Source organism: Pseudomonas sp. NY15356, from assembly GCF_048068175.1.
In the GTDB taxonomy this organism is placed as follows: domain Bacteria; phylum Pseudomonadota; class Gammaproteobacteria; order Pseudomonadales; family Pseudomonadaceae; genus Aquipseudomonas; species Aquipseudomonas putida_K.
Genome location: NZ_JBLUPW010000006.1, coordinates 1 through 112,996 on the forward strand (window position 1 = coordinate 1; position 112,996 = coordinate 112,996).

General features: G+C 63.5%; 102 protein-coding genes, 9 tRNA genes and 4 pseudogenes (1 of these 115 cut by a window edge). 43 read left to right on the forward strand and 72 right to left on the reverse strand.

Going from position 1 to position 112,996, the window contains the following annotated elements; genetic code table 11:
• Nucleotides 1–35: 35 nt before the first annotated feature.
• The 4 genes from ACNFCI_RS06815 to uvrB form a co-directional block, all read right to left on the reverse strand.
• Nucleotides 36–111: transfer RNA gene (locus ACNFCI_RS06815), tRNA-Glu, on the reverse strand.
• Nucleotides 112–189: 78 nt separating this feature from the next.
• A tRNA-Ala gene (locus ACNFCI_RS06820) sits at nt 190–265 on the reverse strand.
• A gap of 333 nt (nt 266–598) precedes the next feature.
• Nucleotides 599–2,080 (reverse strand): glutamate--tRNA ligase, encoded by a 1,482-nt coding sequence (gene gltX, locus ACNFCI_RS06825; RefSeq protein ID WP_324813965.1) that lies wholly within the window; start codon nt 2,078–2,080, stop codon nt 599–601.
• A 164-nt stretch (nt 2,081–2,244) separates the two neighbouring features.
• The gene (uvrB, locus tag ACNFCI_RS06830; RefSeq protein ID WP_368829251.1) at nt 2,245–4,260 is read right to left on the reverse strand and encodes an excinuclease ABC subunit UvrB; all 2,016 of its coding nucleotides are present in this window, start codon (nt 4,258–4,260) and stop codon (nt 2,245–2,247) included.
• Between the two features lie 277 nt (nt 4,261–4,537).
• Between uvrB and ACNFCI_RS06835 the strand changes: the two genes are divergently transcribed.
• Both ACNFCI_RS06835 and ACNFCI_RS06840 read left to right on the forward strand, forming a co-directional pair.
• The gene (locus ACNFCI_RS06835; RefSeq protein ID WP_324813962.1) at nt 4,538–5,734 is read left to right on the forward strand and encodes an amino acid aminotransferase; all 1,197 of its coding nucleotides are present in this window, start codon (nt 4,538–4,540) and stop codon (nt 5,732–5,734) included.
• Between the two features lie 63 nt (nt 5,735–5,797).
• Nucleotides 5,798–5,873: transfer RNA gene (locus ACNFCI_RS06840), tRNA-Asn, on the forward strand.
• Between the two features lie 65 nt (nt 5,874–5,938).
• Here the strand turns inward: ACNFCI_RS06840 and ACNFCI_RS06845 are convergent.
• The 17 genes from ACNFCI_RS06845 to ACNFCI_RS06925 form a co-directional block, all read right to left on the reverse strand.
• Complete coding sequence (locus ACNFCI_RS06845; RefSeq protein WP_084855039.1) at nt 5,939–6,352, reverse strand: cupin domain-containing protein; 414 nt, start codon at nt 6,350–6,352, stop codon at nt 5,939–5,941.
• Nucleotides 6,353–6,510: 158 nt separating this feature from the next.
• Entirely contained in the window at nt 6,511–7,068 is a 558-nt protein-coding gene (locus tag ACNFCI_RS06850; RefSeq protein ID WP_084855038.1) for a DUF1285 domain-containing protein, read from the reverse strand.
• Between the two features lie 10 nt (nt 7,069–7,078).
• Nucleotides 7,079–7,684, reverse strand: a complete 606-nt coding sequence (locus ACNFCI_RS06855; protein ID WP_084855037.1) for a DUF4823 domain-containing protein — start codon at nt 7,682–7,684, stop codon at nt 7,079–7,081.
• 65 nt (nt 7,685–7,749) lie between these two features.
• Nucleotides 7,750–8,718 carry a GTP 3',8-cyclase MoaA gene (locus ACNFCI_RS06860; protein ID WP_084855036.1) on the reverse strand — a complete coding sequence of 323 codons (969 nt, stop codon included), beginning with the start codon at nt 8,716–8,718 and terminating at the stop codon, nt 7,750–7,752.
• A gap of 177 nt (nt 8,719–8,895) precedes the next feature.
• Nucleotides 8,896–9,531, reverse strand: a complete 636-nt coding sequence (locus tag ACNFCI_RS06865; RefSeq protein WP_084855035.1) for a TetR/AcrR family transcriptional regulator — start codon at nt 9,529–9,531, stop codon at nt 8,896–8,898.
• A 418-nt stretch (nt 9,532–9,949) separates the two neighbouring features.
• A complete protein-coding gene (locus ACNFCI_RS06870) occupies nt 9,950–10,732 on the reverse strand; it encodes a TatD family hydrolase (protein ID WP_084855034.1) in 783 nt (260 codons plus the stop codon).
• A gap of 36 nt (nt 10,733–10,768) precedes the next feature.
• Nucleotides 10,769–11,755, reverse strand: coding sequence for a DNA polymerase III subunit delta' (locus tag ACNFCI_RS06875; protein ID WP_084855033.1), 987 nt, complete (start codon nt 11,753–11,755; stop codon nt 10,769–10,771).
• On the reverse strand, nt 11,748–12,380 hold the full coding sequence (gene tmk / locus ACNFCI_RS06880) for a dTMP kinase (RefSeq protein ID WP_224458408.1): 633 nt from the start codon (nt 12,378–12,380) through the stop codon (nt 11,748–11,750). The genes ACNFCI_RS06875 and tmk overlap by 8 nt, the downstream gene beginning before the upstream one ends.
• A gap of 9 nt (nt 12,381–12,389) precedes the next feature.
• Nucleotides 12,390–13,571 (reverse strand): endolytic transglycosylase MltG, encoded by a 1,182-nt coding sequence (gene mltG, locus ACNFCI_RS06885; protein WP_084855031.1) that lies wholly within the window; start codon nt 13,569–13,571, stop codon nt 12,390–12,392.
• A gap of 3 nt (nt 13,572–13,574) precedes the next feature.
• A complete protein-coding gene (gene pabC, locus ACNFCI_RS06890; protein ID WP_368829252.1) occupies nt 13,575–14,396 on the reverse strand; it encodes an aminodeoxychorismate lyase in 822 nt (273 codons plus the stop codon).
• Complete coding sequence (gene fabF, locus ACNFCI_RS06895) at nt 14,396–15,640, reverse strand: beta-ketoacyl-ACP synthase II (RefSeq protein ID WP_084855029.1); 1,245 nt, start codon at nt 15,638–15,640, stop codon at nt 14,396–14,398. The genes pabC and fabF overlap by 1 nt, the downstream gene beginning before the upstream one ends.
• A gap of 153 nt (nt 15,641–15,793) precedes the next feature.
• On the reverse strand, nt 15,794–16,030 hold the full coding sequence (gene acpP, locus ACNFCI_RS06900) for an acyl carrier protein (RefSeq protein WP_084855028.1): 237 nt from the start codon (nt 16,028–16,030) through the stop codon (nt 15,794–15,796).
• A 204-nt stretch (nt 16,031–16,234) separates the two neighbouring features.
• Nucleotides 16,235–16,975, reverse strand: coding sequence for a 3-oxoacyl-ACP reductase FabG (gene fabG / locus ACNFCI_RS06905; protein WP_084855027.1), 741 nt, complete (start codon nt 16,973–16,975; stop codon nt 16,235–16,237).
• A gap of 16 nt (nt 16,976–16,991) precedes the next feature.
• Nucleotides 16,992–17,930 (reverse strand): ACP S-malonyltransferase, encoded by a 939-nt coding sequence (fabD, locus tag ACNFCI_RS06910; protein ID WP_224458403.1) that lies wholly within the window; start codon nt 17,928–17,930, stop codon nt 16,992–16,994.
• A 124-nt stretch (nt 17,931–18,054) separates the two neighbouring features.
• The gene (plsX, locus tag ACNFCI_RS06915) at nt 18,055–19,065 is read right to left on the reverse strand and encodes a phosphate acyltransferase PlsX (protein WP_084855025.1); all 1,011 of its coding nucleotides are present in this window, start codon (nt 19,063–19,065) and stop codon (nt 18,055–18,057) included.
• A gap of 3 nt (nt 19,066–19,068) precedes the next feature.
• Nucleotides 19,069–19,251: a 50S ribosomal protein L32 gene (gene rpmF / locus ACNFCI_RS06920; RefSeq protein ID WP_008096416.1), complete on the reverse strand. Its 183-nt coding sequence runs from the start codon at nt 19,249–19,251 to the stop codon at nt 19,069–19,071.
• Between the two features lie 13 nt (nt 19,252–19,264).
• Complete coding sequence (locus ACNFCI_RS06925; protein ID WP_084855024.1) at nt 19,265–19,792, reverse strand: YceD family protein; 528 nt, start codon at nt 19,790–19,792, stop codon at nt 19,265–19,267.
• A 96-nt stretch (nt 19,793–19,888) separates the two neighbouring features.
• Here ACNFCI_RS06925 and ACNFCI_RS06930 point away from each other — a divergent pair, with 96 nt between their 5' ends.
• Nucleotides 19,889–20,467 (forward strand): Maf family protein, encoded by a 579-nt coding sequence (locus tag ACNFCI_RS06930; RefSeq protein WP_084855023.1) that lies wholly within the window; start codon nt 19,889–19,891, stop codon nt 20,465–20,467.
• 76 nt (nt 20,468–20,543) lie between these two features.
• Here the strand turns inward: ACNFCI_RS06930 and sppA are convergent, their stop codons facing one another.
• The 3 genes from sppA to rluC are packed head-to-tail and all read right to left on the reverse strand — an operon-like array spanning nt 20,544 to nt 23,178.
• Complete coding sequence (sppA, locus tag ACNFCI_RS06935) at nt 20,544–21,536, reverse strand: signal peptide peptidase SppA (RefSeq protein WP_368829253.1); 993 nt, start codon at nt 21,534–21,536, stop codon at nt 20,544–20,546.
• The gene (locus ACNFCI_RS06940) at nt 21,529–22,215 is read right to left on the reverse strand and encodes an HAD family hydrolase (protein ID WP_084855021.1); all 687 of its coding nucleotides are present in this window, start codon (nt 22,213–22,215) and stop codon (nt 21,529–21,531) included. The genes sppA and ACNFCI_RS06940 overlap by 8 nt, the downstream gene beginning before the upstream one ends.
• Nucleotides 22,216–22,221: 6 nt before the next feature.
• Nucleotides 22,222–23,178 carry a 23S rRNA pseudouridine(955/2504/2580) synthase RluC gene (gene rluC, locus ACNFCI_RS06945; protein ID WP_196144999.1) on the reverse strand — a complete coding sequence of 319 codons (957 nt, stop codon included), beginning with the start codon at nt 23,176–23,178 and terminating at the stop codon, nt 22,222–22,224.
• Between the two features lie 785 nt (nt 23,179–23,963).
• Here rluC and rne point away from each other — a divergent pair.
• Nucleotides 23,964–27,191 carry a ribonuclease E gene (gene rne, locus ACNFCI_RS06950; RefSeq protein WP_368829254.1) on the forward strand — a complete coding sequence of 1,076 codons (3,228 nt, stop codon included), beginning with the start codon at nt 23,964–23,966 and terminating at the stop codon, nt 27,189–27,191.
• 280 nt (nt 27,192–27,471) lie between these two features.
• The gene (locus tag ACNFCI_RS06955) at nt 27,472–30,150 is read left to right on the forward strand and encodes an RHS repeat-associated core domain-containing protein (RefSeq protein WP_368829255.1); all 2,679 of its coding nucleotides are present in this window, start codon (nt 27,472–27,474) and stop codon (nt 30,148–30,150) included.
• 33 nt (nt 30,151–30,183) lie between these two features.
• Here ACNFCI_RS06955 and murB read toward each other — a convergent pair whose 3' ends face one another.
• The 8 genes from murB to ACNFCI_RS06995 form a co-directional block, all read right to left on the reverse strand.
• The gene (gene murB / locus ACNFCI_RS06960) at nt 30,184–31,203 is read right to left on the reverse strand and encodes a UDP-N-acetylmuramate dehydrogenase (protein ID WP_084855017.1); all 1,020 of its coding nucleotides are present in this window, start codon (nt 31,201–31,203) and stop codon (nt 30,184–30,186) included.
• Nucleotides 31,200–31,664, reverse strand: coding sequence for a low molecular weight protein-tyrosine-phosphatase (locus ACNFCI_RS06965; protein ID WP_084855016.1), 465 nt, complete (start codon nt 31,662–31,664; stop codon nt 31,200–31,202). The genes murB and ACNFCI_RS06965 overlap by 4 nt, the downstream gene beginning before the upstream one ends.
• A complete protein-coding gene (gene kdsB / locus ACNFCI_RS06970) occupies nt 31,664–32,428 on the reverse strand; it encodes a 3-deoxy-manno-octulosonate cytidylyltransferase (RefSeq protein WP_084855015.1) in 765 nt (254 codons plus the stop codon). Before kdsB ends, ACNFCI_RS06965 begins: the two co-directional genes overlap by 1 nt.
• A complete protein-coding gene (locus ACNFCI_RS06975) occupies nt 32,425–32,610 on the reverse strand; it encodes a Trm112 family protein (RefSeq protein WP_003247142.1) in 186 nt (61 codons plus the stop codon). Before ACNFCI_RS06975 ends, kdsB begins: the two co-directional genes overlap by 4 nt.
• Before the next feature lie 33 nt (nt 32,611–32,643).
• Nucleotides 32,644–33,663, reverse strand: coding sequence for a tetraacyldisaccharide 4'-kinase (lpxK, locus tag ACNFCI_RS06980; protein WP_368829256.1), 1,020 nt, complete (start codon nt 33,661–33,663; stop codon nt 32,644–32,646).
• Complete coding sequence (locus ACNFCI_RS06985; RefSeq protein ID WP_084855013.1) at nt 33,663–34,097, reverse strand: ExbD/TolR family protein; 435 nt, start codon at nt 34,095–34,097, stop codon at nt 33,663–33,665. The genes lpxK and ACNFCI_RS06985 overlap by 1 nt, the downstream gene beginning before the upstream one ends.
• Complete coding sequence (locus tag ACNFCI_RS06990; protein ID WP_084855012.1) at nt 34,094–34,729, reverse strand: MotA/TolQ/ExbB proton channel family protein; 636 nt, start codon at nt 34,727–34,729, stop codon at nt 34,094–34,096. Before ACNFCI_RS06990 ends, ACNFCI_RS06985 begins: the two co-directional genes overlap by 4 nt.
• Nucleotides 34,730–34,851: 122 nt before the next feature.
• Nucleotides 34,852–37,071: a DNA internalization-related competence protein ComEC/Rec2 gene (locus tag ACNFCI_RS06995; RefSeq protein ID WP_368829257.1), complete on the reverse strand. Its 2,220-nt coding sequence runs from the start codon at nt 37,069–37,071 to the stop codon at nt 34,852–34,854.
• 142 nt (nt 37,072–37,213) lie between these two features.
• Here ACNFCI_RS06995 and ACNFCI_RS07000 point away from each other — a divergent pair, with 142 nt between their 5' ends.
• The gene (locus tag ACNFCI_RS07000) at nt 37,214–37,843 is read left to right on the forward strand and encodes a DUF2062 domain-containing protein (protein ID WP_143515168.1); all 630 of its coding nucleotides are present in this window, start codon (nt 37,214–37,216) and stop codon (nt 37,841–37,843) included.
• Here the strand turns inward: ACNFCI_RS07000 and ACNFCI_RS07005 are convergent.
• The 3 genes from ACNFCI_RS07005 to ACNFCI_RS07015 all read right to left on the reverse strand — a co-directional run bounded on the left by ACNFCI_RS07005 (nt 37,727) and on the right by ACNFCI_RS07015 (nt 40,198).
• Nucleotides 37,727–38,506 (reverse strand): ABC transporter permease, encoded by a 780-nt coding sequence (locus ACNFCI_RS07005; protein WP_084855010.1) that lies wholly within the window; start codon nt 38,504–38,506, stop codon nt 37,727–37,729. The genes ACNFCI_RS07000 and ACNFCI_RS07005 overlap by 117 nt on opposite strands.
• Nucleotides 38,503–39,435, reverse strand: coding sequence for an ABC transporter ATP-binding protein (locus tag ACNFCI_RS07010; protein ID WP_084855009.1), 933 nt, complete (start codon nt 39,433–39,435; stop codon nt 38,503–38,505). Before ACNFCI_RS07010 ends, ACNFCI_RS07005 begins: the two co-directional genes overlap by 4 nt.
• 139 nt (nt 39,436–39,574) lie before the next feature.
• Nucleotides 39,575–40,198, reverse strand: coding sequence for a glutathione S-transferase (locus ACNFCI_RS07015; protein ID WP_084855008.1), 624 nt, complete (start codon nt 40,196–40,198; stop codon nt 39,575–39,577).
• A gap of 410 nt (nt 40,199–40,608) precedes the next feature.
• Between ACNFCI_RS07015 and ACNFCI_RS07020 the strand changes: the two genes are divergently transcribed.
• From ACNFCI_RS07020 to ACNFCI_RS07035, 4 genes are all read left to right on the forward strand, one after another.
• Nucleotides 40,609–41,139, forward strand: coding sequence for a fimbrial protein (locus tag ACNFCI_RS07020; protein WP_368829258.1), 531 nt, complete (start codon nt 40,609–40,611; stop codon nt 41,137–41,139).
• 56 nt (nt 41,140–41,195) lie between these two features.
• Complete coding sequence (locus tag ACNFCI_RS07025; protein WP_368829259.1) at nt 41,196–41,933, forward strand: molecular chaperone; 738 nt, start codon at nt 41,196–41,198, stop codon at nt 41,931–41,933.
• 99 nt (nt 41,934–42,032) lie between these two features.
• A complete protein-coding gene (locus ACNFCI_RS07030) occupies nt 42,033–44,462 on the forward strand; it encodes a fimbria/pilus outer membrane usher protein (RefSeq protein WP_324815363.1) in 2,430 nt (809 codons plus the stop codon).
• Between the two features lie 55 nt (nt 44,463–44,517).
• On the forward strand, nt 44,518–45,564 hold the full coding sequence (locus ACNFCI_RS07035; protein WP_368829260.1) for a fimbrial protein: 1,047 nt from the start codon (nt 44,518–44,520) through the stop codon (nt 45,562–45,564).
• A 54-nt stretch (nt 45,565–45,618) separates the two neighbouring features.
• On the opposite strand, the gene ACNFCI_RS07040 is transcribed toward ACNFCI_RS07035, so the two are convergent.
• The gene (locus tag ACNFCI_RS07040; RefSeq protein WP_368829261.1) at nt 45,619–47,361 is read right to left on the reverse strand and encodes a hypothetical protein; all 1,743 of its coding nucleotides are present in this window, start codon (nt 47,359–47,361) and stop codon (nt 45,619–45,621) included.
• A gap of 204 nt (nt 47,362–47,565) precedes the next feature.
• Between ACNFCI_RS07040 and ACNFCI_RS07045 the strand changes: the two genes are divergently transcribed.
• Together ACNFCI_RS07045 and ACNFCI_RS07050 are read left to right on the forward strand one after the other, a co-directional pair.
• The gene (locus ACNFCI_RS07045; protein ID WP_368829262.1) at nt 47,566–50,013 is read left to right on the forward strand and encodes an acyl-CoA dehydrogenase; all 2,448 of its coding nucleotides are present in this window, start codon (nt 47,566–47,568) and stop codon (nt 50,011–50,013) included.
• 154 nt (nt 50,014–50,167) lie between these two features.
• Nucleotides 50,168–50,578 (forward strand): PA2817 family protein, encoded by a 411-nt coding sequence (locus ACNFCI_RS07050; RefSeq protein WP_084855001.1) that lies wholly within the window; start codon nt 50,168–50,170, stop codon nt 50,576–50,578.
• 284 nt (nt 50,579–50,862) lie between these two features.
• On the opposite strand, the gene ACNFCI_RS07055 is transcribed toward ACNFCI_RS07050, so the two are convergent.
• The 8 genes from ACNFCI_RS07055 to ACNFCI_RS07090 all read right to left on the reverse strand — a co-directional run bounded on the left by ACNFCI_RS07055 (nt 50,863) and on the right by ACNFCI_RS07090 (nt 58,199).
• Complete coding sequence (locus ACNFCI_RS07055) at nt 50,863–52,614, reverse strand: hypothetical protein (RefSeq protein WP_368829263.1); 1,752 nt, start codon at nt 52,612–52,614, stop codon at nt 50,863–50,865.
• A 13-nt stretch (nt 52,615–52,627) separates the two neighbouring features.
• Nucleotides 52,628–54,799 (reverse strand): hypothetical protein, encoded by a 2,172-nt coding sequence (locus tag ACNFCI_RS07060; RefSeq protein ID WP_416767700.1) that lies wholly within the window; start codon nt 54,797–54,799, stop codon nt 52,628–52,630.
• A gap of 56 nt (nt 54,800–54,855) precedes the next feature.
• Nucleotides 54,856–57,411, reverse strand: coding sequence for a hypothetical protein (locus ACNFCI_RS07065; RefSeq protein WP_416767701.1), 2,556 nt, complete (start codon nt 57,409–57,411; stop codon nt 54,856–54,858).
• Nucleotides 57,412–57,638: 227 nt separating this feature from the next.
• Nucleotides 57,639–57,714 (reverse strand) — tRNA-Gly (locus tag ACNFCI_RS07070).
• 85 nt (nt 57,715–57,799) lie between these two features.
• A tRNA-Gly gene (locus ACNFCI_RS07075) sits at nt 57,800–57,875 on the reverse strand.
• A 3-nt stretch (nt 57,876–57,878) separates the two neighbouring features.
• Nucleotides 57,879–57,954, reverse strand: a tRNA-Glu gene (locus ACNFCI_RS07080).
• Between the two features lie 91 nt (nt 57,955–58,045).
• Nucleotides 58,046–58,121 (reverse strand) — tRNA-Gly (locus ACNFCI_RS07085).
• 2 nt (nt 58,122–58,123) lie between these two features.
• Nucleotides 58,124–58,199, reverse strand: a tRNA-Glu gene (locus ACNFCI_RS07090).
• A 315-nt stretch (nt 58,200–58,514) separates the two neighbouring features.
• Here ACNFCI_RS07090 and ACNFCI_RS07095 point away from each other — a divergent pair.
• On the forward strand, nt 58,515–59,282 hold the full coding sequence (locus ACNFCI_RS07095) for a hypothetical protein (protein WP_084854996.1): 768 nt from the start codon (nt 58,515–58,517) through the stop codon (nt 59,280–59,282).
• A 147-nt stretch (nt 59,283–59,429) separates the two neighbouring features.
• Here ACNFCI_RS07095 and ACNFCI_RS07100 read toward each other — a convergent pair whose 3' ends face one another.
• A complete protein-coding gene (locus tag ACNFCI_RS07100; protein WP_324815340.1) occupies nt 59,430–59,912 on the reverse strand; it encodes a GAF domain-containing protein in 483 nt (160 codons plus the stop codon).
• Nucleotides 59,909–60,799 carry an ATP-binding protein gene (locus ACNFCI_RS07105; protein WP_416767703.1) on the reverse strand — a complete coding sequence of 297 codons (891 nt, stop codon included), beginning with the start codon at nt 60,797–60,799 and terminating at the stop codon, nt 59,909–59,911. Before ACNFCI_RS07105 ends, ACNFCI_RS07100 begins: the two co-directional genes overlap by 4 nt.
• A 102-nt stretch (nt 60,800–60,901) precedes the next feature.
• Here ACNFCI_RS07105 and ACNFCI_RS07110 point away from each other — a divergent pair.
• Nucleotides 60,902–63,282: pseudogene (locus ACNFCI_RS07110) on the forward strand (response regulator).
• Here ACNFCI_RS07110 and ACNFCI_RS07115 read toward each other — a convergent pair.
• Together ACNFCI_RS07115 and msrB are read right to left on the reverse strand one after the other, a co-directional pair.
• Nucleotides 63,248–63,736, reverse strand: a complete 489-nt coding sequence (locus ACNFCI_RS07115; RefSeq protein WP_084854992.1) for a glutathione peroxidase — start codon at nt 63,734–63,736, stop codon at nt 63,248–63,250. The pseudogene ACNFCI_RS07110 and the gene ACNFCI_RS07115 sit on opposite strands and share 35 nt — an antisense overlap.
• A 13-nt stretch (nt 63,737–63,749) precedes the next feature.
• Nucleotides 63,750–64,145: a peptide-methionine (R)-S-oxide reductase MsrB gene (gene msrB, locus ACNFCI_RS07120; protein ID WP_084854991.1), complete on the reverse strand. Its 396-nt coding sequence runs from the start codon at nt 64,143–64,145 to the stop codon at nt 63,750–63,752.
• 162 nt (nt 64,146–64,307) lie between these two features.
• Between msrB and ACNFCI_RS07125 the strand changes: the two genes are divergently transcribed.
• Together ACNFCI_RS07125 and htpX are read left to right on the forward strand one after the other, a co-directional pair.
• Nucleotides 64,308–65,519 (forward strand): pyridoxal phosphate-dependent aminotransferase, encoded by a 1,212-nt coding sequence (locus ACNFCI_RS07125; protein WP_084854990.1) that lies wholly within the window; start codon nt 64,308–64,310, stop codon nt 65,517–65,519.
• A 285-nt stretch (nt 65,520–65,804) separates the two neighbouring features.
• Nucleotides 65,805–66,692 (forward strand): protease HtpX, encoded by an 888-nt coding sequence (gene htpX, locus ACNFCI_RS07130; protein WP_084854989.1) that lies wholly within the window; start codon nt 65,805–65,807, stop codon nt 66,690–66,692.
• Nucleotides 66,693–66,796: 104 nt separating this feature from the next.
• On the opposite strand, the gene ACNFCI_RS07135 is transcribed toward htpX, so the two are convergent.
• Entirely contained in the window at nt 66,797–67,447 is a 651-nt protein-coding gene (locus ACNFCI_RS07135; protein ID WP_416767705.1) for a thiopurine S-methyltransferase, read from the reverse strand.
• Nucleotides 67,448–67,548: 101 nt separating this feature from the next.
• On the opposite strand from ACNFCI_RS07135, the gene ACNFCI_RS07140 reads away from it, so the two are divergent.
• Nucleotides 67,549–68,316: a DODA-type extradiol aromatic ring-opening family dioxygenase gene (locus tag ACNFCI_RS07140; protein WP_084854987.1), complete on the forward strand. Its 768-nt coding sequence runs from the start codon at nt 67,549–67,551 to the stop codon at nt 68,314–68,316.
• A 129-nt stretch (nt 68,317–68,445) separates the two neighbouring features.
• On the opposite strand, the pseudogene ACNFCI_RS07145 reads toward ACNFCI_RS07140, so the two are convergent.
• Nucleotides 68,446–70,156: pseudogene (locus ACNFCI_RS07145) on the reverse strand (DEAD/DEAH box helicase).
• A gap of 400 nt (nt 70,157–70,556) precedes the next feature.
• On the reverse strand, nt 70,557–71,312 hold the full coding sequence (locus ACNFCI_RS07150; RefSeq protein ID WP_084854984.1) for a spermidine synthase: 756 nt from the start codon (nt 71,310–71,312) through the stop codon (nt 70,557–70,559).
• A gap of 113 nt (nt 71,313–71,425) precedes the next feature.
• Here ACNFCI_RS07150 and ACNFCI_RS07155 point away from each other — a divergent pair, with 113 nt between their 5' ends.
• Nucleotides 71,426–72,772 (forward strand): class II 3-deoxy-7-phosphoheptulonate synthase, encoded by a 1,347-nt coding sequence (locus tag ACNFCI_RS07155; RefSeq protein ID WP_084854983.1) that lies wholly within the window; start codon nt 71,426–71,428, stop codon nt 72,770–72,772.
• A gap of 94 nt (nt 72,773–72,866) precedes the next feature.
• Here ACNFCI_RS07155 and ACNFCI_RS07160 read toward each other — a convergent pair whose 3' ends face one another.
• Entirely contained in the window at nt 72,867–73,088 is a 222-nt protein-coding gene (locus ACNFCI_RS07160) for a DUF1127 domain-containing protein (protein ID WP_368830178.1), read from the reverse strand.
• A gap of 96 nt (nt 73,089–73,184) precedes the next feature.
• Between ACNFCI_RS07160 and ACNFCI_RS07165 the strand changes: the two genes are divergently transcribed.
• The gene (locus ACNFCI_RS07165; protein WP_084855143.1) at nt 73,185–74,036 is read left to right on the forward strand and encodes a LysR substrate-binding domain-containing protein; all 852 of its coding nucleotides are present in this window, start codon (nt 73,185–73,187) and stop codon (nt 74,034–74,036) included.
• A gap of 74 nt (nt 74,037–74,110) precedes the next feature.
• Here the strand turns inward: ACNFCI_RS07165 and ACNFCI_RS07170 are convergent, their stop codons facing one another.
• Nucleotides 74,111–74,860, reverse strand: a complete 750-nt coding sequence (locus ACNFCI_RS07170) for a sulfite exporter TauE/SafE family protein (protein ID WP_368830182.1) — start codon at nt 74,858–74,860, stop codon at nt 74,111–74,113.
• 279 nt (nt 74,861–75,139) lie between these two features.
• Between ACNFCI_RS07170 and ACNFCI_RS07175 the strand changes: the two are divergent.
• The 3 genes and pseudogenes from ACNFCI_RS07175 to ACNFCI_RS07185 form a co-directional block, all read left to right on the forward strand.
• A pseudogene (locus ACNFCI_RS07175) lies at nt 75,140–75,520 on the forward strand (hypothetical protein); the annotation flags it as partial.
• A gap of 58 nt (nt 75,521–75,578) precedes the next feature.
• A complete protein-coding gene (locus ACNFCI_RS07180) occupies nt 75,579–76,034 on the forward strand; it encodes a MarR family winged helix-turn-helix transcriptional regulator (protein ID WP_084854980.1) in 456 nt (151 codons plus the stop codon).
• Nucleotides 76,035–76,162: 128 nt separating this feature from the next.
• Nucleotides 76,163–76,591 carry an organic hydroperoxide resistance protein gene (locus ACNFCI_RS07185; RefSeq protein WP_084854979.1) on the forward strand — a complete coding sequence of 143 codons (429 nt, stop codon included), beginning with the start codon at nt 76,163–76,165 and terminating at the stop codon, nt 76,589–76,591.
• Nucleotides 76,592–76,742: 151 nt separating this feature from the next.
• Here ACNFCI_RS07185 and efp read toward each other — a convergent pair whose 3' ends face one another.
• A complete protein-coding gene (gene efp, locus ACNFCI_RS07190; protein ID WP_043209827.1) occupies nt 76,743–77,312 on the reverse strand; it encodes an elongation factor P in 570 nt (189 codons plus the stop codon).
• A 48-nt stretch (nt 77,313–77,360) separates the two neighbouring features.
• Entirely contained in the window at nt 77,361–78,494 is a 1,134-nt protein-coding gene (gene earP, locus ACNFCI_RS07195; RefSeq protein ID WP_416767708.1) for an elongation factor P maturation arginine rhamnosyltransferase EarP, read from the reverse strand.
• Between the two features lie 130 nt (nt 78,495–78,624).
• Between earP and ACNFCI_RS07200 the strand changes: the two genes are divergently transcribed.
• Nucleotides 78,625–79,005 (forward strand): hypothetical protein, encoded by a 381-nt coding sequence (locus tag ACNFCI_RS07200; protein ID WP_416767710.1) that lies wholly within the window; start codon nt 78,625–78,627, stop codon nt 79,003–79,005.
• 2 nt (nt 79,006–79,007) lie between these two features.
• On the forward strand, nt 79,008–79,490 hold the full coding sequence (locus ACNFCI_RS07205) for a GreA/GreB family elongation factor (protein ID WP_084854977.1): 483 nt from the start codon (nt 79,008–79,010) through the stop codon (nt 79,488–79,490).
• Between the two features lie 103 nt (nt 79,491–79,593).
• Here ACNFCI_RS07205 and ACNFCI_RS07210 read toward each other — a convergent pair whose 3' ends face one another.
• Complete coding sequence (locus ACNFCI_RS07210) at nt 79,594–80,532, reverse strand: LysR family transcriptional regulator (RefSeq protein WP_416767711.1); 939 nt, start codon at nt 80,530–80,532, stop codon at nt 79,594–79,596.
• Between the two features lie 117 nt (nt 80,533–80,649).
• Between ACNFCI_RS07210 and ACNFCI_RS07215 the strand changes: the two genes are divergently transcribed.
• From ACNFCI_RS07215 to ACNFCI_RS07230, 4 genes are all read left to right on the forward strand, one after another.
• A complete protein-coding gene (locus ACNFCI_RS07215) occupies nt 80,650–81,399 on the forward strand; it encodes a 3-oxoacyl-ACP reductase family protein (RefSeq protein WP_416767712.1) in 750 nt (249 codons plus the stop codon).
• A 216-nt stretch (nt 81,400–81,615) separates the two neighbouring features.
• Nucleotides 81,616–82,803 carry an MFS transporter gene (locus ACNFCI_RS07220; RefSeq protein WP_084854975.1) on the forward strand — a complete coding sequence of 396 codons (1,188 nt, stop codon included), beginning with the start codon at nt 81,616–81,618 and terminating at the stop codon, nt 82,801–82,803.
• Nucleotides 82,804–83,005: 202 nt separating this feature from the next.
• On the forward strand, nt 83,006–83,332 hold the full coding sequence (locus ACNFCI_RS07225) for a hypothetical protein (protein WP_368830209.1): 327 nt from the start codon (nt 83,006–83,008) through the stop codon (nt 83,330–83,332).
• A gap of 183 nt (nt 83,333–83,515) precedes the next feature.
• A complete protein-coding gene (locus ACNFCI_RS07230) occupies nt 83,516–85,651 on the forward strand; it encodes a TonB-dependent siderophore receptor (protein ID WP_416767714.1) in 2,136 nt (711 codons plus the stop codon).
• A gap of 174 nt (nt 85,652–85,825) precedes the next feature.
• Here ACNFCI_RS07230 and ACNFCI_RS07235 read toward each other — a convergent pair.
• Nucleotides 85,826–85,915: transfer RNA gene (locus ACNFCI_RS07235), tRNA-Ser, on the reverse strand.
• Nucleotides 85,916–86,204: 289 nt separating this feature from the next.
• On the opposite strand from ACNFCI_RS07235, the gene ACNFCI_RS07240 reads away from it, so the two are divergent.
• The 3 genes from ACNFCI_RS07240 to ACNFCI_RS07250 all read left to right on the forward strand — a co-directional run bounded on the left by ACNFCI_RS07240 (nt 86,205) and on the right by ACNFCI_RS07250 (nt 88,952).
• Nucleotides 86,205–86,894 carry a crotonase/enoyl-CoA hydratase family protein gene (locus ACNFCI_RS07240; RefSeq protein ID WP_084854973.1) on the forward strand — a complete coding sequence of 230 codons (690 nt, stop codon included), beginning with the start codon at nt 86,205–86,207 and terminating at the stop codon, nt 86,892–86,894.
• A gap of 188 nt (nt 86,895–87,082) precedes the next feature.
• Nucleotides 87,083–87,802: a lysophospholipid acyltransferase family protein gene (locus tag ACNFCI_RS07245; protein ID WP_084854972.1), complete on the forward strand. Its 720-nt coding sequence runs from the start codon at nt 87,083–87,085 to the stop codon at nt 87,800–87,802.
• Between the two features lie 178 nt (nt 87,803–87,980).
• Entirely contained in the window at nt 87,981–88,952 is a 972-nt protein-coding gene (locus ACNFCI_RS07250; RefSeq protein WP_084854971.1) for a magnesium and cobalt transport protein CorA, read from the forward strand.
• A gap of 121 nt (nt 88,953–89,073) precedes the next feature.
• On the opposite strand, the gene ACNFCI_RS07255 is transcribed toward ACNFCI_RS07250, so the two are convergent.
• Nucleotides 89,074–89,808 (reverse strand): amidotransferase, encoded by a 735-nt coding sequence (locus ACNFCI_RS07255; protein WP_416767716.1) that lies wholly within the window; start codon nt 89,806–89,808, stop codon nt 89,074–89,076.
• A gap of 529 nt (nt 89,809–90,337) precedes the next feature.
• On the opposite strand from ACNFCI_RS07255, the gene ACNFCI_RS07260 reads away from it, so the two are divergent.
• The gene (locus ACNFCI_RS07260) at nt 90,338–91,138 is read left to right on the forward strand and encodes a cytochrome c (RefSeq protein ID WP_084854968.1); all 801 of its coding nucleotides are present in this window, start codon (nt 90,338–90,340) and stop codon (nt 91,136–91,138) included.
• Between the two features lie 75 nt (nt 91,139–91,213).
• Here the strand turns inward: ACNFCI_RS07260 and ACNFCI_RS07265 are convergent, their stop codons facing one another.
• The 4 genes from ACNFCI_RS07265 to ACNFCI_RS07280 all read right to left on the reverse strand — a co-directional run bounded on the left by ACNFCI_RS07265 (nt 91,214) and on the right by ACNFCI_RS07280 (nt 94,692).
• Nucleotides 91,214–91,546 (reverse strand): ribonuclease E inhibitor RraB, encoded by a 333-nt coding sequence (locus ACNFCI_RS07265; RefSeq protein ID WP_084854967.1) that lies wholly within the window; start codon nt 91,544–91,546, stop codon nt 91,214–91,216.
• A 181-nt stretch (nt 91,547–91,727) separates the two neighbouring features.
• Complete coding sequence (locus tag ACNFCI_RS07270; RefSeq protein WP_084854966.1) at nt 91,728–91,964, reverse strand: hypothetical protein; 237 nt, start codon at nt 91,962–91,964, stop codon at nt 91,728–91,730.
• 199 nt (nt 91,965–92,163) lie between these two features.
• Nucleotides 92,164–94,242 (reverse strand): LTA synthase family protein, encoded by a 2,079-nt coding sequence (locus tag ACNFCI_RS07275; RefSeq protein ID WP_084854965.1) that lies wholly within the window; start codon nt 94,240–94,242, stop codon nt 92,164–92,166.
• Nucleotides 94,243–94,500: 258 nt separating this feature from the next.
• Nucleotides 94,501–94,692, reverse strand: coding sequence for a PLDc N-terminal domain-containing protein (locus ACNFCI_RS07280; RefSeq protein ID WP_084854964.1), 192 nt, complete (start codon nt 94,690–94,692; stop codon nt 94,501–94,503).
• A 128-nt stretch (nt 94,693–94,820) separates the two neighbouring features.
• On the opposite strand from ACNFCI_RS07280, the gene ACNFCI_RS07285 reads away from it, so the two are divergent.
• Nucleotides 94,821–95,759, forward strand: a complete 939-nt coding sequence (locus ACNFCI_RS07285) for a ZIP family metal transporter (RefSeq protein WP_324817212.1) — start codon at nt 94,821–94,823, stop codon at nt 95,757–95,759.
• Nucleotides 95,760–95,877: 118 nt separating this feature from the next.
• Here ACNFCI_RS07285 and ACNFCI_RS07290 read toward each other — a convergent pair whose 3' ends face one another.
• The gene (locus ACNFCI_RS07290; RefSeq protein ID WP_084854962.1) at nt 95,878–96,408 is read right to left on the reverse strand and encodes a hypothetical protein; all 531 of its coding nucleotides are present in this window, start codon (nt 96,406–96,408) and stop codon (nt 95,878–95,880) included.
• A gap of 59 nt (nt 96,409–96,467) precedes the next feature.
• Nucleotides 96,468–96,989, reverse strand: coding sequence for an ankyrin repeat domain-containing protein (locus ACNFCI_RS07295; protein WP_084854961.1), 522 nt, complete (start codon nt 96,987–96,989; stop codon nt 96,468–96,470).
• 274 nt (nt 96,990–97,263) lie between these two features.
• Between ACNFCI_RS07295 and ACNFCI_RS07300 the strand changes: the two genes are divergently transcribed.
• A complete protein-coding gene (locus ACNFCI_RS07300) occupies nt 97,264–97,536 on the forward strand; it encodes a DUF3509 domain-containing protein (protein ID WP_084854960.1) in 273 nt (90 codons plus the stop codon).
• Nucleotides 97,537–97,636: 100 nt separating this feature from the next.
• Here ACNFCI_RS07300 and ACNFCI_RS07305 read toward each other — a convergent pair whose 3' ends face one another.
• The 3 genes from ACNFCI_RS07305 to aroC form a co-directional block, all read right to left on the reverse strand.
• Entirely contained in the window at nt 97,637–98,173 is a 537-nt protein-coding gene (locus ACNFCI_RS07305) for an oxidase (RefSeq protein WP_416767721.1), read from the reverse strand.
• Nucleotides 98,173–99,327 (reverse strand): MFS transporter, encoded by a 1,155-nt coding sequence (locus ACNFCI_RS07310; RefSeq protein WP_416767723.1) that lies wholly within the window; start codon nt 99,325–99,327, stop codon nt 98,173–98,175. The genes ACNFCI_RS07305 and ACNFCI_RS07310 overlap by 1 nt, the downstream gene beginning before the upstream one ends.
• A gap of 142 nt (nt 99,328–99,469) precedes the next feature.
• Entirely contained in the window at nt 99,470–100,561 is a 1,092-nt protein-coding gene (gene aroC, locus ACNFCI_RS07315) for a chorismate synthase (protein ID WP_416767724.1), read from the reverse strand.
• Nucleotides 100,562–100,730: 169 nt separating this feature from the next.
• On the opposite strand from aroC, the gene ACNFCI_RS07320 reads away from it, so the two are divergent.
• Nucleotides 100,731–101,693, forward strand: a complete 963-nt coding sequence (locus ACNFCI_RS07320; RefSeq protein ID WP_416767725.1) for an alpha/beta hydrolase — start codon at nt 100,731–100,733, stop codon at nt 101,691–101,693.
• Nucleotides 101,694–101,805: 112 nt separating this feature from the next.
• Entirely contained in the window at nt 101,806–102,594 is a 789-nt protein-coding gene (locus ACNFCI_RS07325; protein WP_084854955.1) for a hypothetical protein, read from the forward strand.
• Between the two features lie 119 nt (nt 102,595–102,713).
• On the opposite strand, the gene prmB is transcribed toward ACNFCI_RS07325, so the two are convergent.
• Nucleotides 102,714–103,622, reverse strand: a complete 909-nt coding sequence (gene prmB / locus ACNFCI_RS07330) for a 50S ribosomal protein L3 N(5)-glutamine methyltransferase (protein WP_416767727.1) — start codon at nt 103,620–103,622, stop codon at nt 102,714–102,716.
• Nucleotides 103,623–103,800: 178 nt separating this feature from the next.
• Between prmB and ACNFCI_RS07335 the strand changes: the two genes are divergently transcribed.
• The 5 genes from ACNFCI_RS07335 to ACNFCI_RS07355 all read left to right on the forward strand — a co-directional run bounded on the left by ACNFCI_RS07335 (nt 103,801) and on the right by ACNFCI_RS07355 (nt 106,563).
• Nucleotides 103,801–104,391 (forward strand): cysteine hydrolase family protein, encoded by a 591-nt coding sequence (locus tag ACNFCI_RS07335; protein WP_084854953.1) that lies wholly within the window; start codon nt 103,801–103,803, stop codon nt 104,389–104,391.
• Nucleotides 104,392–104,449: 58 nt separating this feature from the next.
• Complete coding sequence (locus ACNFCI_RS07340) at nt 104,450–104,770, forward strand: hypothetical protein (RefSeq protein ID WP_084854952.1); 321 nt, start codon at nt 104,450–104,452, stop codon at nt 104,768–104,770.
• A 182-nt stretch (nt 104,771–104,952) separates the two neighbouring features.
• Nucleotides 104,953–105,513, forward strand: coding sequence for a Smr/MutS family protein (locus tag ACNFCI_RS07345; RefSeq protein WP_084854951.1), 561 nt, complete (start codon nt 104,953–104,955; stop codon nt 105,511–105,513).
• A 70-nt stretch (nt 105,514–105,583) separates the two neighbouring features.
• A complete protein-coding gene (gene folE / locus ACNFCI_RS07350) occupies nt 105,584–106,129 on the forward strand; it encodes a GTP cyclohydrolase I FolE (RefSeq protein WP_084854950.1) in 546 nt (181 codons plus the stop codon).
• A gap of 62 nt (nt 106,130–106,191) precedes the next feature.
• Complete coding sequence (locus ACNFCI_RS07355) at nt 106,192–106,563, forward strand: glutaredoxin family protein (RefSeq protein WP_084854949.1); 372 nt, start codon at nt 106,192–106,194, stop codon at nt 106,561–106,563.
• A gap of 59 nt (nt 106,564–106,622) precedes the next feature.
• Here ACNFCI_RS07355 and ACNFCI_RS07360 read toward each other — a convergent pair whose 3' ends face one another.
• The gene (locus ACNFCI_RS07360) at nt 106,623–107,225 is read right to left on the reverse strand and encodes a glutathione S-transferase family protein (protein ID WP_084854948.1); all 603 of its coding nucleotides are present in this window, start codon (nt 107,223–107,225) and stop codon (nt 106,623–106,625) included.
• A 144-nt stretch (nt 107,226–107,369) separates the two neighbouring features.
• Here ACNFCI_RS07360 and ACNFCI_RS07365 point away from each other — a divergent pair, with 144 nt between their 5' ends.
• Nucleotides 107,370–108,560: a benzoate/H(+) symporter BenE family transporter gene (locus tag ACNFCI_RS07365; RefSeq protein WP_084854947.1), complete on the forward strand. Its 1,191-nt coding sequence runs from the start codon at nt 107,370–107,372 to the stop codon at nt 108,558–108,560.
• Between the two features lie 152 nt (nt 108,561–108,712).
• Here ACNFCI_RS07365 and ACNFCI_RS07370 read toward each other — a convergent pair whose 3' ends face one another.
• The 3 genes and pseudogenes from ACNFCI_RS07370 to ACNFCI_RS07380 all read right to left on the reverse strand — a co-directional run bounded on the left by ACNFCI_RS07370 (nt 108,713) and on the right by ACNFCI_RS07380 (nt 112,179).
• Nucleotides 108,713–109,585: a methyl-accepting chemotaxis protein gene (locus ACNFCI_RS07370; protein WP_416767751.1), complete on the reverse strand. Its 873-nt coding sequence runs from the start codon at nt 109,583–109,585 to the stop codon at nt 108,713–108,715.
• Between the two features lie 36 nt (nt 109,586–109,621).
• A pseudogene (locus ACNFCI_RS07375) lies at nt 109,622–110,653 on the reverse strand (methyl-accepting chemotaxis protein); the annotation flags it as partial.
• 128 nt (nt 110,654–110,781) lie between these two features.
• Nucleotides 110,782–112,179 (reverse strand): PLP-dependent aminotransferase family protein, encoded by a 1,398-nt coding sequence (locus ACNFCI_RS07380; RefSeq protein WP_416767731.1) that lies wholly within the window; start codon nt 112,177–112,179, stop codon nt 110,782–110,784.
• 306 nt (nt 112,180–112,485) lie between these two features.
• Between ACNFCI_RS07380 and ACNFCI_RS07385 the strand changes: the two genes are divergently transcribed.
• Nucleotides 112,486–112,996, forward strand: the beginning of a protein-coding gene (locus tag ACNFCI_RS07385) for an MFS transporter (RefSeq protein WP_416767732.1). It continues 659 nt past the right edge of the window; the window shows 511 of its 1,170 coding nt (coding positions 1–511); it begins with the start codon at nt 112,486–112,488; its stop codon lies beyond the right edge, outside the window.

Here is a 112,996-nt window from a genome sequence, read left to right on the forward strand (position 1 = left end):
TGAGCCTTTCAACTCCCGCAAAGCGCGGGTAAAAGTGGCGTCCCCTAGGGGACTCGAACCCCTGTTACCGCCGTGAAAGGGCGGTGTCCTAGGCCACTAGACGAAGGGGACGAACCTTCTACCTTCAAGACCGATTTGCTGGAACCGATCTTTCTTCCCGACCAACCTGACTGATCGTGAAGCGGAATTTGGTGGAGCTAAGCGGGATCGAACCGCTGACCTCCTGCATGCCATGCAGGCGCTCTCCCAGCTGAGCTATAGCCCCACAATGTCGCGCTGAACTCGAATCACCGACTGGGTGCCTGGCGTTTCGTTTTAGCTCATCGCTGTGGACGGGGCGCATATTAAGTTCCGATTGCTGGGCTGTCAAACATATTTTTGAAAATATCCAAAAATTTTTTCACAGATAACAATCACTTATCGCCCTGCCCCGTTTTCGAGGCCACTGGGTCCAGCCAGCACGGATTGTAGGAGCGGCCTTGTGCCGCGAAAGGGCCGCACAGCGGCCCCATGAGCTTCGCATCAAGATGCAAACACGGGGACCGCATTGCGGTCCTTTCGCGGCGCAAGGCCGCTCCTACAGGGTTGCGTAAAGCCTTCAGGCGATGGTCGCCAGCAGCTTCTCCCACTCCTTGTTTTCCTTCTTCGACACGCCGCCGAGCAGGTCCAGGGCCTGGCGCAGACGATAGCGGGTCAGGTCAGGGCCGAGAATCTCCATGGCATCGAGCACCGAGACCGAGCTGGCCTGGCCGGTGATCGCGGCGAACATCAGCGGCATGGCGTCACGCAGCTTCAGCTCCAGGGCTTCGACCACGGCCTGGATGCAGCCGGTGATACGGTCCTTTTCCCACTGGCGCAGGCCCTCGAGCTTCCACAGGATCAACTGCATCACCTGGCGTACCTGGTCAGCGGACAGCTTCTTGCTTTCGAACAGCTTGGCGTCGAGCTTCAGGCCGCCTTCGAAGAAGAAGCCGCCCAGCGGGGCGATCTGGCTGAAGGTTTCGACCCGGCCCTGTACATGGGGGGCGATCTTCATCATGTAGTCGCTGTTGAAGGCCCACTTCTGCACGCGTGCGGCGAACTCTTCCACCGGCAGGTCGCGCAGCCACTGGCCGTTGAGCCAGGACAGCTTCTCGATGTCGAAGATCGGGCCGCCCAGGGAGATACGCGACAGGTCGAAGTGTTCGACCATTTCAGCCAGGGAGAACTTCTCGCGCTCGTCAGGCATCGACCAGCCCATGCGGCCCAAGTAGTTGAGCATCGCCTCGGGCATGAAGCCCATGCGCTCGTAGAAGGTCACCGAGGTCGGGTTCTTGCGTTTGGACAGCTTGCTCTTGTCGGGGTTGCGCAGCAGCGGCATGTAGCACAGCTTGGGCTGCTCCCAACCGAAGTACTCGTACAGCTTGATCAGCTTCGGTGCCGACGGCAGCCACTCTTCGCCGCGCAGGACGTGGGTGATGCCCATCAGGTGATCATCGACCACGTTGGCCAGGAAGTACGTCGGCAGGCCGTCGTTCTTCATCAGCACCTGCATGTCCATGCGGTCCCACGGGATCTCGACGTCGCCACGGAGCATGTCCGGCACCACGCAAACGCCCTCGCTCGGCACCTTCATGCGGATCACGTGGGGTTCGCCGGCATCCAGGCGGCGCTGCACTTCCTCGGCGCTCAACAACAGGGCGCGACCGTCGTAGCGCGGGGTCTCGCCGCGGGCCATCTGCTCGGCACGCATCTGCTCCAGCTCTTCGGCAGTGCAGAAGCAATAGAAGGCGTGGCCGGCATCCACCAACTGCTTGGCGTACTTGGCATAGATCTCGCCGCGCTCGCTCTGCCGGTAGGGGCCATGGGGACCACCGACGTCCGGGCCCTCGTTCCACTCGATGCCGAGCCAACGCAGGGCGTCGAAGATCTGCTGTTCCGACTCACGGGTCGAGCGCAGCTGGTCGGTGTCTTCGATACGCAGGATGAACTCACCGCCGTGCTGCTTGGCGAAGCAGTAGTTGAACAGGGCGATGTAGGCGGTGCCGACATGGGGATCGCCGGTGGGCGATGGCGCGATGCGCGTGCGAACGGTGGTCATGGAGAGTCTCGAACGAAAGATGAAACAAAGGCCGAATGGTAGCAGGGAGCAGGCGTCGGGCTCCAGCGATGGCGCGCAGGCGAATGTCGACGGCCGCTGCGGCCTTCTGCAGCTTTGGAGGCTGGCCCGTCCCTATCGCGGGACAAGCCCGCTCCTACAGGCGCTCAGCTGGCGATCAGGCGATCGCGCAACTGGGCGATTTCATCGCGCAGCTGCGCCGCGGCCTCGAACTCCAGGTCGCGAGCCAACTGGAACATTTTCTCTTCCAGTAGCTTGATGCGCTTGGTGATCTGGGCCGGGGTCTGCAGCTCGGCCTCGTAGCGGGCGCTCTCCTCTGCCGCCTTGGCCATGGCCTTGCGTTTCTTGCTTCGCCCGCCGGGCACGCTGGCGCCTTCCATGATGTCGGTGATGTCCTTGACCACGCCCTTGGGCACGATGCCGTGGGCCTGGTTGAAGTCGATCTGCTTGGCCCGGCGCCGCTCGGTCTCGTCGATGGCCCGCTGCATGGAACCGGTGACCTGGTCGGCATAGAGGATCGCCTTGCCGTTGAGGTTGCGTGCGGCCCGGCCGATGGTCTGGATCAACGAACGCTCCGAGCGCAGGAAACCTTCCTTGTCGGCATCGAGAATGGCCACCAGGGACACTTCGGGCATGTCCAGACCTTCGCGCAGCAGGTTGATACCCACCAGCACGTCGAAGGTGCCCAGGCGCAGGTCGCGGATGATCTCCACCCGCTCGACGGTGTCGATGTCCGAGTGCAGGTAGCGCACACGCACGTCGTGGTCGGCCAGGTAGTCGGTGAGGTCTTCGGCCATGCGCTTGGTCAGGGTGGTGGCCAGCACCCGCTCGCCTGCCGCGACTCGCTTGCCGATCTCCGAAAGCAGGTCGTCGACCTGGGTCAGCGCTGGGCGCACCTCCACCTGAGGGTCCACCAGGCCGGTGGGGCGGACCACCTGCTCCACTACCCTGCCGGCATGCTCGGCCTCGTAGGGGCCGGGCGTGGCGGACACGAAGATGGTCTGCGGACTGACCGCCTCCCATTCATCGAAGCGCATGGGGCGGTTGTCCAGCGCCGACGGCAGGCGGAAGCCGTACTCCACCAGCGTTTCCTTGCGCGAGCGGTCGCCCTTGTACATGGCGCCGACCTGGGGAACGCTGACGTGGGACTCATCGATCACCAGCAGCGCATCGGCCGGCAGGTAGTCGTACAAGGTAGGTGGCGGCGCGCCGGCCGGACGCCCGGACAGGTAGCGCGAGTAGTTCTCGATGCCATTGCAATAGCCCAGCTCCAGGATCATCTCCAGGTCGAAGCGGGTGCGCTGCTCCAGGCGCTGGGCCTCCACCAGCTTGTTGGCCTTGTGCAGGTACTCCAGGCGGTCCTTGAGTTCTTCCTTGATGCCCTCCACCGCTTCGAGCAGGGTTTCGCGCGGGGTGACGTAGTGGCTCTTGGGGTAGAAGGTGAAGCGCGGCAGCTTGCGGATGACCTCGCCGGTGAGCGGGTCGAAGGCGGCGATGTTCTCCACCTCGTCGTCGAACAGCTCGATGCGGATGGCTTCGAGGTCCGATTCGGCCGGGAAGATGTCGACCACATCGCCACGCACGCGGAAGGTGGCGCGGGCGAAGTCCATCTCGTTGCGGGTGTACTGCAGGTCCGCCAGGCGGCGCAACAAGGCACGCTGGTCGAGCTTGTCGCCGCGATCGACGTGCAGGACCATCTTCAGGTAGGTCTCCGGGCTGCCCAGGCCGTAGATGCACGACACCGTGGTGACGATGATGGCATCGCGGCGCTCCAGCAGTGCCTTGGTCGCCGACAGGCGCATCTGCTCGATATGGTCGTTGATCGAGGCGTCCTTCTCGATGAAGGTGTCCGACGACGGCACGTAGGCTTCCGGCTGGTAGTAGTCGTAATAGGAAACGAAATACTCCACCGCGTTGTTCGGGAAGAACGCCTTGAACTCGCCATACAGCTGCGCGGCGAGGGTCTTGTTCGGTGCCAGCACCAGGGTCGGGCGCTGCACCTGCTGGATGACGTTGGCGATGCTGAAGGTCTTGCCCGAGCCGGTCACCCCGAGCAGGGTCTGGTGCGAAAGCCCGGCCTCGATGCCCTCGACCATCAAACGGATGGCCTCGGGCTGGTCGCCGGCCGGCTGGAAACGGGTGACGAGCTGGAACTCGGACATGACGGACCTCGTGGATGACGCGGCAACTGTAAATTTAGCCAGTAGTCTAACCCAAATGAGCGCACCCGGCGCCCGTTTCAAGGACTGGCCTTTCAGTGGACCGGGCAATTAGACCAATGGTCGAAAAATATTCGCACAAAAGCCCGCAAAAGCTGCGCCAGACTGTCGCGGTGACCGGTCGGTATCACTATACTGACTCCCCGTTTGCGCACCGCTTCAACGCACTCGGCCGGAGCGTGCGCGCCCTATCACTCTCCAATTCAGAGCCAAGGTAACAATGAGCCTGTTTTCCGCTGTCGAGCTGGCACCCCGCGACCCCATCCTGGGCCTCAACGAAGCATTCAACGCCGATACCCGTACCGCCAAGGTCAACCTGGGCGTGGGCGTCTATTGCAATGAGGAAGGCCGTATCCCGCTGTTGCGCGCGGTGATCGAAGCCGAGACCCAGCGTGCCGCTCAGCATGCCTCCCGCGGCTACCTGCCGATCGACGGTATCGCCACCTACGACCAGGCGGTGCAAAAGCTGCTGTTCGGCGCCGAATCGCCGCTGCTGGCCGCAGGCCGCGTGGTGACCGTGCAGGCGGTCGGCGGCACCGGTGCTCTGAAGATCGGCGCGGACTTCCTCAAGCGCCTCTCCCCCGACGCCGTGGTCGCCATCAGCGACCCGAGCTGGGAAAACCACCGCGCCCTGTTCGAAACCGCCGGTTTCCCGGTGCAGAACTACCGTTACTACGACGCACCGAGCAACGACGTCGACCGCGCCGGCATGCTCGAAGACCTGAACAACCTGCCGTCCGGCTCGATCATCGTCCTGCACGCCTGCTGCCACAACCCGACCGGCGTCGACCTGGGTCTGGACGACTGGAAGAACGTCCTGGAAGTGGTCAAGGCCAAGGGCCACGTGCCGTTCCTCGACATGGCCTACCAGGGCTTCGGCGATGGCATCGCCGAAGACGCCTTCGCCGTGCGCCTGTTCGCCGAGTCGGGCCTGGACTTCTTCGTCTCCAGCTCGTTCTCCAAGTCGTTCTCGCTGTACGGCGAGCGCGTCGGCGCCCTGTCGATCGTCACCGGCTCCAAGGACGAAAGCACCCGTGTGCTGTCCCAGGTCAAGCGCGTGATCCGGACCACCTACTCCAACCCGCCGACCCACGGTGCCAGCATCGTCGCCGCCGTGCTCAACAGCACTGAGCTGCGCCAGATGTGGGAAGCCGAGCTGGGCGAGATGCGTGGCCGCATCCATGGCATGCGCAAGCAGATGGTCGAGCTGCTGGCCGAATACGGTGCCAAGCGCGATTTCAGCTTCGTCGGTCGCCAGCGCGGCATGTTCTCCTACTCGGGCCTGACCGCCGAGCAGGTCGGCCGCCTGAAGGACGAGTTCGGCATCTATGCCCTGGATACCGGTCGTATCTGCGTGGCCGCGCTGAACCAGAGCAACATCCACGTGGTCACCAAGGCCATCGTCGAAGTGCTGTAACCCATTGATTGCCAGGGGGTAAGCTTGACTTCCCCCTGGCTATCAGTAAGATACGCAGCAGATTCCGCGATAGCTCAGTCGGTAGAGCAAATGACTGTTAATCATTGGGTCCCTGGTTCGAGTCCAGGTCGCGGAGCCAAACACTGAAAGAACCTCCAGTTGCGCAAGCACTGGAGGTTTTTTCGTTTCTGCCGCCTGCACGCGCTATTTCAACGGTTCGGTCACCGGCCTGCCTTCGTCCACCAGGCTCCAGACCAGCAGCTTGGCCGGAGCGGATTCGCTGGCGTTGCGAGACACACTGTGCACGGTGCCAGGCGCTTCGTACCAATATTCACCGGCCCTGTAGGTCCTCTCCTGGTCATCGTTGAGCTTCGATACCACCGAACCTTCGAGTACGTAGGCCATCACCGCGCCAGGGTGCTGGTGGGCGGGCGATGCCTGGCCCGGGGCATAGTGGACGGTGAGCATCACGGCTTTCTTGCCGGGCGCATTGCTAGGGCGCTGTTCCTGTAGGACCTTGACCTGGTCAGGTTGCTCGCCGTGGGCCCAGGCGGGAGCCTGGATGCCTGTCACGCTGAAGGCAAGCAGCACGGCAAGGGATAGACGGGGGATGTTCATGGCGTTCTCCTGTGGGCGATTGCCAGCAGGTTATGCCCGGGTGGCTTGCGGACAAATGGCCAATACAAGGAAAAACCAGGAGGCCTATCGATACGTGTGCTGTGCACCTGCAGGAGCACCTTGTGCCGCGAAAGGGCTGCAAGGCAGCCCCAGCATTCTCAAAGACGCCCCACAGGATAGAACGCCCCGCCGCTCCAAACCCCAAGCCACTCCTGGCCCTCGATTTCACGCGGCACCGCCAGCTCCACCAACTGGTAGAACACATTGCGATGGATCAGCGCCTCGAGGTTACTGCGCATCAGAATATAGGGCGAAGGCTCCTGGGTCAGGGGATCGATCTCGACCCGCAGCGGATGCTCCGGGCCCGCCTCGACCTGGTCATCGACATTGCTGGTAAAGCGCAGCACCTGCTGCTCGCCACTGCCCTGCACCTCCAGCAGCACGGCGACGAAGGGTGCGTCATCGACCCGGATTCCGACCTTCTCCACCGGCGTAACCAGGAAATAATCATCGCCATCGCGGCGAATGATGGTGGAAAACAACCGGACCATCGGCTTGCGCCCGATCGGCGTACCCAGGTAGTACCAGGTCCCGTCGCGGGCGATGCGCATGTCGATGTCGCCGCAGAAATCCGGGTTCCACAGGTGTACCGGAGGCAATCCCTTTTCCTTGGGGATCTGTGCCAAGAGATCATTGGCCTTGCCGGTATCCGTCATCACCCTATCCTCAACGACTCATGCCCAGGAGACTACGAGCGTAATCGCGCATGGGGGGGCCAAGCAAATCTTCCGGCGCCTTGTCGTGGAACGTCAACAAACCGCCACGGCTCTTGATCCGCGCCGTATCGATCAAATAGCGGGTGCTGGTCTCGATCAGCATCATCTGCACCACACCGGTATCGACCCCCAGGCGATCGACGGCTTGCTCGTCGTACCATTCGTCCCCATTGCCGATGCGGTCATCGGTCCGCGCGAAACGGGTGTAGAGCACATAATGGGCGCCCACCGAGCGGGCTTCGGCCAGCGCCTCCTCCAGCCCCAGCGGCCCTTGGGCGCGACGCACCAGCGGGAAGTATTCGACGAAGCTCTTGTAGGCTTCCTCGGCCACCACGTTCGGCCGGGGCACCGGCCCCTTGCCCGGCGGTGCGAAATGCCCCTGGCCGATGAAGATGAACGAGTCGGGCTGCAGGCGCACCGACAGGCTGCGCCGGGTATCGCTGTGGTCCAGCAGCCCGGCATCGCTCATGTGGTAGCGAACCCCCTCGCCCATATCACTGACATTCATGCAACCGCCCAGCGCCAACAGCGCCAGCGACAAGACCAGCCTACGCATTCTTCCTCCAGAAACCGGCGACGAAAAACCGGCGAATAGCCGCCAGATGCAGCTTTTACGCCAGGTCAGCCGCCGATCACCTTCATCACCGTCACGCCGCCGGAAAACGCCAGGTCCTGCTTATCCGCCAGGGCCTTGACCAGCAAGCGTTGCAAGGCCGGTAGGGCTTGGTGGCGAGGCTTTTCCAGAAGGTCGCCGACGAAATGCCGGCTACCTGATGACAGACAGCCGTGCAACCAGCCCGTGGAGGACAAGCGCAGCCGTGAGCAGGTCCGGCAGAACGGCACGCTCTCGTTGGCGATCACGCCAAAATGGCCTTTGCTGGCCACTCGATAGCGCAAGGCGGTGGCATCCAGTGGCGCGCTGGCCTGCTGGAAGGCATGGGCCTGGCCAATCAGATCGAGCAATTGTTCGAGGCCGACGAATTGCTGAAGAAATGCGTTGTGGTCGCGGGCAAGATGGCCCATGCGCATCAGCTCGATGAAGCGCAATTCGTAACCTCGCTCCAGGCAGTAGTCGAGCAGTGGCAATACCTGATCCAGGTTCTGCCCGCGCATGGGTACCATGTTCACCTTGATGCCCATGCCGGCGGCACTGGCCTGCTCCATGCCAGCCAGCACCGTGGCCAGGTCGCCGCCACGGGCAATGCGACGGAAGGCGTCGGGGTCGAGCGTGTCGAGGGACACATTCAGACGACGGATACCGGCGGCCTTGAGCAATGGGAGTTTGCGCGAGAGCAACTGGCCGTTGGTGGTCAGGCCAATATCCGCCAGGCCCAGCGTTCCGACTGCTTCGAGAAAGGCCTCGAGGCGCGGGCTGACCAACGGCTCGCCACCAGTGATACGCAGCCGCTCGATCCCGGCAGCTTCGACCAGGTAGGCCACGCCACGGGCCATCAATTCGGCCGGGAGCTCATCCTGTGCCGCCACAAGGCGCTTGCCATCAGGCACGCAGTACGTACAGGCATAGTTGCAGGCAGCCGTCAGGCTGACACGCAGGTTGCGAAAGCGCCTGCCTTGACGATCGACGATCATGGGTGGGACTCCGGCACGGATGAATCAGGGCCGGCAAAACCTGACTCATAAATCAGGTTTTTGCAAGCCCCAACTTCTGGCCGGCTAGCGAACGGAGGCTGCGATGCAGCCTTTCGCGGCACAAGGCCGCTCCTACAGACGTACGAGGCCTGCGGGAGCGACTTGTCTCGCGATGCTCTAGTTCGCGATCTCCGGGTCGCGCTTGCGCTTGTTGCCCATGCGCACGCCAATGTCCATGAGGAACTGGAAGAAGCCTTCCTGATCCTCCAGCACATTGCTCCAGAACGGCGAGTGATACAGTGCCACGGCGCCATGCACCAACGCCCATGCGGCACAGTAGTGGAAATAAGGCGGTACGTCCTCGAGCTTGCCCTCGCTGATACGGCCCTTGATCAACAGGGTGAGGCGATCGAAGTTGGAGGCGCGGATGCGGTGCAGCTCCTCGACCATCTCCGGCACCTGGTTGCCCTTGACGACCTTTTCTTCCAGGCGGTCGAACAACCGGTAACGCTGCGGGTCGCGCATGCGGAACTCGAAATAGGCGCGCGACAGGGCTTCCTTGTCGCGGTCGACGTCGTCCGAGTGCAACAGGGCATTCAGGTCGCGTTCGTAGTCGAGCATCAGGCGCAGGTAGATCTCCGCCTTGGACTTGAAGTGCTTGTAGATCGTGCCTTTGCCGATACCCACGGCGTCGGCGATCATCTCGACGGTGACGCTGTCTTCACCTTGCTCGAGAAACAGCTTGAGCGCGGTATCGAGGATCTCTTGTTCGCGGCGGCGAAACTCACGGACCTTACGAGGTTCTTTCTGCATAGGAAGGACTGGATGGACAATCGAAGCGGTTTATTATGCCTAACTTGCAGGAAAATGCACGGATCATCCTCGCTTCTATGTATCACGATGCGTGTCGAGCGTAATCCTGGCGGCGTGAAGAGTAACCGTTTGTCCCCCTGGACATGCAGGGAAGACCCTATGGTTTCCAGGCGTATTCCAAATCTGTTTAAAAAACGACCAGTTGTCGCTGGCACTGTGCCAAACCTGATCGATACTTGGAGTGTTGGCGCGGCGCATCCCCCCAAGTGGCGCGTCAATAAAGGTGCCCAGGGACCGCGGTACCTTTGTTTTACTCCTAATGGTCTTAACCCGGATTCCCCCCCCAGAACCCGGGTTTTTTTTGCCCGCGGAACAGGTGCTTGCCTCTGGAGGGGGAGCGCCAAGCACCGGCAGGGAATCAGGCCACCCGCGCCAACGGGAACAGGCGCTTGAAGTTGGCCGTGGTCTGCTCGGCCAGCTGCGCATAGCTCACGCCACGTAGCGAGGCCACGTATTCGGCCACTTCGCGCACATATTGCGGCAAGTTCGGTTTGCCGCGGTACGGAATCGGCGCAAGGTACGGCGAGTCGGTTTCCACCAGCAGGCGGTCGGCCGGGACCTGGCGCGCCACCTCGCGCAGGGCGTCGGCATTGCGGAAGGTGACGATGCCCGACAACGAAATGTAGTAGCCCAGGTCCAGCGCCGCCCGGGCCATGTCCCAGTCCTCGGTGAAGCAGTGCAGCACGCCAGCTTGTGGCAGGCCTGCCTCGCGCAGCAGCGCCAGGGTATCGGCCCGCGCCGCGCGGGTGTGGACGATTACCGGCTTGCCGGTCTGGCGCGAGGCTTCCAGGTGCAGGCGGAAGGAGGCCTGCTGCAGCTCAGCGGCCTCAGGCTCGTAGTGGTAGTCCAGGCCGGTCTCGCCGATGGCCACCACGTGCGGGTGGGCCAGCTCGCGCAACAACCATTCCAGCGCTGGCGTTTCACCGGGCGCCAGGTCCAGCGGGTGCACACCGACCGAACAGTCCACGTCAGCGTATCGCTCGCTCAGGGCCTTGACCGCCCCGGCATTGTCGGCGCTCACGCCGATGCACAGGAAATGCCCCACGCCCCGTTCACGGGCTGCTTGCAAGGCGGCATCGAGGGAGCCGCCATGGGCGCTCAGGTCAAGTCGGTCGAGGTGGCAATGGGAATCTACGAGCATGGGATTACGGCACACATGAAGGAAACGAAAGAGGAATCAGCGTGAACCCGGCAATTGGACCCAATGGGCCAACAAGGCTTCGAGCAGCAGGACACGATTGAGGTTGGCCTTGGCCAGCACCTTCTGGCGTTGCTCGAGGATCCATGCCTGGACCTCCAGCACCCTGCCCTGCCGGCTTTTCTGCGCCAGGTACTGCACCACCTTGCGCATATCGCCCAAGCCTAGCCCCTCTTCGTCCTGGGTCAATTGGTAGCGCAGGATCAGGTGCGACCAGTCACAGAACCAGTCGAACAGCAACAGCAACGGCACGTTGCTCCAGGCTTCGGCCAGCTGGCTGGGGGACTGTTGCTGCTTGAGCAGTTTCTTCACGCCATCGGTGACCAATGCACGCTGCTCGCGCACGCCTTGGGCCTGCAAGCTCATGGCCATCAAGGGCGAGCCGGCAGCCAGGGTCAACAGCTCGTCGCGCTCTTCGGGCGCAACGTCGGGCAGGGCTCCGGCGAGGAAGGCCTGGCTTTGGGGCAGGCTCGGCTGCGGGCAGGCGACTTGCTGGCAGCGGCTCTTGATGGTCGGCAGCAGACGGCTGGGCTGGTGGCTGACCAGCAGCAGCACGGTATCGCCCGAAGGCTCCTCGAGGCTCTTGAGCAAGGCATTGGACGCATTGACGTTCATCGCCTCGACCGGCTCGATCAACACCACCTTGCGCCCGCCCTGCTGCGCGGTCTGCACCACGAACGACACCAGCTCGCGCACCTGGTCGATCTTGATCGGCTTGTCGGCCTCTTCCGGCTCCAGCACGAAGTTGTCCGGGTGGCTGCCGGCCTTGAGCAGCAGGCACGACTTGCACTGGCCGCAGGCATCCAGGCCCTGAGGTTGCTGGCACAGCAGGCGGGCCATCAGGCGCTCGGCCAGGGCCCGCTTGCCGATACCCTGGGGCCCATGGAGCAGGTAGGCATGGGCGTGCTGGGCGCGCCCGGCCAACTGCTGCCAGAGCGCCTGCTGCCAGGGGTAGGCCTCAGCCACGGCAGCGCTCCAGGATGCCCGGCAGCAACGCATCGATGGCGCGCTGCACGGCCTCCAGCGGCTGTGCGGCATCCAGCAAGCGGTAGCGCTGGGGCTCGCGCCCGGCGCGCTGCAGGTAGGCCTGGCGCACGGCCTCGAAGAAAGCTTGGCCCTCCTGCTCGAAACGGTCCAGGCGACCGCGGGCGGCAGCGCGGGCCAGGCCCACTTCCACCGGCAGGTCGAAGACCAAGGTCAGGTCGGGGCGCAGTGCGCCCTGGACGAACGTCTCCAAGGTGGCGATGCGTTCCTGGGACAAGCCGCGGCCACCGCCCTGATAGGCGTAGGTGGCATCGGTGAAACGGTCGCACAGCACCACCGCACCGCGGGCCAGTGCCGGGCGAATGACCTCGGCCAGGTGCTGGGCTCGGGCAGCAAACACCAGGAGCAGCTCGGTGTCAGCGGCCATGGCCTCGTCGCTCGGCGCCAGGAGCAGCTCGCGGATCCGCTCGGCCAGCGGCGTACCGCCCGGTTCGCGGGTCAGGACCACGTCCAGGCCCTGTTCGCGCAGGCGCTCGGCCAGGTATTCGCGATTGGTGCTCTTGCCCGCGCCTTCGGGGCCTTCCAGGGTGATAAACAAACCGCTCACGGGCAGTCCTTACTGTTGTTCGTCAGGGGCCGGCGTCTCGGCCGGCACGGGTTCGCTGGCAGGCGCATCACCTTCGGGCGCCAGGCCTTCGCCTGATGGCTCGCTGGCAGGTGGCGCAGGCTCGACCGGCGCCTGCTCGCCAGCGCCAGGTTGCGCTTGGGGCGCGGGGCTCGAACGGTAGTCACTGCGCCGCTTGAGCTGGAATTCCCGCACCGCGCTGTTGTGGTCGTTCAGATCATCGGAGAACACATGACTGCCGTCGCCGCGAGCGACGAAGTACAGGCTGGAGCCGTCGGCGGGGTTCAGCGCGGCATGGATGGCCTCGCGGCCGACCATGGCGATCGGTGTCGGCGGCAACCCGGTCATGGTGTAGGTGTTGTAGGGCGTCGGCTCGCGCAGGTCGGCGCGGGTGATGCGGCCGTTGTAGCGCTCGCCCATGCCGTAGATCACGGTCGGGTCGGTCTGAAGCATCATGCCCAGGCGCAGGCGGCGCACGAACACGCCGGCGATCTGCCCACGCTCCTGGGGAATACCGGTTTCCTTCTCCACCAGCGACGCCATGATCAGTGCCTGGTACGGGTCGCGGTACGGCAGGTCGGTGGCGCGCTCGGCCCATTCCTTGGCGAGTACTTCCTCCAGGCGCATGTAGGCCTGCTGCAGCAGTTCGACATCGCTCATGCCGCGCACGAAGCGGTAGGTATCGGGGAAGAAGCGGCCTTCGGGAAACACCCCGGTATGGCCAAGCTTTTCCATCACCTGGGCGTCGGATAGCCCGTCGAGGGTGTGCTTGATCTTTTCATGCTTGGCGACCGCAGCACGCACCTGGCGGAAGGTCCAGCCTTCGACCAGGGTCAGGTTGTATTGCACCACGTCGGCACGGCGCCAGGCATCGAACAGCTCGGCCACGGTCATGCCAGGGGTGAGGCGGTATTCGCCGGTGTGCAAGGGGGTGCCGGCCATGTTGAAGCGCCAGTACAGGCGCAACCAGATGGCGTCGTCCAGCAGGCCCTCGTTCTGCATGCGATAGAACATGCGATTGGGCGTGGTGCCAGTGGGCACGTCGAGCAGTTGCTCCTGCGTCACGTGCAGAGGCTGCTCCAGGACCGAGTTGACCTTCCAGGCCGACCAGCCGAAGGCCAGGCCAGCGAGGATCAACCCCATTTCCAGCAGCAGCAGGAATTTACGTCTCACGAATCAGGTTTCCAGTAACGTACGGGCAACGGCCTGCAGTTTACGGGTGAGTGGGCCTGGCGGCCAGTCGAGCTTCAAGGCAGAAAGTGTACGCACCGGCCATACACCATAGACGCTGTTGCACAGGAACACTTCGTCGGCCTGTTCCAGGTCGTCGAGCGCCAGGTCGCGCACCTGAGCCGTGATGCCCAGGGCAGCGGCCTGCTCCAGCAACGCCGCACGCATGACGCCCGCCACGCCGCAACGACTGAGGTCGGCCGTCAACAGCTCGCCGTCGCGGACCAGGAAGAGGTTGCTGTAGACACCCTCGATCAAGCGCCCGTGCACGTCCCGCATCAGCCCTTCGGCATATTCGCCACCCTGCCATTCGCTTCGTGCCAACACCTGCTCCAGGCGGTTCAGGTGCTTGAGGCCGGCCAGCAGCGGCTGTTCCGCCAGACGGGTCTGGCAATCGAACAGGTGTACGCCCTGCTCGGCGTGTTCCTTCGGATAGGCGGGCAACGGGCTGCCCTGGAGAATGCGCCGGGGGGCGGCGCCCACCATGGGGGCGTAGCCGCGTTGGCTATCGCCACGGGTGAGGATCAGCTTGGCGACGCCCTCGCCGAGTTGACTGGCATAGGCGATGATTTCATTGCGGACAAGGGGCAGGTCGGCTTCGATCGCCAGGCGCTGGCAACCCAGCGCCAGGCGGTCGAGGTGCTGCGTGAGCAGGCTGGGCCTGCCGGCACGCACGGCGATGGTCTCGAACAGGCCATCGCCGTAGGCCAGGCCGCGATTCTGCAGGTTGAGTGCAGCAGCGGGCTGGCCGTCGATCCAGCTGTGCATCAGCCGACGAACCGGCGGAATACCAGCGAACCGTTGGTTCCGCCAAAGCCGAACGAGTTGGACAGCACCACGTCGATCGGCATGCTGCGGGCTTCGTGGGGCACGAAGTCCAGGTCGCAACCTTCGTCCGGTTCGTCCAGGTTGATGGTCGGTGGCGCCATCTGGCTGTTGATCGCCAACACGCTGAAGATCGCCTCCACCGCGCCTGCGGCGCCCAGCAGGTGGCCGGTCATCGACTTGGTCGAGCTGACCGCCAGCTTGTAGGCATGCTCGCCGAACACCTTCTTGATCGCGGCCACTTCGGCGATGTCGCCAGCCGGGGTCGAGGTGCCATGGGCGTTGATGTAGCTGACCGCCTCGGGGGCGATGCCGGCATCACGCAGCGCATTGACCATGCAACGTGCGGCGCCGTCACCGCTATCGGGTGGCGAGGTCATGTGGTAGGCATCGCCGCTCATGCCGAAACCGACCAGCTCGGCATAGATCGTCGCGCCACGGGCCTTGGCGTGCTCGAGTTCTTCGAGCACCAGGGCACCCGCACCGTCGGACAGCACGAAACCGTCGCGCCCTTTGTCCCACGGACGGCTGGCGCGGGTCGGTTCATCATTGCGGGTCGAGAGCGCACGGGAGGCACCAAAGCCACCCATGCCCAGGCCGCAGGCAGCCATTTCGGCGCCGCCGGCGATCATCACGTCGGCCTCGCCGTAGGCGATGTTACGCGCGGCCATGCCGATGCAGTGGGTGCCGGTGGTGCAGGCCGTGGAAATGGCGTAGTTCGGGCCCTGCAACCCCAGATGGATCGACAGGAAGCCGGAGATCATGTTGATGATCGAGCCAGGCACGAAGAACGGCGAAATCCGCCGTGGGCCCTGGTCATGCAGGGTCCGGCTGGTTTCCTCGATGTTGGTCAGGCCGCCGATGCCCGAGCCCATGGCCACGCCAATGCGCTCACGGTTGGCGTCGGTGACTTCCAGGCCGGCGTTGCGCACCGCCTGGAAACCGGCCGCCAGGCCGTACTGAATGAACAGATCGAGCTTGCGGGCCTCTTTGGCCGACAGGTATTGCTCGACCTCGAAGCCTTTCACCGAGCCGCCAAAACGGGTGGTATAGGCAGACAGGTCCGTGTGTTCGATCGGCCCAATGCCACTGCGGCCAGCCAGAATGCCCTGCCAGGTGCTCGGTACATCGGTACCCAGTGGCGACAGCATACCCATACCGGTGACCACGACGCGTCTACGCGACACAGTACTCTCCTCTTCTGATAACAGAGTCTCTTGCCATTGCATTCAATGGTGACGAAATGCAATGCAACAGGCTCTGGGGGCTCGCAAAGAAAAAACCGCACGCCGGCAAAGGCAGTGCGGTTTTTCCCGACAAGAAGCGTCGACTACTGCGTCTTAGGCCTGGTGGCTTTTGACGTAGTCGATTGCAGCTTGAACGGTAGTGATCTTCTCGGCTTCTTCGTCAGGGATTTCGGTCTCGAATTCCTCTTCCAGAGCCATCACCAGCTCAACGGTGTCAAGCGAATCGGCACCCAGGTCATCGACGAAGGACTTCGATTCAGTCACTTCCTCTTCCTTGACGCCCAGTTGCTCGGCGACGATTTTCTTGACGCGTTCTTCGATGGTGCTCATACCTAGTTTTCACTCCTAATGGACATATGTCAGGCAGCTGGCCGGTGACCAAGTTTATAGAAAGACGCCTGCTTTTCAAGCGCAACGCGCCGTTCACCCAGTCACTCCACCCTCTGCCTGGAATCTGGTTGCAGCTTTATAACGGATTTTAGGCTTCGTGTATGACTCTTTTTTGAAGCAATCCGTCACATCGCACTGGGTTTTTTACATGTACATCCCGCCGTTGACCGGCACGGTGGCGCCGGTAACGTAGCCTGCGCCTTCGGATGCCAGGAAGGAAACCACCTTGGCGATCTCCTCGGCCTGGCCCAGGCGACCCAGCGGAATCTGGGTCTGCAGCGCTTCACGCTGCGCTTCTGGCAGCTCGCGGGTCATGTCGGTGTCGATGAAGCCCGGCGTCACCGAGTTGACGGTGATGCCGCGCGAGCCCACTTCACGCGCCAGGGCGCGGCTGAAACCTTCCAGGCCGGCCTTGGCGGCGGCGTAGTTGGCCTGGCCGGCGTTACCCATGGCACCGACGACCGAGCCGATGCTGATGATACGACCCCAACGCGCCTTGGTCATGCCACGCAGCACGCCCTTGGACAGACGGTAGAGGCTGTTCAGGTTGGTGTCGATCACGTCGAACCACTCGTCGTCCTTCATGCGCAGCATGAGGTTGTCACGGGTGATGCCGGCATTGTTGACCAGGATGGCCGGGGCACCGAACTGCTCGCCGATGGCGGCCAGCACGGCGTCCACGGACTCGGCGCTGGTCACGTTCAGCTCCATGCCGGTGCCATTTATACCGTGTTCCTTCAGGGTGGCGGCGATGCGCTCTGCGCCCGAAGCCGACGTGGCGGTGCCGATCACGGTCGCGCCCTGGCGGCCCAGTTCGAGGGCGATGGCCTGGCCGATACCACGGCTGGCGCCGGTGACCAGTGCGACTTTACCTTGCAGGCTCATGCAAGCTTCTCCAATTTCAGGCCAGCGCCGCACGGGTGGCGGCGACAGCGTCAGGGGTGTTGAGGTTGTAGGTGGTCACGCCGTCAGCGCAGCGCTTGTTCAGGCCGGCCAGGACCTTGCCCGGGCCACACTCGACCAGGTTGACCGCACCATTGGCCGCCAAGGTCTGCACGCACTCGACCCAACGCACCGGCTGGTACAGCTGGGCCAGCAGGTCCTGCTTGAGGGCAGCGAGGTCGGCGGCGACCGCGGCGGTGACGTTCTGCACCACGGGAATCTGCGGGGCCTTCCACTCGATGGCGTTGACCGCTTCGGCAAAACGCTCGGCAGCCGGCTTCATCAATGCACAGTGCGACGGCACGCTGACCGCCAGCGGCAACGCGCGCTTGGCGCCCTTGGCCTTGCACAGCTCGATGGCCCGGTCGACCGCAGCCTTGTTACCGGCGATGACGACCTGGCCTGGCGAGTTGAAGTTGACCGCGCTGACCACTTCGTCTTCGGCCGCTTCGGCGCAGATGGCGACCACGTCGGCGTCATCCAGGCCGAGGATCGCGGCCATGGCACCGTGGCCGGCCGGCACGGCTTCCTGCATCAATTGGCCACGGCGTTCGACCAGGCGCACGGCGTCCTTCAGGCTCAGGCTGCCAGCGGCGACCAGCGCGCTGTACTCACCCAGGCTGTGGCCAGCGACGAAGGCCGGACGCGCCCCGCCCTCCTCCAGCCACAGGCGCCACAAGGCGATGGAGGCGGTGAGGATTGCCGGCTGGGTCTTGTCGGTTTGGTTGAGTTGTTCTTCCGGACCTTCCTGGACCAACTTCCACAGGTCGTAGCCCAGAGCCTCGGAAGCTTCCTTGAAGGTCTCGACGATCACCGGCTTTTCTGCGCCGAGTTCGGCGAGCATGCCCAGCGACTGGGAGCCTTGACCGGGAAAGACGAATGCGAGGGATGCAGACATTGAACAAGCCCTTATGATCTTGTCGTCGGATAGGGTGCGTCGAGCCAAGGGCTGGACGCGGAAACTGAAAACTTGGATGGGAAAAGAGACCAAGCGGTCACATTTAACCATTTCACCGCGGGAATTAAAGCAAGAGATCTTCCAGGCGACCATGCAAGCGTTGCGGCAGGTTCTCCTGGATTTCGATCAGCGCCCGCTGGATGGCGCTTTGGAAGCCCTGCACCCCGGCAGAGCCATGGCTCTTGATGACGATACCTTGCAGACCGAGGAAGCTCGCGCCATTGTGTCGCGCCGGAGCCAGGTCGGCCTGCAGGCGCTTGAGCAGCGGCATGGCCAAGGCACCGGCGGCACGCGCCAGCACTCCCCCACGGAACAACGCTTCGATGCGTGCCCCGATCATGGTCGCCAGGCCCTCGCTGGACTTGAGCAGGATGTTGCCGACGAAACCGTCGCATACCACCACGTCGGCCTCACCCCGATACAGGCCATCGCCTTCGACGAAACCGATGTAGTTGAGGCCGCGGGCATTCTGCAGCAGGCTGGCCGCCAGCTTGACCTGCTGGTTGCCCTTGATGTCCTCGGTACCGACATTCAGCAACGCCACGCGCGGGCGCTGGATACCCAGGGCCTGGGCGGCCACGGAACCCATCACGGCGAACTGGTAGAGGTTCTCGGCACTGCAGTCGACATTGGCGCCCAGGTCGAGCAACTGGCAGTAGCCGCCCTGGGTCGGGATCGCCGCCACCATCGCCGGCCGGTCGATGCCCGGCAAGGTCTTGAGCACGAAACGCGACAAGGCCATCAGGGCACCCGTGTTACCGGCGCTCACGCAGGCCTGGGCCTTGCCGTCCCGCACCAACTCAAGGGCGACGCGCATCGACGAGTCAGGCTTGCCACGCAACGCCTGGGATGGCCGCTCGTCCATACCCACCACCTCACTGGCCGCGACAATTTGCAGGCGTGCGCGATCCGCAGCTGCAAGGCCACTGATGAGTTCTTCGAGGAGGGAAGGTTGACCGACGAGGGTCAGATGCAGCGAGGGGGTAGCCGAGAGGCAAGCAATACTTGCCTGAACAATGCTGCGGGGACCGAAGTCCCCGCCCATTGCGTCGATCGCGATGATCTGAGCAGACAAGGATTACTCGTCAGCGCCCTTGTCGATCACTTTGCGACCACGGTATACGCCTTCTGGCGAAACGTGGTGGCGCAGGTGTACTTCACCGGTGCTCTTCTCTACGGACAGCGCGTTTTCCGACAGGGCGTCGTGGGAACGGCGCATGTCACGGGCAGAGCGGGATTTTTTGTTCTGCTGAACAGCCATAATTGATTAACTCCTAAACGTTTGGGTCACGCTTTAACTGCGCCAAAACACTGAACGGGTTGGACCGCGATACCTCGTCCTTGCTCGGTTCGGGCTCATCGGCGCCCGCCGGCTGCTGGCATTCTTCCGGATGATGAGCAGGTACGATCGGCAGGGCGAGCAACAGCTCTTCCTCGATCAGCGCCTGCAGATCCAAAGGATCTTCGCCCAGTTCCAGCACGTCATAGCCTTTCGGCAACGACTGGGTATTCGCACCCTCCTTCACCACGGCGTACGTACATTCGCTGTGGATCGGCAGGGTGACCAGCTCAAGACAACGCTGGCAAACCATCTTGACCTCGACATCGAGTTCGCTGTGGATAACCACGGCGTTCTGTTCGTCTCGCTCAAAATCGAACTTCGCCTGCACCGTACCGACATCGTCGGAAAGCGGGTCGCAGAGTCTTTCCAAATCAGCGAGTTGCAGCGAACCTTGGATGGTTACGCCGCGATCAGCCAATTTGCGCGGGTCAACGTGAGGTGGAATCGGGTCATTCAACATAGGCGCAGCATTCTAGGGATGCCCCCCGCCCCTGTCAAAGGAAATTCGGCAGCATCACGCATGTTAGAATCGGGGTCATCTGCCCAGGAGTCTATCATGCTTCCCCTGTTACTGGCTTCCAGCTCCCCCTACCGGCGCGAACTGCTCGAGCGCCTGCGCCTGCCCTTCACCTGGGCAAGCCCCGACATAGACGAGCGGCGCCTGGATGACGAACCGGCCGTCGACCTGGTTCGCCGCCTGGCCCGGCAAAAAGCCGAGGCCCTGGCGAGCAGCCACCCCGACCACCTGATCATCGGCTCCGACCAGGTGGCGGTCCTCGGCGAACAGATCCTGGGCAAGCCGCACACCTTCGAACGTGCCTGCGAGCAGCTGCTGGCCGCCAGCGGGCAACAGGTCAGCTTCCTCACCGGCCTGGCCTTGTACAACAGCGCCACCGGCCGCTGCCAGGTGGACTGCGTGCCGTTTACCGTACATCTTCGGGAGCTGGACCGTGAACGCGTGGAGCGCTATGTGAGGGCCGAACAGCCGCTGGACTGCGCAGGCAGCTTCAAGGCTGAAGGGCTGGGCGTGAGCCTGTTCCAAAGCACCCACGGGTGCGATGCCACCAGCCTGATCGGCTTGCCGCTGATCCGCCTGGTGGACATGCTGCTGAAAGAAGGCGTGCAGGTTCCCTGAAGCGCCCAGGCATCGCCCTTCCTGGTAGAAGCGGCCTTGTGCCGCGAAAGGGCCGCACAGCGGCCCCGACCCCAGGTCAGCGCAAGGCAGGGCCCTGGAACCCCATCCACATGGCCAGGCGCTCGGCCACGCTGGCTCCCAGGCGCTTGGAGAAGCGATCGAACGGCGACTCTTCGACCGTGAAGTCTACCAACTCCTTCTCGCCCACGACCTCACGCGCCACATAGCTGGCACTGCCCAGGCCATCCACCAGCCCCAGGGCCTTGGCCTGCTCACCCGACCAGATCAGGCCACTGAACAGCTCGGGGTGCTCCTTGTCCTTGAGCCGATCACCCCGCCCCTGCTTGACCATGGCAATGAACTGCTGATGGGTGGTGTTCAGCACGCCCTGCCAGAACTCGGTTTCCTCAGGCTTCTGCGGCGAGAAGGGATCGAGGAAGGCCTTGTGCTCGCCGGCCGTGTAGGTACGCCGCTCCACGCCAAGCTTCTCCATGGTGCCGACGAAACCATAACCGGCCGCGGTGACACCGATCGAACCCACCAGGCTGGCTTTGTCGGCATAGATTTCGTCGGCCGCACTGGCGATATAGTAGGCGCCCGACGCCCCCAGGTCGGCGATCACCGCATAGAGCTTGATCGCCGGGTATTCGCCGCGCAGGCGACGGATCTCGTCATAGATGTAGCCCGCCTGCACCGGGCTGCCGCCCGGACTGTTGATGCGCATGACAATAGCCTTGGTCTTCGGGTCCTTGAACGCTTCGCGCAGACTCTTGACGACATTGTCCGCGCTGGCTGGCTCCTGGTCGGCAATGATGCCGCGCACCTCGACCAAGGCGGTATGACTGGCACTGCGCGAAGCCGCCTTGTCCATGTCCATCAACGGGGTGAACAACAGCAGGATGCCAAACAGGTAGACGAAGGTCAGCAGCTTGAAGAAGATCCCCCAGCGCCGTGCCCGACGCTGCTCCTGCACACCTGCCAGCAGAGTCTTCTCCAGCAGCTTCCAGCTCTTGCGCTCGTCGTTGTCCCCGGAGCCCTCGGGCTCGGGTGCCCGCCACTCGTCAGCCATGCTCACCTACCTTGGAATGGGTGCGCGATGTGGCCAGCCACTCACGCAACTGTGAAAAATGATCGATGCACACCTGCGGGCCGAACTCGCTCAAGGCCTCCAAGGACATGGCACCATATCCCACGGCGACCGAATGCATCCCGGCATTGCTGGCCATCTGCAGGTCGAACGCCGAATCTCCGACCATCAATGCACGCTGCGGTTCGACCTGACAATGGGCAAGGATCTGCTCGAGCATCAGCGGGTGCGGCTTGCCACGGGTTTCGTCGGCGGCGCGGGTGATGTCGAAGTAACGCTCCCAGCCATTGGCCTTGAGCACTCGATCCAGCCCACGGCGCGCCTTGCCGGTGGCGACCGCCAGGCGATAACCCTCGGCACGGAACGCCTCCAGTGATTCCACCACGCCCTCGAACAGCGGCGAAGGCTGCTGGTCCAGCGCCATGTACACATCGGCGTAGTGCTGGCGGAACACTTCGACCTGACCAACATCCAGATGCGGGTACAGCGTGGCGATCGCCTCGCCCAGGGCCAGCCCGATGATGCCTTTGATCGCACCTTCATCACTGGGCGCCTCGCCGGCACGCTCGGCGGCACTGTTCATGGCCAGGACGATCCGACCGATGGAGTCGGCCAGGGTGCCATCCCAGTCGAAGATCAACAGCTCATAAGGTTTGTTCATGGGAAATCAGGTCGCACTCAAACGCTCCACGGTCTTGGCCCATACCTCGTCCACCGGCGCCTCGACCTTCAGCTCACCGCCGTCGGGCAGCGGCACGGTCAGGGCATAGGCGTGCAGGAACAGGCGCTTGCCGCCCAGGTCGCGGATCTCCTTGGAGAAGTCCTCGTCGCCATACTTGCTGTCGCCGGCGATGCTGTGCCCTGCATGCAGGGTGTGCACGCGGATCTGGTGGGTGCGGCCGGTCACCGGACGCGCCTCGACCAGGGTGGCGAAGTCGCCGAAGCGGCGCAGCACGCGGAATAGGGTCAGCGCCTCCTTGCCTTCGTCGTTGACTTCGACCATGCGCTCGCCCGAACGCAGGTTGCTCTTCTGCAGCGGCGCACTGACTTGCTTCTTGGACGTCGGCCAATGGCCGCGCACCAGAGCCATGTAGCGCTTGTCGACACCATCGCCACGCAGGGCCGCGTGCAGGTGGCGCAACATGCTGCGCTTCTTGGCGATCATCAGCAGACCGGAGGTGTCGCGGTCGAGGCGATGGACCAGCTCCAGCTCCTTGGCGTCCGGGCGCAACTGGCGCAACGCCTCGATCACCCCGAAGCTCAGGCCGCTGCCGCCATGCACGGCAATGCCGGCCGGCTTGTTGAGCACGATCAGTGCCTTGTCTTCGTAGACGATGGCCGCCTCCAGGCGCTGCAGCAGGCCCTGGGCCACCGGGGCCGGCTCGTCACGCTCGGGCAGGCGCACCGGCGGCACGCGCACGATATCGCCGGCCTGGAGCTTGTACTCGGGCTTGATCCGCCCCTTGTTGACCCGCACCTCGCCTTTGCGCAGGATGCGGTAGACCAGGGTCTTGGGCACGCCCTTGAGGGCTGTGATGAGGAAATTGTCGATGCGCTGGCCGGCAAGCTCCGGCGCGACTTCGATCAGCTGTACGCCGGAAGTCGGGGGGGTATTGGTCGTCATGGAGGAATCATAACAATTTTTTATGGAATTGAAGCACTTAATCATTACTGCTATAGTCGCGAACGCCGCCAAAAGCGGCAGGCCAGCGGCAGCAGGCTCCAGGCCCGCCCCTGACCATCGCAATTCTCGAGGACGCGAGGCCGTCCTACGGGGTTTTCGCCAGTTTACCGAAATGCCTGGAATCGCCACCAGCGCTGTGTAGAGAAGACCGAAAAAAAACGACAAGTGCGGTATTTCACCTGCTTACCCGCTTCTTTTCGCCGTACCTCTGCCCGCTCCGGCGCTTGCACGCATCGCCCGGCGAATGCTTCGGAAATACCTGCCTTGGATATGAATGGCGCCAGTTCCCGAATCGGAGCTGGCGAAAAATGCAACCCGTTGCGGATTCAGCGCGCGGCAGCACCCGAATGATCAGGATACGTGCAGGGTGGAGATGCACAGCCCTCGGACCGTGTAGCACCGCGTCCGGCCACCGGCCCCTTGTTTGGCCGATGAGCGGACCCGGTCCTGGACAGATGCCCCTCGGGCGTCCACGGCCGACGGTTGATTCCTCCTCCTGACTGAGTGCACGGGGCCTGTATGGTTGATTCGGATACCACAGGTCTTTTTGGCATCGCAGCAAACAGGACGCGTCGTCGCGACCACGGCAGGCTGGGTAACCGGCTGGTGCCGAACGTCGCTGGACACGGGGGTGGCCCGCCACCCTTTGCGCACCTTGGCACCGACCATGAGCAGTCGTGTGTGCCGAACGCCGTTTCCGGCAGCCCGGAAACCGACGGTACAACATGAAAAGAATGCTGATTAACGCGACTCAACCCGAAGAGTTGCGTGTAGCCCTGGTGGATGGCCAACGCCTCTACGACCTGGATATCGAGTCCGGGGCGCGCGAGCAGAAGAAGGCCAACATCTACAAAGGCCGGATCACCCGGATCGAACCCAGCCTCGAAGCCGCCTTCGTCGACTTCGGCTCCGAACGCCACGGCTTCCTGCCACTCAAGGAAATCTCCCGCGAATACTTCAAGAAGGCGCCCGAAGGCCGCGTCAACATCAAGGAAGTACTGAGCGAAGGCCAGGAAGTCATCGTCCAGGTCGAGAAGGAAGAGCGCGGCAACAAAGGCGCCGCCCTGACCACCTTCATCAGCCTGGCCGGCCGCTACCTGGTGCTGATGCCCAACAACCCGCGCGCCGGCGGCATTTCCCGCCGCATTGAGGGCGAAGAGCGCAACGAGCTGCGCGAAGCCCTCAACGGCCTGACCGTCCCGGGTGACATGGGCCTGATCGTGCGCACCGCCGGCCTTGGCCGCAGCAGCGAAGAAATGCAGTGGGACCTGGACTACCTGCTGCAACTGTGGACTGCCATCAAGGAAGCGTCCCAGGACCGCGCCGCGCCGTTCCTGATCTACCAGGAAAGCAACGTCATCATCCGCGCCATCCGCGACTACCTGCGCCAGGACATCGGCGAAGTGCTGATCGACAGCATCGACGCCCAGGAAGAAGCCCTGACCTTCATCCGCCAGGTGATGCCGCAGTACGCCAGCAAGGTCAAGCTGTACGAAGACAGCGTCCCGCTGTTCAACCGCTTCCAGATCGAAAGCCAGATCGAGACCGCTTTCCAGCGTGTGGTCGACCTGCCGTCGGGCGGCTCCATCGTCATCGACCCGACCGAAGCCCTGGTTTCCATCGACATCAACTCGGCGCGCGCCACCAAGGGTAGCGACATCGAGGAAACTGCCCTGCAGACCAACCTGGAAGCGGCCGAGGAAATCGCCCGCCAGCTGCGTCTGCGCGACATCGGCGGCCTGATCGTCATCGACTTCATCGACATGACCCCGGCGAAGAACCAGCGCGCCGTGGAAGAGCGCGTACGCGAATGCCTCGAGGCCGACCGTGCCCGCGTCCAGGTTGGCCGCATTTCGCGCTTCGGCCTGTTGGAGATGTCCCGCCAGCGCCTGCGCCCATCGCTTGGCGAAAGCAGCGGCATCGTCTGCCCACGCTGCTCCGGCACCGGCATCATCCGCGACGTCGAGTCGCTGTCCCTGGCAATCCTGCGCCTGATCGAGGAAGAAGCCCTCAAGGACCGTACCGCCGAGGTACGCGCCCAGGTGCCGATCCCGGTGGCCGCCTTCCTGCTCAATGAAAAGCGCAACTCGATCACCAAGATCGAACTGCGCACCCGTGCGCGCATCATCATCCTGCCGAACGATCACCTGGAAACCCCGCACTTCGAAGTCCAGCGCCTGCGCGACGACAACCCGGACGTGCTCAACAGCCAGTCCAGCTACGAGATCGCCGCCGCCGAAACCGAAGAAGCGCCGCAGCCGACCGCCACCCGCACCCTGGTTCGCCAGGAAGCTGCAGTGAAGACCGCTCCGGCCCGCGCCAACGCCCCGGTACCGGCCACGCCCGAACCGCAACCAGCCGCCCCCGCCGCGCCGGCGCCAAGCGCACCTGAACCGAGCCTGTTCAAAGGCCTGGTCAAGTCCCTGGTCAGCCTGTTCGCCGGCAAGGAAGAGCCTGTTGCCGCTCCGGCTGCCGCCACCGAAAAACCTGCCACCGAGCGGGCACAGCGTAACGAAGAACGTCGCAACGGCCGCCAGCAGAGCCGCAATCGCAACGGCCGCCGCGATGAGGAGCGCAAGCCGCGCGAAGAGCGTGGCGAGCGAGCCTCGCGTGAAGAGCGCCAGCCACGCGAAGAGCGTGCACCGCGTGAAGAACGTGCACCTCGCGAGGAACGCGCACCACGTGAAGAGCGCCAGCCGCGCCAGCCACGCGAAGACCGCCGTGGCAACCGCGAAGAGCGTGTACGCGAGCTGCGTGAACCGCTGGACGCCGCACCGGCCGCCCGCGAGGAGCGCCAGCCGCGCGAAGAACGTGCGCCACGCGAAGAACGCGTAACCCGCGAAGAACGCGCACCGCGTGAAGAGCGTACGCCTCGCGAAGAACGTGCCCCGCGTGAAGAACGCGCTCCACGCGAAGAACGTGCCCCGCGTGAAGAACGCGCTCCACGTGAAGAACGTGCCCCGCGTGAAGAACGTGCTCCGCGAGAAGAGCGTGCCGAGCGTGAAGAACGCCAGCCGCGTCCACCACGCGAAGAGCGCCAGCCGCGTGCCGCCGAGCAAGCTGCCGAGGCCGCCGAGGAGCAACTGCCCAACGAAGAGCTGCTGCAGGATGAGCAACAGGAAGGCACCGATGGCGAACGCCCACGCCGTCGCTCCCGTGGCCAGCGTCGTCGCAGCAACCGTCGCGAACGTCAGCGCAACGCCAACGGCGAGCTGATCGAAGGCGGAGACGAGGACGCTACCGGCGAAGAGCAGGCAGCACCGCAGCACCAGGCCACCGAGCTGGGTGCGGAACTGGCTGCCGGCCTGGCCGTGACTGCCGCTGTCGCCACCAGCAACATCAGCGCCGACGCCGAAGCCCAGGCCAACCAGCAGGCCGAACAGGCCACCGCCACGGTTGCCGAAGGTGAAGTCATCGCCCTGCCGGCTGAACAGGTTGCCGCAGAGCCGGCTACCCAGGTCGAGCAAGCCGCTATCGCCCCAGTGGTAGAGCAGCCTGTCAGCGCACCGGTTGCCGTAGTCGAGCCTGGTGCCGAACCTGTCGTGGAAACAGCTGAACAGCCCGCTGTCGAAGCCCCTGCCGTCGAAACTGCCGCACAAGCACCGGCCGTTGAGTCCGGCGAAGCCGAGAAAGCCCCTGCCACCGAGCAAGTGCCAGAGCAAGCGCCGGTCGTTGAGCCGGTTGCCGAGGTCGCCGAGGCCAAGCCTGAAGGGGTCGAACCCGCTCCGGTCGTTGCCCAAGCTGCGCCTGCAGCGGCAGAGCCAGAGGCACCGGCCCCGGTCGAACCGGCCACTGTCATGCTGCCCAACGGCCGTGCCCCGAACGACCCACGCGAAGTGCGTCGCCGCAAGCGCGAAGCCGAAGCCGCCGCCGCTGCCGCCAAGGCCGCTGCAGCAGCCCAGGAGCCCGAGGCGCTGGAAACCACCGAAGCGCAAAAGCCTAACCACGGTTGATGCCATCGGCTGAATGAAGAAGCCCCGCCAGTGCGAACTGGCGGGGCTTTTTCATTCAGGCTGCATTTACGGCCACGCGCGGCGGATGGCTACCTCAATTAATTAGGAGCATTCATAGCGCCCTGCACTATTTATATTGAACGGCATTGATCCACTCACGGGTTCGCATGGAATGCCAGGTTCACTTGCCCATCTGCACAGCAATACCCCCACGGTCTGCGGTCGGTTTCGTACACTCTCATGGTTGCGTACGCCACAAAACCTATCTCAGGTACGTCTGTTGGTCACTCGTACAGTCAACGCCCCACTGGCCCGCAAGACCCTGCACTTCGGAGCGCGAAGCCTGAAGAACCCAGCCACCGATAATGCCGATGCCGTCACCTTCACGGGGCTGGCCGGCCAATCGTTGTGTCTGCATACCGCCGACGGAGACACCTCATTCACGCTCTCCGATGCAGCGGGCCGCCCCCTCTGGTCTCGAAATGCCCAAGGCACCGTCAGCACAAGGGTCTACGAGGCAAGCCAAGCCGGTGGCAGACTCCAATCGCTCATTGAGACCGCAGCAGGTGTTGCGACAGGACGTATGCGTGAGCGCTACGCCTATGCCCCCTTGGGCGAGTCGAAGTGGCAGGCCGCGAACCTGGCGGGCGCCCAGATTGAAGCATGCACCAATGCAGGCATCGAACGCCCGCTCAGCGTCTCTATGACCGGCCAGCCCCTGGCCTGCGAACAGCGGTTGCTCAAACCGGAAGTGGAATTGCCGGACTGGACCCGCTGCACCCAGGCCGAGACGGAGCAACCGCTGAAGGTCTCAGGCATTTATGATGCAACGGGTGCACCGCTGAGACTCACGAACGCGTGCGGTGTGACCTCGATCAGCCAATACGCTATCACTGGTGCGCTGCTCGAGACTCGATTGGCCTATGTGCAAAATGGCTTAACCAAGGAAATCGTCACCCTACGAGACATCCACTATCGAGCAGATGGCGTGGTGCTGTCCCAAACAGCGGGTAACGGCGTCATCGACAGATATGAGTACGACCCCGCGACACAATTTTTAAGACGGCACCTGACCGAGCGCCCATCGAACCATCCGCGAGGCCCGCTTGTTATCAGCGACCTGCATTATCACCATGACCCGGTAGGCAATATCCTAAGGCTCGTGGACAAAGCAGCAGATCCTCAGTGGCACGGTAACCGTCAGGCTACAGGGCTTCGCGAATACACCTACGACACGCTCTATCGCCTCATCTGCGCAACAGGCCGGGAGCGCGCTCCAAAGTGCCGCTATTACAGCACCGACTTCTCGGCGGGGAGTGTCTGGGCGCCCTACACCGAAAGCTACCTCTACGATGACGGCGACAACCTCAAGGCGATCCAGCATGTCGGCGGCGCCGGCAATCGCACCCAACAGTTGAACATATCCGAAGGTAGCAATCGGGCAACAGCAAAGCAGCACAACCTGCCCCCGGATGCGGGCTTCCTGGCCGGAGGTCTGCAGAAGCAACTGGCTGATGGTCAAGCCTTGCACTGGCATGTCGACAACCAGTTGCGCAAAGTCACCCCGGTCAGTCGTGACAATGGCGATGACGACAGCGAGCGTTATCACTATGCCGATGGAGGCACTCGCACGCGGAAGATCCGTACGATTAAAGTCAGCGACACGACGCTGCGCACCGTGACGACCTATATCAACGATTGCGAGATCCGCCAGCAGTGGCTGGGCCCGCAGACCGCCCCGCACACATTTATCGCTATCACGCAGAATAGGGAGGTTCGTCTGATCGAGGACCGCCTAAACAGCACTGTCCACCTGCGCTATAGCTTCAGTGATCACCTGGGCAGCGTCGCAGGTGAGACGGACGATGTTGGCCATTTGGTTACCCGCGAAGAATACGCGCCTTATGGCACCACCGTGGGGCGTGACGAAGCGGCCGAGGAGGTCAGCAAACTGATCCAGCGAACCTTGCGTTATTCAGGCAAGGAGCAGGACGCGACAGGGTTGTACTACTACGGTTGGCGATATTACCAACCGGGGCTTGGACGATGGTTGAGTGTCGACCCGGGCGACTTGGTCGATGGAATTAATTTGTTCCGCTTTACACGCAACAATCCGATCACACTCCATGACCCAAACGGAATGAATCCAGGGGCTATGTCGGAAAAAGCGATAGCGCAGATGATCAGGACGTTGCCGCCCGCCTCACTGGCCTCTGTGCACACGCTATTGAATCTGGACCACACCGCGACAGTAGATACCGAGTCGCTCGCATCGTTCATCTTCAGTGGCATACAAAACGATCACGGCCCAGCCTTGGAGGCTCTGCAGTATATCCAGCAGTTGTCGACAAGCCCCACACTTTTCCAAGATTGGGGATCCGATACGGAGCCAGATCTCTCCGAAGAAATGAAATTACATGAACCGTTACCCGGAGACCCCCAGCACTTCCAAGCCAATCTGGACCAGGTCATAGCACAGAACCGTCCGATGATAGCCAGGATCGAGCAGCTGACCCCGATGATAACTCGGACCGACCAGCAAGACCATACCATGACCACCGCCATAGCCGGTACAAGTATGTTTACGAATACTTATTATCCGGGTCGCTGGATTTTTGAAGCCAACTTCCGGGACAGTCGTCATAAGTTTTTTGCCAGCGATGTGGCCTATCTTCAATACGAAACCGTTTCGCAAGAAAAGGGATTTTACGGTCAATTGCCATCAGAAATAATAAGAAGCAATGTCATCAATGAGGAAACCCTTGAGGTCATGAATCAACCGCCAAGCGAAGAGCGGTCTTCACTGGATACCTTCATTTGGAACACACCCAACGGGAGAAGTACAAAGCGAATAATGGATGTCTTTGGTCTAAAGGCCACCTCTCTTAGGCGACTAAACGAAAGTTTTATTCTTGGCGTCAAGCCTAAAGAGACCGTGCCTTGGAGGCCATGGTTGTAATAGCCAAACGTGGGGCTGCCACAGCCCCACGGTTCAGTAAAGGTTCGGCTCCATCTCCAGCACCACACCAAAGCGCTCGAAGATGTCGGCCTGGATCCTACGCGCCAGATCATGCAGCTGGGCACCCGTCGCCTGGCCATAATTCACCAGCACCAGCGACTGCAGGCGATGCACCCCGGCATCGCCATCCCGATAGCCCTTCCACCCAGCTTGCTCGATCAGCCAGCCGGCGGCCAGTTTCACCTGGCCGTCGGGTTGTGGATAAGCCACCACGTTCGGGTAGTGCTCACGAATGCGTTCTGCCACTGCCGCCGGAACCACCGGGTTCTTGAAGAAGCTGCCAGCGTTGCCCAGTTCGGCCGGGTCTGGCAGTTTTTCCCGGCGAATGCTGCAGATCGCTTCGCTGATAGCCTTGGCGGTAGGCGCTTCGACACTCTGCTCGGCCAAGCGCTGGCGTACGGGCCCATAGTCCAGGTGGGCCCTCAAGGTCCGGCTGAGGGCGAAACGTACCCGCAAGATCAACCACCGCCCAGGGTTACGCTTGAACAGGCTGTCGCGGTAGGCGAAGGCGCACTCATCAAGCGCGAAATCGCGCAGCTCGCCGGTTTCCCGGTCCAATGCGGTCAGCCCGGCGAACACGTCCTTGATTTCCACCCCGTAGGCGCCGACGTTCTGCATGGGCGCAGCGCCCACGGTGCCAGGAATCAGGCTGAGGTTTTCCAGGCCGCAAAACCCCTGCTCCAGGGACCATTGCACGAAAGGATGCCAAGGCTCACCGGCCTCGGCCTCGACCACGACCCGGTCACCGTCCTCCTGCACGACCCGGCGACCACGGCTGGCCATGTGCAACACCAGGGCGTCGATATCACCGGTCAGCAGCAGGTTGCTGCCGCCACCGATCACCAGCACCGGCACCTGCCGCTCGGCAGCCTCGGCCAGGGCCTGGCGCACTTCGCCGTCGTCATGGGCCTGGGTGAAGTACCGTGCGCACACGTCGATGCCGAAGGTGTTGTAGGGCTTGAGCGATACCCGCTCCTGCCAACTCGCCGTCATAGCCGCCCCTTGATTTCCACGACCAGCTCCCGGCAAGCCGCCTCGATCAGGTCGAGGACCTGCTCGAAACCTTCGGCGCCGCCGTAGTAAGGGTCTGGTACTTCATCCAGGGCCGCACCATAGCGGCGCAGGAACAGGTCGAGTTCGCCGCGGGCGGTATGCGGGCGCATGGCCTGCAGGTGGCCAAGGTTGCTCTTGTCCATGGCCAGGATCAGGTCGTAATCACCGAAATGCTCGGCCTTGACCTGCTGGGCACGTTGGCGCGACAGGTCGTAGCCACGCGCCAGGGCCGCCTTGCAGGTACGGCTGTCGGGCGCCTTGCCCACATGCCAGTCACCGGTGCCGGCAGACGCCACGTGCACCTGTTCGGCCAGGCCTGCGGCCTGCAGTTGATGACGCAGCACGCCCTCGGCAGTCGGCGAACGACAGATGTTGCCCAGGCAGACGAACAGAACGCGCATCAGGCCTCCAGCAAGCGCCGTACGCGCTCCAGGTCTTCAGGGGTATCCACGCCGACCGCAGGTGCCTCGATGGCATCGGCGACATGAATGCGCACGCCATGCCACAGAGCGCGCAGCTGCTCCAGCGATTCGGTCTGCTCCAGCCAGCATGGCCCCCAGCCGACGAAGTCTTGCAGAAAGCCCACGCGGTAGGCGTACATGCCGATGTGACGACGGTACGGAACGCCCCCAGGAAGGTTTTCGCGGTCTTTGGCAAAGGCATCCCGAGCCCAAGGCAGCGGAGCGCGGCTGAAAGTCAGGGCCAGGCCATTCTTGTCGCTGACCACCTTCACCGCGTTGGGGTTGAAGACGGTTTCCGGCTCGGCGATCGGTTCGGCCAGGGTGGCGATGCCGGCCTCCGGGTGGGCCGCGAGGTTGGCGGCCACCTGGTCGATGATCACCGGTGGGATCAACGGCTCGTCACCCTGGACATTGACCACGATGGCATCGGCAGGCAATTGCAGGTGCGCGGCCACTTCGGCCAGGCGGTCGGTGCCCGACTCATGGTCGGCACGGGTCAGCAGGACTTCGGCGCCGAAGGCCTGGCAGGCCTCGACGATGCTGGCGTCATCGGTGGCGATGACCACGCGGCTGGCGCCACTCTTGCGCGCCTGCTCCCAGACATGCTGCACCATCGGCTTGCCGGCGATCGGCAGCAACGGCTTGCCCGGCAGGCGCGTGGAGCGCAGGCGGGCGGGAATCACCACGGTGAAGTTCAGGCTCATTTATCCAGGCGCTCGTCATCGGTCAGGGTGCGCGCTTCGCTTTCCAGCATCACCGGGATGCCGTCGCGGATCGGGTAGGCAAGGCCTGCGCCCTTGCTGATCAGCTCGGTCTTGTCGGCGCTGAGCTTGAGCGGGCCCTTGGTGATCGGGCAGGCCAGGATATCGAGCAGTTTGGTGTCCATGGAGGCTTCCTTACGAGGCCAGAGGCCGGAAAGTTAAGAGTCTTGAGGTGCGGGGCGCCCAGGCAGCAGCCGCTGCAACTGGCCATCGAACCAGGCGGCGAAGGCCTGGGATGGCACCGCATCCACGGCCAGGTACCACCAGTCTTCGGCAGCGAAGGCCCGGCACTTCACCGCATCCTTCTCGGTCATCACCAGCGGCAGGGCCGGGCTGAATGCCAGGTTCCGGGCGCTGAACTGCGCATGGTCGGCAAAGGGGTGCGGTATCGGCTGCCAGTTTAGCCCCTGCAGGGTATTGAAGAAACGCTGCGGGTTGCCGATGCCCGCCACGGCGTGCACGGCCTGGCCTGGCGGAAAATGTTCGAGGGGGCGGCGCTCGCCGCTGCGCAGGTTGACCAGCGCCGCCGGCTGCAGACCGAAGGCGAAGCCACCGTCCCGGTCATATTCGGCGCCGTTGTACAGCACAGCGTCCGCCTCGGCCAGGCGCTCGACGGGCTCGCGCAACGGCCCGGCCGGCAGGCAGCGGCCATTGCCCAGGCCACGGGCGGCATCGATGAGCACCAATTCGAGGTCGCGGGCCAGGCGGTAGTGTTGCATGCCGTCGTCGCACAGGATCAGGTCCAACGGCTCGCTGGCCAACAGGGCCTGCACAGCGCGGGAGCGCTCGGGGTCGATCATCAGCGGCACACCGGTGCGCTGCACGATCAACAAGGGTTCGTCCCCAGCCTGGCTCGCGTCCTGGTCGGCCCGGACCCGCCAAGGCACGCTGGGCGGCGTGGCGCCGTAACCACGGCTGACCACGCCGACCTTCAGGCCTTGGCGGCGGCAATGCGCGATCAACCAGAGGATCATCGGTGTCTTGCCGGTACCGCCCACCGTGATATTACCCACCACGATCACCGGCACCGGCGCACGGTAGCTGGTGCTTTGGCCATTGAGAAAACGTGCACGCTTGCGCAAGACCACGCGCCGGTACAAGGCTTCCAGCGGTCGCAGCAGCGCAAGGGCCGGGTGCCCGGTGTACCAGGCAGCGAGCAGGCGGTCGGCGAAGGCCATCAGGGCGTGCCCTGCGCCGCCTCGACCGTGGTCATGCGCAGCTTGCTGAAGCCGAGCTTGCCGGCCGCATCCATCGCGGTGACCACGGCCTGGTGGGGCGTCTTGCCATCGGCGCTGATCGACAGCGGCAAGGTGATGTCGCCGCCGGACTCACGCTCCAGGGCCTCGGTCAAGGTCGCCAGATCGCTCTTGGGCAGCAAGTGGTTGTTCACCGAGTACACGCCATCAGCGCTGATCGTGACTTCCACGCGCTTGCCCTCCTCCGCCGGCGGCTGGGAGGCGCTGACCGCCTCGGGCAGCTCGACGCGCAGCTGGGTCTCGCGGGTGAAGGTGGTGGTGACCACGAAGAACAGCAGCAACACGAACACCACGTCGATCAGCGACGCCAGGTTGATGTCGACGTTCTCCCGTTGCCGGTTGCGCCGGAATTTCACGCCTTGCCTCCGGCCACTTCGACTTCGCGGTCGCCCTGCAGCACCTCGACCAGCTTGATCGCTTCCTGCTCCATGCCGACCACCAGTTCATCGATGCGCCGTTGCAGGAAGCGGTGGAAGAAGACCGCCGGGATACCGACCATCAGGCCTGCCGCGGTGGTGACCAGGGCCTTGGAGATACCGCCGGCGAGCACGGCCGGGTTGGCGGTCATCTGTGAACCCATGAAGGCGCTGAAGATATCGATCATGCCCAGTACCGTGCCCAGCAGGCCCAGCAGCGGGGCCATGGCGGCGATGGTACCCAGGGTGCTGATGTACCGCTCCAGATCGTGAATGACCCGCGAAGCGGCCTCCTCGATGCACTCCTTCATGATCTCGCGGCCATGGCGGGAGTTGGCCAGGCCCGCGGCGAGGATCTCGCCCAGCGGCGAATCGGCACGCAGGGCCTTGAGCTTGTCACTGGTCAGTTGCTTGTCCTTGATCCACACCCACACCTGGCCCAGCAGGTGCGGCGGGGTCACGCGACTGGCGCGAAGGGTCCACAGGCGCTCGGCGACGATAGCCATGGCGGCGATGGAACTCAGAATGATCGGCAGCATCATCCAACCACCGGACTTGACCAATTCCCACACAGTAAGCATCCCCTTGGAAAAAGGCCTGCACTCTACCATAGCCACGCAAGGGGCTCATCTGCCGGAGGTCAGGGAATGCCTCGTGTGCGGCGAACGCCATTACAACCAATACCGCCGACACCTCACTGCACCTGCCGCCAGAACCGCCGCTGCTCCCGCATACCCTCCACTCCCCCATGGCTCCCCAGCCGCAAACGCAATGCCCCTTCCAACGCCGTGTCATGCACACTCAACCCATGCCGCCGATAGCGCTCCAATACCTGCGGATGCGGGTGTCCGAAACCGTTGTACCGCCCGCGCGAAATCAACACGCCACGCGGCGCCAAGGCCCGGATGAACGGCTCGGTGGACGAACTGCGGCTGCCATGGTGAGGCGACTGCAGCCAGTCGATACGCGGCGACTCGGTCGTGGCCAGCCAGGCCCGCTCGGCACCGGCCTCCATGTCGCCTGCCAGCAACAGGCGCTCGCCCTGCGCCTCGACCTGTAGCACACAGGATCGCTCGTTGCTGTCGGGCCCCTGTGGCCATTGCCAGAGCGCGAAGTCCACCCCATCCCAGCGCCAACGCTCACCGCTGGCGCACGGCAGCGCCTCCAGTTCGGCCGCCAGCTGCCCGGGCTCGCCGGCGAGCACCTGGGCGATCGGCAGGCCTCGACCGATGGCCGCGGCGCCGCCGGCATGGTCGGCATGGCCGTGGCTGATCAGCATCAGGTCCAGTTGCCTCACACCCAGCTTGCGCAGGGTCGGCAACACGACCTGCTCGCCCAGGTCGCTGCTGCCCTTGGCGGGCCCGGCGTCGTAGAGCAGGTTGTGGTGGCGGGTGCGCAGCAGCACGGCCAGGCCTTGCCCGACATCCAACTGCAGCACCTCCACCTGCCCGTGGGGCACATGGTCCCGGGGCGTCCACAGCGCCAGCAACATCACGCCACCCAAGCCCCGCAGCGGGATCCCCCGAGGCAGGAGCACCAACATCGCGCCCAGGCAAACCAGCAGCCAAGCTCCCAGCGGCAAGGCCGGCGGCAGCCAGGCCGGGCGCCGGCTCGCCACCCAGCCCAGCACCTCGAACAACGCATCCAGCGAGCCCCCAGCGAGCCACAACAGCCCTTCTGCGAGTGCGCCAACGGCCAACAACGCACTGCCGAGCAAGGCCAACGGCAGCACCACGAAGCTGATCCAGGGCACCGCCACCAGGTTCATCAGCGGAGCCGTCAGGCTGATCGGCAGCCCCAACGCCAGCAATGGCGGCAGCAGGCCGACCGCAATCACCCATTGAGCCCGGCTCCAGGCTTGCCAGGGTCGCCAAGCCCCCAGCCGCCCGGCGAAGCAGAAGGTCAGCACCCCGACCGCGGCGAACGAGAGCCAGAAACCCGGCAGCAAACTGGCCAGCGGCTCGACCAGCAGGACACCGCACATGGCCATCAGCAACGGTGTGAATACGCCCAGGTGACGAAAACGCAGGCGCCACAGCAATACCACCGCGAGCATCAGGCAGGCCCGCTGCACCGGCACCCCGAAGCCTGCGAGCCAGCCGTAGCCCAAAGCGGCGACCAGGGCCAGCGCACACGCCCAGGGCAACCAGGGCATGCGTGCCGGCCAGGCCCCCAGGCGCGCCAGCAGCGCCACCAGGCCATAGACCAACCCGGCCACCAAACCGATATGCTGGCCGGAAATCACCATCAGGTGCACCGTGCCGGTGGCCTGCAAGGCCTGCCAGTCGCGTTGGGAAAGACCCGAACCATCCCCCAGCACCAGCGCGACCAGGACGGCTTCGCGCCCCTGGGCGTCGATCGCCAGCAACCGTTGACGCAACCCGTCTCGCCAGTTGCCTGGCGCCGCCTCCAGCAGATGGCCGGCCTTGACCGTACCGACCGCCCCGATGCGCCGCGCCAGCAAGGCCGCCTCCCGGTCCGGGCCGTGGGGGTTGAGCAGGCCATGGGGTTGCTTGAGCGTGACAGCCAGCCGCCAGCGCTCGCCCGCGCGGATGTCGGGGCCATCGAACCAGTTCAGTTGCAGGCGTCGTGGCAGCCCGGCACGACGCGAGACCGCATCCTCCAATTCGAAGCGCACCCTGTGCGGCGCCTGGATAGGCAACCCCACTACCCACCCTTCGAGCCACAAGGTGCGACCATCGAGTACGGGAGCCAGGCGGTCATCCAATGCCACCTGGGCCGACCAGCACGCCCAGCAGACGCCGAGCAGAAACCACCCCAATGGCCATGCCCGGCTGCACAGGCATACCAGGCCCAGCACCAGCAAAACCGCCCACCAACCGACCGATGGCAAGGCAGGCAGAACACCCAGGCTCAACAGCCCGAGTGCGAGCGCAAACATCCCTGTGCGCATGAGACAGAGCCCCGAAAGCGAAACGACCTTCTGAGGCATAGCCGAAAATGGCGCTACCCTTGCTCAACAATTGTCACAAACTCTGAACAAGGCGGTCAGGGAAAAAAGGCATACTTCCCCCATCAACCCGCCGGGAGCCTACATGCCTCGCCGCCTGTTCAAACGCTACATGCCAGATCCGACCAGCATTCGGGAACACAAATCCTTACGCTTTTTCGGCAAATTGCTGCATGACCCGAACCTCTGGCACCTGAACCGTCATTCGGTGGCGCGGGCCATGGGCGTCGGCCTGTTCGCGGCGCTCATTCCCATGCCCATGCAAATGCTGCTGGCGGCAAGCCTGGCCATTCCCTTGCGGGGTAACCTGCCGATCGCGGTCAGCCTGGTCTGGCTGACCAACCCGCTGACCATGCCACCGGTGTTCTTCGTCACCTACATGACCGGTGCCTGGCTGATGCAGGTGCCGCCGCGCAGCCTGCCCGACGAAATCACCGTGCAGTGGGTCACCGACCAGCTGTCGACGATCTGGCAACCCTTCCTGCTCGGTTCGGTGGTCTGCGGCCTGGTGCTGGGTGCACTGGCCTACTTCGCCACCATGCTGTACTGGCGCTGGTGGGTGGGCCGGCAGTGGCGCCGGCGCAAGGGGGAACGCGCCTCAGGCGCGCATGCCGCGGCCGCTGACCAGCAGGCGCACGCACAGCACGTAGAGCACCGCGGTGGCCACCAGCATGAAGGTGATCGCCGTGCCAATACGGATATCCGACACCCCTAGGATGCCGTAGCGGAACGAGTTGACCATGTGCAGCACCGGGTTTGCCAGCGACACGGTCTGCCAGAACGGCGGCAGCAGGTTGATCGAGTAGAACACCCCGCCCAGGTAGGTCAGCGGTGTCAGCACGAAGGTCGGGATGATCGAAATGTCGTCGAAGTTGCGTGCGAACACGGCGTTGACGAACCCCAGCAGCGAGAAGATCGTCGCGGTCAACAGCACCACCACCACGGTCACGCCCAGGTGGTGCACCTGCAACTGGGTGAAGAACAGCGACAGGAGGGTCACGATCACCCCGACCGCCAGGCCACGCAGCACGCCACCGAGCACATAGCCCACGAGGATCGTATGCGGCGACACCGGCGAGACCATCAGCTCCTCGATCGAGCGCTGGAACTTGCTGCCGAAAAAGCTCGAGACCACGTTGCCATAGGAGTTGGTGATCACCGACATCATGATCAACCCCGGCACGATGTATTCCATGTAGGTGAAGCCACCCATGTCGCCGATCTGCCGGCCGATCAGGTTACCGAAGATCACGAAGTACAGGACCATGGTGATCGCCGGCGGCAGCAGGGTCTGCGGCCAGATGCGCAGGAAGCGCCGCACTTCGCGGTAGACAATGGTATTCAGGGCCACCCAGTTGGTACGCAGTTCCACGCTCATACCGCCACCTTCGACAGGTTTTTCTCCACCAGGGACACGAACAGCTCCTCGAGTCGGTTGGTCTTGTTGCGCAGGCTCTGCACTTCGATGTTCTGCAGGGCCAGCTGGCCGAACAGCGCGGTGATGCCCATGTCTTTGTCCACCTGCACCTCCAGGGTATGGGGGGTGATCAGGCGGCACGGGTAGCCTTGCAGCACCGGTGCCTGGGGCAGGTCCTGCTTGAGGTCGAGCACGAAGGTCTCTACGTGCAGCTTGCCCAGCAGCTTGCGCATGCTGGTGTTCTCGACGATGGTGCCGTGGTCGATGATGCCGATATTGCGGCACAGCTGCTCGGCTTCCTCGAGGTAGTGAGTGGTCAGGATGATGGTGATGCCCTTCTGATTCAGCTCGGTAAGGAAGCTCCACATCGAACGGCGCAGCTCGATGTCCACCCCGGCGGTGGGCTCGTCGAGGATCAGCAGGCGCGGCTCGTGGATCAACGCCCGGGCGATCATCAGGCGGCGCTTCATGCCACCGGACAACGAACGCGACTGCACGTCGCGCTTGTCCCACAGGCCCAGCTGGGTCAGGTACTGCTCGGCGCGCTCCTTGGCCTGTTTGGCCGGGATGCCGTAGTAGCCGGCCTGAGTGACGACGATATCGAAGGTCTTCTCGAACTGGTTGAAGTTGAACTCCTGGGGCACCACGCCCAGGCAGCGCTTGAGCGCCGCGGGCTCGCGGTCCAGGTCGTGGCCGAATACGTTCACCGTGCCGCTGGTCTTGTTCACCAGGGTCGAGAGGATGCCGATGGTGGTGGATTTGCCGGCGCCGTTGGGGCCGAGCAAGGCGAAGAAGTCACCTTCGGAAACGTCCAGGTCGATGCCCTTGAGGGCCTGGAAGCCGTTGCCGTAGGTCTTGGTCAGCTGTCGTATGGACAGGGCGGAACTCATAGCGGGTCAGGTACCGAAAAAGGGTTCAGGACACGCCAGGTCAAGTCACTGGCGCAGTGAGTGCGGCCCATGGTGCAAGGCCTGGCCGCACAAGTACAGTCATGTGTATCGATAATGACTATCGAAGCAGCCAAGGTGTTCAGGTCAATGCCGTCATCACCGCCGCCTGGTAGGCCGGCCGCTCGCGCAGGCGCTCGTACCAGGCGCGCAGGTGATGCATGTCCGGGCGCTCGATGGGCATCTCGAACCAGGCGTAGATGAAGCTCCCCAGCGGGATGTCGCCCATGCCGATTTCCTGGCCCGAGAGATAGGGCTGCTGCGCCAGGGCCTGGTCGGCGATCGACAGCAATTGGGCGCATTGCTTTTGCGCGGCATTGATCGCCACCCAGTCGCGCTGCGCCTCGGGGGTGCGCAGCAGGCCCCAGAACAGCGGGCGGAACGGCGTGGCGAAGGATGAGGTGGTCCAGTCCATCCATTTGTCCGCCAGGGCGCGCTGGCGGGGGTCGTCCAGGTACCAGCCCTGGTCGCGGCCATACTGGGCGCAGAGGTAGCGCACGATCGTGTTGGACTCCCACAGCACCAGGTCGCCGTCCTCGAGCATGGGCACCAGGCCGTTGGGGTTGCGGGCGCGGTAGTGAGGTTCGTCGACCACGCCGAAGGCACCACCGGCGTCGATCGACTCGAAGTCCAGGCCCAGTTCATGGGCGATCCACAGTGCCTTGCGCACGTTGCTCGAATTCTTGCGGCCCCAGATCTTCAGCATGGCGATGTCCTTATGAATGTGCAGGTGCAGCAGTTTACTTCAAGATCGGGGGTAAGTTCGTCGCGGCGGCTTTGTGGGCTATGAGATCGAGCGCCGCGCGGGCGGCGCTCGATCTCATAGCCCCCTCCATCTCAAGACCGCCGCCCGCGATCCGGGCTTGCCCGGCCATGCCTTACCGGCCACCAGGTAAGACATTTCCGGACCTGAAACCAAAAGGCTTCAGGATAATTCTTTAGAGGCCTACCCTACGCACTTTTCAGAATTATCCTCATTGTCGGAGGAATAATACCTACATACCCTCTCCCTCGCCGCTCTTAAGCTTGCCACCGTTCCGGAAGTTGCAGTCACTTGTGACTATACCGGAATAGCGCTCACGCGATTACCAACACAACTCATATCTAGGTAAGCAAATGAAACAAGCATTCATGGCATTGGCCCTGGGGCTGGCCTCTACCAGCGCCTTCGCCTCTACCGGTGGCGGCAACATTCAATTCAAGGGCGAAATCTATGATGGCGGCACTTGCCCTATCGAAGTGATCGGGCCTGGTGGGGTCAAGGGGTCCGTGGACTTCGAAAAACTGTCCACTTCGGTATTCAAGAGCTCGGGCGCCGCCTCTGCGCCCAAGAATTTCCAACTCAAGGTGGACAGAAGCGACTCGACCTGCAGCGACGCCTCCCTGACAAAAGCCAAGTTTACGTTCACCTCGAAGGAGACCTCTCCGGGCACGAACCTGTTTGGCATAAAGAGCGACGCTGACTCGGCGACCGGACTTGGCATTCGAATCAAGGACCACACCAACACCGCCCTCCAGCCTGGCACTGAAAACCAGTATGACATCGGCACTGGGCTGTTCAATTACAGCGCAGAACTCGTTTCCACCGGCAGCGTAGGTGAAGGGCGGGTCTTGGGCGATATCCAGATTACCGTCGAATTGAGCTAACCCTTACCAGGCGCACCCTGCGCCTGGACCATACTCTTCCAGTATCGTTGAACACCATGCTCTCTTTTCCCTATACGCGCGCACTTTCACTCAGTTGCCTGCTCGCAGTGCTGGGTTCTTTTTCCAGTGCCCATGCTGCACTCACGCTCAATGCTACACGCCTCATTTATGAGAGCGACAAGCGCAGCACGTCGATCATCGTCGCCAACCCCAGCGAACGTACCTATGCGGCACAAGCGTGGGTGAACACACGTGCCGACGATACGACGACCGCCGTTCCCTTCACGGCCTCTCCGACACTGTTTCGTCTTGACCCCGGCAAAGAGCGTACCGTGCAGATCGCCAACCTTCCCAATGACCTGCCGGTCGATCGTGAATCGCTGTTCTTTTTCAATCTGCAGGAGATTCCACAAGCCGTGCCGGGGCAGCGCAACACCCTGAACATCGCCTTGCGTACTCGGATCAAGTTGTTCTATCGCCCCAGCCAATTGTCAGGGCCCGTCACGGAGCATCTGAAGGACCTGCGCTTCTCGCTTACTACAGTTGAAGGTAAAGCACACTTGCATGTGCATAACCCCTCCCCCTTCCACTTCACGTTCAGCCGTTTGGACCTCGAAGCCGCAGGCCGGCAACAGGCCGTCCCTAGTGTCGACATGATCGCCCCGATGAGCGAGCAAACCTACCCCATGCCGAGCGGCCTGCCCGCCCATGGTCTGCAGGCTGTCTTTTCGGTGATCACCGACTATGGCAGCAACACTGCGCCCATGACCTTGCCGGTGCACGGCACGCCCTGATCGCCTCGCGACACTCTTACGGAGAAACGATCTATGACTTCTGCGCACGGGGCGCGGGGCCGCTCACGGCTGCCTCGCTTTTGCCTACTGATCATCGGCATGCGCGGCTGTACAGCCCTGGCAGCCCCAAGCGAACAGCCCACGGTCGAGTTCCAGTCAAGCTTCCTGCACCAGGCGGGCCTGAGTGGCGCTACCGCCACTGCCGCCCTAAACGCGCTGGCCAATGAGCATGCCTTGGGCCCTGGCCGCTATTTGGCCGAGCTACAGGTCAACTCCACCTTGGTCGGGCAACGGGAACTGGACTTTTCCCTGGCCGCTGGGCACAACCGCCTGCAACCTTGTCTTTCGCCAGCCCTGCTGGGTGAGCTGGGCCTGCGCCTGGATGCCTTGCCAGACCCGGCCCTGCTCGAGCAAGCCTGCCTGGATCTACCGACCGTCGTTCCTGGAGCCCGGGTGGACTTCGACAGCGCTGCACTGCGCGTGGCGGTATCCATTCCACACATTGCCCTGCGTCGGGAAATAACCGGCTATGTCGACCCGGCACGCTGGGACAGCGGGATTTCCGCAGCGTTCGCCAATTACCAGGTATCCACCCAGCAACGGGACAGCCGTACCCAGGGCAGCACCAACCATTACGACCTGTATTTGAACAGCGGCCTGAACCTCGGCGATTGGCGCCTGCGCAGCAGCCAGGCCTGGCGCCAGGACAGCGATGGCGAACGCAGCTGGACCCGCGCCTATACCTACGCCCAGAGCGACCTTCCCGGCACCCTGGGTACCTTCACCCTGGGCGAGACCTTCACCGGTAGCGAGGTCTTTCGTGGCGTACCGATACTGGGTGCCCGCATCGCGTCCGACCTCGACATGCTGCCGAACATCATGCGCAGCTATGCCCCCATCATCAGCGGTGTCGCGCAAACCCGAGCCAAGCTCGAGGTTCTGCAGAACGGCTACCCCATCTACTCCACCTATGTCAGCCCCGGCCCCTACGCCATCGACGACCTGAGCGTCGGCGGCACAGGCGAACTGGAGGTCGTGCTGACCGAGGAAGATGGCCAGGTGCGCCGCTTCACCCAACCCTACGCCAACATCGACAACCTGCTACGCCCAGGCGTATGGCGCTACAGCGCGGCATTGGGCCGCTATAACCCGGCCGGCGACCTGGACACTCCCACACTCTGGCAAGGCACCCTGGCCTACGGTACGCCCTGGCACACCACACTCTACGGAGGCTTGATGGTCAGCGAAGGCTACCTGGCCCACGCCGTCGGCGTCGCCCGTGACCTGGGCAGCCTGGGCGCACTGGCATTCGACGTAACCCACGCCAACAGCCAATTCGACAGCGCCAGCGATGTGCAAGGCCAAAGCTTTGCGTTGAAATACAGCAAGACATTCGGCACAGGCACCGACCTGCGCTTCGCCGGCTATCGCTATTCGACCGAAGGCTACCGCGATTTCGATGAATGGGTCAGCCAGCGCAGCCATGACTCCCGTTTCACCGGCAGCCGCCGTAGCCGCCTGGATACCACGATTCTCCAGCGCCTCGGCACACGCAGCTCGTTCAACCTGACGTTTTCCCAGCAGGACTACTGGCAACGCGCGGACGTGGAACGCCAGTTCCGCCTCTCCTTCAATACCTCCCACAACAAGGTCAGCTATGGCCTGCATGCTTCGCAGTCGCTGCGTACTGCCAGGCGTGGCAGCGATCGGCAAGTGGGGCTGAGCATTTCCTTGCCTTTGGATTTCGGCCACAGCAGTACCCTGTATTTCGACACCCAGCACAGCGCCCTCGGCAATCGCCAACGCGTGAGCATGAACGGCAGCGGTAACGACTATCGCCTCAGCTACAACACCAGCGTCAGCCGTGACGAGCGACAGCGACAAACCCTCGGCCTGAACCTGGGCTACCAGACGACCAGCGCCTCGCTGGGTGCCGGTGTCAGCGTTGGCCCCGACTATCGCAGCCTATCGCTCAACGCCAGCGGCTCGCTGCTGGTCCACGCCGATGGCGTCGAATTCGGCCCGAGCCTTGGCGAAACCATTGGCTTGGTCGAAGTGCCCAATACGCCTGGCGTCGGTGTACAGAGCGCCTCGAGCGTTCGCACCAACGCACGCGGCTTCGCTCTCGTGCCTAGCCTGAGCCCCTACAAGCGCAACCAGCTTGTCCTGCAAACCGACCAGTTGGGGCCGGAAATCGAGATCGACAACGGCAGCGCACAGGTCGTGCCGCGCCGTGGCGCGGTGGTCAAGCAGCGCTTCGAAGTGCGCAAGGTCAACCGCCTGGTACTCACCCTGCATACCCCCCAGGGCCAGCCTGTGCCATTCGGCGCGCAGGTCTCCGATAGCGCAGGCACATCGCTGGGTGTGGTTGGCCAAGCCGGCATGGTGCTGCTCTCGACGACCCAGCCCAGCCAACAGGTGAGCGTGCGCTGGAGCGAGGCGGCAGATGCGCAATGCCAGCTGGAACTGGATGTGGCCCAAATGCCTCAGGAACAGGGGTACCGCATGCAAACACTGACCTGTGGGTGAAGGCATCCACATTCGACCCCATGCCTGAACCTGCTGACATGCCCTGGAGCATCCAATGAATCGACCCGTCGCCCTGTTATTACCAGCACTGCTGATGACGCTCGGACACGCCCCACTTGCCATGGCCGCTCGCTACTGCACCTTGGATAGCGGTCAGCTCAGGTATGAGTACGCGCTTCCCGACATCGTCAAAGTCGATGCCAGCCTTCGCCCCGGTGAAGCAATTAGTGCGGTCAGGCAAGACAACCTACCCCCCATTTCAGGTACGAAATTCACCTGTGAGAATGACGACGACACGAACCCCATAAACTTGAACGTCGACACGCTAACCGGGGAGTCAACCGTCCCCGGTCCTGGAGGCGTGCGGGTAATGGAAACCAATGTTGCCGGCATTGGCGTCGCAGTGCAGCTCGGCGTCCCGTTTACCGGGGGCGCAAACAATTATTTCAAACCAACCGACAACAGCTCTGTACCCTTCACGGGTACCCTCGGAAACACCGGAGGGAACCAGATGGTGCTCACGAGGCTGGTCCACAGGATTCAACTGGTCAAGATTGGCGACATCGCGCCGGGTGTGCACTACATCGACACCCCCTTGTTCAGAGCCAGCACTAGCATCGGCGGCCAGTTCATGGACTACCGGTTGACCAGCCGCGTCGTCAGCAACCCATGCACCGTACCCACAACCTCCAGCCCCGCCGTCGTGCAGTTGCAACGCTGGCCAAAATCGGAGTTCAAGGGGGTTGACCATACCACCGCCTCGACAGATTTCGCGATCGAGTTGACCAATTGCGAAAGCGACCCTAAGGGCATGACGCGCGTCGCCATCACACTCGAGGGCATCGACGGGTCGACACCCATATCGGGTAAGCCCGGGGTTTTTTCCCTCACCGACGATTCAGACGCCGAAGGCGTTGGCATACAGATCCTCAAAGGCGACGGAACCCCGATGCCGCTGGCGACAGAAGAGGACATGGCTAACTTGACCAAAGGCATCACCCGCCTCGCCTTCAAGGCCCATTATTACCAGACGCTGCCCGCCGAAAAAATCAAGCCGGGCTCGGCAAACGGCGCACTGAAGTTCACCATCAGCTATCGATAACCTCTGGAAAAGGCCCGGCCAACGCCGGGCCCAAGGCTTACCGCAATAGGTAACTCAAGGCACCAATGTCAGTACCAGCGCCGGTAAGGTCTTGAAGGAGCGTCCTTCATCAAAGCTGACCGCCGCATGGATACGGAAGGTGTCATTGAGTTTCAGGCTTTGCACGAAGCGCTGGGCCATATAGGCCTGCACTTTGCCAGCCTGGCGCTCTGCGAGCGTCAAAGGCAGGTCGTCACGCACGATCTCGACCGGCAACATCGCCCCACCCGCATCGTGCCCCATCGCCTGGATACGAACCGGCTGCTCCGGGCGGCTGAACTGCCACATAGGCAATTCCAGCAATACGCCCTCTTCCGGCACTGTGCTCAAAGACAACTTCCCCTCCTTGGCAGCCTTGCATTCGATCCTCTTGAAGTGGTTAGGGTTCACAACGTTCCTGATGCCCAGGTCGTAGGCCTTCGAGTATTCGACAGTTCCATCATCATGCTTGAACGAATAGAAAAGCTCGAGGCGTTGGCCCAGGTTGGCGGCTATTACTTCCATTGGAAACTGGAAAGTCTTGTCGTCCCCCAGGGTCGGGTTGGCAGGGAAGCGGTCCCCCATTCGGTTGACCGCGATCATCTCGAACTTCCTGGCCTCTACCTCCTTAGGAATACGTACGTTCACGGCCCTTTCCGGAGTCAGCGAGCCCTTTGCGTCCCCCTCGAACTCAACACCGTCCACGGTGGGTGCTGGCAAGACCGGTGCCGTGCCGATGGTCAGGGACAGCGCTTCGCTCACCTGCAAAGTGCCCAACCGGCTGAATTGATAGACAAGCGTGACCCGCCCGCTGGTGTTGGCCTGCAGCCAATCATGCCCCAGGCCGAACCTGATCTTGCCGCTCTGCAGAATGCTGACATCCACCTGCACCACACAGGTTGTGGGCGCCCGACCATATACGTGCAGCACGACCTCATCGTCCAACTGCATGCCATAGTCGTCGGCCTGGACAACGATACCGTCGGGATACGCCCCCGGATCCACATGATCTCCAGTGAGGCCTTCGATGCGCGGGCTCGGCAGTTTCGGCCCTTCGGGTTCACCCTGGACAATACGCAATAATTGCCTTGGGGACTGACTGCCCGTTGCAGAATCGGCGTAGTCGATCGTATAGCTCACCTCCCCTTGCCCCTCGCTGGCCAAGTGCAACTCGTTGCCATCCAGAAGCCAGAGAAGCGGTTTCCCAATGTCCTGGGCAGTAATCACATGTTGCAGGCTGATCGGGCCAAGCGGTTTGCCATGCTTGTCCCGACCGTACCAGAGGTACTTTACCTTATCGCCAACGGCCATGGCCGCATAAGGCCCGAACACGACCATAGCGTCACCCGGCTCCCGATCCCGATCGATACGCAAGCCGTTGCCACCGATGACTTGAGCCGGTGGCAGCGTTCTAACCGTATCCGCCGCCTTGTCCACATAGAAAAACGCCAGGCCAGACTCCGTCAGCTTGCCGAATCCATCGTCCTGATCGACCGATACGAATCCCCAACCGCCTGATAACGCCTCCAATTGGGCGTTTGGAATCCACATCGTTGCGTATTTTCGGTCATCCAGCTCTCCGACTCTCCCACCTCCTTTGTAGACCAGATTACGCCCGTCGGCAGAGCGACCGCGAAAGTTGATGATGCAATAGTCGTTTTCGTCGATCTCGTCGTACGTGAACAACACGTCCAGGTCATTACCATTCAAGCTCTTCAAGTCGAGCGATTCTCCCCCGCCCAACGCGGGTATTTCTGGGGCTGCGAAGTCGTTACTCATGAACACGGCATCCTTTATGGCGTGGTATGGAATGCGCGGCGTTCGCCGGCGCAATGAGCCAGCTGTTCTACATGCCCCTCGCAGCCCACAACAGCTAGCAAGTCTGCCAGTGAACACCTGACCCTGGACTTTGCCAGGCAAGCCGCTGTTCATGGCTAAGCTGAATAGATCCGTTCAAAAACCAGGTTCCATGGAGGACTATCTATGTTGCTGTTGTGGTTGCTATTACTGGTGGTCGGCACGGCGTACCTCACGCACAGGCGGCTGGCGCCGCTGCAGATCCTCGGGGCCGTCGCGGCCTACGTGCTGGCGATGGGCATCTGGAGCGATTGCCCAGGCTGGCTGCTGGCAGTGCTGTGGCTGGCCCTGGCCTGCAAGGCCGCCTTCCTGGTGCTGCACGACTGGCGCCGCACGCTGTTCACCGAACCGGTGTTCCGCTGGCTCCAACGCACCCTGCCGCCGATGTCGCGCACCGAACGCGAGGCGATCGACGCAGGCACCGTGTGGTGGGACGGCCAGCTGTTCAGCGGCCGCCCGGCCTGGCACACCTTGCTCGACTACCCGGTACCCAAGCTCACCGATGAAGAGCAAGCCTTCATCGACGGCCCGGCCGAGACCCTCTGCACAATGGTCAGCGACTGGCAGATCGGCCAGGACCTGGACCTGCCGCCGCAGGCCTGGGCCTACATCAAGGAACAGGGCTTCTTCGCCCTGATCATTCCCAAGGACTACGGCGGAAAGGGTTTTTCCGCTTATGCCCATTCCCAGGTGGCCATGAAGCTGGCCACCCGCAGCGGTGACCTGGCCTCCACGGTGATGGTGCCCAACTCCCTCGGCCCGGCCGAACTGCTGCTGCACTATGGCACCGAGGCGCAACGCAACCATTACCTGCCTCGGCTGGCGCGTGGCGAGGAGATCCCCTGCTTCGCCCTCACAGGCCCCCTGGCAGGCTCCGACGCGGGCGCCATGCCCGACACCGGCGTGGTGTGCAAAGGCCAGTGGCAAGGCGAAGAAGTCATCGGCCTGCGCCTGAACTGGGAAAAGCGCTACATCACCCTCGGCCCGGTGGCGACCTTGCTCGGCCTGGCATTCAAAGCCTACGACCCGGACCACCTGCTGGGGGAGGAAGAAGACCTGGGTATCAGCCTGGCCTTGATTCCCACCGACCTGCCCGGCGTGCAAATCGGCAAACGCCATTTGCCCCTGGGCGCCGCGTTCATGAACGGCCCCAACAGCGGCAAGGATGTGTTCATCCCATTGGACTTGCTGATCGGCGGCCAGGCAATGCTCGGCAAGGGCTGGATGATGCTGATGAACTGCCTGTCGGTGGGGCGCTCCATCTCGCTGCCGGCGGTAGGCACCGGCGCGGCCAAGTACACCAGCCTTGTGACCGGGCAGTACGCCAACCTGCGCGAGCAGTTCAACGTGCCACTGGCGGCCTTCGAAGGCATCCAGGAGTCCTTGGCACGGATCGGCGGCAACGCCTGGCTGATGGACAGCGCACGCCTGCTCACCGCCCTGGCCGTGGACCTGGGCGAAAAACCCTCGGTGCTGTCGGCCATCCTCAAGTACCACCTCACCGAGCGCGGCCGTGAATGCATCCAGCACGCCATGGATGTGCACGGCGGCAAGGGCATCATCATGGGCCCGAACAACTACCTGGCGCGCAATTGGCTGGGCGCACCGATCTTCATCACCGTAGAGGGGGCCAACATTCTTTCGCGCAACCTGATGATCTTCGGCCAGGGTGCCATTCGTTGCCATCCGTTCGTGCTCGACGAGATGGCCCTTGCCGCTCGCCCGGACCAGGAACAGGCCCTGCGGGAGTTCGACGACCTATTGATGAAGCACATCCTGTTCGCCGCAGGCAACGCTGCCAGTACCTGGATACTGGGGCTGGGCCTGGGCCACTTCGAGAAGGTGCCGGGGGATGCGCTGAGCCAAGGGTACTTCCGCGCCCTGAACCGCCAGGCCGCCGCCTTCGCCCTGCTGGCCGACCTGTCGATGATGTTGCTGGGTGGGTCGCTCAAGCGCCGTGAACGGCTCAGTGCCCGCTTGGGTGATGTACTGAGCTACCTGTACCTGAGCTCGGCGGCGCTCAAGCGCTACCACGACCTGGGCTCGCCCGAGCATATGCAGCCTTTGCTGCGCTGGGCCCTGGAGGAAAGCCTGGGCCAGGCGGAACATGCCCTGGACCGGTTGCTCGACAACTTCCCCAACCGCTTCATCGGCTGTGCCCTGCGCGTGCTGGTGTTCCCCTTCGGCCGCCGCCATACCGGCCCGAGCGATGAACTGGACGCAGAGGTGGCGGCACTGATCGGCCGGAGCAAAGGCGACCCGGCACTCGAAGAACTGCTGGCCGGCTGCCTGCGCCCGAGCGCGGAAGGCGACCCGGTGGCGGCATTGCAACGTGCCTGTGATCTGCTGGACGCATGCGCCCCCTTGCACAAGGCCGTGCATGAGGCGATCAAGGACGGCAGGCTACACACCGCTCCTGGCCAGTCGGCCATCGATGCGGCAGTCGAGGCCGGTGTGTTGCAGGCCGATGAAGGCCAACGGCTGCACGAGGCCGAGGCGGCGCGGCGGCGCGTCATCGATGTGGATGCGTTCGAGAAGGAGGCATTGCAGGCGGCACCGGACAAAGTGCGCTGAGTTCGCAGCAGGCGTTTCGGTGCCGGTGAGATCTCGCGCCGCGCGGGCGGCGCTCGATCTTACAGACATCACCCTTTCAAGGCCTGCCCCAAGGCACAAACCGAACAACCGGCGTATACTCCGCCCCCGTTTCAGCCATACCGAGGACCTTTCCATGGCCAACCCGCACCTGGAATATCACCTGCAACTGCTCCAGCACCTGCGCACCATACTGGCGGCCCTGGGCGAGGCCGAGCAGGTACCGGAGGAGAGCCACGCCCTGTTCCTCGAGCGCTTCGACGAACTGCTCACCCTGCTGCCCCAGGACCCGCTGGAAAGCCAGTACCTGGGCCAGGACCTGATCTGCCAGGTGATCCAGCGCTACCCACAGATCGCCCACCTGGTGCCACGGGACCTGTTGTGGTTCTTCGGTGGCGACTGCCTGCACTTCATGCCGGACGAGGAGCTCAGCATTTACCAGCAGTTGGAAGACCTGCGCTACGAAGCTGAACAGAAGGGTGAGCCCTTCGACTGGAACCAGCAAAAACAATTGCTGAGCCTACCGGAGCAAACCCCGAAGCACTGACGTGCACTGTGTGCATTGGGACGCTCCTGCAGATTCGCGCAAGCGCCAACGATCGTGCGGTTGCTCTGTAGGAGATCGCGCAACCTTAGTGGGAGCTGGCGGAGCCTGCGATGGGCCGCAAAGCGGCCCCTTGAGTCTGGGGACTCCAGCGTTTGAGGGCTTGGGGCTGCTTCGCAGCCCATCGCAGGCTGTCGCCAGCTCCCACCGAGATTGCGCCGCTTTCAAGACTTGCGAAATCCCTGTGAGAGCGGGCTTGCCCGTGAGGGGACGCAGAGCAGCCTGGTCTACAGCCTGCCAACTTCCAGCACGTTATACCCTGTTGCCAGCACCACACCGCCGTGCTCGATCTCGCAGGTCACCACGGAAAAGCCCGGGGCACCGCTGGCCGGTGCGGTAAAGAGCCCATCCTCACTCAACTCACCGACGCCAAACAGCCGCCAACACCGTTTCGCCTCCGGCATGAAACTGGTGTCCTGCTCCTCCAGGCGCAACGAATCTCGGTACCCGACCTTTCGGAACACCCCAGGCCGGACAGACAACAGCTGCGGCCCATTGGCCATGACAATCGAGAACCTGCGACGGTGTTTGCTGTCGACCCCCACTTGCTGAATGACCAGCCCCTTGCGCTTGGCGGCAGCGTCGGGGATGAACGTCGCCTGCTTGAAGTTGTGCAACTGTAGCTGGCCATTACGTTCACCCAGCAGTCGCCAGGCATAACCTGGCCCCACCCCGGCCATCTGCAGCTCGATCGGTGCCTTGGGGGAGATGAACGCGACTTCCGGCTGCAGCTCGAAAAACTCGACCGATACCCGTGCGCGTGCCGACGCCTTGTAGAACATGCCATCTTGGTACAGCTCGGCGGTCACCATGATGGCCTGCCCACCCGGCTTGAGGCGCTCGACCGATTCAAACCGGTAGCGGCCATCCTTCGCATCGATATGCCCATATTCCCCAGAGCCCGACGCATCAAGACCGCTTACCGTCCAGCGTGAGGCCTGGACGGCCTTGCCGTGTTGGTCGCGCATGATGAAGTCGTAACTGCGGCCCACCATCATCGTGTAGCGAGGTGCTTCCACGGTGAACGACGGCCCAAGTGGCAGCAGGTCACCGAACATGACGGTATCGAACGGCACATGCCTGGCGCGCTCGGCGAAGCCGTACGGGCTCGGCTGGTACCACAGTTTTTGCGACAGGCTGCCCTGCAGATGATTCAACGCCCGGTCCTGCACCAGAGCCGCTGGATAGGGTTCGATCCCCTGCTCATCCACGACCAGGTAGGGGAAAGTATCCGTCGGCGCAAAGCCCTCGCGCGCTCTTGCCTTGACCTTGAAGAACACCAAGAGCGCACCTTGCCCATGGTTGGCCGCGTCGGGCGCCTGCGAACCAGGCGCCGCCTGGGTGTATACCCGCATGCCGGTCGGTGTCCAGGGTTCATCGCCCTGACGATCGACATTCACCAGGGCGAACTGGCTCTGGTAGTCAGGCAAATCGCGGAACCATCGCGCCAGCTCAGCGGGCAGGCGGTCATCGGCCACACCCAGATTGCAACGTACACGCGACACATTGCGCAGATCGAGCACGAGGCCCCAACGCTCCTTGTAGGAGAGCACCTCCAGATCGACATCGGCTTGCACCGCATAGCCCATGGCTTCATTGATGACGAAATAGTGCTGCTCGCCATCGGCGTACTGCCCTTCACGCCGGTAGGTCCCCGACAGGATCGGCAGGGTCACCTGCACGCGCCGGCCACCGGCCGAGGCAGTGGCGAAGGACAGGGTCGGCATACCGAATTCGATAGCCTGCACCTGCGTGCGCCCCTGCCCGTCAGGGTCGATCATCGCCTCGAACAGCGGCAACGAACGCAAGTCATGCAACCGCTCCAGGTAATGACGCTTGAGCAGGTCGTTCATACAACCGCGGTTATAGACAGCCAACGCGCCCCATCCCAGGGTCACGTTGATTGCTTTCATGGTTTCGAGCACGTGCTCGATAGAATTGCCGGACATTTTCCGGATCTCCTTGAATGGTGTCAGCAACCAGCACGCACGCTCATGCGCCAGGCGCAAGCAGTTGTTGGGTGAGCTCCGGAAAATCGGTCAATGGCCATGGCAAGATCAAATGGCCACTGACCGGCCTGTGTCCATCCAGGCCGCTGACAGAAACCAGGACGAACCCTGCCCTATGGTCATCGGCAGGCTCATACCGCCCATCGACGAGGGTACCTTGACCTTCAATCGGCAATCTCCATTCCACATCCTCAAGCAGATCGCCAGAGACGCGGGCCTCCAACTCAACGCAGCCATCTTCCTGAAGGAGTGCCCTGATTTTCACGGGTGATTCAACATGCACCACCAATACATAGACCGTGCATTGATCACCCGTTTCGGAGTCTTTTACCTGTATCTCGTCGATGACGTAGTTCTTGTCTCCTTTAGGGCCTGGTTTGTAGTGGCAACGCTTGCCTCCCTCTTCTGGCGTCAGCGAACCACTCTCACCCTCCACGAATTCATTGATCGTCCACGTCAAATTACCACCTGCCAGCGAACCCGCAGTGAGGGTCAGGTCTGTTTGCGTGTAACAGGTATGAATCATTGGATTCACCGTCACGGCCCGAGGCACAGTGGTCACCAACGCCGAAGCCAGCACCTCGCTCGACTCCTCATCCTTCGCCAGTACCAGTACTTTGCTCGGTTTGCCATCCAGAGAGGAAGCTGGCGCGGCCAGATAGATCCCTTCGTCTCCCCATTCTTTGAGCATCATCCCTGGATCGTCGGCGCTGGCGGATATACTTTGGACCTCCCAGTAGACATTCGATCGCGGCGGAACCAGACGCACATCACATTCCCCACCCGCCAGCACCACGACATTGCTGGGCTCGACACGAAACTCGGTGGGCGTCGTGATCATGACCACATCGTTGCTTGGCGTGACATCCGCTGCCTGCAGGAACATCCCCTGGTCTGCCCCTATCTGCACACCGGCCAACCAGCGTTCCGGTACGTCCGCGCTCAGCCTTTTCGACAGGCCGGAAACGATCGCACGCTTGACCGCATGCGAGACGAACTCTTCGATCTGTGCACGCTCAGGGCCTTTAATTTCACCGGGCAAGCCAGAGAGAGCGGTGACTTGCGCATTGGCCGACCAAGGCGAGTAGAGTTGCCCCTGAAGAATGTAACCGGGTTGGCGTTGGCCTTTGAGCAGGTCGAAGCGGTGCGTCAGATCCAATTGGAAGGTGACCGTGAACTCCTTTGTATCGCCCCCCAACAGAGGGACGTAACGCAACTTAACGGTGCACTGCGACTTCCAGGCCTGATCGACTCCGTTTTTTTCAAAGTTGACCGACAGCCCCACTGCCGGAACCGTGAACGCTTCGCACACGAAGGCGAACTCGGCGCTTTGGTACTTGGACGTTGGGACGGCCAAATGCCCGGCCGTGGCGTCCAAGCCAACCAGCATGTCGTTCAAATCCCGTCGCTCTTCGAACTCGCCATCCACGAGCAACTTCGAAAGACCTTGACCATAACTGACGCGATACAACAAGGGCTCACTGACCACGCTCGTGTTGACAGCAGGATCGAGCCCTGGAACATGAGCATCGTCCGGAATCACCCCTGTCTTGCCCAGTTGCGTCACCCCCCACAGCAGCAGATCACGCTGCTCGCCCTTGGAGTCTTTCTGTACTCGCAAGTCGATGCGCTTCATGTCTACAGCACTGTCCGCACCCTGCCCCATGCCCACCAAAACATATGGCTCATTGAGCTGCGCTTGTTCTTGCATCAGTGCCTGGATGAACTCACCACCACGCTTATTCAGCGCTTCGTGCTCGCTCATGCCCAGTCGCATCTCCAAACCTTGAGCCACATCCAACTGCAACTGCGAAGCTGAAACAGTCGTGCTTAACATCACAGAGCAGCTCAGCGGCAGGGGATCCAGTGCATCGTGTTGCGACACCGACTCCACTTCGTCCGTCCTTGTTTGAACCTGCATGCCACTGTCCAACTGGCTGGTTATAACGAACCTGGTAGCGGTGGGCATCTCCAGCGAAGGGGCCGCCATCTGATAGCCCGCCAAGTGATATTTAATATTGGACTCTTCGCCACTGATACGGCCGTTAATATCAACAAGAACTTTTTCAGTGCTCAAGCGAAGCCGGTGCCCTTTCTCAAGAGCGGTATTGAGCTGATCGATCGAAACGGCGATCAATGTATCGTAGCCAAACAAGCCTGGGTGCTCTTCCACCCATTTACTCAGTTCTGGATTTATAGGATATGTCATTTTCAAACAGCCTTTATGCGAAGGACTTCGAGTGGACGAGAATTCTCAACCAATGGCAGAGGTATGATGATAAAACCTTCATGGATGCGCCCGCTTTCATTTATCCATTTACCGGCGAGCACGACGAACGGTGCAGGTTTCGTTTGATCGACAGTAAAAACATTACCGCGGAATTCACCTGAGCCATACTCCACCCTCCACTCAGTTTTACCAGTGACGTCATAATCATAATCCATGGCTCTCAAACTGACGGTACCTTTATCGACATCGGCGTCGATAATCTCCACGCTCAAGGGCCGACCACCAAGTTCAGTAATGATGACACTCTCGACCTTCTCTCCGGTAGCGCTATTACGTGCCGATACAACATCGATACTAAATGCTATGCTGTCGGACTTGGGGCCTGCAACATAGGTAATTTTCGCTGCTGTTGCTTCTGATTTTTTTAGCGTACCGTAGGGGTCGGTATTTTCGAAGCCCCATTCATAGTCTGCCGCGGCATCCAATGCGCCAACCTGCAAGTTAACGGTATTCTCGGCACTACCCGGTTTATTACCCCAGGTTGTATTTACCAAGGGAGTGATCATCAAACCCTGGCGAACCACGGTGACCAAGGCTGAACTCTCGAACTGACCATCCGTGGCAACCACCCGTACTCGCGTGAATAGGCCATCGATATGTTCGGCCTCTGGCGCGGTGTACTCACCTTCTGGGGTAATAGTGCCAGCCTGCCCGCCCAGGGACTCAACTCGCCATGTCAACCCCTTTCGGGCAGGCACTGTATTGAACTTATGTCTTTGACCAGTCCCTAGGATAGGTTCCAGGTTATCAATAACGAAGCTGATGGTATTAGGGTTGACCCTGCCGAATGCCACGGCACCTGAAGGCAAATGGGTGTTATCGGCGATGATCGCATTGCCGAAGTTGAATTTTATCGTGTCATCGATAAGGGCTTTGACTGTAGAGGGTAACGAGAAAGTCTTATTTAATGTATCTTCGAGCACGCCGCGAAGGGAGATAGCATTCGGAATTGCTCCGACCTCGTAAACAAGCCGGAGGATCGTAAGTAACTGAGCCGTCATAAGAACAGACAGCAAGAATGCAGGCAAAGGCAAATCCTCACTTGATGTCTCTGAATCCGCCTCATCATCTTTAGTTGGACCTGCACATGCCGACGCTGGATCAGCGTGCGACCTCAGATAACGCGGCTTATATTCAAAGTATTGTTTTTCTAGTTTACCGCCCTCGTCCGCAACCAGTTTATAACCCGCAGAGACATCAGCTGCAAATGTTTCGGATCTAGATTTATACAGTGATTCCAAATCAATATTATTTTTCTTTACCCACCATTCGAGAAACGCGTCTGGGGTTTGACTTCTCACGTTCGTTGTCTTACACGTGACCCACCCCATGAGCTGCATATCGAGCTCTATGAGCCCATCAGCGCCAAATTTAATTCTTAAGCTGTTCGCCAAGTCACAATGAATACTATCAATGTGAATCGAAGCAATGAGATCCCTAAACAAATTACCTGCATAATGGTGGACCTCAACATCCTGCGCCGGGATCCTGAGCTCTCCTTTAGTCAGCTTGGCCCCAGTGAGCAATCGCTGCCCGCCTTCGTCTTTGTATTCGAGTTCAAATGTCGCGTCCTCGATTACCTCCCGCAGCGCGTGCATCATCTGCCCTAGTGCCAGACGCCTACTGCCAAGCATCACGGTAGCCGAGTAGTCTTTACCGGCATCATTAGGAATCAAGTATTTTAATTGGGTGTCGTCACTGGGAATCGTCCCGCGTTTATCCCCTTCCAACTTAATTAAACTGATAATGGCCCCTTCACCGTCCAGGTTCTCGGGGTCACGCGGGTGAGTGACCAACATGAACTCATCCGGGCGCATCGCTTCGTTACCGCCCGGCATAATGCGCCCCAACTGATAGATACATTTTTCCTCAGGCAGCGCCTTGAACTTCTTCTCGAAGAAGTCGCCCAGTTTCACTTGCGCCTCCGGCACCCCGCCAAAATTGAACAGAAAATTAGTGGCCTTCGCCAGGTTGAGGTAAATTTCCCCACCGGCTGCCACATGGCCATTCGCTTCCGTCAACGCAAGGTCCATCTGCAGTTCAGGGCGTAATATCGGACCATATTGCGCTATCGAACGCACCACAGCCCTAACTTTTTCTTCAATTTCAACGAGATTCCCCCCCACCATCGCCATGCGCAAGCGCGACTTTGAATCGAGCAGACGGGCATTTTCGAACGACATCCGAGGCACATCCAATACAGCGTTTTCGATTATGTACTTATTACCTCCATCGGTCTGGACTTCACCGGACTGTGGTTCAATATATGAACCTCTCTCGAAGTGTCTGATATACGCCTGTAATATCACATGATTGGCCTTCACGCGTTGCACAGCCGCAATAATCCCCCAACCGAACATTTTATCTATATTATATTCATCCTTCTCCTTCATCCACGCCACCAATTCTTTTTCAGAATAGCCAGACATAGTTTTCCACCCTTCCAATTTAAATATCGAAACAATCAGCAAGAACATCGAATAACGACTTACAAACGAAGCCCTATTCAACGCTACTATTTCGACACAGGAGGTGGAGCGGGGAAACTGATTGAACTACTAGGCTGGGGATGAAAAATATCGTGAACAAGGCGGTTGCGATGCGTTCACAGTGCTCGATTGACGCCCCACAAGGCTCAAACCGCACAGCCATCAAATTCCAGGCATAAAAAAACGCCCTCTCGATTGAGAGGGCGTTTTCGATTTGGAGCGGGAAACGAGACTCGAACTCGCGACCCCGACCTTGGCAAGGTCGTGCTCTACCAACTGAGCTATTCCCGCATGCTTGAAGCAAACCGCTATTGGCGTGAGCACCTGTTGGCGCTTCACCACCACTGCTACGCCATGAGCGCCACAGCTTGAAAATTGGAGCGGGAAACGAGACTCGAACTCGCGACCCCGACCTTGGCAAGGTCGTGCTCTACCAACTGAGCTATTCCCGCAAATGGCGTCCCCTAGGGGACTCGAACCCCTGTTACCGCCGTGAAAGGGCGGTGTCCTAGGCCACTAGACGAAGGGGACATACCCAACGCTTTTCAGCGCACCCGATCATGAACCTTGCGATTCAGCCTGGATTTCTTTCCCGCCCTGCCAAAGGCAGTGCCGGAGAAACTGGAGCGGGAAACGAGACTCGAACTCGCGACCCCGACCTTGGCAAGGTCGTGCTCTACCAACTGAGCTATTCCCGCATTGGCGTCCCCTAGGGGACTCGAACCCCTGTTACCGCCGTGAAAGGGCGGTGTCCTAGGCCACTAGACGAAGGGGACACACACTACAACTTTTCACTCCCTGCCGCGCTTCGCTGTGTGCTTTACGCTGCAAGTGGCGCGCATTCTATGGATGCCTTGGAGGGTCGTCAACCCCTTTGTGGAAATTTATTTAAATCAATGACTTCCGTCTTTATAAGAGACCGCCGGGGGCATGCCCGAAAACTGACGTTGATTTTCTGACAGCCAGTCGGCAAGCTCATGGCAAAGCGCCAGCAGGAAAAATCCTAAGACCGCCGGACGGGCTTTCCGGCGCAAGTCGAACTCTCCTACACTCAATACAGAAAACTACTATTTACCAACGAGGCGTTAACGGTGACACCACTCCTGATCACCCTGCTCATCGTCGCAGGCATCGCATTACTGATCGTGATCGGTTATCTGAACAATGTCGTGGAAAACGCCAAGCTGGAACGCGCACGACTGAAGATAGAGCTGGCCGAACGCCTGCGCCGCTGTGGCGAAATCACCGAGACCTTTCCTCGGCAGCTGATGACCCCGGCGCTCAAGCTGCTGCTCACGCGCCTGGAGCTCAACCTCAACCAGCGCCAACTGGCGCTGGACAAGCACAACACAGAGATCAAGGCGCGCATCACGGCCTTGGAAGGGCTCATTGCCCAAGGCGAGGCCCTGCCGATCGACAACCCACCCAGCCCGATCCAGACCGAGGCCAAGGCCAAGGAAGTGCGCTACCTGCTCGAGTCGCTGCACAACCAGATCGTGCGCGCCACCCAGGAAGGCTTCCTGCAGACCAACGAAGGCAAGTACTGGGTCAAGGAAATCCGCCACCTGCTGGTGCTGTTGCATATCGAGTTCTTCAACAACCTGGGCCAACAGGCGCTGCAGCAGAGCCAGCCGGCGCAGGCGCGCCTGGCGTTCGAACGCGGCGTACAGTACCTGCGCAAGCAGCAGGATCCCAAGCAGTACGAAGAGCAGCGTGTCTATCTGGAGAAACTGCTGGCCCGGGCCAATGCCCTGGTGCAGGACCAGATGGAGCCGGCCGAGAATGACGAGAACGAACTGACCCAGGGGCTCAAGACCGACGACGAAGAGACCTGGAAGAAGAAGGCCGTTTACGACTGACAGCCTTCCATTTCCATGGCCCAATCGCCGGCAAGCCGGCTCCCACAGGGCCGAGCGATTCCTGAGCGTGCGCTGTTCTGGTGGGAGCCGGCTCGCCGGCGATTGGGCCCGGCCGGACACCCCAGGCTCAGGCCCTTTACGCTCCCTTCAGCAATCGGTCAGTTCCAGGAAGATCGCCGCCAGGCGCTCCAGCCCCACTTGATCCGCCTCGGTGAAACGCGCAAGCCTGGGGCTGTCCAGGTCCAGCACACCCATCAACCGCCCGCCCTTCACCAGCGGAATCACCAGCTCGCTGTTGGACGCGCTGTCACAGGCGATATGCCCGGGGAAGGCATGTACATCCTCGACCCGCTGGGTCTGCCGGGTGGCCGCCGCCGCGCCGCACACGCCCTTGCCGAAGGGAATGCGCACGCAGGCCACTTGGCCCTGGAACGGGCCCAGCACCAATTGCTCGTCGCGGTTCAGATAAAAGCCCGCCCAGTTCAGGCCCTCCACCTGGTGATAGAGGAAGGCGCAAAACTGTGCGGCGTTGGCGATGAAGTCGCGCTCGTCGGCGAACAACGCCTGCACTTGCGCGGCCAGTAGGTCGTAGCCATCGAGGCCGTTGCCACTGGCATTGAGGTCGATCATGGTTTTTGCTCCAGCAATTGCAGCCCGACCCAGTAGCGGGCGAACTGATAGGCACAACGGCCATTACGGTTGCCGCGGCCGGTGGCCCAGCGCACGGCGAGGATGTCCAGCTGCTCGTCACGTTGCCAGCGCAGGCCGGCCGCAGTGGCCAGCTGGCCGATCCAGTGTTCGACCACATCGAGGAAGTGGTCCTGAGTGAAGGGGTAGAACGACAGCCACAGGCCGAAGCGGTCCGAGAGGGCGATCTTGTCCTCCACCGCCTCGCTGGGGTGCAGCTCGCCATCGACGCGCTGCCAGTTCGCGTTATCGCTTTCCTTCTCTGGCACCAGGTGGCGGCGGTTGGAAGTGGCGTACAGCAGCACGTTGTCCGGGGCCTGCTCCAGCGAGCCGTCGAGCACGCTCTTGAGCACTCGATAGTCGCCCTCCCCGGCCTCGAACGACAAGTCGTCGCAGAACAGGATGAAGCGCTGCTGGCATGCCTGCAGCTGCTCGACCACCCGCGGCAGGTCGGCCAGGTGGTCGCGTTCGATCTCGATCAGGCGCAGGCCCTGGCCGGCATGTTCGGCCAGCAGCGCACGCACCAGCGACGACTTGCCGGTGCCGCGCGAGCCCCACAGCAAGGCGTGGTTGGCGGGCATGCCCTGGATGAACTGGTGGGTGTTGCGGCCCAACTGCTCACGTTGCTGGTCGACGCCGATCAGGTCGCTCAGGCGTATATCGAGGCTGACCTGCAGCGGCAGCAGATAGCCGCTGCGGCCATCGCGCTGCCAGCGCGCGGCCAGCGTAGTCGACCAGTCGATGTCCGGGCGTGGTGCGGGCAGCAGGGGTTCGAGGCGCGCGAGTACGGATTCGGCGCGGTCGAGGAAAGCGGTCAAGCGGGCGTCCATGGGGGCTCCTGGGAGTCAGTCGGGGCCGCTGCGCGGCCCAAAAAATAGCGGCCAACCTGAAACGAACGACAGACCTGCCAGCAGCCCAGGGTGTCTCGGGCTATGCTTGCGCAGCGCAGGGGCGCGAAACCGGCTCGAAACTCATGGATATCAAGTTCACCAATCGCCTGTCATACAAGCAAGCCCGGTTGACAGTCCTGGTCGGCTGCGTACTGGGTACCTTGCTCAGTTTCATCCAGATCGGTATCGATTATGCCAGCGAAGACGCATCCATCAACCGTGAAATCGAAGCGTTGCTACAGATCACCCACGACCCGGTCTCGCGCATTTCCTATAACATCGATGCCGAACTGGCCAAGGAACTGACCGGTGGCCTGCTGCAATCGCCGGCGGTGACCCGCGCACGGCTGGTCGACAACAACGGCGCGGTACTGGCCGACTCCCAACGCCCACGCCTGGACGACCGCTACCGCCCCTTGAGCGATTTTCTGTTCGGCGAGCAACGCCAGTTCCAGGAGCGCTTGTTCCTGCCGCACATGCCCAACGAATACCAGGGCACCCTGTACCTGGAAGTCGATACCTACGCCTTCGGCAGCCGCTTCCTCGACCGTGCCGGGGTCACCTTGGTCAATGGGTTCGCCCGCAGCCTGGTACTGACCGGTATCCTCCTTGCGCTGTTCTACCTGATGCTGACCAAGCCCCTGGTCAGGGTCATCGCCGCCCTGAGCAGCAGCGACCCGCGCCACCCGCAGCCAGGCCGCCTGGAATGCCCGCCCGGCCATGAGCAGGACGAGATCGGCGTGCTGGTGAAGGTGACCAACCAGCAGCTCGTCAGCATGGCCGCGGAAATCCAGCAGCGGCGCAATGCCGAGAACCGCCTCACGCAGTATCTCAACGAGCTGGAGGACATCGTCTCGGCCCGCACCAACGAACTGAAGGCCAGCAACGACCGGCTGAGCCAGTCCAACCAGGAGCTGGAACAGGCGCGCCAGCGGGCGCTGGACATGGCCCAGACACGGGCCGCCTTCCTGGCCAACATGAGCCATGAGATCCGTACCCCCCTGAACGGCATGCTGGGCATGATCGCCCTGGCCCTGGACAGCCCCTTGGCTGCCGAACAACACCAGCAGCTGTCGATCGCCCACGACTCGGGCAAGGTGCTGGTGGAACTGCTCAACGATATTCTCGACCTGTCGAAGTTCGATGCCGGCCAGCTGGAGCTCGAACGCATCCCGTTCGACATGGGCGCGATGGTCGAGGACACCGCCAACCTGCTGTCGCAGAACGCCGCAGCCAACGTCGAGCTGACCTGCCTGGTCAGCCCGGGCTTCCCGAGCTCCGTCGTGGGTGACCCGACCCGGGTACGGCAGATCGTCAGCAACCTGTTGTCCAACGCCCTCAAGTTCACCCGTTTCGGTCGTGTCGATGTGCGTCTGGCCGCTATCGTCGGCGGCGTGCGCCTGGAGGTCTGCGACACCGGCATCGGCATTCCCGAACAAGCCCAGGCACGGATCTTCCAGCCCTTCACCCAAGCCGGCGCCGGCATCACCCGCCAGTACGGCGGTACCGGCCTGGGCCTGGCCTTGACCCGTAACCTGTGCAAGGCCATGCAAGGCCACCTGCACATCCAGTCCGAAGCCGGCTTCGGCAGCCGTTTCAGCGCCGAGCTGCCGCTGCTGGTGCACACCGAAGCCATCCCGCCCGCGCCACTGGCCGGGCGCGTGGTGGCCTTGAGCAATGCCGGCAGCGGCCTGGCTGAGCTACTGCAAAGCCTGCTACCCGGTTGGGGCCTGGCCTACCAGCGGATGGACGAGGTGGCCCTGGCCGTCGATGCCGCGCCCGACCTGTTGATCACCGATGACCTCGAGCACCTGTTCGCCCTGCGCCCGGGACTCAAGGCGCCGATCCTGCTGGTGACGGCCTATGGCAATTTCCTGACCGGTGAAGAGGTCACGCAACTGGCGCCCTTGCTGCAACTGGCCCGCCCGCTGGCGCGCAATGCCCTGTACCAGATCCTGCGCCGCGCGCTGCACGGTGACGAGCCCGACGCGCCACAACCCCACGAGCAACCCCCGCCAGGGCAGCGGCGGGCACGCGTGCTGCTGGTGGAGGACAACCCGGTCAACCAACTGGTGGCCAAGGGCATGCTGCTCAAGCTCGGCTGCGACGTGCTGCTGGCCACCCAGGGCGTCGAGGCCCTGGAGCAGCTGGAGCATGAAGCGGTGGACATGGTGCTGATGGACTGCAACATGCCCGTGATGGATGGCTACGAGGCCACCCGGCGCATCCGCCAGGACGGGCGCTGGTCAGCCTTGCCGATCGTAGCCCTGACCGCCAACGCCATGCCCGAGGAGCGTGAGCGCTGCCGCGCCGCCGGCATGAACGACTACCTGGCCAAGCCGTTTCGCCGTGAAGAGTTGCTGGCGTTGGTCGAGCACTGGGCGCCGTTCAGCGATCAAGCAGCGCCTCGATCGGCGCCTTGAGCGCGTCGGGCTTGGTACGGGGGGAAAAGCGGGTGACCTTGCCGCTGGCCGGGTCGATCAGGAACTTGGTGAAATTCCACTTGATCCGTTGCGTGCCGAAGATGCCTGGCGCGCGCTTCTTCAGCTCGACGAACAGCGGGTGGGCGCCCGGGCCGTTGACCTCCACCTTGCGGAACAGCGGGAAGCTCACACCGAAGTTGCGCTGGCAGAACTGCGCGATTTCGCGCGCCTCGCCCGGCTCCTGCTTGCCGAACTGGTTGCAGGGAAAGCCCAGCACCACCAGCCCCTGGGCCCGGTAGTCCTGCCAGAGCTGCTCCAGGCCTTTGTACTGGGGCGTGAAACCGCACTGGCTGGCGGTGTTGACCACCAACAGCGCCTTGCCGGGGAAATCGCCCAGCACTTTGTGCTCGCCACCGAGGGTGACGCAGCGGATATCGCTCAGCGAGTCGGCCATCGCAGGTCTCCGGTCAGTCACGCGGTTTGAGGTCCAGGCACACCGAGTTGATGCAATAGCGCAGGCCGGTCGGTGGCGGGCCATCGGGGAACACATGGCCCAGGTGGGCATCGCAGCGGGCACAGGTGACCTCGGTGCGGATCATGCCATGGGAGGTGTCGCGCACTTCGATCATGGCGCTTTGCTCGATCGGCTCGTAGAAGCTCGGCCAGCCGCAGCCGGCGTCGAACTTGGCCTTGGCGTCGAACAGCGGCAGGTCACAGCAGATGCAATGGTAGATACCGTCGCGCCGCTCGCTGTTGTACTTGCCGCTGAACGGGCGCTCGGTGCCCTTCAGGCGGCACACCTGGTACTGGGCCGGGTCGAGCATCTGGCGCCACTCTTCAAGGGTTTTGTCGATCTTGTGCATGGGTAACCTCGGCAGGCTGAATTTCACTCGCGCCGTCTTTCTTTATGGCGGGGGTGACACGTATATTAGTGGGCTTCTCTTGCCAGCCAGTCTGGCATGCGCTCCGCCCTTTTCAAACCTTTTGACGGCGGTGCGCCGCGACTTCTCAATCGGGATCACATCATGCAGTTCAGCAAATCGAACAAGCTCGCCAATGTCTGCTACGACATTCGCGGCCCGGTGCTCAAGCACGCCAAACGCCTGGAAGAGGAAGGCCATCGCATCCTCAAGCTGAACATCGGCAACCCGGCCCCGTTTGGCTTCGAAGCGCCGGACGAGATCCTCCAGGATGTGATCCGCAACCTGCCCACCGCCCAGGGCTACAGCGACTCCAAGGGCCTGTTCAGCGCGCGCAAGGCGGTCATGCAGTACTGCCAGCAGAAGCAGATCGAAGGCGTCGGCATCGAGGACATCTACCTGGGCAACGGTGTGTCCGAACTGATCGTGATGTCCATGCAGGCGCTGCTCAACAACGGCGACGAGGTGCTGATCCCGGCACCGGACTACCCGCTGTGGACCGCCGCGGTGAGCCTGGCCGGCGGCAAGCCGGTGCACTACCTGTGCGATGAGCAGGCCGACTGGTTCCCGGACCTCGAGGACATCAAGGCCAAGATCACCCCCAACACCAAGGCGCTGGTGATCATCAACCCGAACAACCCGACAGGCGCTGTGTATTCCAAGGAGCTGCTGCTGGGCATGCTGGAGCTGGCGCGCCAGCACAACCTGGTGGTGTTCTCCGACGAGATCTACGACAAGATCCTCTACGACGAAGCCGTGCACATCAGCACCGCCTCGCTGGCCCCGGACCTGCTGTGCCTGACCTTCAACGGCCTGTCCAAGTCGTACCGGGTGGCAGGCTTCCGCTCCGGCTGGCTGATCATCTCCGGGCCCAAGCACCATGCCCAGAGCTACATCGAAGGCATCGACATGCTGGCCAACATGCGCCTGTGCGCCAACGTGCCGGCCCAGCACGCGATCCAGACAGCCCTGGGCGGCTACCAGAGCATCAACGACCTGGTGCTGCCGCCAGGCCGCCTGCTGGAGCAGCGCAACCGTACCTACGAACTGCTCAATGCCATCCCCGGCGTGAGCTGTGTCAAACCCATGGGCGCGCTGTATGCCTTCCCGAAGATCGACCCAAAGGTCTGCCCGATCCATAACGATGAGAAGTTCGTGCTCGACCTGCTGCTGTCCGAGAAACTGCTGATCGTCCAGGGCACAGCGTTCAACTGGCCGTGGCCGGACCACTTCCGTGTGGTGACCCTGCCACGGGTGGACGACCTGGAACAGGCAATCGGGCGTATCGGCAACTTCCTGCGCACCTACCAGCAGTAACAGCGCCGTTCCCAATCGCCGGCAAGCCGGCTCCCACCTGCCCTGCGCTGCTCTCGAAAGCATCGCTGTACCCGTGGGAGCCGGCTTGCCGGCGATTGGGCTTTCGTTGGACTACCGGAAAATCTCTTACATCCTGCAACGCTCTGCCTCACAGCCCTCATTCCAATGTCTGCCATACTCGGCCGTACACAGTTTGAAATAGTCGCCCGGTTGAATCAGCAGGACCCGCCCCTTATATAGCCCGCAGTACGCAACATTTTCGTCCGTCAGGAGAACGTAACAACCATGATGCGCATTCTGTTGTTTGTAGCCACCAACCTTGCGGTGGTGCTGGTTGCAAGCATTACCCTGAGCCTGTTCGGCTTCAATGGGTTCATGGCGGCCAACGGGGTTGACCTCAACCTCAGCCAGCTGCTGGTCTTCTGCGCCGTGTTCGGTTTTGCAGGCTCCCTGGTTTCGCTGTTCATCTCCAAGTGGATGGCGAAGATGACCACCGGTACCCAGATCATCACCCAGCCGCGCACCCGCCACGAGCAGTGGCTGCTGCAAACGGTCGAAGAGCTGTCCCGCGAGGCCGGCATCAAAATGCCGGAAGTGGGTATCTTCCCGGCCTACGAGGCCAACGCCTTCGCCACCGGCTGGAACCGCAACGACGCCCTGGTGGCCGTTTCCCAAGGCCTGCTGGAGCGCTTCTCGCCCGACGAGGTGCGTGCGGTGCTGGCTCACGAGATCGGCCACGTGGCCAACGGTGACATGGTCACCCTGGCGCTGGTGCAAGGCGTGGTGAACACCTTCGTGATGTTCTTCGCCCGCATCATCGGCAACTTCGTCGACAAGGTGATCTTCAAGAACGAAGAAGGCCAGGGCATCGCCTACTACGTGGCGACCATCGTCGCCGAGCTGATCCTGGGCATCCTGGCCAGCATGATCGTCATGTGGTTCTCGCGCCGCCGCGAATACCGCGCCGACGAAGCCGGCGCGCAACTGGCCGGCACCGGCGCGATGATCGGTGCCCTGCAGCGCCTGCGCGTGGAACAAGGCATGCCGGTGCACATGCCCGATACCCTCAAGGCGTTCGGTATCAATGGCGGCCTCAAGCACGGCCTGGCAGGCCTGCTGATGAGCCACCCGCCACTGGAAGATCGCATCGAGGCCCTGCGCCGTCGCGGTTGATCCACTTGTAATGAACAAAAGGGCGACTTCGGTCGCCCTTTTGTATTGACGTTCAAGCGTATGAGAGCGGCTTGCTCCGCGATTAGAGGGCAATGCCCTCCCCTTCACCGCCCCAACAGGTACACCCGCTCCACCAGGCTCACCACGCCCGCCTGCTCGAACTTCGGGCTTTCCCTGATGATCTCCCGCTCCTCGAGCCACTCCACCCGCCACCCGGCAAACCCGGCCCGCACCTCGTCGTCCGCCACCGAGAACGGCGGCCCGTCGAGTAGTGCCTGGTCATAGTCGAGTGTCACCAAAACACCCTGACAAGCGCTTGGCAGCAGCGTCGACAGCAATGCCATGTAGCGTGCGCGCATATCCGCAGGCAACGCGATCAGGGCGGCGCGATCATAGAGCCCGGCACACGCCTTCAAGTCTTGCGCCTGCAAGGCAAAGAAGTCCCCGCACCACAGCTCTACATCACCACTGCGCCACACTTCGAAAGCACCTTGCTGCTCCACCTCCGGCACCAGGCCATGTTCGCGGAAAAAGCTCTCCACCGCCCGCCGCGACAGCTCCACGCCCAGCACTCGATGCCCCTGCCCGGCCAACCAGGCCAGGTCCAGGCTCTTGCCGCACAACGGCACCAGCACGCGACTGCCTGGGGCCAGGCCCAACTTCGGCCAATGGGCCTGCAGGTAAGGGTTGACCTGCGCCTGGTGAAAACCGATCTGGTTGTCGGCCCACCGCTTGTGCCAGAACGCTGGCTCCATGCTTCCTCCCGGTTTTTCGATGAAATGCCTTGAAAACTTATATTGGATATCGATCGATGGCTGACCGAAGATGAAGCCATCTTAACCGCCAGGACTCCGTCATGCTGCCCAGCCTGTTCATTTCCCACGGCTCCCCGATGCTCGCCTTGCAACCCGGTGCCAGTGGCCCGGCCCTGAAGGCCCTGGCCAATGCCTTGGCGCGACCGAAGGCGATCGTGGTGGTGTCGGCGCATTGGGAGAGCCGTGAACTGTTGGTGATGGGCAACGCCCAGCCCGAAACCTGGCACGACTTCCATGGCTTCCCTGCCGCGCTGTATGCGGTGCAGTATCCCGCACCGGGCGAACCGGCCCTGGCCAAACAGGTCGTCGAGCGCCTGGCGACAGCCGGCCTACCGGCCAGCCTGGACGCCCGACGCCCCTTCGACCACGGTGCCTGGGTGCCCTTGTCGCTGATGTATCCAGGCGCCAGCATCCCGGTCGTCCAGGTGTCACTGCCCAGCCCGCTTGGCCCGGCCTTGCAGGTGAAGGTCGGCGAGGCGCTTTCGGCCTTGCGCGCCGAGGGTATCCTGCTGGTGGGTTCGGGCAGCATCACCCACAACCTCGGCGAGCTGGACTGGCATGCCGGGCCCGATGCGGTCGAGCCGTGGGCGCTGGCGTTCCGCGATTGGGTGGTGGACAAGCTGGCCACAGATGACCGCGATGCGCTGCTTGACTATCGGCAGCAGGCACCGTTTGCCGAGCGCAATCACCCCAGTGACGAGCACCTGCTGCCGTTGTTCTTTGCCCTGGGGGCTGGAGGGACGTTCTCGGTGGTTCACCAGGGGTTTACCCTGGGGGCGCTGGGGATGGATATCTATCGGTTCGACTGAATAAGCCCAATCGCCGGCAAGCCCACAGGATGACGCTGTCTGGGGGAGCCGGCTTGCCGGCGATTCGGCCTTTCCAACCAGGCAAAAAAATCCCCAGCCAAGGCCGGGGATTTTTTCATTGCGCCAGGATCAGTCCTCGCGGTAGCGGCGCAGCTTCAGCTGCTTGCCCGCTACACGGGTGTCCTTGAGCTTGGACAGCAGACGCTCCAGGCCTTCTTCTGGCAGCTCGACCAGGCTGAAGCTGTCACGCACCTGGATACGGCCGATGGCGTCACGGGCCAGGCCGCCTTCGTTGAGGATCGCGCCCAGCAGGTTCTTGGCGGCGATACCGTCACGGGCACCGAGGGCGGTACGGCAACGCACGCGGCCTTCCGGCAGCGGCATCGGCGCGCGACGCTCGCGGTCACCACGTTCGCCACGCTCACCGCGCTCGCTGCGTTCACCACGCTCGCGCGGGGTGTAGGTCGGCACCAGCGGCTGCTCGCGCTCGACCGCAGCCAGGTCCAGGGCCTGGCCGTTGGTGGCCTTGCGCAGCAGGGCCGAGGCCAAGGCACGCGGGGTGCAGCCCAGGTCGGCGGTCAGGCGGTCGAACAGCTCGCCATGGCTGGCTTCCGACTCGGCCACCAGCGGCGCCAGGCTCGCGGTCAGCTTCTTGATGCGCGCGTCGAGCACGGCCTGCGGGTTCGGCAGGCGGGCTTCGGCAACTTTCTGCCCGGTGACACGCTCGATGACCTGCAGCATGCGGCGCTCACGCGGGGTGACCAGCAGCAGCGCACGGCCATCGCGACCGGCACGGCCGGTACGGCCGATACGGTGCACGTAGGACTCCGGGTCGTACGGCATGTCGACGTTGAACACGTGGGTGATGCGCGGTACGTCCAGGCCACGGGCGGCGACGTCGGTGGCGACGACGATGTCCAGGCGGCCATCCTTGAGCGAGTCGATGACGCGCTCACGCTGGTTCTGGGCGATGTCGCCGTTCAGCGCGGCAGCCTTGTAGCCCTTGGCTTCCAGGGCGGCGGCCAGGTCCAGGGTGGCTTGCTTGGTACGCACGAAGGCGATCAGCGCGTCGAACTCTTCCACTTCCAGCAGGCGCAACACGGCCGGGATCTTCTGGTCGGCGTGGACCATCAGGTGGGCCTGGTCGATCGCGGTGACGGTCTGGGTCTTGCTCTGGATCTTGACGTGCTTGGGCTCACGCAGGTGACGCTCGGCGATCGACCGGATCGACGACGGCAGGGTGGCGGAGAACAGCACGGTCTGGCGCGACTCGGGGATGGCCTTGAAGATGACTTCCAGGTCGTCCATGAAACCGAGCTTGAGCATTTCGTCCGCTTCGTCGAGTACCAGGTACTGGACGGTGGACAGGACTTTCTCGTCGCGGCGCAGGTGGTCGCACAGGCGGCCCGGGGTGGCGACGACGATCTGGGCGCCGTTACGGATGGCGCGCAGCTGTGGGCCCATCGGGGCACCACCGTACACGGCCACGACGTTCACGCCCGGCATCTGCTTGGCGTAGGTTTCGAAAGCGGTGGCTACTTGCAGCGCCAACTCACGGGTCGGCGCCAGGATCAGGGCTTGCGGTTCGCGCTTGCTCACGTCGATGCGATTGAGGATCGGCAGGGCGAAGGCAGCGGTCTTGCCGGTGCCAGTCTGCGCCTGGCCGATCATGTCGTGACCGGCGAGGATGATCGGGATCGACTGTTGCTGGATGGCCGACGGCTCTTCATAGCCGGTCGCCAGTACTGCGGCAACGATATTCGGATTGAGATCGAGAGCGGCGAATCCGCCGGTTTCCTGGGTCATGGGTCTGCCTCTAGGTGCATCCGCAAAGACCCATGCTCCAAAGCTGCACATGCCTTGAAAGACCAAACGGTCACCCAGGCAGCTTTGGCGGCGGGGATTTGCGAAAACGATTGAAAAAGGAACGTCTTGGGAAGGTCCGCCTAGCGGACGCGCAGCCGAAGCTGGACTCGGAGGATTTGCACCACCTGATTTTGAGGTCCGCTAAAAGACCGGCGCGTACTATACCCGAATTAGTGCCGGACCGTGAGATTTTTTTCAACGGTCAAGGCCAGCACGGAGCCATCTACTCGCTCGGGCTGAATCGATTTCGCGTCGCCCTCGCGGCATCCTGTGGGAGCGGCGGTGCGGCGGTCCCACAGGGGCAGCATTGGCCGCTTGTTCTCTGCGCGACAGCGCAGCCCGAAGGGCTGGGTGATCTCCCACAGGGCCCTTCTTCAACTGGCCGGCCGAACCGCCTTGATCAGGTACTCCAGCGAATACCCCAACCGCGGCGCCAACGCCTCGGCCCGCGCCCGCAGCCCGTCCAGGTCCAGCGCCTGCTCCAGGTCGGCCGGCACCAGCAGGATCACATTCCCCTCCTTCACCGGCAGCTCCCAATAATGCCGGTGGTACAAGCCACGCAGCAACGCCGCGCCCAGAGGCCGACCATCATCGCCGGCCCACTGGTTGATCACCAGCCAGCCGCCCGGGTTGAGCTGCTTCTGGCAGTTTTCCAAGAACCCCCAGGCCAAGTGCCCGACGCCCGGTCCATGGTCGGTATAGAGGTCGACGAACAGCAGGTCGGCCTTTTCGGCGCTGGGCAGCAGTTCCAGAGCATCGCCCACCCGTACGTACAGCCTCGGGTCGTCGTCCAGGCCCATGTATTCCATGGCCAGGCGTGGCACATCAGGGCGCAGCTCGATGGCCTCGACGTCTTCCAGGGGCAGGAACTTCAGGCAGGCCTGGGTCAAGGTCCCGGCCCCAAGCCCCAGGAACAGCGCGCTCTCCGGCTGCGCATGGCACAGGGCCCCGACCAGCATGGCGCGGGTGTAGTCGTATTCCAGCCAGCTGGGGTCGGCCGTGAAGGTGCAGCTCTGCTCGATGGCGTCGCCGAACTCGAGGAAGCGGTAGTCGTCCACCTCATAGACGCTGATGACCCCGAACGCATCCTCGACCCGGGCCAACAGCCGCTCTTCCCGCTCCGTCCCCATTACCGCCACCTGCCCGCGCAAAACGGCCATTGTCCGCCAATGCCCCCGGTGCAACAAGCACGCCGCCAGCTGATACCATGGCAGGCAGCCAATAACCGACTACCGAGCCCGTGATGAACCGACCCTGGAGCCCCGAGAGCTGGCGCACCCTGCCGATCCAGCAGCAACCGACCTACCCTGACGCCGCGCACCTGCTCAAAGTGGAGCAGACCCTGGCCAGCTACCCGCCGCTGGTGTTCGCAGGCGAAGCCCGGGAGTTGCGCCGGCAGTTCGCCGAGGTCACCGAGGGCCGGGCCTTCCTGCTGCAGGGCGGCGACTGCGCCGAAAGCTTCGCCGAGTTCTCGGCGGCGAAGATCCGCGACACCTTCAAGGTGCTGCTGCAGATGGCCATTGTCATGACCTTTGCCGCCGGCTGCCCGGTGGTCAAGGTCGGGCGCATGGCCGGGCAGTTCGCCAAGCCCCGCTCGGCGGGTGACGAAACCATCGGCCAGGTGACCTTGCCGGCCTACCGCGGCGACATCGTCAACGGTATCGGTTTCGACGAGCAGAGCCGCGTGCCGGACCCGGAGCGCCTGCTGCAGGCCTACCACCAGGCCACCGCCAGCCTCAACCTGCTGCGCGCCTTTGCCCAGGGCGGCTTTGCCGACCTGCACCAGGTGCACAAATGGAACCTGGACTTCATCGCCAACTCGGCCTTGTCGGAGAAGTACCACCAACTGGCCGGGCGCATCGACGAGACGCTCGCGTTCATGCGTGCCTGCGGCCTGGACAGCGCACCGCAGCTACGCGAGACGAGCTTCTTCACCGCCCACGAAGCTCTGCTGCTCAACTACGAGGAAGCCTTCGTGCGGCGTGACAGCCTGACCGGCGACTACTACGACTGCTCGGCGCACATGCTGTGGATCGGCGACCGTACCCGCCAGCTGGACGGTGCCCATGTGGAGTTCCTGCGCGGAGTGCACAACCCGATCGGGGTCAAGGTCGGCCCGAGCATGAACCCCGAGGCGTTGATCCGCCTGATCGACACCCTCAACCCAGACAACGACCCGGGGCGGCTCAACCTGATCGTGCGCATGGGCGCCGGCAAGGTAGCCGAGCACCTGCCGGGGCTGATCCGCACCGTCGAACGCGAAGGGCGCAAGGTGCTGTGGAGCTCCGACCCGATGCACGGCAACACCATCAAGGCCAGCAGCGGCTACAAGACCCGGGATTTTGCGCAGATCCTCGACGAGGTGCGTCAGTTCTTCCAGGTGCACCAGGCCGAAGGCTCGTACGCCGGCGGTATCCATATCGAGATGACCGGGCAGAATGTCACCGAATGCATCGGCGGAGCACGGCCGATCACCGAGGATGGGTTGTCGGATCGCTACCACACCCATTGCGACCCGCGGCTCAATGCCGACCAATCACTGGAGCTGGCATTCCTGATTGCCGAGACGCTCAAGCAAGTTCGCCAATAAGGCATCGACCCCAATCGCGGGACAAGCCCGCTCCCACAAGGATCACCGCTAACCCTGTGGGGCTTGTCCCGCGATGACATCGGCACGGTCTTGCTCATTTGCGCAGCGGATCATCCCAGAAATGCCGCTCGGCCTCCTGCTCGATATCCGCCCTGCTCAAGCCCAGGTCGTGCAAGGTCGCATCGCTCAGGCTGCGCAACTCGCGGCGCTGGCGGTACAGCTCGTACCAGCGAAGCAGCCGTGCCAACAGTGCTTCCTTTAGATGGGTGAACGAAGAGGAAGGTTTGACGTACAGGGTTGTGATCTGACCTTTCATCTTGAAGCCCTCCGTGAAGATGGCTTCAGTCTCGCGCCGGGCCTAAGATCAATCCAACGAATGTTTCTGATGCAATGCATCTCGGAGATTGATGCAATGTCCCAGTACCAGAATCTCGATTCGGACGTGCTGCGCACTTTCGTCGCAATCGCCGAACAGGGCGGCTTCACCCGTGCCGGCGAGGTGGTGAACCGCACCCAATCGGCGGTGAGCATGCAGATGAAGCGGTTGGAAGAGGACATTCTCCAGCGCCAGCTGTTCGAACGCGACGGCCGCCAGGTGCGGCTGACCGCCGAGGGCCAGGTACTGCTCGGCTATGCCCGGCGCATCCTCAAACTGCAAGGCGAGGTGTTCAATACCCTGCGCATGCCGCACATGGTCGGCGTGGTGCGCATCGGCACGCCCGACGACTACGCCATGCGCTTTCTGCCCACTATTCTTTCGAGCTTCGCCCAGGCCTACCCGCTGATTCAGGTGGAAGTGCATTGCGAGTCGTCCAAGCAATTGATGCTGCGCCAGGACCTGGACCTGACCATCGTCACCCGCGAACCGGGCAACGAGGTCGGCCAGTTGCTGCGCCAGGAGCGCCTGGTGTGGGCCGCAGCCCAGGGCTTCTGCCCGCAGGAACAGCGCCCCATGCCCCTGGCGCTGTTCAACACCGACTGTTTCTGCCGCGCCTGGACCTGCAACGCCCTGGAGGCCCAGGGCATCGACTATCGCATCGCCTACACCAGCCCCAGCCTGGCGGCGATCTTCGCCATCGTCACCGCCGGCCTGGCCGTCACCGCCCAGCTGCAGAGCCTGGTCGGGGGCAACCTGCGGGTGCTCGGCGAACACGAAGGCCTGCCGCAGCTGCCGCTGGCCAATGTGATGCTGTTGCGCAACACGCAGCACCAATCGCCAATCACCGACTGCATGGCGGACTATATCGTCGAAGGGTTCAAGTGATGCCTGTCGCCGGAGGCGCGGGCCTATGGGAGCGGAGCAAACGGTCTTGGTTGCTTGCCGGCGATGCTCCTTGGCTAGACCTCCAGGCCCAGCATCACAGCGCAGACCACCAGGAAGACACAGAACAGCGTGCGCAACACCTTCTCCGGCAAGGCGTGGGCCAGCTTCACACCCCAGCTGATACTGAACAGGCCACCGATGGCCAGCGGGATACCCACGTGCCAGTCGACACTGCCGTGCACACCGTAGGTCACCAACGTCACCAACGTGCTGGGCACAGCCAGGGCCAGTGACAGCCCTTGGGCAACCACCTGGGTGGTACCGAATACACTGGTCAGGATGGGGGTCGCCACCACTGCCCCGCCAACACCGAACAACCCGCCCATGGCGCCGGCGAAACTGCCGAGCACACCCAGCCAAGGCCAGGGGTAGCGCAGCTCGGCGCTTGGCGGCGCTACGCGCAGGAACATCCGCGCCACGTTCCACACCGCCAGGGCCACCAGGAAACCGACGAAGCCCAGGCGCATGGCCTGCGCATCAATGCCCACCGCCCAGATCGAGCCAAGCCAGGCGAACACGAAGCTGCACACCGCCAGTGGCAACGCATGACGCAATTCGATGCGGTTGCGCTGGTTGTAGCGCCACAGCGCCAGCAGCACGTTGGGTACCACCATCACCAACGCCGTGCCCTGGGCCAGTTGCTGGTCGAGGCCGAACAATACGCCCAGCGCTGGGATCGCGATCAACCCACCACCGATGCCGAACAAACCGCCCATCGTGCCCAGGGCCGCGCCCAACACGACATACATCACCCACTCGATCATCCGCGCCTCATCCGCCGGTTTGACAATACAGGCCATGCTAACGGCTCGCCGCTGGTGGGGAAACGCACAGCAGCGCACAATGGCTTTGCGTAATCCGCAAAAGCAAAACGCTTTCCCCTGTAGGAGCGGGCTTGCCCCGCGATCGGGCGCGCAGCGGCCGTAAAACCAGCCCATTCGATACATCAGGCTGACCCTGCTTTACCGGATCGCGGCCGCTGCGCGCCCGATCGCGGGGCAAGCCCGCTCCTACACCGGTCTGTGCTAGATCAACAGTGATGTGTGGACGTACAGCTGCGCCTGATCGACAGTTTCGTCGACCTGCATGACAGCCACCTGGGCGAGGTCGACCTGGTACTGCGCGCCAGCCCCCTGGCCGACACCCGTCTGGTGGCCACGCCGCTGGCCTACATGGTGCGCATCGCCTGCGCCAGCCCCACCTACTTGGCCAGCCACGGCGTGCCGCCCTGTCCGAGCGAGCTGCCGGAGCACCATGGCCTGGACTGGGACGGCCTGCCGCCACCGGAAAGCAGTGGCATTTATGCACTACGCCTGGAACATGAAACGAACTCTCGCAGTCGCTTGCTGCTCGAATTCCTCAAGAGCCGTTTCAGTCCGGTACCACCCTGGGACCTGGCCCTGCGCAGCGGACTGCGCAGGTAGTGAGCGCGCCAACCATCAGCGTGCTAGATTTTCACCCTGACTTCATTCAAGGACCTGCATGAACGCCGACATCAACGCCCCTTGCGACGAGCTGCTGCTGGATAACCAGGTCTGCTTCGCCCTGCACTCCACCTCGTTGCTGATGACCAAGGTTTACAAACCTCTGTTGCAGGCCCTGGGCCTGACTTATCCGCAATACCTGGCCATGCTCGTGCTCTGGGAACAGGACGGCCTGACCGTGGGCGAGATCAGCCAGCGCCTGCTCACCGACCCCGGCTCGCTGACGCCGTTGCTCAAGCGCCTGGAAAGCGAAGGGCTGCTCAAGCGCACCCGCAGCCGCGAGGATGAGCGGGTGGTACTGGTGGAGCTGACCGACAAGGGGCGCGCCCTGCAGGACGAGGCCAGGCGCGTGCCGCCGTGCATCCTGCAAGCCAGCGGGCGCAGTGTCGAACGCCTGCAGCAACTGCAGGCGGACTTGCTGGAACTGCGCGCCAGCCTGCAAAAAAGCCTCTGAACGCTATGCTGTGGAACGCCGAACGATGAACGGCATGAAATTTATCTTGCGCGCTAAATAATTGAGCGCTAATTTAATTCCCGTACCCATCCAGCGCCACGGCGCACAGCACACAAGCGAGGCTCAAGATGCAAAAGGTCACTCCCCTGTACATCGCCGAAGCAACCTCCACGGGCGGACGCGATGGCAAATCCCGCTCCAGCGACGGCAAGCTCGAGGTCAAGCTGAGCACGCCCAAGGAGCTGGGCGGCGCTGGCGGCGACGGAACCAACCCCGAGCAGATGTTCGCAGCCGGTTATTCGGCCTGCTTCATCGGCGCCTTGAAGTTCGTGGCGGGCCAGGCGAAGCAGCAACTGCCTGCCGACAGCTCGATCACCGCCAAGGTGGGCATCGGGCAGATCCCGGGCGGGTTCGGCCTGGATATCGACCTGCACATCAACCTGCCGGGGCTGGCCCAGGCAGAAGCCGAGGCACTGGTGGAGAAGGCGCACCATGTCTGCCCTTACTCCAATGCCACGCGTAACAATGTGGATGTGCGGTTGCATGTGACGGTTTGACCGTATGGGGACGCGTTGCGTCCCAATCGCCGGCAAGCCGGCTCCCACAGGTACAGCGTAGTGGAGCCGGCTTGCCGGCGATTGGCAGCATCGAATAGCGCGTCATAAAAAAACCCGGCCAAGGCCGGGTTTTTTGCGATCGCAAGAAGGATTACTTCTTGGAACGGCCCTTGAAGCTGCCGTCGCGAGTGTCGATGTCGATCCACTCGTCGATCTCGATGAAGTCGGCAACCTGGATTTCAGTGCCGTTGGCCAGCTTGGCCGGCTTCATGACCTTGCCCGAGGTGTCGCCGCGAGCAGCGTTCTCGGTGTAGGTGACCTGGCGGCTGATGGTGGTCGGCAGTTCGACCGATACGACTTTCTCTTCGTACATGGTCAGGGCGCAGACGTCCTGCATGCCTTCTTCGATGTACGGCAGAACGGCGTCGATGTCTTCGGCGTTCAGTTCGTACATGGTGTAGTCGGTGGTGTCCATGAACGTGTAGGCATCACCGCTGATGAAGGACAGGGTGACTTCCTTGCGATCGAGGATCACGTCGTCCAGCTTGTCGTCGGCGAAGTAGACGGTTTCGGTCTTGTAGCCGGTCAGCAGGTTCTTCAGCTTGGTCTTCATGATCGCGCTGTTGCGACCGGACTTGGTGAATTCGGCTTTCTGTACCAGCCACGGGTCGTTGTCGATCCGCAGTACGGTACCGGGTTTCAGTTCTTTACCAGTTTTCATTACGAAGTATCCGAATCTGGATGGATTTATAAAAATCGAGGCCGCGTATCATAGCCAATTTCGGTAAAACTGTACCAGCGTCGTGGCAAGGTCCGGCCGAGCGGCCTGTGCGGCGCTCCATTGGCGGGCATGTGCCTGCAGCTGCGGCCAGTGCCGGAGAACCCCGCGCCAGGCCGCGCCCATGTCACGATCCATGTTCCAGGCCCGCCAGAGCTCGACCAACGCATCTCCCGCTTTTTCTGACAGCCCTTGGCGATAAAGCTTGAGGAACGCCTCGAGTTTTTCCCAGTGGGCGTTCTCGTCCTGCACGTAGATGTGCCACAACAGCGGCTTGCCGGCCCACTGGGCGCGCACGAAGGAGTCCTCGCCACGTACGGCATTGAAGTCGCAGGCCCAGAGCAGGCGATCGTAATCGTCCTGACTGACGAATGGCAGGATCTGCACGGTCAGCGCGCCTTTGCGCCGCACATCGCCCACCCCCAGGCCGGGCTCGCACAGCCATTGGCGCACGTCGGCCAGGATGCGCCCCTCGGGCACCAGCAAATGGCTGGGCTGGCCATCTTCGGCCAAGGCATCGAGCCAGTTACCCAGTTGCGCGTTTTCGTAAGCGAACAGCGAGAGCAACCGCGCGCCCTCCTCCACCTGCACGCCCAGGCTGCCGAGGAACGCTGTGCGTGCGGCCGGGTCCGCCTCGAAGGCCTCGCGCCGGGCCAGCAACGTACCCTCGCGCAGCAGGCCGCCGGTCTTGTCGGTGAAGCCCGGGAAAAAGAACAGGGTGCGCAGCCCATTGGCCTGGGGTGAGGCCAGGCCATGGCAGCCCTCGACCCAATCCTCGGCGCTCAGGTACTCGAGGTTCAGCCACAATGCAGGCGTGGCCCGCAGGCGCAGGGCCTCGATGTAATCGGCCGGCAGCCGGCAACCAAAGGCACCGATCACCACATCGCCAGGCGCCACCGGTTGCCATTGGCCCGGCCAATGCCGCACGTCGACGCCGGCCCGCCACTGCTGCGCGGCGCCGGCATCGGCTGCTGGGCATAGGCGCACGAAGGCCTCCAGGTCGTCCACCCACAGGCGTACCGCCAGCCCCTGCTCGGCCACCAGCTGGCGGGCCAGGCGCCAGGTCACGCCGATGTCGCCGTAGTTGTCGACGACCGTGCAGAAGATGTCCCAGGTGGATTTCATACCCACTCCCTTGCCTTGCGCAAAACCGCGGATTTTGCGGATAAATGCCTCGTGGCGAAAGCATCGGCGGGAAAAAACCCTTGCCGCCGTGCGACAATGCCGGCATGAACCGCCCAGCCAGGAGGCCGCCATGCCACGTCGTCGCGAACTGAAGGTTACCCTCAAGCCCGTGCAGTTGATCCTCTGCGTGGCGCTCGGCCTGTGGCTCGGCGCCGTGGCCATCGCCCTGAGCCTGTGGCTGGCCTGGCGCTGGTGGCCGGGGCAGGTGCAGCCGGTGATCCAGGCCATGGCACCGACCGCCAGCCAACCAGCAGCACCAGCCGACGCCCAGGCCGAGATGTTCGAGCGCTACAAGGTGATCCTCCAGCAGCAGCAGGCTCGCCAGGCCGTCGAAGCCGCCCAGGGCAGCCCGCGCAACCTGAACAACCCCAAGTGCCAGTTCTGGCTGCAACAGAACCGCACCGCACCGACCGACAAGAGCCAGGCCAACGTACTGGAATTCTGCTATTGACCATGGATAAGACCACCCTGCTCTCGCGCATCGTCCAGACCCTCGAGCATGATGTCGAGGTGCTTCGCCGTGCGGCCCAGGCCGCCTACGAGGCCGCCACCGCGGAGGAGAACATCGCCGAGAACAAGTATGACACCCTGAGCCTCGAGGCCTCGTACCTGGCCACCGGGCAGGCCCGGCGCACGGCCGAGATCCGCCAGGCGCTGCTGGCGTACCAGCAATTGCGGCTGCGCGACTACGACCCGGTTCGCGGCATCCAGGTCAGCAACCTGGTGACCCTGGAAGACGACCAAGGGCACCCGCGCTTGCTATTCCTGGGGCCTGAGGCGGCAGGGTTGAAGATCGGTGAAGGTGAGCAAATGGTGACCGTCATCACAGCGCGTTCACCATTGGGGCAGCAGTTGCTGGGCAAGAAGGTCGATGACGAAGTGAGCCTGACGGTGGCCGGCGCCGAACAAGTATCAGTGGTGACTCAGGTCGCCTGAAGCGGCCCTATCGCGGGACAAGCCCGCTCCCACAGCCCCCACTGAATCAATGGCTTATGTGTTGTTCTAGGAGGGCTTGCCCCGCGATGGGCCCAGCACCGCTCTACGCCACTTCCAGCGCATTGAACCGCGTCGCCAACCCTTGCTCGGCGAACCGCTGCACCACGAAATCGATGAACGCCCGGGTCTTGCCCGGCAACAGCTTGTGCTCGGCGTAGTACAGGCTGATATGCCCATCGTCCACGTACCAGTCCGGCAGCACGCGCTGCAACCGCCCGGCCACCAGGTACGGCACCGCGAACGGCAGGCTGACCAGGGCAATGCCCAACCCCTGTTCGGCCACCACACAGGCAGCGTCGGAGTCACTCATGGTCATGGCCTGCTGCAACTGCAGCGGCCGTTGTTCCTGCCAACGGCTGGTCAGTGGCCAGGAGCGCACACGACCGGTCTGCGGGGAGCGGATCAGGATGCCGGCGTGTCGCGGCAAGGCCTCCGGCTGGTCGATCGGCCCATGGCGCTGCACATAGCCGGGCGCGGCCACCAGCACCCGGTGCGCCGGGGTCAGCTTACGCGCCACCACCCCGGGCGGCAGCTCGAAACCACCGCCGATGGCGGCGTCGAACCCCTGGCCGATCAGGTCCACCTGGCGGTTGTCGAAATGCCAGTCGGGGATGATCGCCGGGTAGCGCTGCAGAAACTCGCCAAGCAAGGGCAACACGTACAGCCGCCCGAACACCGTGCCCATGCTCACCCGCAAGGCGCCGGCCGGCTGGCCTTCGGCGCTGGCGAGGTTGGCCATGGCGTACTGGATGGTGCGGAAACTGTCGCTCACCTCTTCCAGGAAACGCTGGCCCGCTTCGGTGAGGGTCAGCTTGCGGGTGCTGCGCTGGAACAGGCGCACACCCAGGCGCGCCTCCAGCTGGGCGACGTTCTTGCCCACCGCGGCCGGGGTCAGGTGCAGGCGCCGGGCCGCTTCGGCGAAGCTGCCGACCTCGGCGCTGCGAATGAAGCACTCGAGGGTGCTGAAGGATTCCATGGCCATGATCATCAACCCAAGGTTTACTCTGCTGATCGCGATTGCCATCTTATCAGCGGGTAATCCAGGGTCGATACTGCGCTCATCCAAGGCATTCGGCCTTGCTTCACGCAGGAGATCAGCATGTCCAACGCATTCAACCTCGACGGTAAGGTCGCCCTGGTCCAGGGCGGTTCCCGCGGTATCGGCGCCGCCATCGTGCGGCGCCTGGCCAAGGAAGGGGCCAAGGTCGCCTTCACCTATGTCAGCTCCGCTGGCCCAGCCGAGGCACTGGCGAACGAGATCAATACCCAGGGCGGCCATGCCCTGGCCCTGCGCGCCGACAGCGCCGATGCCACCGCTGTGCAACAGGCAGTGGAATCGACCGTGGAGGCCTTTGGTCGCCTCGATATCCTGGTCAACAATGCCGGCGTGCTCGCCGTGGCCCCGGTGACCGAATTCGACCTGGCCGACTTCGACCGCCTGCTGGCGGTGAACGTGCGTAGCGTATTCGTTGCCAGCCAGGCTGCCGCCCGGCACATGGGCCAAGGTGGGCGGATCATCACCATCGGCAGCACCAACGCCGAGCGCATGCCTTTCGCCGGTGGCGCGCCTTATGCCATGAGCAAGTCGGCGCTGGTCGGCCTGACCCGCGGCATGGCTCGCGACCTGGGCCCACGGGGCATCACCGTCAACAACGTGCAACCCGGCCCGGTGGACACCGACATGAACCCGGCCACCGGCGACTTCGCCGACAGCCTCATCCCGCTCATGGCCATCGGGCGCTATGGCCAGGCCGAGGAGATCGCCAGCTTCGTGGCCTACCTGGCCGGGCCTGAAGCGGGCTACATCACCGGGGCAAGCCTCACGGCTGATGGCGGGTTCGCGGCCTAAGCCCATTCGTTGCCTGGCCCTTGTAGGAGCGGCCTTGTGCCGCGATCGGGCGCGAAGCGGCCGCGAAATCAGCCAATCGGGTCTCTCGATCCACCGCGGTTGCTGATTTACGGCCGCTTCGCGCCCGATCGCGGCACAAGGCCGCTCCTACAAGGGATAGCGCCTGGGCGGACATTTCCTGATACTGCTTCACTTTCGCCTGCCATGAGAACCACGATGAATGCCCCTGCCCTGAGCCGCGCCCTGATCCTGCTGATGGCCACTGCCACCGGCCTGGCCGTGGCCAGCAACTACTACGCCCAACCGCTGCTGCACAGCATTGCCGAGCAATTCGGCCTGGACACCGCCAGCGCCGGGACCATCGTCATCGCCGCGCAGCTGAGCTACGGTGCCGGCCTGCTCCTGCTGGCACCGCTGGGCGATATGTTCGAGCAGCGCCGGCTGATCATCTGCATGGTGGCCATCGCCACCCTTGGCCTGGTGATCAGCGCCTGTGCGCCCAGCCTGCCCTGGCTGCTGCTGGGCACAGCGCTGACCGGGCTGTTTTCCGTGGTCGCGCAGGTGCTGGTGCCCATGGCCGCCACCCTCAGCGCCCCTGACCAGCGCGGCCGTGCGGTCGGGACATTGATGAGCGGGTTGCTGCTGGGCATTCTCCTGGCCCGTACCGCCGCCGGCTTCATGGCCGAACTCGGTGGCTGGCGCAGCATTTACGTACTGGCCGCAGTCCTGATGGCATTGACCGCCATCGCCCTGTACCGCAGCCTGCCGCAACACCACACCCATGCTGGGCTGAAGTACCCAGCGCTGATCGGCTCGGTGTTCCGCCTGTTCGCCGAGGAGCCGGTGCTGCGCCTGCGCTCGCTGCTGGGGTTGCTGGCATTCAGCCTGTTCGCCCTGTTCTGGACCCCGCTGGCGTTCCTCCTGGCCAATGAGCCCTATCACTACTCCGATGCCGTGATCGGCCTGTTCGGCCTGGCCGGGGCCGCAGGTGCATTGTCGGCCAACTGGGCCGGGCGCCTGGCCGACCGAGGCCAGGGCTCGCTGGGCACCACGGTCGGGCTGGTGGCGCTGCTGCTGTCCTGGGTGCCGCTGGGCTTCGCCCAAAGCTCGCTGCTGGCGCTGCTGGCCGGGGTACTGTTACTGGACCTGGCGGTGCAGCTGATCCATGTGAGCAACCAGAACGCGGTGATCGCGCTGCGCCCGGAAGCGCGCACGCGGCTCAACGCGGGGTATATCACCTGCTACTTCATCGGCGGAGCGCTGGGGTCGCTGCTGGGAACCCAGTTGTTCCAACGCCAGGGCTGGATGGGGATCGTGACAGCGGGCCTGGTCATCGGCGCCGTGGCGCTGGTGGTATGGATGATGGCCGAACGTCGGCGCAAAGGGGCGATGCAAGCCGCTTGAACGCGCAAGCTGCTGCAGCCCGCTGTTCCCTGTGGGAGCGGGTTTACCCGCGAACATGCCGGTAAATCCGCTCTCGCATTCGCGGGTGAACCCGCTCCCACAGGGCGCGCGCCGGCCGCATGTCGCCTGGCCGTTGACTTGTCGGCTGGCACAGCGCTCATTAAGGCGCAGGTCACAGCCCTTTCCCGGACAGGACGACACGATGACAAGGCTCACGGTGCAATCCGGCGATTTCTTGCAAGGTGAAGGCGAATACCGCAATGGATCGCTCATGCTAAGGACCGCGCGCAGCCCCTCCCCCGGCGAGCGCATTTCGCTCACGCGCATCCAGGACCTTCGGCTCGCCAGTCTGGAGGCCAGCCGCAGCCTCAGCGGCGCCCTGGGCTGGGGCGTGGCCGGCGCCCTCGTGGCTGGGCCGGTCGGTCTGCTCGCAGGGCTCTGGCTCGGCGGCAAGGAAGAGCAAGCCACCTTCCTGGCCACCTTCAAGGACGGGCGCAAACTGATGGCCGTTACCGACGGCAAGACCTGATCGAAGCTCGACGATTCCTGGCGCAAACGGCAAAAAATGCCGGCCGGCTGAATCTTCCTCCCGCCCAATCGTTTCAGTCGCCAGGCGCCTGTGAAATGCAGGCGCCGGGCGCCTTCGTGCCTGCTACCATGGCGCCCTTTTGCCCGCCCACCACCTCGGCACGCCCGCTTTCAAGGAGCCCGCATGACCCCGCTTCGCCCCCGCCTGCCCCTCGGCCTGCTTGGCCTGGGCCTTGCCCTGCACAGTGCCCAGGGCCTGGCCGACGACAGCGTTACCCTGGCCCCGCTGCACGTGACGCAGATAAAGGAAGACGAGGGCTACCAGGCAAGGGAGGCCCAGGTGGGCGGGTTCCAGGCCGCGCCGCTGCTCGATACCCCTGCTTCGGTGAGCGTGTTCAGCCGCCAGCTGCTCGAAGACCGCCAGGTGCGCATGCTCAGCGAGGTGCTGCAAAGCGACGCTTCGGTCGGCGAAAGCTACGCCCCGGTCGGCTACTACGAGAACTTCAACGTGCGCGGCTTCGAGCTCAATGCCGCCAGCAGCTACCGGATCAACGGCCAGACCATTGCCGGCGAACAGAACGTGGCCCTGGAAAACAAGCAGCAGGTCGAGCTGCTCAAGGGCTTGTCGGGCCTGCAAAGCGGCGTGTCGGAGCCTGGCGGGCTGATCAACTACGTGACCAAGCGGCCCGAGGATGTGCGCAGCATCAGCGTGTCGAGCAATGAACAAGGCGAGCGCTACCTGGCCACCGACCTGGGCGGTTGGTTCGGCAGCGAGCGCCAGTTCGGCCTGCGCGCCAACCTGGCCCATGAAGATATCCGCTCCTACGTCGACCACGCCGATGGCAAGCGCGACTTCGCCTCCCTGGCCTTCGACTGGCAGATCAACCCCGATGCCACCTTGCAGCTGGATGTCGAATACCAGCATCGCGAGCAGTATTCAGTGCCCGGCTATCAGTTGCTCGGTGGCACCGAAGTGCCCCATGGCGTCGACCCCGACGACCACTTGGCCTACCAGCGCTGGGCCAAGCCGGTGCAGAACGACTCGCTGAACCTGGGCGGGAAGTTCGAGTATCGTTTCAGTGACGCCTGGAGCGGGACCCTCAGTGCGTCGCGCAGCAAGGTGGTGATCGATGACTACAGCTCATTTGCATGGGGCAGCGAGGATGGCTGGGTTCCGCATTTCAGCCCCGAAGGCGACTACGACATCTACGACTTCCGCAGCCCGGACGACACCCGACGCATCGACGAAGCACAGGCCATGCTCAATGGCCGCTTCGACGCTATGGGCGTGGGACATGAATTGACTGTCGGTACCAGTGCGCAGCGTCGCACCCTCGACCAGCGCCCCTACTACAACATTGACGTCGGCAACGGCAACATCAATGAGGATGTTCCTGCAGTGCCACCGGCCACCGCGCCTGTCGGCTCCAGCGAACGTCGCCTCGACAGCCGCCAGTACGGCCTGTTCATCAGCGACAAGATCACCTTCAACGAACAGTGGCAGACCGTCCTCGGCGCCCGTGAAGTACGCTTGGACGAAAAGACCTGGGGCGAAAACGGGGTTGCCGACCGCCATACCCAGCAGTACCAACTGCTGCCCAACGCCGCGCTGATCTACAAACCACAGCCGGACACCACGCTGTACGCCAGCTATTCGAAAGGCCTGTCCGCCGGCGGCACCGCCCCATGGTTCGCCGAAAACCGTTTCGAGATCCTCGCCCCCACCCTGTCGCATCAATTGGAACTGGGCATCAAGCACGACTGGCAAGGCATGAGCTTCAGCGCCGCGCTATTCCAGATCCGCCAGGCCTATCAGTACGCCCGCCCGGACGGCGACGGTTTCACCTATGTACAACAGGGCCAGCAGAAGAACACCGGCCTGGAACTGGGCGCCAGCGGCTGGGTGACCTCGCGCCTGCAACTGCAAGCCAGCGCCGCGGCCATCCGCGCGCGGGTGCACAACAGCGGCACCGACGCCTACGAGGGCCACCAGGCCATCAACGTACCGCGCCTGCGCGCCGCGCTGCAGGCCGACTACAGCCTGCCTGTGCCTGGCCTGGCGCTACTTGGCGGGGTACGCTACAGCGCCAGCAAGTACGCAAGCTCGGCGGGCAATGTAGAAGTAGGCGGCTATACCGTGTTCGATGTCGGCAGCCGGTACCGCACGCGTATCGGTGGGTACGACACCGTGTGGCGGCTGACGGTGGACAACGTCTTCGACAAACGCTACTGGCGGGACGTCGGTGACTACCTGGGTGACAACTACCTGTTCCAGGGCGCGCCCCGGACGGCGCGGTTGTCGGCTTCGGTGAGTTTCTGAGGGTTATGGGGCTGCTGCGCAGCCCAATCGCGGGGCAAGCCCGCTCCTACACGGGATTGCACGGCTTGGGGCCTGCGCTTGGCTCGCCCCGCGATGGGCCGCACAGCGGCCCCAAAAACCCAAGAAAAACAAAAAGCCCCCGAGCTTCTCAGCGCGGGGGCTTCTTGCGGAATGTGGCGGTGAAGAAGGGATTTGAACCCTTGATACGATTTCTCGTATACACACTTTCCAGGCGTGCTCCTTCGACCACTCGGACACTTCACCGGATCTCTTCAAGCAGTTCAGCCTGTCGAGGCGCGCTAATTTAGTAGAAGCCTTTTCCTTTGGCAAGTATTTTTTTCAGAATTTTCATGTGCTTAAGCCTGCCGGCCAAAAAACAGGGGCTGCCAGGGCAATGCTGCCAATCTGCCCTGTGCTTTTGCATGCTCTTGCGGCTGCGCCCCGACAGGGCAAGGTGCGCGGCGCAGACGCTGACCGGCCAGTCAGCCTTGCCGCTTTACCTGGGCCGCAGCGCTGGGTAACGTCATCGCCACGTTATCCAAAGGACCCTGCCATGAGCGAGCTGATTACCTACCACGCCGAAGACGGCATCGCCACCCTGACCTTGAACAACGGCAAGGTCAACGCCATCTCGCCGGATGTCATCGCCGCCTTCAACGCCGCCCTGGATCGCGCCGTGGACGAACGCGCCGTGGTGATCATCACCGGCCAGCCGGGCATCCTCTCCGGCGGCTACGACCTCAAGGTCATGACCTCAGGCCCCAAGGAGGCGGTCAGCCTGGTCACCGCCGGCTCCACCCTGGCCCGTCGCCTGCTCAGCCACCCCTTCCCGGTGATCGTCGCCTGCCCAGGCAACGCCGTGGCCAAGGGTGCCTTCCTGCTGCTGTCGGCCGACTACCGCATCGGCGTCGAGGGCCCTTACAAGATCTGCCTGAACGAAGTGCAGATCGGCATGACCATGCACCATGCCGGGATCGAGCTAGCACGCGACCGTCTGCGGCGTTCGGCCTTCCACCGTTCGGTGATCAATGCCGAGGTGTTCGACCCCCATGCTGCGGTGGACGCGGGCTTTCTCGACAAGGTGGTGCCGGCTGAACAACTGCAGGAAGCGGCGCTGGCAGCGGCGCGCGAATTGAAGAAGCTGAACATGCTGGCGCACAAGAACACCAAGCTCAAGGTACGCAAGGGCCTGCTCGATGCCCTGGACGACGCCATCGCCCGGGACCAGCAGCACCTGGGCTGAGTCGCAGCGATCTATCGCCGGCAAGCCGGCTCCCACAGGGATTTCGCAATCTTGAGCGCGGCGCAATCTCGGTGGGAGCCGGCTTGCCGGCGATAGAAGCCAACACCGCCTGGCCACCTCACCCAAGGTTTGCCCCAGACAGTGCACAGCCGTACACTGCGCGGCGACTGTCTGGTGTGAGTCGTATCATGCTCTATATGCTTCGCATGCTCCTTCTGGCGCTGCATTTCCTGTTCGTCGGCGTGGCAGGCCTGGTCATCGGCCTGTGCCGCCCGTTCAACCCCGACAACAGCCGCGTTTTCGCCCGCCTCTACAGCCTGCCTGCCGCCTGGCTGATGCGCATCAAGGTCAAGGCCGAGGTCGGCCCGCTGTGGGATCAGCCACCTGGCTGTGTCATCGTCGCCAACCACCAGTCCAACTTCGACCTGTTCATCCTCGGCCAGGTGGTGCCCCGGCGCACGGTCGCCATCGGCAAGAAGAGCCTGGGCTGGATTCCGTTGTTCGGCCAGCTGTTCTGGCTCGGCGGCAACGTGCTGGTGGACCGCAAGAACGCCTACCAGGCGCGCAAGGCCATGCAGGTGACCACGCGCATCCTGCGCGACGACACGTCGATCTGGATCTTCCCCGAAGGCACCCGCAACCCGGGCGAGCAGTTGCTGGCGTTCAAGAAAGGCGCGTTTCACATGGCCGTCGAAGCCGGGGTGCCGATCGTGCCGGTGTGCGTCAGCCGCTATACCCAGCGCCTGGGCCTGAACAGCTGGCGCCAGCGCACGGTGATCGTCCGCTCGCTGCCGCCCATCGCCACGGCGGGTATGAGCCAGCAGGACCTGCCGGCGCTGGTCGAGCAATGTCGTACGCAGATGCAGCAGTGCATCGACCGGATGGAAGGCGAGTTGGCGAACGGCTGAGGACCGAGCCGGGGCCATCACGGGGCAAGCCCGCTCCCACACAGCCTGTGCACCTGCAGGAGGATGCATCCCTGTGGGAGCGGGCTTGTCCCGCGATGGCCCCGGCGCGGCAAAAGTTGCTCTATGGCCCTACACAGCCCAAGCTGTAGCGGGTGTTCAACCGAAGAAGCGGGTAACCATGGGGCGAGTCGTGGCGTCGGCGGTGTACAGCGCCGGCAGGAAGGTCACCAATATCAGCATCGACGAAGGCAGCGAATGGGCGCGCAAACCCGGGCACTTCGTCTGGATCGGCCTGGAAGAACCCAACGCCGAGGAGCTGGCCAACCTGCAGCGCCAGTTCGGCCTGCACGAACTGGCCATCGAGGACGCGCTGGAAAAGCACAGCCGGCCGAAGCTCGAGACCTTCGGCGATGCGCTGTTCATCGTCACCTATTCGCCGGTGCGCCACGAAGGCAAGCTGGAATTCATCGAAACGCACATCTTCGCCGGCGCCGGCTACATCATCACCTGCCGCAACGGCCACTCCAAATCCTACGCCCTGGTGCGCCAGCGCTGCGAAGCGCGCCCGCTCCTGCTCGAGCATGGCGAGGACTTCGTGCTCTATGCCCTGCTCGACTTCGTCACCGAGAACTACCAGCCGGTCAGCGAGGCCATCCACGGCGAGATCGAGGAACTCGAACAGAGCGTGCTCAGCAATTCGCTGCGCGAGGAGGACATCCAGCGCCTGCACAGCCTGCGCCGCGACATCCTGCGCCTGCGCCGCTACGTCGCGCCCATGGTGGAGGTCAGCGAGGAACTGCAGCGCCTGAGCTTCCCGTTCATCGACAAGAACATGCGCCCGTATTTTCGCGACGTGCAGATCCATGTCACGCGGCAGATGGAAGACCTATCCAGCATCCGTGACATCGCCAGCCAAACCATCGAGATCGGCATGCTGCTCGAAGCCTCGCGGCAGAGCATCGTGCAGCGCAAGTTCGCGGCGTGGGCGGCGATCCTGGCATTTCCCACGGCCATTGCCGGAATCTATGGGATGAACTTCGAGAACATGCCGGAGCTGGGGTGGCACTATGGGTATTTCGGGGTGCTGGGGCTGATCGGGGTGGGCTGCACGGCGTTGTATGCCAGCTTCAAGCGGTCGGGCTGGCTGTAGGGGCTGCTAGGCAGCCCAATCGCCGGCAAGCCGACTCCCACCTGTCCTGCGCTGCTGTTATAGACACCGCTGAACCTGTGGGAGCCGACTTGTCGGCGATTGGGCCCTGACAGCCAGGCACTTACGCCGCGTGTTCGCTGGCCTTGCCCGAGTGCCCGATGAAGCGCAGCATCCACTTGCCCACCAGATCCCCCTGGTGCTCCTGCGACAGGCTGGCGATGGCCCGCTGGTACACTTCATCCCCCAACACCTCCTGACGAGCATCGAGCAGGGCGCGGGAATAGTCGTGGACGAACTCCGGGTGCCCTTGGAAGCACAGCACCTGGTCGCGGATGTGGTAGGCCGCGTTGGGGCAAAAATCGCTCGAAGCGATCACCGTGGCGCCTTCCGGCAGCTCGGTCACCTGGTCCTGATGGCTGATCAGCAGGGTCAGCTCGGAGACCTCCGGGTCCATCCAGGGCGCATGGGCAGCCAGGGAGTAGCGGTGAATTCCCAAGCCCCAGCCCTGCTCAGCCCGCTCGGCCTTGCCGCCAAGCACCAACGCCAGCACCTGGTGGCCGAAACACACGCCCAGCAACTTCTCGCCACGTTCGTACAATTTGAGCAGGTACGCCTTGAGCGTCTGGATCCACGGGTCCGAACCGAACGAGTCGGCCTTGCTGCCGGTCACCAGATAGGCATCGAAGGTTTCCCCTTCCGGTGGATACTCGCCGTTCATCACGTTGTACACACGAAACTCGGCGGCGATCGGCTGACGCGAGAACAGCTGCTCGAACATCCTTCCGTAGCCCTGGTACTGCGCGGTCAGCTCCGGTCGCAGGACATCGGTTTCCAGGATGCAGATGCGTAACGACATAGGGATAGTCCTGAACGACGTGTGTGGGAATTTGCTGTAGAGACTGACGCGAAAGCCCGGTACAAGCAAGTAGGAAACTCTGACGAACGGTCACGAATTTCAAGCGGTTCGGCCCAGGGAACGCAGCTGTCTAGTCAGAGCATGCCAGCGAGCTGGCACATGGCCTCATAAACGAAGTGAATCAATGGAAAAACCGATAGAACAAAGGGTTCTGAAACAGGGATGACGTACCCCCTACTGTTGGTTGTATATCCAGAAAAAAGAGGCATGCAGGACCGGCGTACCGCGTACGCCGTCGCGATCGACCCGAAGCGAGACAAGGAAGCCAAGGGCTATTCAGGAATAACAACAAGAAGGCGGTCCGCCATGATCAAACAACCAAAAGTACGCCAAGCTGGGCTCATTCTCTTCGCCACGACCTTGCTGCTCATCCTGCCGAACCTGACACGCTTGTTCGGATGAAAGCAGCCGTGGCTATTGCAGGCACCGCACAGGTAATCTGCCACCCCTGACCGGTTGGAGATTGCCCATGCGTCGCTGCCTCGCCCTGCTGACACTCCTGTTCTGCCTGCCGCTGTCGGCGGCGCAACTGCACCTGGAACTCGGTGAACGCCCGCGCCAGTGGCAAAGCGAGGAGTTGCTGGCCCACCCGCAGGCCCGGGATATCCGCATCGACCAGGATGTGTCCTACAAGCGCCCTATGCACTACCGCGCCGTGCCGCTGGACGTGCTGCTCGAGGGCGTCACTGCAAGCGACCATTTGCAAGCCGTTGCCCTGGATGGCTTCGCCGCCGAGATGCCCGCCGGGCCCCTGCTGCAGACCGGCCCGGCCCGAGCGTGGCTGGCCGTGGAAGACCCGGCCAAGCCGTGGCCGGCCCTGGGCGACGGCAAGCCGAGTGCCGGGCCTTTCTACCTGGTGTGGACCAACCCCCAGGCCAGCGGCATCCGCCCCGAACAGTGGCCGTTCCAGATCGCCACGATCCGCCGCCTGGCCCCGGTGCAGGCGCGCTTCCCTGCCCTGCTGCCCGACCCCAGCCTGCCGGAGGACGACCCGGTGCGCCACGGCTTCGCCCTGTTCCAGCAGAACTGCCTGGCCTGTCACCGGCTCAACGGCGCGGGTGATGCGCAGTTCGGCCCGGACCTGAACGTGCCCTACAACCCAACCGAGTATTTCCAGGCCGGCTTCCTGCGGCGCTATATCCGCGACCCGCAAAGCCTGCGGCAGTGGCCCCAGGCGCGGATGCCGGGGTTTGCGCCCAGCGTGCTGAACGACCAGGAGCTGGACGACCTGATCGCCTACCTGGCGCACATGGCCAAGCGCAAGCCCTGAGGCCCCGCCTCTCTCATAGAACAACGCATGACCATTTGATTTGCGGCACCCTGTGGGAGTGAGCTTGTCCCGCGATTAGGCCACCGGGCGCTCTTGCTTGACGCCCCAGCCTTCCACCTCGCCGCCAAACGGCGAGACCAGTTGCTCGAACGTCTCTTCGAAGGCACCGATTCCTCGGTAGGTGGCGTACATCACCTTGCTCAGTTCCAGGTGCCAGACGCCGTCGTCCAGTTCGCAAACCTGCGCACTGACGGACTCTCCACGAAATTGCCGGGCCGCCCGCCGGGCGCCTGCCTCGTCGGGGAACACTGCGTAGAACTCGATCGGGTGGATACGGGTGAAATCGAAACCGCCATCTTTCATCTGGCGAAGGACACTGCTGCTGATATCGTCGTTCTGGCTGCTCATGAAACGTCCTCCTGCAATGCAATGGATAGACTTTCCGTGCACAACGCACCTGCTGGCACCAAGCGGTACCCGGCAGATCGAGCTGATGCGAGACGCGAATGAAACCGACCAAGGTCCGCAGAAAAGACCCAGGCCTCGTCTGAGCGTAGTGCCTGCTGGCCACCGACGCCAGCGCAGCCGCTCAGGACAATGGGCTGATGCCAGTGATGGACACACCGCTCTGTTCCTTGAGCCAGCGTACCGTGGGAGAAGGACTGCGGTCCTGGAAGTCGTTCAGGTCCAGCTCATCGATCACCGGGAACAGGTGCGAACGGATCAGCCGTGCGGCTTCCTCATCGCTGGGGCATTGCTCGCCGTTGTACAGCAGTGAGTTCTGTACGCCGTTCTGGTCGACGAAGGTGACTTCCCACTCTTTCATTGAATCGCCCTCTCAATCAAAGAAACCAGGATGTGCTGCCTGTAACCTTGACCGTGGGCTGGAGGATTTGTTCAGTCCGCAGGGATGGCGGGAATGGTTGGCAGGACCGGCCCTATCGCCGGCAAGCCGGCTCCCACCTGCCCTGCGCTGTTTTCAGAGACAGCGCAGTAGCTGTGGGAGCCGGCTTGCCCGCTTGCGCTTACTTCGGCGTGCCGTGAACCACGCCCGCGGTATTGTCCAGCAGGCTCTTGGTCGCCGTCTGGATATAGGCCTCGAGGTTCTTCAGCAACGCAGGCTGCTCCGGGCTCTCGATCAGTTCGGCCTTGAACTCGCGGCCCAGCTGGTAGCGATACAGGCGCGGGGTCATGTCCTTGGACTCGATCAGGATGCGATCGCCCTGCACGATCCCGACGATCTGCTCGCTGCCCGACGGCTTGATGATGCCCACGCCCTGGTCACCCTCAGGCAGGTTGAGCAGGTCGCGACCCCAGCACTGGTGACGGGTCTGGCCACCCAGGCGGCCCATGATGGTCGGCACGATGTCGACCTGGGTGCCCACGGTGTGGTTGACCGCACCGAACTTCTCCTGGATGCCGGGGGCGATCAGCAGCAATGGCACGTTGAAGCGGCCCAGGTCCAGCTCAGTGACCTGCTGGTGGTTGCCGAAACCGTGGTCGCCGACGATCACGAACAGGGTGTCCTTGAAGTACGGCTCCTTGCGCGCCTTCTCGAAGAACTGGCCCAGGGCCCAGTCGGAGTAGCGCATGGCGGTCAGGTGCTCGTCCAGGCGGCCCTGGCCGGTCACCTTCTCCACCGGCAGGTCCTTGGGCAGCGCGTACGGCGTGTGGTTGGACAACGTCTGCAGCAATGCGTAGATCGGCTTCTTGCCGTCGTGCTTGGCCAACTCTTCGTTGCCGCGGTCGAACATGTCCTGGTCGGACACGCCCCAGGTCGGGTCGGAGAACACCGGGTTGACGAAGTCGTTACGGCCGATGAAGGTGGTCATGCCCTGGTTGCCGAAGAAACCGGACTGGTTGTCCCAGGCGAAATCGCCGTTATAGACGTACACGTCGTCGTAGTCACGGCCACTGAGCAACGCCGGCAGGCCAGAGAGCTTGTGACCGCCCTCCGGGGTCTGCATCAGGTATTCGAAGCCCGGCAGGTTGGGGAAGCAGGCCATGGTGGCGAACATGCCCTGGTGGGTATGGGTGCCGTTGGAGAAGAAGCGGTCGAACAGCAGCCCCTCCTTGGCCAGCTTGTCGAAATACGGGGTGATGTTGTTGGGGCTGCCCAGGGCGCCCACCGAGTGGCCGGCGAAGCTCTCCATGAGGATCACCACCACGTTCTTGACCGCCAGGGTGCGGTCGGCCGGTGGTACGAAGTCGCGGCGGATGGCCGCTTCGTCGGCGTCGACCAGGGTGTCGTTGGGGGTCAGCAGCAGGTCACGCACGCTCTGGGTGGCCACGCCCTGTTCGAGCACGGGCTTCCAGATATTGGCGCGGTCTTCGCCGAAACGGCTCTTGGCAGCGTCGATCAGGGTCAGGGTGCCGTTCAGGCCAAGCTGGTTGACGAAGTTGGAGTCGGTGGTGAAGGCGTCGCCCCAACGCATCGGCGGGCCCTGGCGCAGGGTGCCACGGGCCGCGACCACGGCCACCAACAGGATCACCATGAACACCGCCACGCGCTGGTACCAGGGCGCGACGTTACGCGAGGCGGTGGCTGCAGCGGTGCGGCCGATGCCACGGGTCAGGCGGTCGATGCCCTTGAACAGCAGGCTCAGCAGCCAGGTGCCGAACAGCCAGGCCAGCAGGTAGCGCACCACCGGGAAGCCGTACCAGAGCATGCTCATGACGGTCTTGGGGTCTTCCTTGATGTACTGGAACACCAGGCCGTTCAGGCGCTGGTGGAACTCACGGTAGAAGTCCAGTTCCATCAGGCCGAGGAACATCACCAGGCTCGAGGCCAGGGTCAGCCACAGGCGGAAGAAGCCGCGCCGGGCCATGGCCCAGGGGCTGAGCAGCGCCAGCAGCAGCGGGATGCTGATGTACACCACCACGCGCAGGTCGAAGCGCAGGCCGTTGAGGAAGCCTTCGGCGACGGTGGCATATGGCGTATCGCCGATCATGTCGCTGTTGTAGACCAGCAGCGCCAAGCGGACCAGGCTGAGCATCAGCATGATCACCAGGGCGCTGAACAACGTGTAGGCGAGGTGCGATTTGAGGGTCGGCGCGAACGAAGTCGGCACGGCCCGTTGCTTCAAGGCATCCATATTAGCCATGAATGGGGGGATCCTAGAATTGCGGGTTTGCGGAAAAGGCGAAGACGCCCTGCTACCTGAAGGGCCCGGCCATCCAGCACGGCAATTGGGCCAACGCAGCATTGTGCGGCGCGGATTTTCGATAATCCAGTGTGAAAATTTTGTCACGGGGCGGTTTTTGCAAAGCTGCTACGGCGAACGCTACTACCCCCCTGCACAGAACCTGTAGGAGCGGGCTTGTCCCGCGATGGGGCGCGTAGCGGCCCCAGTGAACGATGTTCAAAATCGTAGGTTGCCTCGCGGCCCGGCGATGGCCCAGATGATCAGCCCGATCACCGGCAGCAAGGCGATCAGCAACACCCAGAGGATCTTGATGCCAACCTCGGCCCCGCTCTTGAGCACATGAAGAATCGCCCAGATATCCAGCGCCAGGATGATCAGCCCGACCAGGCCATTGAATGTGGACCCCATGCGCACGCTCCTGCCAAAGGTGATTGCCGCCAAGCATAGTCGGCTATTACGTCGATAGAAGGGAATCCTTGGGCGCTGGCATCGGTCACTGGGTAGACTGCCAGCAACGGATTTACCTCGAGGTTCGCATGCCACCCGCCCAGTCCCCCACTACCGCACCTGTCTCACTGTTCAGCGCCTGGCGCCAACAAGCCACCACTGCCCCTTGGCTCAGTGCCGGGCTGGGCCTGAGCCTGCTGGCGGTGCTTGCCCTGCTCTCGGCCAGCCTGTGGAATGCCGTCCAGGGTGACCATGCCGACAACCTGCATCTAGCGGTGCTGGGCGGCCTTTCCGGGTTCGGCGCCACCGCTCTGGGCGCGGTGCTGGCAGTGGTGCTACGCGATGTCAGCGCACGCAGCCAGGACGTGATGCTGGGGTTTGCCGCCGGCATGATGCTCGCGGCCAGCTCCTTCTCGCTGATCCTGCCTGGCCTGGACGCCGCCCGGGAAATCACCGGCAACGGCCCGGCTGCGGCTTTTACCGTGGTGCTGGGCATGGGCCTGGGTGTATTGCTGATGCTGGGCCTCGACCGCTTCACGCCCCATGAGCATGAAAGCACCGGCCCGTGCGGCCCGGAAGCGGAACGGATCAGCCGGGTCTGGCTGTTCGTGCTGGCCATCACCCTGCACAACCTGCCCGAAGGCATGGCCATCGGGGTGAGCTTCGCCAACGGCGACATGAACATCGGCCTGCCGCTGACCAGTGCCATCGCCATCCAGGACATCCCCGAAGGCCTGGCCGTGGCTTTGGCGCTGCGTGCCACCGGGCTTTCCAACTTGAAGGCGGCGCTGGTGGCGATCGGCTCCGGCCTGATGGAGCCACTGGGCGCGGTGATCGGCCTGGGCATTTCCACCGGCTTCGCCCTCGCCTACCCGATCAGCATGGGGTTGGCGGCCGGGGCGATGATCTTCGTGGTGTCCCACGAGGTGATCCCCGAAACCCACCGCAACGGGCACCAGACCGCGGCGACCCTGGGGCTGATGGGCGGGTTCGGGGTGATGATGTTTCTCGATACCGCGTTGGGGTGAGATTTTGGGGCTGCTTTGCAGCCCTTTCGCGGCACAAGGCCGTTCCTACAGGCATTCGTGATCCTCTGTAGGAGCGGCCTTGTGCCGCGAAAGGGCCGCAAAGCGGCCCCATTCATTGTCAGACGTGCACCGCGACGCGCAACGCCTCCAGCGCCGGCTCCACCTTGATGCCCAACGCCGCGCCCAGCTCCAGCACCCGCGCCAGGTCGTTCTGCCCGACCATCACCATCTGCAGCTCGTCATCGAGCAACTGGCTGAAGTTGAGCAGCACGTAGCCACCCGCTTCCTTGTTCATGGCGGCCATCTGCACCTGGATGCGGTTGAGCGCGGTCAGCGCCTCGGTGCGCGCCAGTTGCTTGGGCTTGAGGGTGAACGGCACGCTCTTGTCGAACGAATCGGTGATGCGCTCGAACAGCTCCTGGTAGCTGTCGGCCTGGAACAGCACGGTATCGGGCAGGCTGCCGAGCACTACCCACTCGCCCAGGGGGATGGGGAAGGTGTCGTCGTAGTTGATGTCCGGGTTGGCGGCCAGGAAGGCGGCCGGGTCGGCATAGGCCTGGGCGGCTTCGTCGGCGATGCGCTCGATGTATTGTTCGCGCATGCAGCCGGCGCCAATGAGGCTGATGAATTCGAGCAACTGGTTTTTCATGAGGGGGCCTGCGGCTTGCGAAAAAGTCGCCAAGGATAGCCGCAAATGCCCCCGGAGGGTTAGCCGGCCAGCGCCTGCAGGCGTGCGGCGGTGTCGACGGCGCCCATGGTCTGGGCAGCGGCCAGGGCGGTGGCGCCACGGGCATCTTGGCGAGCAGGATCGGCGCCCTGGGCCAGCAGGAAGTCGAGGATCTCGACACGGTTGAACATCGCCGCCAGCATCAGCGCGGTGCGCCCGTCCTCGGCGGCGGCATCCACCGGTACGCCGTGCTCGAGCATCAGACGGATCATCGCCAGGTCGCCCTTGAACGCGGCGCCGGCGATCGGCAGTTGGCCGTTGTCGTTGGCGATCAGCGGGTCGGCGCCATGGGCCAGCAATACCTTCACCGCGTCATGGTGCCCGTGGTAGCTGGCGAGCATCAGCAAGGTGTCCCCCTTGTGGTTGCGCAGGTTGGCCGGCAGGCCGCTGTGCAGCAGGCGTTCGAGCATCTGCGCATCGCCCCGGCGGGCGCGTTCGAAGACTTCTTCAGCGAACGCAGCGGTTTCGTCGTCAGTCATGGCGATGGGTTGTCGGTCGGACATCGGGAACCTCCTGGCATAGTCGAGCGCCCAAGTGTTCGTCAGGCAATGCCGGGCGGTCAAAGGTTCAGAATCTATAGGGCCAAGAGGCAAACCCTATGACCCTTGCAAAATGCACTGTGCAAAATGCACGACCTTGCACAATGCACGGTCACTTCACTGCAATGGATCAGCAAACCATTGATTTTAAATGGAATTTTCAGCCACCTGTGCCTGGCACGGTCGCTGCAACCTTCAACTCCAGAGTCTGCAAAACACAACAGTCAGGAGTTGAGATATGGACCTCATCCAGGAAAAATTCGCCTCGGTCTTCTCCGCCTACAAGGTCGAAACCCAACCGCGTCCCGATGGCGGTATCCAATTGACCCTGCGTGCCGCCGACGGCAAGGTCACCCGCCGGGTGCTGTCGTACGCGCAGTTGCACAGCGCGGAGCAATTGTCCTGGGCGATCAGCGCCATTCGCCGTGACTTGGCCGAACAGGCCAGCGAGTTGCCGGTGATCTCGATGTTGCAGAGCCAGCAGCGCTTTGCCTTGCCGACCTATCGGTAAGCACGGAAAGTCCAATCGCCGGCAAGCCGGCTCCCACCGGTCCTGCGCTGTTTCATAGACATCGCCATACCTGTGGGAGCCGGCTTGCCGGCGATTGGCTTTAGAACTCACCCATTCCAGCAAATGCCCGGGCCGAAATATCGCCGGTATACCGCGCCTGCATGCCCTGCTCGCTGCCGAACAGGCGCAAGGCCAGGCAGAACGGGTTGTCGCCCAGATCGAACCACCGACGGGCACCGGCCGGCACCACCAGCACATCGCCCTTCTCGCACAGCACCGCATACACCTGGTCGCCCATCCGCAGGCTGAGCTGCGCACGGCCGGTGACGACTGCGAACACTTCCTCGGCCTCATGCACATGCTCATCACGCAGGTCCGCCTCGGCCGGGGCCTGGCCATCACGATCGAGCAGGCTGAACGCCACGCTGCCATATTCGGTCATCAGCTCATCGAGCAACCCACGGCCCTCGGCCAGCACCTCGTCGCGGCTGGTGCCCGGGCGGATGCGTAGCTCATGGGGGCGACGGACGAAGCGCACGCCTTGCTCGGCCAGGGTCGCGGCGATGTCGTCATGGTGGGTCAGCACCTTGTTCGGCACCTCGGGGCTGGATGTGTGGAAAACGCTGAGAATGCTCATCAGGGGCTGTTCCTGGTTTCTTTCGAACAAAGGGCAATGATAACGGCTGCGGCCAAGGCTGCGAGGCTGGCCATACCAAAGGTGAAGGCCGGGCCCAGCAGTTTCCAGCTGTAGCCCGAATAAAGCGCGCCCAAGGCACCGCCGGTACCGGACAATGCCGCATACAGCGCCTGGCCCTGCCCTTGCTGGCGCGCGCCGAAGCTGCCCTGGACGAAGGCGATGGCGGCGGCATGGAAGCAGCCGAAGGTGGCCGCGTGCAGCACCTGGGCCATGACCAGCACCACCGGGATGTCGGCCAGGGTGCCCAGCAGCAGCCAGCGCAGCGCCGCCAAGAGGAAGCTGGCCAGCAGCACGCGGCGCACGCTGATGCGCGCGAAGATCCGGCTCATGGCCATGAACACCAGCACTTCGGCGACCACCCCCAGCGCCCATAACAGGCCGATGGCGCCGCGGGTATAGCCCAGGTGCTCCAAGTGCAGGGTCAGGAAGGTGTAGTAAGGGCCGTGGCTGAGCTGCATCAGCGCCACGCAGGCATAGAACGCCAACACCCCTGGCGCCGCCAGTTGGCGCAGGAAGCCCCCCGCCCCCTTGCGCTCGGCCTGTTCCATCGGCTGGGCATTGGGCACCCAGAGGCTGGCGAGGAAGATGCCAGCCATGATCGCCACCAGCGCCACCGGGTAGATGTCCAGGCTCAGCCACTCGAACAGCCGGCCCAGGCCGACCACGGTGAGGATGAAACCGATCGAGCCCCACAGGCGCACCTGGCTGTAGCGGGCGGTCTGGCCGTGCAGGTGGGCCAGGGTGATCACTTCGAACTGGGGCAGCACCGCATGCCAGAAGAAGGCATGCAGGGCCATCACCAGTGCCAGCCAGGCGTAGCTCTGGTCGACGAAGATCAGCGAGAAGGTCGCCAGGGTAGACAACGCCCCCAGGCGCACGATGAGCAAGCGCTGGCCGCTGCGGTCACCCAGCCAGCCCCACAGGTTGGGGGCGATGCAGCGCATCAGCATGGGAATGGCCACCAGCTCGCCGATGCGAGCCGGGGAGAAGCCCAGATGGTCGAAGTACAGCGCCAGGAACGGGGCGGTGGAACCGAGCAGGGCGAAATAGAAGAGGTAGAAACTGGACAGGCGCCAGTATGGGATCGGGGGCATGATTGGCCTTGTGAGGTCCCTGTGCCGGCTCAATCGCGGGACAAGCCCGCTCCTACAATGGCTGCGGAGAACCTGTGGGAGCGGGCTTGCCCCGCGATTGGGCCGGTTCAGGCAACCTGTACCTGACTGACGAACACCGTTCTCAGAGCTGGCCCAGCACCGGGGTGTTCACCTTCACGTCGGCGTTCTGTGCTCGGTGACGCAGCAGGTGGTCCATCAGCACGATGGCCATCATCGCCTCGGCGATAGGCGTGGCGCGGATGCCCACGCACGGGTCGTGACGGCCCTTGGTGACCACCTCCACCGGGTTGCCCTCGATATCGATGGAGCGCCCGGGCACGGTGATGCTGGAGGTCGGCTTGAGCGCCAGGTGGGCGACGATCGGCTGGCCGGAGGAAATGCCGCCGAGGATGCCGCCGGCGTTGTTGCTGAGGAAGCCTTGCGGGGTCAGCTCGTCACGGTGCTCGGTGCCGCGTTGGGCGACACTGGCGAAGCCCGCACCGATTTCCACGCCCTTGACCGCGTTGATGCTCATCAGCGCATGGGCAAGCTCGGCATCCAGACGGTCGAAGATCGGCTCGCCCAGGCCCGGCATCACGCCTTCAGCGACCACGGTGATCTTGGCGCCGACCGAGTCCTGGTCACGGCGCAGCTGGTCCATGTAGGCCTCCAGTTCCGGCACCTTGTCTGGGTCGGGGCTGAAGAACGCGTTGTGCTCCACCGAGTCCCAGCTTTTGAACGGGATTTCGATCGGGCCCAGCTGGCTCATGTAGCCGCGCACGCGGATGCCCTGGGTGGCCAGGTACTTCTTGGCGATGGCTCCGGCAGCCACGCGCATGGCAGTCTCGCGGGCCGAGCTGCGGCCACCACCGCGGTAGTCGCGCAGGCCGTACTTGTGGTGGTAGGTGTAGTCGGCGTGGGCCGGGCGGAACAGGTCCTTGATCGCCGAGTAGTCTTTGGACTTCTGGTCGGTATTGCGGATCAGAAGGCCGATCGAGCAGCCGGTGGTGCGGCCTTCGAACACGCCCGAGAGAATCTCCACTTCATCCGCTTCCTGGCGCTGGGTGGTGTGCCGGCTGGTGCCCGGCTTGCGCCGGTCGAGGTCATGCTGCAGGTCGGCCAGGGTGATTTCCAGGCCTGGCGGGCACCCATCGACAATGGCGACCAACGCCGGGCCGTGGCTTTCGCCAGCGGTGGTGACAGTGAACAGCTTGCCGTAGGTATTGCCGGACATGGACGCTCCGCGAATCTGCCTGAATTTGAAGGAGGCAGGCAGTATACGGAAAACTCCGCTGGATAGGTTGCCTGTACTGCCCCGCGATTAGGCCAGTACAGGCGAACACCGAACCAGAACCTTCCGCCAAGCCCCCGGTCCAACCGACATCCCTCCAAGTAGTAGCCCAATGATGTCGCGCCTCGCCGCCCTCCTCCTGCTGCTGTGCACCAGCCTCGCCCAGGCCGCCGCCCCCACTGTCCTGCAACGCCCCATCGACTTGGACACCGGCCAGGGCGTGCTCCATGGCAGCCTGTTGCTGCCCCAGGAGCAGACGCCGCCACCGGTGGTGCTGATCCTCGCCGGCTCCGGCCCCACCGACCGCAATGGCAACAACCCCGCCAGCGGCCGCCTGGACAACCTCAAGCGCCTGGCCCTGCTGCTGGCCGGCGAGCACATCGCCAGCGTGCGCTTCGACAAGCGCGGCGTGGCCGCCAGCCAGCCGGCCACCCCCGACGAGCGCGACCTCAGCGTCGAGCGCTACGTAGCCGATGTCGTGGCCTGGGGCCGAATGCTCAAGGCTGACCCGCGCTTCGGCCCGTTGATCCTGCTCGGCCACAGCGAAGGTGCGCTGATCGCCAGCCTGGCTGCCGAACAGGCCGGCGCCAGCGCGGTGATCACCGTGGCCGGCAGCGGCAGGCCGGTGGCGGACGTGCTGCGCGAACAGCTGGCCCAGCGCCTGCCGCCTGCGCAACTGGCGCAGGGCAATGCCGTGATCGACCGGCTACAGGCCGGGCAGACCACCCTCGACGTGCCCGCGCCGCTGCGCGAGGTGTTCCGCCCGAGCGTGCAGCCGTACCTGATCTCATTGTTGCGCCAGGACCCGGCGGCGGCCTTCGCCCGCCTGCCAATGCCAGCACTGATCCTCCAGGGCCGCAACGACGTGCAGGTGGAGGTCGCTGACGCCGAGCGCCTCAAGGCGGCCAAGCCCGATGCGCAGTTGGTGGTGATCGAGGGCATGAACCACATGCTGCGCATCAGCCCTCGGGACATGAGCCAGCAGCGTGACAGCTACCGCAACCCAGCGCTGCCGCTGGCCCGGGAGCTGGGGGAACGGATCGTCGCGTTCGTTCGCCAGGTGGCACGGGAGTAGATCGGGTTCAGGAAGTCGTTTTCGCTGCCGATAACGGGGGTTATCGAGGCGGTGCTTCGGGGCCGCGTTGCGGCCCCGTATCCCGCCCACCGTGCATTCGAGGACACCCCTGATGACCGACGCCCCCGCCGCCGTTGAGGCGGACGAAGAGCCACAAGCCCCTGAAAGCGCCCCGCTGCCCTGGGAAGACCTGGCCCCGGAACACTTCCAGCTGCTGCGCCTGGCGCCGCTGCCCACCGAACGCACCAGCGGCGCGCGGCCGCTGCGCTTCGTCGAATTTGGCCATGCCGAACGCCACAGCAAGGAACACAGCCTGTTGCGTCTGGTGATCCGCCTGCCTGGGCAGAAGGTGCGCAAGGAACAGAACCACCTGGACATCCGTGTCGACCACGATCAGCGCCTGGTGCGCATCGGCGACGACAGCGGGCTGCAGCTCGAGCCGCTGAACCGCGGCCTGGGCCGCTTCCTGCTCGGCCAGGCGGTGCAATGGCTGCAGCGGCGCTGGTCGCATTACCAAGTCCAAGGCATGAGCCTACCGAGCAAGGACGCCCTCAACGAAGACAGCCGCCTGCGTCGTGATCATGTGCTGCGCGGCGCGGGCCTGGACGTGGAATACGCCGACGGGCAACTGCTCAAGGCGCGAATCGTGGAGACCCCGGTGGGGCAGCTCAAAGGCAGCTGGAACGGCGAGAAGGTGCAGCGCGTCGACATCCTCGAAGCGGCGGGCATGTTGCAGCAGGCCGAACAGCAGTTGCTGGAGAAGGAAGCGCAACTGCGCGAGCGCGATGAGCGGGTGGCCAAGTACCGGCGCGAGGATAGCGGGCTGCGCTTTACCATCACCTGCCTGGTGGCGTTCGCGGTGTTCCAGGCCGGGTTGTTGATCTGGATCGCTACGCGCTGAGCGTGTACGGGGGCCGCTTTGCGGCCCTTTCGCGGCACAAGGCCCCGCCGACAAGGGGCTGCGGTCTTCTGTAGGAGGGGCCTTGTGGCGCGCAAGGGGTGCAAGGGAGCCCCCCCTCATCACACCCAGGAGCGGAACCCCTCCCGATGCTGCTGGCACTGCTCGGCCGTCAGCATGAACACGCCATGCCCGCCACGCTCGAACTCCAGCCAGGTGAAGTCCACCTCGGGGTACAACGCCTCCACATGCACCTGGCTGTTGCCCACCTCGACGATCAACAGCCCCTTCTCGGTCAGGTGGTCTGCCGCCTCGGCGAGCATGCGCCGCACCAGGTCCAGGCCGTCATTGCCGCAAGCCAGGCCCAGCTCGGGTTCGTGGTGGTACTCGGCCGGCATGTCGGCGAAGTCTTCGGCATCGACATACGGCGGGTTGGACAGGATCAGGTCGAAACGTTGCCCCGGCAGCCCGGCGAAGCCATCGCCCTGCACGGTGTAGACCCGCTCCTCCAGGCCATGGCGCTCGATGTTCTGGTTGGCCACTTCCAACGCCTCGAAGGACAGGTCGGCCAACACCACTTCAGCCTCGGGGAACACGTCGGCGGCGACGATGCCGATACACCCGGAGCCAGTGCACAGGTCGAGGATGCGCGCCGGCTCGGCCGCCAGCCAGGGCTCCAAGCGCTTCTCGAGCAGTTCGCCGATGGGCGAACGAGGCACCAGCACACGCTCATCGACCAGGAACGACATACCGCAGAACCACGCCTCGCCCAGCAGGTAGGCCGTTGGCACGCGGTCTTCGATACGACGCTTGAGCAGGTGCTGCAGGCGCACCCGCTCGTCATCTTCCAACTGGCAATCCAGGTAGCTGTCGGCCACTTCCCACGGCAGGTGCACGGCACCCAGCACCAACAGGCGGGCTTCGTCCCAGGCGTTGTCGGCACCGTGGCCGAAGAACAACTCGTGCTCATGGAAGCGGCTGACCGCCCAGCGGATATGGTCGCGCAGGGTGCGCAGACGGGATGTGATCACGGGGGACTCCTTTTCAGACAGTACAAAAGTCTAACAGCCCGCCGCCGCAAATGTTCCCCCGGAATCCTCCGCCGGTAGCCAGAAGCCAGTAACCATGCTGCCTGCAATGTCAACCATTCACATTGTCGCCGTTGCAGGGGAGAATAGGTATACAAAAGCCCTACCCAAGGAGCCCTTGATGTCCGTTCCAACCACGATGTTCCGCCTCAGCGGCCGCGACTACCCGCCGGCCAAGCTGGGCCAAGCCAGCCTGATCATCATCGATGCGCAAAAGGAGTACCTCAGCGGTCCCCTGGCGCTGTCGGGCATGGACGAGGCCGTGGCCAACATCGCCCGGTTGCTCGACGCCGCACGCAAAGCCGGCCGTCCGATCATCCATGTCCGCCACCTGGGCACCGTCGGCGGCCTGTTCGACCCTCAGGGCGCCCGTGGCGAGTTCATCCCGGGCCTTGAGCCGCGCGAAGGCGAAATCGTCATCGAAAAGCGCATGCCCAACGCGTTCAAGAACACCAAGCTGCACGAGACGCTGCAGGAGCTGGGCCACCTGGACCTGATCGTCTGCGGCTTCATGAGCCACTCCAGCGTCAGCACCACCGTACGCCGCGCCAAGGACTATGGTTATCGTTGCACTCTGGTCGAGGATGCCTCCACCACCCGCGACCTGGCCTTCAAGGATACGGTCATCCCGGCCGCACAGATCCACCAGTGCGAAATGGCCGTGATGGCCGACAACTTCGCCTGCGTCGCCCCGACCGCCAGCCTGATCTGAGGCGGAACCCAAGGGCCGACCCCAGGTCGAATTCCGGATACCCACAGAGGACATCGGAATGAAGCTCAAAGGCAGTTTCGACGCCAAGCGCCTGCGCCAGCGCGAGCCGCGCAACTGGGGCGCGCGCCTGGCGGCCGGCCTGTCCGCCCTGGTGGCGACCCTGGGCATCCTCTTGGCCATGGCCGGCATCGCCGGCCTGTTGGGCAACTACGATGCCCTGGCCGAACTCAATGCCAATCGCCCCCTGGCCGTGACGCTCACGGTCGGCGGGCTGGTGCTGCTGTACCTGGGCGTGCGTTTCTGGCGGCGCAGCCGTATCCGCCTGCGCCGTGGGCATGGGCTGAACCTGGCGCCGCACCTGATGAAAAAGCACGACTGACGGTGTGATCACCGGCTTCCCCCTGTAGGAGCGGCCTTGTGCCGCGAAAGGGCCGCGCTGCGGCCCCAGCAATTTGTGCTGCGGCCCAGATCCTGGGGCCGCTTCGCAGCCCTTTCGCGGCACAAGGCCGCTCCTACATACAAGCGCTTTCGCGTACACTACGCCGCCCACGTGGAGGCAGCATGCAAGACGACGATTTTTCCCTGTTCCGGGCCGAGATCCGCGGCGTGAAACCGATCAAGCACGACCGCGCCGATGTCGGCAAGCCCAAGGCCGACCGCAAGCAGCTGGCCGGCCTGCGCCAGGCCGCGACGGTGCGCAGCGACCAGCCCTTGGTGATCGACGGCCTGTCCGACCAATTCGTCATCGATGTGGGCGCCGAGGACGAGCTGATGTGGCGTCGCGACGGCGTGCAGGAAAGCCAGATCCGCAAGCTCAAGCTCGGCCAGATCGCCTTCGAAGGCAGCCTCGACCTGCACGGCATGACCGTGGAGCGGGCCCGCGAGACGCTCTGGGACTTCATCGCCGAAGCCACCAAGCTGGAAGTGCGCTGCGTACGCGTTACCCACGGCAAGGCCGCGCGCCTGGATGGCAAGCGCCCGATGATCAAGAGCCACGTCAACACCTGGCTGCGCCAGCACCCGCAGGTGCTCGGCTTCGCTTCCTGCCAGCCCCGCCACGGCGGCACGGGCGCGGTGTACGTGATGCTCAAGCGGACCATGCTCGAAGGCCGCGACGAGTGACGCCGTGCTTGCAGCATGGCCCTGGCCGCCGTACCCTTCGTCTTTGCGATTAATCCCCACAGGTAGATCCATGTCCCTGGAACAGAACTACACCGAGATCCTCAGCCAGCTCGGCGAGGACGTCTCCCGCGAAGGGCTGCTCGATACGCCCAAGCGGGCCGCAAAGGCCATGAAGTACCTTTGCCGCGGTTATGAACAAACCCTGGAAGAAGTCACCAACGGCGCGTTGTTCACCTCCGACAACAGCGAGATGGTGCTGGTCCGGGACATCGAGCTGTACTCGATGTGCGAACACCACATGCTGCCCTTCATCGGCAAGGCCCATGTGGCCTACCTGCCCAAGGGCAAGGTCCTGGGCCTGTCGAAGGTCGCGCGCATCGTCGACATGTTCGCCCGCCGCCTGCAGATCCAGGAAAACCTCAGCCGCCAGATCGCCGAGGCCGTGGAGCAGGTGACCGGCGCCGCCGGCGTGGCCGTGGTGATCGAGGCCAAGCACATGTGCATGATGATGCGCGGTGTGGAAAAACAGAACTCGACCATGATCACCTCGGTGATGCTCGGCGAATTCCGCAGCAATGCGGCGACCCGCAGCGAGTTCCTCAGCCTGATCAAGTGATCGGCCGGTGATTGCGAGCCGACCCTTGGGGGTCGGCTTTTTCATGTCTTCAGGAGTTGCCCATGATCGTCAAAGCCTTGCGGGTCGGCCTCGGCCAGCTCATCGTGTTCGGCGACTGGATCAGCCGCCCGGCCAAGCGCAAGCGCGACGCCGCGGCCCAGGCCCGTGTCGAGCAGGAGGCCAAGGGCCTCGCGCTGTACCAGTTCCATGCCTGCCCGTTCTGCGTCAAGACCCGCCGCACCCTGCACCGCCTGAACGTGCCGGTGCAGTTGCGCGATGCGAAGAACGACCCGGTACACCGCCAGGCCCTGCTCGAGGGCGGCGGCCGGGTGAAGGTGCCGTGCCTGCGGATCGAGGAAGCGGGCAAGGTGACCTGGATGTACGAGTCCAAGGACATCATCGCCTACCTGGACAAGCGGTTCTCGGCGATCTGACCAGCCTGCGGCTGCCTGTACCGGCCCTATCGCCAGCACAGGCAACACAACAGCCTGGGTCAATCGACCATCGGCACATGCCGCGGATGGCTCGCCACCCGCGCCAGCCAGGCCTGCACCGCCGGGTACTCGGCCAGGTCGAACCCACCCTGATGGGCCACATGGGTGTAGGCGTACAACGCCACATCGGCGATCGAATACTGCTCTCCCACCAGGTATGGCGTCATCTGCAGCTGCCGCTCCATCACTTTGAGCGCTTTGTAGCCGCCCTTGTGCAGCTTGCGATACTCCTCCACACGCTCATCCGGCAAGCCCAGGTAGAACTGGATGAAGCGCGCCACGGCAATGTAGGGCTCATGGCTGTACTGCTCGAAGAACTGCCACTGCAGCACCTGGGTGCGCAGGCGCGGTTCGCTGGGCAGGAACTCGCTGCCGTCGGCCAGGTAGTTGAGGATGGCGTTGGACTCCCACAAGCAGGTACCGTCCTCGAGCTGCAGCACCGGCACCTTGCCGTTGGGGTTCATGGCCAGGAACTCGGGCGTCTCGGTCTCGCCCTTGAGAATGTCCACTGGATGCCATGTGTAAGGGCGGCCCAGCAGGTGCAGCATCAACTTGACCTTGTAGCAGTTACCCGACTGGTAATCCCCATAGACCTTGTACATCACCCCTTCCCTCTCGTGCAGTTGCGCAATCGTGCCCAATAGTTGGCGACTGTACGGCTAAATGCAATGGTTGCTGTATGGCAAGCATTGCGCCGGGTCACGGTACGCTGAAAAAACTGCTTACACGTTTACAAGGACTTTTCCATGACCGATGCCACCTCCGCGCCGCTGCGCCCCCTGGCAGACAGTTCCCCGTCGGCCGTCGTCGCCGGCTTCATCGCCATGCTCACCGGCTACACCAGCTCGCTGGTGCTGATGTTCCAGGCCGGCCAAGCCGCGGGCTTGACCAATGCGCAGATCTCCTCATGGATCTGGGCCCTGTCGATCGGCATGGCGGTGTGCAGCATCGGCCTGTCGCTGCGCTACCGCACGCCGGTGACCATCGCCTGGTCGACTCCGGGTGCGGCGCTGCTGATCACCAGCCTGGGCGGGGTCAGCTATGGCGAGGCCATCGGCGCCTACATCACCTGCGCAGTGCTGGTTCTGGTCTGCGGCCTGACCGGCAGCTTCGAGCGCCTGGTGCGGCGTATCCCGGCGTCGCTGGCCTCGGCCTTGCTGGCTGGCATCCTGTTCAAGATCGGCAGCGAGATCTTCGTCGCCGCCCAGCACCGCACCGTGCTGGTGCTGGGCATGTTCTTCAGCTACCTGGTGGTCAAGCGCCTGTCGCCGCGATATTGCGTGCTGGCCGCGCTGCTGGTGGGCACGGCGCTGTCCGGTGCCCTGGGCCTGCTGGACTTCAGCGGCTTCCACCTGGAGGTGGCGAAGCCGGTGTGGACCACCCCGAGCTTCTCGCTGGCGGCGACCATCAGCATCGGCATCCCGTTGTTCGTGGTGGCCATGACCTCGCAGAACATGCCGGGCGTGGCCGTACTGCGCGCCGACGGCTACCAGGTGCCGGCCTCACCACTGATCTCGGCCACCGGCCTGGCCTCGCTGCTGCTGGCGCCATTCGGCTCCCACGGCATCAACCTGGCTGCGATCAGCGCGGCGATCTGTACCGGGCCACATGCCCATGAAGACCCGAGCAAGCGCTACACCGCCGCGGTGTGGTGCGGGATCTTCTACGGCATCGCCGGCGTGTTCGGGGCCACGTTGGCGGCACTGTTCGCGGCGCTGCCCAAGGAGCTGGTGCTGTCGATCGCCGCGCTGGCGCTGTTCGGTTCGATCATGAACGGATTGAGCGTGGCCATGGGCGAGGTGCGCGAGCGGGAGGCGGCGTTGATCACCTTCATGGTCACGGCCTCGGGGTTCACCTTGTTTTCCATCGGCTCGGCGTTCTGGGGGATCGTGGCGGGGGTGCTGACCTTGCTGATCCTGAGCCCACGCAAGGCCTGAAACCCACGCAAATCCCTTTGTAGGAGCGGCCTTGCGCCGCGAAAGGGGCGCGAAGCGGCCCCAGGATCTGCGCCATGGCACAGAATGTCGGGGGGCCGCTTTGCGGCCCTTTCGCGGCGCAAGGCCGCTCCTACAGAGGACGTGTCTGCGCTTTACAGCCGGAAATGCCCCACCATTCCTTTCAGCTCATCGCCCAACTGCGCCAGCTCCACACTGGACCGGGCATTGTCCTGCATGGCCAACGCCGCCTGGTCGGCACTGCCGCGGATCTGCGTGACGCTGCGGCTGATTTCCTCGGCCACCGAACTCTGTTGCTCTGCCGCCGCGGCGATCTGCTGGTTCATCTGCTGGATCAATGAAACCGCCGCAGCGATGCTGCCCAGCGCGCTTTCGGTGTGCAGGGCGTCGGCCACCGCCAGGCGCACCAGCTCGGTACTGCCACGGATCTGCGCCACCGATTGGGCCGCATTGCCACGCAGGCTGGCGACCAGGCGCTCGATCTCCTCGGTGGACTGCCGGGTGCGCCGGGCCAGGGCCCGCACCTCATCGGCCACTACCGCGAAGCCACGGCCCTGCTCCCCGGCCCGGGCTGCTTCGATGGCCGCGTTGAGCGCCAGCAGGTTGGTCTGCTCGGCCACGCTCTTGATCACTTCGAGCACATCGCCAATGGTGTGGATCTCGTCGCTGAGGCTGTCGATGCTGGCGCTGGCCGTCTCCGCCGCCGCCGCCAGCTGCTCGATGCGCTGCATGCTCTGGCGCACCACCTGCTGGCCGGACTCGACCTTGTCGTCGGCGCTCTGCGCGGCCTGGGCGGCCTCCTCGGCGTTGCGCGCCACATCGTGCACGGTGGCGGTCATCTGCTGCATGGCCGTGGCCACCTGCTCGGTTTCTTCCTTCTGGCTGCCCACCTCGCGGTTGGTCTGCTCGGTGACCGCCGACAGCGCCTGGGCGTTGCCGGCCAACTGTTCGATGCCCTGCTGCAGGCCGCTGACGATGCCGGACAGCCCCGCCGCCATCTGCTGCATGGCCAGGGTCAGCTGGCCGACTTCGTCGCGCCGGGTGGTTTCGGTGTCGATCGCCAGATCGCCCGCAGCGATGCGCTGGGCCCGGGCGATCACACGCTTGAGCGGGCCGACCACGGCACGGGTGATCAACCAGGCGGCCAGCACGCCGGCCAACAGCGCCAAGGCCGTGGCCAGGCCGATGGCGACGGTGCTGCGGGCCAGCTCGCCCTGCATGGCCTGCTCCTGGGCGGCGTAGGCCTGGTCGACCCGCGCAGTGACCTGTTCGGCGCGGGCCTGAAGCTGCGCCTTGATGCCCTGCTCCTTGGCCAGCAGGTCGGTGTATTCGTTGAGCTTTTCCGAGAAGCTGGCGATGTGCCCGGCCACTTCACCCAGCACGCTCTGGTAACCGGCATCGGCCACCGAGCCCTTGAGCTGCTCGACCAGCGCGCCGGCCTCGACGGTCTGGGCGATGCGCCCTTCGTTGACCGCCTCCTCGCCCTTGCGCCCCTGCTCCAGGCGCACCCGCGCCTCGTCCATGGCCTGCAGCATCAGCCGCGACACCTGGGCCACCTGCCCGGCCTGCTCGAGGAACTCGCTGCCCTGCTGGCCCTGGGACTGCTTGAGGGTATAGGTGCCGTCGTCGGCCAGGCCCATTTGCAGCACATCGAGGTTGTTGGCCACGCTGGACACCGACCAGCTGGCCATGTCCAGGGCCAGCTCCTTGGCCTGCACCGCTTCGACGAAGACGTCGAAGGCCTGGCCGTAGGCGCTGAGGTCGGCTTGGGCGGCGGCCAGGGCGGGCAGGCTGCCGGCGCGCTCGACCAGGCTTTTCAGGTCGTTGCGCAGGGCTTCGGCTTCCTTGATGTCCGAGCGCAGGGCGAAGGATTGCTCATGCTGGCGCAGCTTGAGCAGGTCGGTGTTGAACTGGCTCATCTGGAGCAGGCTGTCGAAGCGCTGGCCGACGCCGTGGAGGGCGAAGATACCGATGGCGGCGACCGCCAGGGTCAGCAGCAGGACCAGGGCAAAGCCCAGGCCGAGCTTGCGGGCCATGCCCAGGTTGGCCAGAACACCGTGTTGGGTTGCCCTCATTGCCTTTTCCCCCCCGCGATGGGCTGCAAAGCAGCCCTTTTGTTATCGACCAAGAGTGGCAACAGCTGGCCTCTGTCCACAAGGCCCAACCCTCACAATGGTGTCAAATAGCTATGACCCTGTCGCTTTCAGCATGCTGGAGGTCGCCCTGCGTGCCGAAAGAACGCCTGGGCCCGTTGGTCCTGCCCGTAGGCGACGTTGATCCGCAGCCAATCGCTGGGCGCGCCCTCTGGGTCGAAGGCACTGCCCGGCGTCAGCAACACCGCGTGTTCCAGGGCGATGCGCTCCAGGCTGGCGAAACCTCGCCCCGGCGACCGGGCCCAGACGAACATGCCGCCATAGGGCTCGCAGAACACCTCCCAGCCAAACGCCTCCAGTTGCCCCAGCACCTTGGCCATGTGCTGCCCCAGGCGCACCCGCAGGCGCTGCACGCTCTTGCGGTAGCTGCCAGTGGCGAGCATCTGTCCCACCACCTGCTCGGCAAAACGCGAAGTGCCGATGCCGGTGACCATCTTCAATTCGGCCAGGCGGGCGATCAGCGCGGCGTCGGCCACCAGGTAGCCGACCCGCAGGGAACTGCTCAAGGTCTTGGAGAAGCTGGCCAGGTAGATCACCCGCTGCTCGCTGTCGAGGGTGGCCAGGCGGGTGGCCGGGCCGTCCTGGAAGTCGGCGTAGAGGTCGTCCTCGACGATCCGCAGGTCATGTTCCCGGGCCAGCTCCAGCAAGCGATAGGCGACCTTGGGGGTCAGGCTGGTACCGGTCGGGTTGTGGTACAGGCTGTTGATGAACAGGCAGCGCGGGCGATGCTCGGCCAGCAGCCGCTCGAGGGCCTCCAGGTCCGGGCCGCTGGCCGTGCGCGGCACCGGCAGCATGCGCACCTGGTGCTGGCGCAGCAGGTTGAACAGGTTGTAGTAGCCGGGGCTTTCCACCAGCACCGCGTCGCCCGGGCGCAACAGGGTGCGCACCAGCAGGTCGAGGCCGTGGCTGGCGCCTTGGGTGGTGAGGATGCGCTCCGGGCCGGCGGGGATGTCCAGGCGGGCCAGGCGCTTGTGCAACTGCTGGCGCAGGCTGGCCAGGCCCAGGGGTGGGCAGTAGTCGAACAGGTCTTCTACGCGGCCGCGGCTGACCTGGCGTATGGCCTGGGCCAGCTCGGCGTTGGCGCGCCAAGCGCCGGGCAGCCAGCCGCAGCCGAGCTTGAGCAGCTCGTCGTGGCCTTCGCGGAACTGGCGCCAGCTGCCGTCACCGGCCTCGCCCCAGGGCTGGGTGTCCTCGACCGCTAGCCCGGGTTTGCGCTCGGCGACGAAAAAGCCGGTGCCGTGGCGCGCCTCCAGCCAGCCGCTGGCGACCAGGCGGTCGTAGGCCTCGATCACGCAGGATGCGCTGACCGCTAGTGTGCGCGCTTGGGTGCGGATGGAGGGCAGGCGTGCGCCGGGGCGCAGGCGCTGGTGTTCGATCCAGGCCTGGAGCTGGTCGGTGAGCTGTTGCACCAGAGGCGTGGTGGATTGGCGGTCCAAGTGGATGGGCATGGCAAGTGTTCGCTGTTTTTTGGCGAACAGTTAAGCATAAATGGGGTGGGCGTGTGTCTTGTGGGTGGTTTGGCCTGGGGGCACTGTGCCCCTACCGGCCCAATCGCCGGCAAGCCGGCTCCCACAGAAGCGGCGCTCACCCAGGCGGGGTACACACCGGACCATGTGGGAGCAACTGTCTTGGTTGCTTGGCCCGCCCCTATCGCTGGCAAGCCAGCCACAGGTATAGCGGTGTCAGCGCAAGACCGGTGGGAGCCGACTTGCCGGCGATTGGGCCCGAACAGACAACCCGTCAAGGATACCCCGATGCCCACCCGTTCAGCCCCGGCCCGCCTGGCCTTCGCCCTCTGCCTGATCACCCTGGCGGTCAACCTCCAGGCCCCTCTGTACATCGCCTACGCCGACCTCTCCGGGCAAGGCGCAGCCGCCACCGCGGTGGCGTTCTCCGGCTACGTGCTGGGTGTGCTGCCGGTACTGCTGGCCCTCGGCGGCCTGGCCGACCGCATCGGCCGACGCCCGCTGATCCTCGCCGCCCTGGCCCTGTCGATGGTCGCCACCGTGCTGATGTTGTTAGCCCCCGGGCTGCAGACCCTGGGCATCGCCCGCCTGTTCCTCGGCCTTGGCACGGGACTGGCCTCGGCGACCGCCACCGCCTATATGGGCGAACTCATGGCCGGCGGCGACACCGGCCGCGCCGCCAACTGGGTCACCGCCAGCACCTCCCTGGGCTTCGGCCTTGGCGCTGCGCTGACCAGCCTGTTCCTGCTGAGCGGCCCGACCCTGACGCCCGGCAGCTTCCACCTGCAGCTGGCCCTCG

Coding starts and splice junctions, on each gene's coding strand:
- gltX (WP_324813965.1), bottom strand. CDS start 2,080: ATGACCACCGTTCGCACGCGCATCGCGCCATCGCCCACCGGCGATCCC.
- uvrB (WP_368829251.1), bottom strand. CDS start 4,260: ATGTCCGAGTTCCAGCTCGTCACCCGTTTCCAGCCGGCCGGCGACCAG.
- ACNFCI_RS06835 (WP_324813962.1), top strand. CDS start 4,538: ATGAGCCTGTTTTCCGCTGTCGAGCTGGCACCCCGCGACCCCATCCTG.
- ACNFCI_RS06845 (WP_084855039.1), bottom strand. CDS start 6,352: ATGAACATCCCCCGTCTATCCCTTGCCGTGCTGCTTGCCTTCAGCGTG.
- ACNFCI_RS06850 (WP_084855038.1), bottom strand. CDS start 7,068: ATGACGGATACCGGCAAGGCCAATGATCTCTTGGCACAGATCCCCAAG.
- ACNFCI_RS06855 (WP_084855037.1), bottom strand. CDS start 7,684: ATGCGTAGGCTGGTCTTGTCGCTGGCGCTGTTGGCGCTGGGCGGTTGC.
- ACNFCI_RS06860 (WP_084855036.1), bottom strand. CDS start 8,718: ATGATCGTCGATCGTCAAGGCAGGCGCTTTCGCAACCTGCGTGTCAGC.
- ACNFCI_RS06865 (WP_084855035.1), bottom strand. CDS start 9,531: ATGCAGAAAGAACCTCGTAAGGTCCGTGAGTTTCGCCGCCGCGAACAA.
- ACNFCI_RS06870 (WP_084855034.1), bottom strand. CDS start 10,732: ATGCTCGTAGATTCCCATTGCCACCTCGACCGACTTGACCTGAGCGCC.
- pabC (WP_368829252.1), bottom strand. CDS start 14,396: ATGCACAGCTGGATCGACGGCCAGCCCGCTGCTGCACTCAACCTGCAG.
- acpP (WP_084855028.1), bottom strand. CDS start 16,030: ATGAGCACCATCGAAGAACGCGTCAAGAAAATCGTCGCCGAGCAACTG.
- fabG (WP_084855027.1), bottom strand. CDS start 16,975: ATGAGCCTGCAAGGTAAAGTCGCACTGGTCACCGGCGCCAGCCGTGGT.
- fabD (WP_224458403.1), bottom strand. CDS start 17,930: ATGTCTGCATCCCTCGCATTCGTCTTTCCCGGTCAAGGCTCCCAGTCG.
- rpmF (WP_008096416.1), bottom strand. CDS start 19,251: ATGGCTGTTCAGCAGAACAAAAAATCCCGCTCTGCCCGTGACATGCGC.
- ACNFCI_RS06925 (WP_084855024.1), bottom strand. CDS start 19,792: ATGTTGAATGACCCGATTCCACCTCACGTTGACCCGCGCAAATTGGCT.
- ACNFCI_RS06930 (WP_084855023.1), top strand. CDS start 19,889: ATGCTTCCCCTGTTACTGGCTTCCAGCTCCCCCTACCGGCGCGAACTG.
- sppA (WP_368829253.1), bottom strand. CDS start 21,536: ATGGCTGACGAGTGGCGGGCACCCGAGCCCGAGGGCTCCGGGGACAAC.
- ACNFCI_RS06940 (WP_084855021.1), bottom strand. CDS start 22,215: ATGAACAAACCTTATGAGCTGTTGATCTTCGACTGGGATGGCACCCTG.
- rluC (WP_196144999.1), bottom strand. CDS start 23,178: ATGACGACCAATACCCCCCCGACTTCCGGCGTACAGCTGATCGAAGTC.
- rne (WP_368829254.1), top strand. CDS start 23,964: ATGAAAAGAATGCTGATTAACGCGACTCAACCCGAAGAGTTGCGTGTA.
- murB (WP_084855017.1), bottom strand. CDS start 31,203: ATGACGGCGAGTTGGCAGGAGCGGGTATCGCTCAAGCCCTACAACACC.
- ACNFCI_RS06965 (WP_084855016.1), bottom strand. CDS start 31,664: ATGCGCGTTCTGTTCGTCTGCCTGGGCAACATCTGTCGTTCGCCGACT.
- kdsB (WP_084855015.1), bottom strand. CDS start 32,428: ATGAGCCTGAACTTCACCGTGGTGATTCCCGCCCGCCTGCGCTCCACG.
- ACNFCI_RS06975 (WP_003247142.1), bottom strand. CDS start 32,610: ATGGACACCAAACTGCTCGATATCCTGGCCTGCCCGATCACCAAGGGC.
- lpxK (WP_368829256.1), bottom strand. CDS start 33,663: ATGGCCTTCGCCGACCGCCTGCTCGCTGCCTGGTACACCGGGCACCCG.
- ACNFCI_RS06995 (WP_368829257.1), bottom strand. CDS start 37,071: ATGCGCACAGGGATGTTTGCGCTCGCACTCGGGCTGTTGAGCCTGGGT.
- ACNFCI_RS07000 (WP_143515168.1), top strand. CDS start 37,214: ATGCCTCGCCGCCTGTTCAAACGCTACATGCCAGATCCGACCAGCATT.
- ACNFCI_RS07005 (WP_084855010.1), bottom strand. CDS start 38,506: ATGAGCGTGGAACTGCGTACCAACTGGGTGGCCCTGAATACCATTGTC.
- ACNFCI_RS07010 (WP_084855009.1), bottom strand. CDS start 39,435: ATGAGTTCCGCCCTGTCCATACGACAGCTGACCAAGACCTACGGCAAC.
- ACNFCI_RS07015 (WP_084855008.1), bottom strand. CDS start 40,198: ATGCTGAAGATCTGGGGCCGCAAGAATTCGAGCAACGTGCGCAAGGCA.
- ACNFCI_RS07020 (WP_368829258.1), top strand. CDS start 40,609: ATGAAACAAGCATTCATGGCATTGGCCCTGGGGCTGGCCTCTACCAGC.
- ACNFCI_RS07025 (WP_368829259.1), top strand. CDS start 41,196: ATGCTCTCTTTTCCCTATACGCGCGCACTTTCACTCAGTTGCCTGCTC.
- ACNFCI_RS07030 (WP_324815363.1), top strand. CDS start 42,033: ATGCGCGGCTGTACAGCCCTGGCAGCCCCAAGCGAACAGCCCACGGTC.
- ACNFCI_RS07035 (WP_368829260.1), top strand. CDS start 44,518: ATGAATCGACCCGTCGCCCTGTTATTACCAGCACTGCTGATGACGCTC.
- ACNFCI_RS07040 (WP_368829261.1), bottom strand. CDS start 47,361: ATGAGTAACGACTTCGCAGCCCCAGAAATACCCGCGTTGGGCGGGGGA.
- ACNFCI_RS07045 (WP_368829262.1), top strand. CDS start 47,566: ATGTTGCTGTTGTGGTTGCTATTACTGGTGGTCGGCACGGCGTACCTC.
- ACNFCI_RS07050 (WP_084855001.1), top strand. CDS start 50,168: ATGGCCAACCCGCACCTGGAATATCACCTGCAACTGCTCCAGCACCTG.
- ACNFCI_RS07065 (WP_416767701.1), bottom strand. CDS start 57,411: ATGTTCTTGCTGATTGTTTCGATATTTAAATTGGAAGGGTGGAAAACT.
- ACNFCI_RS07100 (WP_324815340.1), bottom strand. CDS start 59,912: ATGATCGACCTCAATGCCAGTGGCAACGGCCTCGATGGCTACGACCTA.
- ACNFCI_RS07105 (WP_416767703.1), bottom strand. CDS start 60,799: ATGGACGCCCGCTTGACCGCTTTCCTCGACCGCGCCGAATCCGTACTC.
- ACNFCI_RS07115 (WP_084854992.1), bottom strand. CDS start 63,736: ATGGCCGACTCGCTGAGCGATATCCGCTGCGTCACCCTCGGTGGCGAG.
- msrB (WP_084854991.1), bottom strand. CDS start 64,145: ATGCACAAGATCGACAAAACCCTTGAAGAGTGGCGCCAGATGCTCGAC.
- ACNFCI_RS07125 (WP_084854990.1), top strand. CDS start 64,308: ATGCAGTTCAGCAAATCGAACAAGCTCGCCAATGTCTGCTACGACATT.
- htpX (WP_084854989.1), top strand. CDS start 65,805: ATGATGCGCATTCTGTTGTTTGTAGCCACCAACCTTGCGGTGGTGCTG.
- ACNFCI_RS07135 (WP_416767705.1), bottom strand. CDS start 67,447: ATGGAGCCAGCGTTCTGGCACAAGCGGTGGGCCGACAACCAGATCGGT.
- ACNFCI_RS07140 (WP_084854987.1), top strand. CDS start 67,549: ATGCTGCCCAGCCTGTTCATTTCCCACGGCTCCCCGATGCTCGCCTTG.
- ACNFCI_RS07150 (WP_084854984.1), bottom strand. CDS start 71,312: ATGGGGACGGAGCGGGAAGAGCGGCTGTTGGCCCGGGTCGAGGATGCG.
- ACNFCI_RS07155 (WP_084854983.1), top strand. CDS start 71,426: ATGAACCGACCCTGGAGCCCCGAGAGCTGGCGCACCCTGCCGATCCAG.
- ACNFCI_RS07160 (WP_368830178.1), bottom strand. CDS start 73,088: ATGAAAGGTCAGATCACAACCCTGTACGTCAAACCTTCCTCTTCGTTC.
- ACNFCI_RS07165 (WP_084855143.1), top strand. CDS start 73,185: ATGTCCCAGTACCAGAATCTCGATTCGGACGTGCTGCGCACTTTCGTC.
- ACNFCI_RS07170 (WP_368830182.1), bottom strand. CDS start 74,860: ATGATCGAGTGGGTGATGTATGTCGTGTTGGGCGCGGCCCTGGGCACG.
- ACNFCI_RS07180 (WP_084854980.1), top strand. CDS start 75,579: ATGAACGCCGACATCAACGCCCCTTGCGACGAGCTGCTGCTGGATAAC.
- ACNFCI_RS07185 (WP_084854979.1), top strand. CDS start 76,163: ATGCAAAAGGTCACTCCCCTGTACATCGCCGAAGCAACCTCCACGGGC.
- efp (WP_043209827.1), bottom strand. CDS start 77,312: ATGAAAACTGGTAAAGAACTGAAACCCGGTACCGTACTGCGGATCGAC.
- earP (WP_416767708.1), bottom strand. CDS start 78,494: ATGAAATCCACCTGGGACATCTTCTGCACGGTCGTCGACAACTACGGC.
- ACNFCI_RS07200 (WP_416767710.1), top strand. CDS start 78,625: ATGCCACGTCGTCGCGAACTGAAGGTTACCCTCAAGCCCGTGCAGTTG.
- ACNFCI_RS07205 (WP_084854977.1), top strand. CDS start 79,008: ATGGATAAGACCACCCTGCTCTCGCGCATCGTCCAGACCCTCGAGCAT.
- ACNFCI_RS07210 (WP_416767711.1), bottom strand. CDS start 80,532: ATGGCCATGGAATCCTTCAGCACCCTCGAGTGCTTCATTCGCAGCGCC.
- ACNFCI_RS07215 (WP_416767712.1), top strand. CDS start 80,650: ATGTCCAACGCATTCAACCTCGACGGTAAGGTCGCCCTGGTCCAGGGC.
- ACNFCI_RS07220 (WP_084854975.1), top strand. CDS start 81,616: ATGAATGCCCCTGCCCTGAGCCGCGCCCTGATCCTGCTGATGGCCACT.
- ACNFCI_RS07225 (WP_368830209.1), top strand. CDS start 83,006: ATGACAAGGCTCACGGTGCAATCCGGCGATTTCTTGCAAGGTGAAGGC.
- ACNFCI_RS07230 (WP_416767714.1), top strand. CDS start 83,516: ATGACCCCGCTTCGCCCCCGCCTGCCCCTCGGCCTGCTTGGCCTGGGC.
- ACNFCI_RS07240 (WP_084854973.1), top strand. CDS start 86,205: ATGAGCGAGCTGATTACCTACCACGCCGAAGACGGCATCGCCACCCTG.
- ACNFCI_RS07245 (WP_084854972.1), top strand. CDS start 87,083: ATGCTCTATATGCTTCGCATGCTCCTTCTGGCGCTGCATTTCCTGTTC.
- ACNFCI_RS07250 (WP_084854971.1), top strand. CDS start 87,981: ATGGGGCGAGTCGTGGCGTCGGCGGTGTACAGCGCCGGCAGGAAGGTC.
- ACNFCI_RS07255 (WP_416767716.1), bottom strand. CDS start 89,808: ATGTCGTTACGCATCTGCATCCTGGAAACCGATGTCCTGCGACCGGAG.
- ACNFCI_RS07260 (WP_084854968.1), top strand. CDS start 90,338: ATGCGTCGCTGCCTCGCCCTGCTGACACTCCTGTTCTGCCTGCCGCTG.
- ACNFCI_RS07265 (WP_084854967.1), bottom strand. CDS start 91,546: ATGAGCAGCCAGAACGACGATATCAGCAGCAGTGTCCTTCGCCAGATG.
- ACNFCI_RS07270 (WP_084854966.1), bottom strand. CDS start 91,964: ATGAAAGAGTGGGAAGTCACCTTCGTCGACCAGAACGGCGTACAGAAC.
- ACNFCI_RS07275 (WP_084854965.1), bottom strand. CDS start 94,242: ATGGCTAATATGGATGCCTTGAAGCAACGGGCCGTGCCGACTTCGTTC.
- ACNFCI_RS07280 (WP_084854964.1), bottom strand. CDS start 94,692: ATGGGGTCCACATTCAATGGCCTGGTCGGGCTGATCATCCTGGCGCTG.
- ACNFCI_RS07285 (WP_324817212.1), top strand. CDS start 94,821: ATGCCACCCGCCCAGTCCCCCACTACCGCACCTGTCTCACTGTTCAGC.
- ACNFCI_RS07290 (WP_084854962.1), bottom strand. CDS start 96,408: ATGAAAAACCAGTTGCTCGAATTCATCAGCCTCATTGGCGCCGGCTGC.
- ACNFCI_RS07295 (WP_084854961.1), bottom strand. CDS start 96,989: ATGTCCGACCGACAACCCATCGCCATGACTGACGACGAAACCGCTGCG.
- ACNFCI_RS07300 (WP_084854960.1), top strand. CDS start 97,264: ATGGACCTCATCCAGGAAAAATTCGCCTCGGTCTTCTCCGCCTACAAG.
- ACNFCI_RS07305 (WP_416767721.1), bottom strand. CDS start 98,173: ATGAGCATTCTCAGCGTTTTCCACACATCCAGCCCCGAGGTGCCGAAC.
- ACNFCI_RS07310 (WP_416767723.1), bottom strand. CDS start 99,327: ATGCCCCCGATCCCATACTGGCGCCTGTCCAGTTTCTACCTCTTCTAT.
- aroC (WP_416767724.1), bottom strand. CDS start 100,561: ATGTCCGGCAATACCTACGGCAAGCTGTTCACTGTCACCACCGCTGGC.
- ACNFCI_RS07320 (WP_416767725.1), top strand. CDS start 100,731: ATGATGTCGCGCCTCGCCGCCCTCCTCCTGCTGCTGTGCACCAGCCTC.
- ACNFCI_RS07325 (WP_084854955.1), top strand. CDS start 101,806: ATGACCGACGCCCCCGCCGCCGTTGAGGCGGACGAAGAGCCACAAGCC.
- ACNFCI_RS07335 (WP_084854953.1), top strand. CDS start 103,801: ATGTCCGTTCCAACCACGATGTTCCGCCTCAGCGGCCGCGACTACCCG.
- ACNFCI_RS07340 (WP_084854952.1), top strand. CDS start 104,450: ATGAAGCTCAAAGGCAGTTTCGACGCCAAGCGCCTGCGCCAGCGCGAG.
- ACNFCI_RS07345 (WP_084854951.1), top strand. CDS start 104,953: ATGCAAGACGACGATTTTTCCCTGTTCCGGGCCGAGATCCGCGGCGTG.
- folE (WP_084854950.1), top strand. CDS start 105,584: ATGTCCCTGGAACAGAACTACACCGAGATCCTCAGCCAGCTCGGCGAG.
- ACNFCI_RS07355 (WP_084854949.1), top strand. CDS start 106,192: ATGATCGTCAAAGCCTTGCGGGTCGGCCTCGGCCAGCTCATCGTGTTC.
- ACNFCI_RS07360 (WP_084854948.1), bottom strand. CDS start 107,225: ATGTACAAGGTCTATGGGGATTACCAGTCGGGTAACTGCTACAAGGTC.
- ACNFCI_RS07365 (WP_084854947.1), top strand. CDS start 107,370: ATGACCGATGCCACCTCCGCGCCGCTGCGCCCCCTGGCAGACAGTTCC.
- ACNFCI_RS07370 (WP_416767751.1), bottom strand. CDS start 109,585: ATGCAGCAGATGGCGGCGGGGCTGTCCGGCATCGTCAGCGGCCTGCAG.
- ACNFCI_RS07380 (WP_416767731.1), bottom strand. CDS start 112,179: ATGCCCATCCACTTGGACCGCCAATCCACCACGCCTCTGGTGCAACAG.